This is a genomic window from Synechococcus sp. GEYO (assembly GCF_900473955.1).
GTDB lineage: Bacteria > Cyanobacteriota > Cyanobacteriia > PCC-6307 > Cyanobiaceae > Synechococcus_C.
Window position 1 is genome coordinate 110,122 of record NZ_UCNL01000004.1, and the last position, 106,777, is coordinate 216,898.

Annotated in this window: 124 protein-coding genes, 1 tRNA gene and 2 pseudogenes (1 of these 127 cut by a window edge); 62 read left to right on the forward strand and 65 right to left on the reverse strand. The window is 54.4% G+C overall.

Going from position 1 to position 106,777, the window contains the following annotated elements; genetic code table 11:
- The 3 genes from DXY37_RS02885 to DXY37_RS02895 all read left to right on the forward strand — a co-directional run.
- Positions 1 to 1,376, forward strand: the 3' portion of a protein-coding gene (locus DXY37_RS02885; protein ID WP_371637818.1) for an NAD(P)H-hydrate dehydratase. 259 nt of this gene lie to the left of the window's left edge; the window shows 1,376 of its 1,635 coding nt (coding positions 260–1,635); its start codon lies beyond the left edge, outside the window; it ends in the stop codon at positions 1,374 to 1,376.
- 153 nt (positions 1,377 to 1,529) lie between these two features.
- On the forward strand, positions 1,530 to 2,471 hold the full coding sequence (locus DXY37_RS02890) for an RpoD/SigA family RNA polymerase sigma factor (RefSeq protein ID WP_067094243.1): 942 nt from the start codon (positions 1,530 to 1,532) through the stop codon (positions 2,469 to 2,471).
- A gap of 30 nt (positions 2,472 to 2,501) precedes the next feature.
- Positions 2,502 to 3,416, forward strand: coding sequence for a histone deacetylase (locus tag DXY37_RS02895; protein WP_115125272.1), 915 nt, complete (start codon positions 2,502 to 2,504; stop codon positions 3,414 to 3,416).
- A gap of 11 nt (positions 3,417 to 3,427) precedes the next feature.
- Here DXY37_RS02895 and pdhA read toward each other — a convergent pair whose 3' ends face one another.
- Positions 3,428 to 4,531, reverse strand: coding sequence for a pyruvate dehydrogenase (acetyl-transferring) E1 component subunit alpha (gene pdhA / locus DXY37_RS02900; RefSeq protein ID WP_115125273.1), 1,104 nt, complete (start codon positions 4,529 to 4,531; stop codon positions 3,428 to 3,430).
- 46 nt (positions 4,532 to 4,577) lie between these two features.
- Here pdhA and DXY37_RS02905 point away from each other — a divergent pair, with 46 nt between their 5' ends.
- The 5 genes from DXY37_RS02905 (at position 4,578) to DXY37_RS02925 (ending at position 10,603) form a co-directional block, all read left to right on the forward strand.
- On the forward strand, positions 4,578 to 6,713 hold the full coding sequence (locus DXY37_RS02905) for an ARC6/PARC6 family protein (RefSeq protein ID WP_115125274.1): 2,136 nt from the start codon (positions 4,578 to 4,580) through the stop codon (positions 6,711 to 6,713).
- Positions 6,714 to 6,800: 87 nt separating this feature from the next.
- Positions 6,801 to 8,270: a signal recognition particle protein gene (gene ffh / locus DXY37_RS02910; protein WP_115125275.1), complete on the forward strand. Its 1,470-nt coding sequence runs from the start codon at positions 6,801 to 6,803 to the stop codon at positions 8,268 to 8,270.
- 77 nt (positions 8,271 to 8,347) lie between these two features.
- Entirely contained in the window at positions 8,348 to 8,755 is a 408-nt protein-coding gene (gene rpsP / locus DXY37_RS02915; protein WP_115125382.1) for a 30S ribosomal protein S16, read from the forward strand.
- Positions 8,756 to 8,763: 8 nt separating this feature from the next.
- Entirely contained in the window at positions 8,764 to 9,795 is a 1,032-nt protein-coding gene (locus tag DXY37_RS02920; RefSeq protein ID WP_115125276.1) for a PhoH family protein, read from the forward strand.
- 52 nt (positions 9,796 to 9,847) lie between these two features.
- A complete protein-coding gene (locus tag DXY37_RS02925) occupies positions 9,848 to 10,603 on the forward strand; it encodes a Bax inhibitor-1 family protein (RefSeq protein ID WP_115125277.1) in 756 nt (251 codons plus the stop codon).
- A 368-nt stretch (positions 10,604 to 10,971) separates the two neighbouring features.
- Here DXY37_RS02925 and DXY37_RS02930 read toward each other — a convergent pair whose 3' ends face one another.
- Positions 10,972 to 11,490, reverse strand: coding sequence for a hypothetical protein (locus DXY37_RS02930; RefSeq protein ID WP_115125278.1), 519 nt, complete (start codon positions 11,488 to 11,490; stop codon positions 10,972 to 10,974).
- Between the two features lie 65 nt (positions 11,491 to 11,555).
- Here DXY37_RS02930 and era point away from each other — a divergent pair, with 65 nt between their 5' ends.
- Genes era through larB form a run of 6 tightly spaced genes read left to right on the forward strand, consistent with a single transcriptional unit; the run spans position 11,556 to position 15,346 of the window.
- Entirely contained in the window at positions 11,556 to 12,500 is a 945-nt protein-coding gene (era, locus tag DXY37_RS02935) for a GTPase Era (protein ID WP_115125383.1), read from the forward strand.
- Positions 12,501 to 12,549: 49 nt separating this feature from the next.
- The gene (locus DXY37_RS02940; RefSeq protein ID WP_115125384.1) at positions 12,550 to 13,017 is read left to right on the forward strand and encodes a phycobiliprotein lyase; all 468 of its coding nucleotides are present in this window, start codon (positions 12,550 to 12,552) and stop codon (positions 13,015 to 13,017) included.
- A 3-nt stretch (positions 13,018 to 13,020) separates the two neighbouring features.
- Positions 13,021 to 13,749: a tRNA (guanosine(37)-N1)-methyltransferase TrmD gene (trmD, locus tag DXY37_RS02945; protein ID WP_115125279.1), complete on the forward strand. Its 729-nt coding sequence runs from the start codon at positions 13,021 to 13,023 to the stop codon at positions 13,747 to 13,749.
- Between the two features lie 12 nt (positions 13,750 to 13,761).
- A complete protein-coding gene (gene ispF / locus DXY37_RS02950; RefSeq protein ID WP_115125280.1) occupies positions 13,762 to 14,247 on the forward strand; it encodes a 2-C-methyl-D-erythritol 2,4-cyclodiphosphate synthase in 486 nt (161 codons plus the stop codon).
- Positions 14,244 to 14,690 carry a TIGR03792 family protein gene (locus tag DXY37_RS02955; protein ID WP_115125281.1) on the forward strand — a complete coding sequence of 149 codons (447 nt, stop codon included), beginning with the start codon at positions 14,244 to 14,246 and terminating at the stop codon, positions 14,688 to 14,690. Before ispF ends, DXY37_RS02955 begins: the two co-directional genes overlap by 4 nt.
- On the forward strand, positions 14,687 to 15,346 hold the full coding sequence (gene larB / locus DXY37_RS02960; protein WP_115125282.1) for a nickel pincer cofactor biosynthesis protein LarB: 660 nt from the start codon (positions 14,687 to 14,689) through the stop codon (positions 15,344 to 15,346). The genes DXY37_RS02955 and larB overlap by 4 nt, the downstream gene beginning before the upstream one ends.
- Here the strand turns inward: larB and DXY37_RS13170 are convergent.
- The 4 genes from DXY37_RS13170 to DXY37_RS02975 form a co-directional block, all read right to left on the reverse strand.
- Positions 15,327 to 15,497, reverse strand: coding sequence for a hypothetical protein (locus DXY37_RS13170; RefSeq protein WP_170951755.1), 171 nt, complete (start codon positions 15,495 to 15,497; stop codon positions 15,327 to 15,329). The two genes, larB and DXY37_RS13170, sit on opposite strands and share 20 nt — an antisense overlap.
- Positions 15,498 to 15,602: 105 nt before the next feature.
- Positions 15,603 to 16,577: a DUF1517 domain-containing protein gene (locus DXY37_RS02965; protein ID WP_369818435.1), complete on the reverse strand. Its 975-nt coding sequence runs from the start codon at positions 16,575 to 16,577 to the stop codon at positions 15,603 to 15,605.
- A gap of 25 nt (positions 16,578 to 16,602) precedes the next feature.
- The gene (thiS, locus tag DXY37_RS02970) at positions 16,603 to 16,809 is read right to left on the reverse strand and encodes a sulfur carrier protein ThiS (RefSeq protein ID WP_067094274.1); all 207 of its coding nucleotides are present in this window, start codon (positions 16,807 to 16,809) and stop codon (positions 16,603 to 16,605) included.
- Between the two features lie 44 nt (positions 16,810 to 16,853).
- Positions 16,854 to 17,915, reverse strand: a complete 1,062-nt coding sequence (locus DXY37_RS02975) for a thiamine phosphate synthase (protein ID WP_115125283.1) — start codon at positions 17,913 to 17,915, stop codon at positions 16,854 to 16,856.
- Positions 17,916 to 17,935: 20 nt separating this feature from the next.
- Between DXY37_RS02975 and DXY37_RS13655 the strand changes: the two genes are divergently transcribed.
- The gene (locus tag DXY37_RS13655; RefSeq protein WP_255355638.1) at positions 17,936 to 18,070 is read left to right on the forward strand and encodes a hypothetical protein; all 135 of its coding nucleotides are present in this window, start codon (positions 17,936 to 17,938) and stop codon (positions 18,068 to 18,070) included.
- Here DXY37_RS13655 and DXY37_RS02980 read toward each other — a convergent pair.
- Positions 18,052 to 18,978: a bifunctional riboflavin kinase/FAD synthetase gene (locus tag DXY37_RS02980; protein WP_115125385.1), complete on the reverse strand. Its 927-nt coding sequence runs from the start codon at positions 18,976 to 18,978 to the stop codon at positions 18,052 to 18,054. The two genes, DXY37_RS13655 and DXY37_RS02980, sit on opposite strands and share 19 nt — an antisense overlap.
- A 59-nt stretch (positions 18,979 to 19,037) precedes the next feature.
- On the opposite strand from DXY37_RS02980, the gene DXY37_RS02985 reads away from it, so the two are divergent.
- Positions 19,038 to 19,598, forward strand: coding sequence for a DUF3611 family protein (locus DXY37_RS02985; protein WP_067094286.1), 561 nt, complete (start codon positions 19,038 to 19,040; stop codon positions 19,596 to 19,598).
- On the opposite strand, the gene surE is transcribed toward DXY37_RS02985, so the two are convergent.
- On the reverse strand, positions 19,583 to 20,392 hold the full coding sequence (gene surE, locus DXY37_RS02990) for a 5'/3'-nucleotidase SurE (RefSeq protein ID WP_115125284.1): 810 nt from the start codon (positions 20,390 to 20,392) through the stop codon (positions 19,583 to 19,585). The two genes, DXY37_RS02985 and surE, sit on opposite strands and share 16 nt — an antisense overlap.
- Positions 20,393 to 20,463: 71 nt before the next feature.
- Here surE and pheS point away from each other — a divergent pair, with 71 nt between their 5' ends.
- From pheS to DXY37_RS03015, 5 genes are all read left to right on the forward strand, one after another.
- The gene (gene pheS, locus DXY37_RS02995) at positions 20,464 to 21,471 is read left to right on the forward strand and encodes a phenylalanine--tRNA ligase subunit alpha (RefSeq protein WP_115125285.1); all 1,008 of its coding nucleotides are present in this window, start codon (positions 20,464 to 20,466) and stop codon (positions 21,469 to 21,471) included.
- Between the two features lie 168 nt (positions 21,472 to 21,639).
- Complete coding sequence (locus DXY37_RS03000; RefSeq protein WP_115125286.1) at positions 21,640 to 22,548, forward strand: NAD(+) kinase; 909 nt, start codon at positions 21,640 to 21,642, stop codon at positions 22,546 to 22,548.
- On the forward strand, positions 22,545 to 23,264 hold the full coding sequence (locus DXY37_RS03005; protein WP_115125287.1) for a winged helix-turn-helix domain-containing protein: 720 nt from the start codon (positions 22,545 to 22,547) through the stop codon (positions 23,262 to 23,264). Before DXY37_RS03000 ends, DXY37_RS03005 begins: the two co-directional genes overlap by 4 nt.
- Positions 23,264 to 23,704, forward strand: a complete 441-nt coding sequence (locus DXY37_RS03010) for a DUF192 domain-containing protein (RefSeq protein WP_115125288.1) — start codon at positions 23,264 to 23,266, stop codon at positions 23,702 to 23,704. Before DXY37_RS03005 ends, DXY37_RS03010 begins: the two co-directional genes overlap by 1 nt.
- A gap of 216 nt (positions 23,705 to 23,920) precedes the next feature.
- A complete protein-coding gene (locus DXY37_RS03015) occupies positions 23,921 to 24,268 on the forward strand; it encodes a hypothetical protein (RefSeq protein ID WP_115125289.1) in 348 nt (115 codons plus the stop codon).
- Between the two features lie 381 nt (positions 24,269 to 24,649).
- Here the strand turns inward: DXY37_RS03015 and DXY37_RS03025 are convergent, their stop codons facing one another.
- Both DXY37_RS03025 and DXY37_RS03030 read right to left on the reverse strand, forming a co-directional pair.
- A complete protein-coding gene (locus DXY37_RS03025) occupies positions 24,650 to 24,865 on the reverse strand; it encodes a hypothetical protein (RefSeq protein ID WP_136975536.1) in 216 nt (71 codons plus the stop codon).
- Positions 24,866 to 24,918: 53 nt separating this feature from the next.
- Positions 24,919 to 25,146 carry a DUF1651 domain-containing protein gene (locus DXY37_RS03030; protein ID WP_115125291.1) on the reverse strand — a complete coding sequence of 76 codons (228 nt, stop codon included), beginning with the start codon at positions 25,144 to 25,146 and terminating at the stop codon, positions 24,919 to 24,921.
- Positions 25,147 to 25,820: 674 nt separating this feature from the next.
- On the opposite strand from DXY37_RS03030, the gene DXY37_RS13175 reads away from it, so the two are divergent.
- Entirely contained in the window at positions 25,821 to 26,057 is a 237-nt protein-coding gene (locus tag DXY37_RS13175) for a hypothetical protein (protein WP_115125293.1), read from the forward strand.
- 341 nt (positions 26,058 to 26,398) lie between these two features.
- On the opposite strand, the gene DXY37_RS03045 is transcribed toward DXY37_RS13175, so the two are convergent.
- The 3 genes from DXY37_RS03045 to cbiE form a co-directional block, all read right to left on the reverse strand.
- Positions 26,399 to 26,866 carry a hypothetical protein gene (locus tag DXY37_RS03045; protein ID WP_115125294.1) on the reverse strand — a complete coding sequence of 156 codons (468 nt, stop codon included), beginning with the start codon at positions 26,864 to 26,866 and terminating at the stop codon, positions 26,399 to 26,401.
- 100 nt (positions 26,867 to 26,966) lie between these two features.
- On the reverse strand, positions 26,967 to 27,089 hold the full coding sequence (locus DXY37_RS13660; RefSeq protein ID WP_255355636.1) for a hypothetical protein: 123 nt from the start codon (positions 27,087 to 27,089) through the stop codon (positions 26,967 to 26,969).
- 33 nt (positions 27,090 to 27,122) lie between these two features.
- Positions 27,123 to 28,373, reverse strand: a complete 1,251-nt coding sequence (gene cbiE / locus DXY37_RS03050; RefSeq protein ID WP_115125295.1) for a precorrin-6y C5,15-methyltransferase (decarboxylating) subunit CbiE — start codon at positions 28,371 to 28,373, stop codon at positions 27,123 to 27,125.
- A gap of 663 nt (positions 28,374 to 29,036) precedes the next feature.
- Between cbiE and DXY37_RS03055 the strand changes: the two genes are divergently transcribed.
- The 5 genes from DXY37_RS03055 to DXY37_RS03075 all read left to right on the forward strand — a co-directional run bounded on the left by DXY37_RS03055 (position 29,037) and on the right by DXY37_RS03075 (position 35,337).
- Positions 29,037 to 29,258 carry a hypothetical protein gene (locus DXY37_RS03055; RefSeq protein ID WP_067094369.1) on the forward strand — a complete coding sequence of 74 codons (222 nt, stop codon included), beginning with the start codon at positions 29,037 to 29,039 and terminating at the stop codon, positions 29,256 to 29,258.
- Positions 29,259 to 29,441: 183 nt separating this feature from the next.
- Positions 29,442 to 30,506 (forward strand): DUF1254 domain-containing protein, encoded by a 1,065-nt coding sequence (locus DXY37_RS03060; RefSeq protein WP_115125386.1) that lies wholly within the window; start codon positions 29,442 to 29,444, stop codon positions 30,504 to 30,506.
- Between the two features lie 262 nt (positions 30,507 to 30,768).
- On the forward strand, positions 30,769 to 32,346 hold the full coding sequence (locus DXY37_RS03065) for a DUF1254 domain-containing protein (RefSeq protein ID WP_115125296.1): 1,578 nt from the start codon (positions 30,769 to 30,771) through the stop codon (positions 32,344 to 32,346).
- A 37-nt stretch (positions 32,347 to 32,383) separates the two neighbouring features.
- Positions 32,384 to 33,937: a DUF1254 domain-containing protein gene (locus tag DXY37_RS03070; protein ID WP_115125297.1), complete on the forward strand. Its 1,554-nt coding sequence runs from the start codon at positions 32,384 to 32,386 to the stop codon at positions 33,935 to 33,937.
- Positions 33,938 to 34,038: 101 nt separating this feature from the next.
- Entirely contained in the window at positions 34,039 to 35,337 is a 1,299-nt protein-coding gene (locus DXY37_RS03075) for an NAD(P)/FAD-dependent oxidoreductase (RefSeq protein ID WP_115125387.1), read from the forward strand.
- A 27-nt stretch (positions 35,338 to 35,364) separates the two neighbouring features.
- Here the strand turns inward: DXY37_RS03075 and DXY37_RS03080 are convergent, their stop codons facing one another.
- Entirely contained in the window at positions 35,365 to 36,516 is a 1,152-nt protein-coding gene (locus DXY37_RS03080) for a hypothetical protein (RefSeq protein ID WP_244276804.1), read from the reverse strand.
- A gap of 144 nt (positions 36,517 to 36,660) precedes the next feature.
- Between DXY37_RS03080 and DXY37_RS03085 the strand changes: the two genes are divergently transcribed.
- Together DXY37_RS03085 and DXY37_RS03090 are read left to right on the forward strand one after the other, a co-directional pair.
- The gene (locus DXY37_RS03085; RefSeq protein WP_115125298.1) at positions 36,661 to 37,668 is read left to right on the forward strand and encodes a neuromedin U; all 1,008 of its coding nucleotides are present in this window, start codon (positions 36,661 to 36,663) and stop codon (positions 37,666 to 37,668) included.
- A gap of 180 nt (positions 37,669 to 37,848) precedes the next feature.
- A complete protein-coding gene (locus DXY37_RS03090; RefSeq protein WP_115125299.1) occupies positions 37,849 to 38,697 on the forward strand; it encodes a formylglycine-generating enzyme family protein in 849 nt (282 codons plus the stop codon).
- Here DXY37_RS03090 and DXY37_RS13180 read toward each other — a convergent pair.
- A complete protein-coding gene (locus DXY37_RS13180; protein WP_115125300.1) occupies positions 38,689 to 38,886 on the reverse strand; it encodes a hypothetical protein in 198 nt (65 codons plus the stop codon). The genes DXY37_RS03090 and DXY37_RS13180 overlap by 9 nt on opposite strands.
- Positions 38,887 to 38,924: 38 nt before the next feature.
- On the opposite strand from DXY37_RS13180, the gene DXY37_RS03100 reads away from it, so the two are divergent.
- Complete coding sequence (locus DXY37_RS03100; protein WP_244276806.1) at positions 38,925 to 39,335, forward strand: hypothetical protein; 411 nt, start codon at positions 38,925 to 38,927, stop codon at positions 39,333 to 39,335.
- Positions 39,336 to 39,411: 76 nt separating this feature from the next.
- On the opposite strand, the gene DXY37_RS03105 is transcribed toward DXY37_RS03100, so the two are convergent.
- The 3 genes from DXY37_RS03105 to DXY37_RS03115 are packed head-to-tail and all read right to left on the reverse strand — an operon-like array spanning position 39,412 to position 41,329.
- Positions 39,412 to 40,020 (reverse strand): hypothetical protein, encoded by a 609-nt coding sequence (locus DXY37_RS03105; protein ID WP_115125301.1) that lies wholly within the window; start codon positions 40,018 to 40,020, stop codon positions 39,412 to 39,414.
- A 10-nt stretch (positions 40,021 to 40,030) separates the two neighbouring features.
- Positions 40,031 to 40,903 (reverse strand): bile acid:sodium symporter family protein, encoded by an 873-nt coding sequence (locus DXY37_RS03110; RefSeq protein ID WP_115125302.1) that lies wholly within the window; start codon positions 40,901 to 40,903, stop codon positions 40,031 to 40,033.
- Positions 40,904 to 40,948: 45 nt separating this feature from the next.
- A complete protein-coding gene (locus DXY37_RS03115; protein WP_115125303.1) occupies positions 40,949 to 41,329 on the reverse strand; it encodes a YidH family protein in 381 nt (126 codons plus the stop codon).
- 163 nt (positions 41,330 to 41,492) lie between these two features.
- On the opposite strand from DXY37_RS03115, the gene DXY37_RS03120 reads away from it, so the two are divergent.
- Positions 41,493 to 41,852 carry a DUF1622 domain-containing protein gene (locus DXY37_RS03120; protein WP_115125304.1) on the forward strand — a complete coding sequence of 120 codons (360 nt, stop codon included), beginning with the start codon at positions 41,493 to 41,495 and terminating at the stop codon, positions 41,850 to 41,852.
- A gap of 54 nt (positions 41,853 to 41,906) precedes the next feature.
- On the opposite strand, the gene DXY37_RS03125 is transcribed toward DXY37_RS03120, so the two are convergent.
- Entirely contained in the window at positions 41,907 to 44,222 is a 2,316-nt protein-coding gene (locus DXY37_RS03125; RefSeq protein WP_115125389.1) for an arylsulfatase, read from the reverse strand.
- A gap of 109 nt (positions 44,223 to 44,331) precedes the next feature.
- On the reverse strand, positions 44,332 to 45,282 hold the full coding sequence (locus DXY37_RS03130) for a helix-turn-helix transcriptional regulator (RefSeq protein WP_115125305.1): 951 nt from the start codon (positions 45,280 to 45,282) through the stop codon (positions 44,332 to 44,334).
- A 224-nt stretch (positions 45,283 to 45,506) separates the two neighbouring features.
- Here DXY37_RS03130 and DXY37_RS03135 point away from each other — a divergent pair, with 224 nt between their 5' ends.
- Positions 45,507 to 46,523 carry a sulfotransferase gene (locus tag DXY37_RS03135; RefSeq protein ID WP_115125390.1) on the forward strand — a complete coding sequence of 339 codons (1,017 nt, stop codon included), beginning with the start codon at positions 45,507 to 45,509 and terminating at the stop codon, positions 46,521 to 46,523.
- Here DXY37_RS03135 and DXY37_RS03140 read toward each other — a convergent pair.
- Both DXY37_RS03140 and DXY37_RS03145 read right to left on the reverse strand, forming a co-directional pair.
- On the reverse strand, positions 46,517 to 47,482 hold the full coding sequence (locus DXY37_RS03140; protein ID WP_115125306.1) for a hypothetical protein: 966 nt from the start codon (positions 47,480 to 47,482) through the stop codon (positions 46,517 to 46,519). The genes DXY37_RS03135 and DXY37_RS03140 overlap by 7 nt on opposite strands.
- Positions 47,479 to 47,976 (reverse strand): hypothetical protein, encoded by a 498-nt coding sequence (locus DXY37_RS03145; RefSeq protein ID WP_115125391.1) that lies wholly within the window; start codon positions 47,974 to 47,976, stop codon positions 47,479 to 47,481. The genes DXY37_RS03140 and DXY37_RS03145 overlap by 4 nt, the downstream gene beginning before the upstream one ends.
- Positions 47,977 to 48,117: 141 nt before the next feature.
- Between DXY37_RS03145 and DXY37_RS03150 the strand changes: the two genes are divergently transcribed.
- The 3 genes from DXY37_RS03150 to DXY37_RS03160 all read left to right on the forward strand — a co-directional run bounded on the left by DXY37_RS03150 (position 48,118) and on the right by DXY37_RS03160 (position 51,281).
- Positions 48,118 to 48,390, forward strand: a complete 273-nt coding sequence (locus DXY37_RS03150) for a hypothetical protein (protein ID WP_179948838.1) — start codon at positions 48,118 to 48,120, stop codon at positions 48,388 to 48,390.
- Positions 48,377 to 48,649 carry a hypothetical protein gene (locus DXY37_RS03155; protein WP_115125307.1) on the forward strand — a complete coding sequence of 91 codons (273 nt, stop codon included), beginning with the start codon at positions 48,377 to 48,379 and terminating at the stop codon, positions 48,647 to 48,649. Before DXY37_RS03150 ends, DXY37_RS03155 begins: the two co-directional genes overlap by 14 nt.
- 130 nt (positions 48,650 to 48,779) lie before the next feature.
- Positions 48,780 to 51,281 (forward strand): GH116 family glycosyl hydrolase, encoded by a 2,502-nt coding sequence (locus tag DXY37_RS03160; protein ID WP_115125308.1) that lies wholly within the window; start codon positions 48,780 to 48,782, stop codon positions 51,279 to 51,281.
- A 162-nt stretch (positions 51,282 to 51,443) separates the two neighbouring features.
- On the opposite strand, the gene DXY37_RS03165 is transcribed toward DXY37_RS03160, so the two are convergent.
- On the reverse strand, positions 51,444 to 51,923 hold the full coding sequence (locus DXY37_RS03165) for an ureidoglycolate lyase (protein WP_115125392.1): 480 nt from the start codon (positions 51,921 to 51,923) through the stop codon (positions 51,444 to 51,446).
- A 24-nt stretch (positions 51,924 to 51,947) separates the two neighbouring features.
- Here DXY37_RS03165 and DXY37_RS03170 point away from each other — a divergent pair, with 24 nt between their 5' ends.
- Entirely contained in the window at positions 51,948 to 52,445 is a 498-nt protein-coding gene (locus DXY37_RS03170; protein WP_170951756.1) for a DUF3122 domain-containing protein, read from the forward strand.
- Positions 52,445 to 53,575: a bifunctional diaminohydroxyphosphoribosylaminopyrimidine deaminase/5-amino-6-(5-phosphoribosylamino)uracil reductase RibD gene (gene ribD, locus DXY37_RS03175; RefSeq protein WP_115125309.1), complete on the forward strand. Its 1,131-nt coding sequence runs from the start codon at positions 52,445 to 52,447 to the stop codon at positions 53,573 to 53,575. The genes DXY37_RS03170 and ribD overlap by 1 nt, the downstream gene beginning before the upstream one ends.
- On the opposite strand, the gene DXY37_RS03180 is transcribed toward ribD, so the two are convergent.
- Complete coding sequence (locus DXY37_RS03180) at positions 53,550 to 54,260, reverse strand: potassium channel family protein (protein ID WP_115125310.1); 711 nt, start codon at positions 54,258 to 54,260, stop codon at positions 53,550 to 53,552. The two genes, ribD and DXY37_RS03180, sit on opposite strands and share 26 nt — an antisense overlap.
- A gap of 149 nt (positions 54,261 to 54,409) precedes the next feature.
- Here DXY37_RS03180 and ftsH point away from each other — a divergent pair, with 149 nt between their 5' ends.
- Complete coding sequence (gene ftsH, locus DXY37_RS03185; RefSeq protein ID WP_115125311.1) at positions 54,410 to 56,287, forward strand: ATP-dependent zinc metalloprotease FtsH; 1,878 nt, start codon at positions 54,410 to 54,412, stop codon at positions 56,285 to 56,287.
- A 52-nt stretch (positions 56,288 to 56,339) separates the two neighbouring features.
- The gene (gene argF, locus DXY37_RS03190; protein WP_115125312.1) at positions 56,340 to 57,296 is read left to right on the forward strand and encodes an ornithine carbamoyltransferase; all 957 of its coding nucleotides are present in this window, start codon (positions 56,340 to 56,342) and stop codon (positions 57,294 to 57,296) included.
- Positions 57,297 to 57,604: 308 nt separating this feature from the next.
- Here argF and DXY37_RS03195 read toward each other — a convergent pair whose 3' ends face one another.
- Positions 57,605 to 57,805: a hypothetical protein gene (locus DXY37_RS03195; RefSeq protein WP_179948839.1), complete on the reverse strand. Its 201-nt coding sequence runs from the start codon at positions 57,803 to 57,805 to the stop codon at positions 57,605 to 57,607.
- A gap of 283 nt (positions 57,806 to 58,088) precedes the next feature.
- On the opposite strand from DXY37_RS03195, the gene DXY37_RS03200 reads away from it, so the two are divergent.
- Positions 58,089 to 58,268: a hypothetical protein gene (locus tag DXY37_RS03200; protein WP_067094396.1), complete on the forward strand. Its 180-nt coding sequence runs from the start codon at positions 58,089 to 58,091 to the stop codon at positions 58,266 to 58,268.
- A 27-nt stretch (positions 58,269 to 58,295) separates the two neighbouring features.
- Here the strand turns inward: DXY37_RS03200 and DXY37_RS03205 are convergent, their stop codons facing one another.
- Entirely contained in the window at positions 58,296 to 58,457 is a 162-nt protein-coding gene (locus tag DXY37_RS03205) for a hypothetical protein (protein WP_197459875.1), read from the reverse strand.
- A gap of 306 nt (positions 58,458 to 58,763) precedes the next feature.
- On the opposite strand from DXY37_RS03205, the gene DXY37_RS03210 reads away from it, so the two are divergent.
- Both DXY37_RS03210 and DXY37_RS03215 read left to right on the forward strand, forming a co-directional pair.
- Positions 58,764 to 58,955 carry a hypothetical protein gene (locus tag DXY37_RS03210; protein WP_115125314.1) on the forward strand — a complete coding sequence of 64 codons (192 nt, stop codon included), beginning with the start codon at positions 58,764 to 58,766 and terminating at the stop codon, positions 58,953 to 58,955.
- 38 nt (positions 58,956 to 58,993) lie between these two features.
- Complete coding sequence (locus tag DXY37_RS03215; protein WP_115125315.1) at positions 58,994 to 59,224, forward strand: DUF1651 domain-containing protein; 231 nt, start codon at positions 58,994 to 58,996, stop codon at positions 59,222 to 59,224.
- 64 nt (positions 59,225 to 59,288) lie between these two features.
- Here the strand turns inward: DXY37_RS03215 and DXY37_RS03220 are convergent, their stop codons facing one another.
- Together DXY37_RS03220 and DXY37_RS03225 are read right to left on the reverse strand one after the other, a co-directional pair.
- Positions 59,289 to 59,552 (reverse strand): hypothetical protein, encoded by a 264-nt coding sequence (locus DXY37_RS03220; protein WP_115125316.1) that lies wholly within the window; start codon positions 59,550 to 59,552, stop codon positions 59,289 to 59,291.
- 86 nt (positions 59,553 to 59,638) lie between these two features.
- Positions 59,639 to 60,031: a septal ring lytic transglycosylase RlpA family protein gene (locus DXY37_RS03225; protein ID WP_115125317.1), complete on the reverse strand. Its 393-nt coding sequence runs from the start codon at positions 60,029 to 60,031 to the stop codon at positions 59,639 to 59,641.
- Between the two features lie 103 nt (positions 60,032 to 60,134).
- Here DXY37_RS03225 and DXY37_RS03230 point away from each other — a divergent pair, with 103 nt between their 5' ends.
- The 6 genes from DXY37_RS03230 (at position 60,135) to DXY37_RS03250 (ending at position 62,613) form a co-directional block, all read left to right on the forward strand.
- Positions 60,135 to 60,917: a carboxylesterase gene (locus DXY37_RS03230; RefSeq protein ID WP_244276808.1), complete on the forward strand. Its 783-nt coding sequence runs from the start codon at positions 60,135 to 60,137 to the stop codon at positions 60,915 to 60,917.
- A gap of 25 nt (positions 60,918 to 60,942) precedes the next feature.
- A complete protein-coding gene (locus DXY37_RS13185; RefSeq protein ID WP_170951757.1) occupies positions 60,943 to 61,089 on the forward strand; it encodes a hypothetical protein in 147 nt (48 codons plus the stop codon).
- Positions 61,086 to 61,343, forward strand: coding sequence for a hypothetical protein (locus tag DXY37_RS03235; protein WP_115125394.1), 258 nt, complete (start codon positions 61,086 to 61,088; stop codon positions 61,341 to 61,343). The genes DXY37_RS13185 and DXY37_RS03235 overlap by 4 nt, the downstream gene beginning before the upstream one ends.
- Positions 61,344 to 61,357: 14 nt before the next feature.
- A complete protein-coding gene (locus DXY37_RS03240) occupies positions 61,358 to 61,774 on the forward strand; it encodes a hypothetical protein (RefSeq protein WP_244276810.1) in 417 nt (138 codons plus the stop codon).
- Between the two features lie 53 nt (positions 61,775 to 61,827).
- Complete coding sequence (gene lexA / locus DXY37_RS03245) at positions 61,828 to 62,451, forward strand: transcriptional repressor LexA (protein WP_067094414.1); 624 nt, start codon at positions 61,828 to 61,830, stop codon at positions 62,449 to 62,451.
- A gap of 89 nt (positions 62,452 to 62,540) precedes the next feature.
- Positions 62,541 to 62,613: transfer RNA gene (locus tag DXY37_RS03250), tRNA-Ala, on the forward strand.
- Between the two features lie 453 nt (positions 62,614 to 63,066).
- Here the strand turns inward: DXY37_RS03250 and DXY37_RS03255 are convergent.
- A complete protein-coding gene (locus tag DXY37_RS03255; protein ID WP_115125318.1) occupies positions 63,067 to 63,246 on the reverse strand; it encodes a hypothetical protein in 180 nt (59 codons plus the stop codon).
- A 60-nt stretch (positions 63,247 to 63,306) separates the two neighbouring features.
- On the opposite strand from DXY37_RS03255, the gene DXY37_RS03260 reads away from it, so the two are divergent.
- On the forward strand, positions 63,307 to 64,104 hold the full coding sequence (locus DXY37_RS03260) for a hypothetical protein (RefSeq protein ID WP_136975538.1): 798 nt from the start codon (positions 63,307 to 63,309) through the stop codon (positions 64,102 to 64,104).
- On the opposite strand, the gene DXY37_RS03265 is transcribed toward DXY37_RS03260, so the two are convergent.
- From DXY37_RS03265 to DXY37_RS03275, 3 genes are all read right to left on the reverse strand, one after another.
- Entirely contained in the window at positions 64,101 to 64,946 is an 846-nt protein-coding gene (locus tag DXY37_RS03265) for a hypothetical protein (protein WP_115125320.1), read from the reverse strand. The genes DXY37_RS03260 and DXY37_RS03265 overlap by 4 nt on opposite strands.
- 3 nt (positions 64,947 to 64,949) lie before the next feature.
- On the reverse strand, positions 64,950 to 66,707 hold the full coding sequence (locus DXY37_RS03270) for a DEAD/DEAH box helicase family protein (RefSeq protein WP_170951758.1): 1,758 nt from the start codon (positions 66,705 to 66,707) through the stop codon (positions 64,950 to 64,952).
- A gap of 69 nt (positions 66,708 to 66,776) precedes the next feature.
- Positions 66,777 to 68,336 (reverse strand): site-specific DNA-methyltransferase, encoded by a 1,560-nt coding sequence (locus tag DXY37_RS03275; RefSeq protein WP_170951759.1) that lies wholly within the window; start codon positions 68,334 to 68,336, stop codon positions 66,777 to 66,779.
- 938 nt (positions 68,337 to 69,274) lie between these two features.
- Here DXY37_RS03275 and DXY37_RS03280 point away from each other — a divergent pair.
- Both DXY37_RS03280 and DXY37_RS03290 read left to right on the forward strand, forming a co-directional pair.
- Positions 69,275 to 69,982: a response regulator transcription factor gene (locus DXY37_RS03280; protein ID WP_115125323.1), complete on the forward strand. Its 708-nt coding sequence runs from the start codon at positions 69,275 to 69,277 to the stop codon at positions 69,980 to 69,982.
- A gap of 658 nt (positions 69,983 to 70,640) precedes the next feature.
- Entirely contained in the window at positions 70,641 to 71,513 is an 873-nt protein-coding gene (locus DXY37_RS03290) for a phytanoyl-CoA dioxygenase family protein (protein WP_115125325.1), read from the forward strand.
- A gap of 1,529 nt (positions 71,514 to 73,042) precedes the next feature.
- Here the strand turns inward: DXY37_RS03290 and DXY37_RS13005 are convergent.
- From DXY37_RS13005 to DXY37_RS03310, 4 genes are all read right to left on the reverse strand, one after another.
- The gene (locus DXY37_RS13005; protein ID WP_136975539.1) at positions 73,043 to 75,370 is read right to left on the reverse strand and encodes a hypothetical protein; all 2,328 of its coding nucleotides are present in this window, start codon (positions 75,368 to 75,370) and stop codon (positions 73,043 to 73,045) included.
- 833 nt (positions 75,371 to 76,203) lie between these two features.
- Positions 76,204 to 77,001 carry a hypothetical protein gene (locus DXY37_RS03300; RefSeq protein WP_170951760.1) on the reverse strand — a complete coding sequence of 266 codons (798 nt, stop codon included), beginning with the start codon at positions 76,999 to 77,001 and terminating at the stop codon, positions 76,204 to 76,206.
- A complete protein-coding gene (locus DXY37_RS03305) occupies positions 76,973 to 77,173 on the reverse strand; it encodes a hypothetical protein (RefSeq protein ID WP_115125328.1) in 201 nt (66 codons plus the stop codon). Before DXY37_RS03305 ends, DXY37_RS03300 begins: the two co-directional genes overlap by 29 nt.
- Positions 77,174 to 77,227: 54 nt before the next feature.
- Positions 77,228 to 77,467 (reverse strand): hypothetical protein, encoded by a 240-nt coding sequence (locus tag DXY37_RS03310; protein WP_136975540.1) that lies wholly within the window; start codon positions 77,465 to 77,467, stop codon positions 77,228 to 77,230.
- A 339-nt stretch (positions 77,468 to 77,806) separates the two neighbouring features.
- Here DXY37_RS03310 and DXY37_RS13190 point away from each other — a divergent pair, with 339 nt between their 5' ends.
- The 3 genes from DXY37_RS13190 to DXY37_RS03325 all read left to right on the forward strand — a co-directional run bounded on the left by DXY37_RS13190 (position 77,807) and on the right by DXY37_RS03325 (position 78,792).
- Complete coding sequence (locus tag DXY37_RS13190; RefSeq protein WP_115125330.1) at positions 77,807 to 78,025, forward strand: hypothetical protein; 219 nt, start codon at positions 77,807 to 77,809, stop codon at positions 78,023 to 78,025.
- A gap of 86 nt (positions 78,026 to 78,111) precedes the next feature.
- The gene (locus DXY37_RS03320; protein WP_115125331.1) at positions 78,112 to 78,636 is read left to right on the forward strand and encodes a DUF2808 domain-containing protein; all 525 of its coding nucleotides are present in this window, start codon (positions 78,112 to 78,114) and stop codon (positions 78,634 to 78,636) included.
- Between the two features lie 15 nt (positions 78,637 to 78,651).
- Positions 78,652 to 78,792, forward strand: coding sequence for a DUF3104 domain-containing protein (locus tag DXY37_RS03325; protein WP_115125332.1), 141 nt, complete (start codon positions 78,652 to 78,654; stop codon positions 78,790 to 78,792).
- Positions 78,793 to 78,955: 163 nt separating this feature from the next.
- Here the strand turns inward: DXY37_RS03325 and DXY37_RS03330 are convergent.
- A pseudogene (locus DXY37_RS03330) lies at positions 78,956 to 79,273 on the reverse strand (DUF3303 domain-containing protein).
- A 125-nt stretch (positions 79,274 to 79,398) separates the two neighbouring features.
- Entirely contained in the window at positions 79,399 to 79,605 is a 207-nt protein-coding gene (locus DXY37_RS13010) for a hypothetical protein (protein ID WP_136975541.1), read from the reverse strand.
- 603 nt (positions 79,606 to 80,208) lie between these two features.
- Between DXY37_RS13010 and DXY37_RS03335 the strand changes: the two genes are divergently transcribed.
- A complete protein-coding gene (locus tag DXY37_RS03335) occupies positions 80,209 to 80,508 on the forward strand; it encodes a DUF3303 domain-containing protein (RefSeq protein WP_115125333.1) in 300 nt (99 codons plus the stop codon).
- Positions 80,509 to 80,906: 398 nt separating this feature from the next.
- A complete protein-coding gene (locus DXY37_RS13015) occupies positions 80,907 to 81,914 on the forward strand; it encodes a hypothetical protein (RefSeq protein WP_136975542.1) in 1,008 nt (335 codons plus the stop codon).
- Positions 81,915 to 81,939: 25 nt separating this feature from the next.
- On the opposite strand, the gene DXY37_RS03340 is transcribed toward DXY37_RS13015, so the two are convergent.
- Positions 81,940 to 82,317 carry a carboxymuconolactone decarboxylase family protein gene (locus DXY37_RS03340; protein ID WP_115125334.1) on the reverse strand — a complete coding sequence of 126 codons (378 nt, stop codon included), beginning with the start codon at positions 82,315 to 82,317 and terminating at the stop codon, positions 81,940 to 81,942.
- A gap of 532 nt (positions 82,318 to 82,849) precedes the next feature.
- On the opposite strand from DXY37_RS03340, the gene DXY37_RS03345 reads away from it, so the two are divergent.
- Positions 82,850 to 83,293, forward strand: a complete 444-nt coding sequence (locus DXY37_RS03345) for a cupin domain-containing protein (protein WP_244276812.1) — start codon at positions 82,850 to 82,852, stop codon at positions 83,291 to 83,293.
- 1,410 nt (positions 83,294 to 84,703) lie between these two features.
- On the opposite strand, the gene DXY37_RS13020 is transcribed toward DXY37_RS03345, so the two are convergent.
- Positions 84,704 to 85,009 carry a hypothetical protein gene (locus DXY37_RS13020; protein ID WP_170951761.1) on the reverse strand — a complete coding sequence of 102 codons (306 nt, stop codon included), beginning with the start codon at positions 85,007 to 85,009 and terminating at the stop codon, positions 84,704 to 84,706.
- 944 nt (positions 85,010 to 85,953) lie between these two features.
- Complete coding sequence (locus DXY37_RS13195) at positions 85,954 to 86,112, reverse strand: hypothetical protein (protein WP_170951762.1); 159 nt, start codon at positions 86,110 to 86,112, stop codon at positions 85,954 to 85,956.
- Between the two features lie 652 nt (positions 86,113 to 86,764).
- Between DXY37_RS13195 and DXY37_RS03355 the strand changes: the two genes are divergently transcribed.
- The gene (locus DXY37_RS03355; RefSeq protein ID WP_115125397.1) at positions 86,765 to 87,031 is read left to right on the forward strand and encodes a 2Fe-2S iron-sulfur cluster-binding protein; all 267 of its coding nucleotides are present in this window, start codon (positions 86,765 to 86,767) and stop codon (positions 87,029 to 87,031) included.
- Between the two features lie 1,183 nt (positions 87,032 to 88,214).
- On the opposite strand, the gene DXY37_RS13200 is transcribed toward DXY37_RS03355, so the two are convergent.
- From DXY37_RS13200 to DXY37_RS03395, 8 genes are all read right to left on the reverse strand, one after another.
- On the reverse strand, positions 88,215 to 88,382 hold the full coding sequence (locus tag DXY37_RS13200; RefSeq protein WP_170951763.1) for a hypothetical protein: 168 nt from the start codon (positions 88,380 to 88,382) through the stop codon (positions 88,215 to 88,217).
- 30 nt (positions 88,383 to 88,412) lie between these two features.
- Positions 88,413 to 88,586 carry a hypothetical protein gene (locus tag DXY37_RS13205; RefSeq protein WP_170951764.1) on the reverse strand — a complete coding sequence of 58 codons (174 nt, stop codon included), beginning with the start codon at positions 88,584 to 88,586 and terminating at the stop codon, positions 88,413 to 88,415.
- Positions 88,587 to 88,721: 135 nt separating this feature from the next.
- Positions 88,722 to 88,916, reverse strand: a complete 195-nt coding sequence (locus DXY37_RS03365) for a hypothetical protein (RefSeq protein ID WP_115125337.1) — start codon at positions 88,914 to 88,916, stop codon at positions 88,722 to 88,724.
- A gap of 50 nt (positions 88,917 to 88,966) precedes the next feature.
- On the reverse strand, positions 88,967 to 89,425 hold the full coding sequence (locus tag DXY37_RS13720) for a DUF1651 domain-containing protein (protein WP_371637803.1): 459 nt from the start codon (positions 89,423 to 89,425) through the stop codon (positions 88,967 to 88,969).
- Between the two features lie 24 nt (positions 89,426 to 89,449).
- A complete protein-coding gene (locus tag DXY37_RS13210; RefSeq protein ID WP_170951765.1) occupies positions 89,450 to 89,995 on the reverse strand; it encodes a hypothetical protein in 546 nt (181 codons plus the stop codon).
- A 512-nt stretch (positions 89,996 to 90,507) separates the two neighbouring features.
- Positions 90,508 to 90,684 (reverse strand): hypothetical protein, encoded by a 177-nt coding sequence (locus tag DXY37_RS13215; RefSeq protein ID WP_170951766.1) that lies wholly within the window; start codon positions 90,682 to 90,684, stop codon positions 90,508 to 90,510.
- Positions 90,685 to 91,608: 924 nt separating this feature from the next.
- Positions 91,609 to 91,926, reverse strand: coding sequence for a DUF3303 domain-containing protein (locus DXY37_RS03390; protein WP_115125341.1), 318 nt, complete (start codon positions 91,924 to 91,926; stop codon positions 91,609 to 91,611).
- A 429-nt stretch (positions 91,927 to 92,355) separates the two neighbouring features.
- Complete coding sequence (locus DXY37_RS03395; protein ID WP_115125399.1) at positions 92,356 to 92,940, reverse strand: ferritin; 585 nt, start codon at positions 92,938 to 92,940, stop codon at positions 92,356 to 92,358.
- A gap of 218 nt (positions 92,941 to 93,158) precedes the next feature.
- On the opposite strand from DXY37_RS03395, the gene DXY37_RS13025 reads away from it, so the two are divergent.
- The gene (locus DXY37_RS13025) at positions 93,159 to 93,488 is read left to right on the forward strand and encodes a hypothetical protein (protein ID WP_136975544.1); all 330 of its coding nucleotides are present in this window, start codon (positions 93,159 to 93,161) and stop codon (positions 93,486 to 93,488) included.
- Between the two features lie 120 nt (positions 93,489 to 93,608).
- Here the strand turns inward: DXY37_RS13025 and DXY37_RS03410 are convergent, their stop codons facing one another.
- The gene (locus DXY37_RS03410) at positions 93,609 to 93,881 is read right to left on the reverse strand and encodes a DUF1651 domain-containing protein (RefSeq protein ID WP_115125344.1); all 273 of its coding nucleotides are present in this window, start codon (positions 93,879 to 93,881) and stop codon (positions 93,609 to 93,611) included.
- Between DXY37_RS03410 and DXY37_RS03415 the strand changes: the two genes are divergently transcribed.
- Positions 93,880 to 94,263, forward strand: coding sequence for a hypothetical protein (locus tag DXY37_RS03415; protein ID WP_115125345.1), 384 nt, complete (start codon positions 93,880 to 93,882; stop codon positions 94,261 to 94,263). The two genes, DXY37_RS03410 and DXY37_RS03415, sit on opposite strands and share 2 nt — an antisense overlap.
- A 545-nt stretch (positions 94,264 to 94,808) precedes the next feature.
- Here the strand turns inward: DXY37_RS03415 and DXY37_RS03420 are convergent.
- The 13 genes from DXY37_RS03420 to DXY37_RS03485 form a co-directional block, all read right to left on the reverse strand.
- Positions 94,809 to 94,994, reverse strand: a complete 186-nt coding sequence (locus DXY37_RS03420; RefSeq protein WP_115125346.1) for a hypothetical protein — start codon at positions 94,992 to 94,994, stop codon at positions 94,809 to 94,811.
- Positions 94,995 to 95,533: 539 nt separating this feature from the next.
- Entirely contained in the window at positions 95,534 to 95,701 is a 168-nt protein-coding gene (locus tag DXY37_RS03430; RefSeq protein WP_244276814.1) for a high light inducible protein, read from the reverse strand.
- Positions 95,702 to 95,856: 155 nt separating this feature from the next.
- A complete protein-coding gene (locus DXY37_RS03435; RefSeq protein ID WP_371637806.1) occupies positions 95,857 to 96,060 on the reverse strand; it encodes a hypothetical protein in 204 nt (67 codons plus the stop codon).
- A 78-nt stretch (positions 96,061 to 96,138) separates the two neighbouring features.
- Positions 96,139 to 96,381, reverse strand: coding sequence for a hypothetical protein (locus DXY37_RS03440; protein WP_115125401.1), 243 nt, complete (start codon positions 96,379 to 96,381; stop codon positions 96,139 to 96,141).
- A gap of 380 nt (positions 96,382 to 96,761) precedes the next feature.
- Positions 96,762 to 97,049: a hypothetical protein gene (locus DXY37_RS03445; protein WP_115125349.1), complete on the reverse strand. Its 288-nt coding sequence runs from the start codon at positions 97,047 to 97,049 to the stop codon at positions 96,762 to 96,764.
- An 87-nt stretch (positions 97,050 to 97,136) separates the two neighbouring features.
- Positions 97,137 to 98,411, reverse strand: coding sequence for an MFS transporter (locus tag DXY37_RS03450; protein ID WP_115125350.1), 1,275 nt, complete (start codon positions 98,409 to 98,411; stop codon positions 97,137 to 97,139).
- A gap of 24 nt (positions 98,412 to 98,435) precedes the next feature.
- A complete protein-coding gene (locus DXY37_RS03455) occupies positions 98,436 to 99,098 on the reverse strand; it encodes a secondary thiamine-phosphate synthase enzyme YjbQ (protein ID WP_115125351.1) in 663 nt (220 codons plus the stop codon).
- Positions 99,099 to 99,122: 24 nt separating this feature from the next.
- Positions 99,123 to 99,866, reverse strand: a complete 744-nt coding sequence (locus tag DXY37_RS03460; protein WP_115125352.1) for an MBL fold metallo-hydrolase — start codon at positions 99,864 to 99,866, stop codon at positions 99,123 to 99,125.
- Between the two features lie 63 nt (positions 99,867 to 99,929).
- Complete coding sequence (locus tag DXY37_RS03465) at positions 99,930 to 100,802, reverse strand: DMT family transporter (RefSeq protein WP_115125353.1); 873 nt, start codon at positions 100,800 to 100,802, stop codon at positions 99,930 to 99,932.
- Positions 100,803 to 102,005: a chloride channel protein gene (locus DXY37_RS03470; RefSeq protein ID WP_115125354.1), complete on the reverse strand. Its 1,203-nt coding sequence runs from the start codon at positions 102,003 to 102,005 to the stop codon at positions 100,803 to 100,805.
- Positions 102,002 to 102,223 (reverse strand): 2Fe-2S iron-sulfur cluster-binding protein, encoded by a 222-nt coding sequence (locus DXY37_RS03475; RefSeq protein ID WP_115125402.1) that lies wholly within the window; start codon positions 102,221 to 102,223, stop codon positions 102,002 to 102,004. The genes DXY37_RS03470 and DXY37_RS03475 overlap by 4 nt, the downstream gene beginning before the upstream one ends.
- A gap of 26 nt (positions 102,224 to 102,249) precedes the next feature.
- Positions 102,250 to 103,731, reverse strand: coding sequence for a cobyric acid synthase (locus DXY37_RS03480; protein ID WP_115125355.1), 1,482 nt, complete (start codon positions 103,729 to 103,731; stop codon positions 102,250 to 102,252).
- Positions 103,732 to 103,855: 124 nt separating this feature from the next.
- Positions 103,856 to 104,197, reverse strand: coding sequence for an Npun_F0494 family protein (locus DXY37_RS03485; protein ID WP_115125403.1), 342 nt, complete (start codon positions 104,195 to 104,197; stop codon positions 103,856 to 103,858).
- A 94-nt stretch (positions 104,198 to 104,291) separates the two neighbouring features.
- Here DXY37_RS03485 and DXY37_RS03490 point away from each other — a divergent pair, with 94 nt between their 5' ends.
- Positions 104,292 to 104,864, forward strand: coding sequence for a nucleoside triphosphate pyrophosphatase (locus DXY37_RS03490; RefSeq protein ID WP_115125356.1), 573 nt, complete (start codon positions 104,292 to 104,294; stop codon positions 104,862 to 104,864).
- A 78-nt stretch (positions 104,865 to 104,942) separates the two neighbouring features.
- Positions 104,943 to 105,203, forward strand: a complete 261-nt coding sequence (locus DXY37_RS03495) for a hypothetical protein (protein ID WP_115125357.1) — start codon at positions 104,943 to 104,945, stop codon at positions 105,201 to 105,203.
- Positions 105,204 to 105,331: 128 nt separating this feature from the next.
- Here DXY37_RS03495 and psbC read toward each other — a convergent pair whose 3' ends face one another.
- Both psbC and DXY37_RS13725 read right to left on the reverse strand, forming a co-directional pair.
- A complete protein-coding gene (gene psbC, locus DXY37_RS03500; protein WP_115125358.1) occupies positions 105,332 to 106,720 on the reverse strand; it encodes a photosystem II reaction center protein CP43 in 1,389 nt (462 codons plus the stop codon).
- Positions 106,704 to 106,777, reverse strand: a pseudogene (locus DXY37_RS13725) (photosystem II protein D2); the annotation flags it as partial. The gene psbC and the pseudogene DXY37_RS13725, both read right to left, overlap by 17 nt.

Here is a 106,777-nt window from a genome sequence, read left to right on the forward strand (position 1 = left end):
TGCTAGTTGGACCAGGCCACAACGGCGGAGACGGGCTGGTGGTGGCTCGCAAGTTGCTGGAGGCAAATGTGGATGTGAGGGTTTGGGCGCCCTTACCTCTGCGTCAGCCCCTCACTGAGGAGCATTGGCGCCATTTGCTTTGGCTTGGCGCTGCTCCCTTGCAGTCGTCTCCTGACCCTGCTGAACAGGGGCTCTGGATCGAGGCACTCTTTGGTCTGGGTCAGAAACGGCCATTGCCTGGCGATCTGGCTGATCTGCTCCAACGCAGACAGTGTGAGGCGCCAGGGCGTTTGGTGAGCCTGGATCTTCCCGCGGGCCTGGACTCCGATTCCGGTTGCCCCATGCAAGGCGGCGCCGCGATTGCTGCGCACACTCTCTGCGTGGGCTTGATCAAGCGTGGACTCATTCAGGACGCGGCTTTAGAGCATGTGGGCCACCTGCACCGCATTGATCTGGCTGTGCCTGTGCGGCTCACTGAGTCGCTGTCATCACCGGCGGAGCTGCACCTGCGGGCTGATGATCTTGCTGGACTTCCGCGTCCACCGGAGTTGCCGGCGGCGATGAAATATCAGCGGGGGCGTTTGTTGCTCATTGCCGGCAGTGAGCGCTATCGAGGTGCAGCCCACCTGGCGCTGCGTGGCGCCCTGGCCTCTGGTGCCGGCAGTGTTGAGGCCTGTGTTCCCGAAAGCGTCGCAGAGCATCTCTGGCAGCAGGCGCCTGAGGTGGTTCTGAGGGCGGGTCTCTCGTCGGATCACCAAGGGTCGCTGGAATGGGGAGAGGCTTTGGCGCCGTGTGATCTGGCTCGCCTGGATGCCGTCTTGCTCGGGCCGGGTCTGGGAATGGTGCAGGGGTGCTGGCAGCGATGGGCGGAGCCCCTGTTGGAGTTCGCCGGCCTGCTGGTGATTGATGCTGATGGCCTTAATCAGCTAGCCGCTGCTGAGGGTGGTTGGCGCTGGTTGTTGAAACGCTCCGGACCGACCTGGATCACGCCCCACGGCAGTGAATTTGAGCGCTTGTTCCCTGAATGCCTGCAGGACTCTCCGCTGCAGAAGGCCGCGGCAGCGGCGGATTGCTCGGGGGCCGTGGTGCTGCTGAAGGGTGCTCACAGCGTGATTGCTTCTCCTGGCGGCGACTTGAGGCAGCTCTCAGACACTGATCCTCAGGTGGCTCGTACCGGCCTGGGTGATCTTCTGGCTGGTCACGCCACTGGCTGGGGTGCCCGCTGTCTGGCAGCTAAGGGAAACCTCAGTTTCGAAGACCTTGCCGCATCTGCCTTGATGCACGCCGTTGCAGCTCAGCGATGCGAACAAAGCAGTGGTGCAATGGCGATTTCAGATCAATTAGCGAGTCTCACGCGTTTCATGTTGCGATCTTGACTTGATCTGCAATTGGCGTTGACTTTTTTGCATTTTTTACACGATTCGCTGGGTTTTGTGTCGTTTTCCACGCACGAATCTGAAGGGTTGCTGAAAACACATCGCTGATCGTGAAATTCATAGGAAAGTCACTCAACGAAAATATTCTTCCCCATGGTCTCCGCGGCAGCAGGGGTTTCAGAAACCCAAAAACGACGAAGTAGCGATCCGATCAGTTGGTACCTCGCCACGATTGGCAGGATTCCATTGCTGACTCCAGCTGAGGAGATTGAGCTGGGCAATCAGGTGCAGCAACTGATGCAACTCACCGAGGATGGGACGATTTCATCTGACAGTGAGACGTTTTCAAACAAGCAGAAGCGCATGATCCGTGTGGGCCTGCGTGCCAAGCAGCGGATGATGAAAGCCAATCTGCGTTTGGTTGTCAGTGTTGCCAAGAAATATCAGGGAAAAGGTCTTGAACTCCTCGATCTGATTCAGGAGGGTTCCCTCGGCCTTGAGCGTGCTGTTGAGAAGTTTGACCCCACCCGTGGTTACAAATTTTCGACTTATGCCTTCTGGTGGATTCGCCAGAGCATGACGCGCGCCATTGCTTGTCAATCGCGCACCATCCGCTTGCCAGTGCATCTGAGTGAGCGCCTCACCACGATTCGCAAGGTGAGCCTTGATCTCGCCCACAAGCTCGGTGCGATGCCCAGTCGACTCGAGATTGCCGAGGCGATGGATATGCCGGTTGCAGAGCTCGATTCGCTGTTGAGGCAGTCGCTCACAACCAGCAGCCTGGATGCACCCGTGAATGGGGAGGAAGGTCGCAGCTTCCTGGGCGATCTCATTGCTGATGCTTCATTGGGAGAGCCGCTTGACAAGGTGGAGCAGCGGATTCATCACGAACAGCTCGGGCGCTGGATGAGTCATCTCAGTGATCAGGAGCAGCACGTTCTCACGCTGCGTTTCGGCTTGAACGGCCATGAGCGGCACACACTGGCCGAAATCGGTCGTCTGCTTGAGGTCTCGCGAGAGCGTGTTCGTCAGGTGGAGCTCAAGGCATTGCGCAAACTGCGTAACTTGACTCGCCGCGTTGCACCCAGCTTCTGATTGTTCAGAGGTGAGTAGCCCTTTGAATCGTTGAAACCACCACTCGTTTATCACGAGGTTTACAGCGCCCCGCTACCCAGTAGTCATCGGTTCCCGATGGCGAAGTTTCGCCAGCTCGACAGTTGTCTCAGGGAGACAGGGCTGGCCAGTGATGTTCAGATGCATCGACCACTTCCAGTTCCTCGTCGTTTGCTGGAACTGGTTCATGACCGTGACTATCACGAAGCGTTTGCCAGGGACCGGCTGGATCGTCTGGCTCAGCGGCGTATCGGACTCCCTGTCACCACCCCTTTAGTGCAGCGCACGTTTCTTGCCGTTGGCGGTTCGTTGCTGACTGCCCAACTGGCTTTGAAGCATGGTCTGGCCTGCCACCTCGCGGGTGGGACGCACCACGCCTTTCCTGCTTACGGCAGTGGGTTCTGCATCTTCAATGATCTGGCGATCTGTGCGCGCACGTTGCTGGAGCAGGAAGGCCTCACGCAGATCATGGTGGTGGATCTCGATGTGCACCAGGGCGATGCCACTGCGCTGATCTTTCAACACGAGCCACGGGTGTTCACCTTTTCAGCGCATGCTGCGTCAAATTTCCCCGCGCGGAAGCAGAGCAGCGATCTCGACCTGCCGATCAGCGATGGGGTGGAGGATCAGGAGTACCTCGCCTTGATTGGCGACCATCTGCCTGATCTGCTGGACCGGTTGAATCCGCAGATCGTGCTGTACAACGCCGGTGTTGATCCCCATCGCGATGATCGTCTGGGACGACTGGCCTTAACGGATGTCGGCCTGCTGCAAAGGGATCATCTGGTGTTGGATGCCTGTCTGCGCCGCAAGATTCCTGTGGCCACTGTGATTGGCGGTGGATACGACGCCATGACGCCCTTGGTGAAGCGGCATGCCCTGGTTTTCAGGGCGGCAGCTGATCAGGCCCGTTTGCATGGGCTCTGATCAGCTTGATGTCAGTCTTTAGCCCAGATGTACCGCGTCAGCTCAGATCCATCAGGTTCGGGTGCACTGAGGGCGAAGTCGACACAGTCCTGCACGATGCCATCGATTTCCTTCTCGATCGCCCGCAGGTCCTCGCTGCTGGTCAGGCCGGAGCCGACGAGGTCGCGTTCAAGCGCTTTGAGTGGATCGCGTTTGGCCCAGAACTGTTTTTCTTCTTCGGCACGCAGTTCATCAGGATCAGCCAGTGAATGGCCTCGGAATCGGTAGGTCAGGCACTCCAACACCGTTGGTCCTTCACCAGCCCGGGCCCGTTCAACGGCCCTCTGGGCGGCGGCCCGAACGGCCAAAACGTCCATGCCGTCGACCTCTTCTCCGGCCATGCCGAAAGCACCGGCCTTTCGCCAGATCTCTGGATCGCTGGTGGCACGGTCGTGGGCCATGCCGATGGCCCATTTGTTGTTTTCGACCACAAAAATGATCGGCAGCTTCCAGAGCTGCGCCATGTTCAGGCACTCAAAGAACTGCCCGTTGTTGCAGGTGCCGTCTCCGAAGAAGGCAGCTGTCACTGAATTGCTGCTGGGGTCACCAAGGGCATCCCTCTTGTAGCGGCTGGTGAATGCCGCGCCGAGGGCGACTGGAATGCCTTCGCCGATGAAGGCAAAACCGCCCAGCAGGTGGTGTTCTCTGGAGAACAGGTGCATCGAGCCACCGCGTCCTTTGCTGCAACCGGTTTCCTTGCCGAACAGTTCGCTCATCACCTCTCGGGCGGGAACGCCGGCACTCAGGGCGTGAACGTGATCGCGATAGGTGCTGCAGAACCAGTCGTGTTGTCGCTTCATGGCACCGATCACACCAGTGCTCACAGCCTCCTGACCGTTGTAGAGGTGCACGAAGCCAAACATCTTGCCGCGGTAGTACATCTCCGCGCACTTGTCCTCGAAGCGACGGCCGAGGGTCATGTCGCGAAACAGAGCCAGGCCGGTTTCCTTGTCCACGGTGGCCCTTTGGGCTGTCACCAGGGTTGAGAGCCGCTCTGCATGGGCCCCAAGCAGAGACTGTCCGTCGGCGGAGGAGGCGCTGCGTGACTCTGTGCCGATTGCGATGTCCTGACCCATGGCACCACCTGTTTGACCACAGACTTTAAGGGTCCATGGCGGATCGATGGGCAAAACCCCAGACACTGCCTACAGTCTGCAGCCAATAGCTGCAACGCTGGTGGACCTGCCCATCGACCATTTCCGTCTGCTGGGGGTTAGTCCGACGGCGGAACCTGAGGCCGTGTTACGCACACTTCAGTTGCGCCTCGATCGCTGTCCCGATCAGGGGTTCACCCATGAGTCGCTCAACCAAAGAGCTGAGCTGCTCCGCTTATCAGCAGACCTGCTTACGGACCCTGAACGCCGTGGCCAGTACGAAGCCATGCTGCTGGAACTCGGTCAGGATCGTCCGGGCGATACGGCTGGTTTGGAACTGTCCTCCAACTTGGAGGTGGCCGGACTGATGCTCCTGTGGGAAGCGCATGCGCCCCATGAGGCTTTCCAGTTAGCCCGCCAGGCCTTGCAGCCGCCTCAAGCTCCTGCGCTGGGCAGTGGCAGGGAGTCGGATCTGGCCTTGCTGGCGGCTCTGGCAGTACGCGACGCTGCCGATCAGGACCAGGAGCAGCGCCGCTACGAGTCAGCGGCCAACCTTCTGCAAGAGGGGATGCAGCTGCTTCAGCGGATGGGCAAGCTTCCCGAGCAGAGGCAGGTGCTGGAAACCGATCTCTCCAGGCTTCGTCCATTCCGAATCCTGGATCTGCTCAGTCGTGATCTGGCTGAGCAATCGGCGCGTCATGAAGGATTGGCGATGTTGGAGAGCTTCATCAGCGATCGTGGTGGACTCGAAGGTTGTGCTCTCGAGGGGCTGGAGACAGCTGATCTGCCCGCCGGCATGGATCAGGGAGCCTTTGAGTTGTTTTTTCAGCAGATTCGCCGCTTCCTGACTGTGCAGGAGCAGGTGGATCTGTACGGACGCCTGCAGGACGCCGGCTCCGCCGATGCGTCCTTCCTGGTGGTGATGGCTCTTTCTGCTGCAGGTTTTTCCCAGCGCAAGCCTGAACGGGTTCAGGACGCCCGCACCCGTTTGGAGGAACTGAGTCTTGATGGCCTCGATACCCAGCCGCTACTGGGATGTCTCGATCTGCTTCTTGGCGATGTGGATCGGGCCGAGCGTCATTTTGCAAGCAGTCCTGATCCTGCTCTCAAGACCTGGTTGACAGCGCATCCTGGCGATGCCTTGGCTGCGCTCTGTGACTACTGCCGCACTTGGCTCGGACGAGATGTGCTGCCGGGCTATCGGGATGTGGATGCCGAAGCCATTGATTTGGAGGCTTGGTTTGCTGATCGCGATGTGCAGGCTTACGTCGAGCGGTTGGAGCGTCAGGCGCAACCAAGGGACTGGTCTTTCGGCGACTTGTCTCCTCTGACGGTGGATCCCGATGGAACACTGCCGCTGCCTTTGCTGGATTCCGAGTCTCCAATCGATGCCCCAGAGGACAGCGACGATGCGCCTGGAGGAGGCTTCGTCTGGCCGTCATTGCCTCGCCCAACACTGCCGTCTATGCCGCAGTTGCAATTCCCGCAGTTGCAATGGCCTGAATTGCAATGGCCGGAGCTGCCACAGCCCAGTCGTTCGACCTGGATCGGATCCGGGGTGTTCCTGGCTGTGGTGCTGGTGATCGGGGTTTTCAGCGTGGTTGGTCTTCGCCGCGATGCCGAGCAGCCCCAGTTGGCCGGTGACCCATCGATTGATGCACCCGTGGATCAGCTGCCTCCAGCTGGGCAACAGCCGGGCTCTGCTGACAACGCCACCGATGCGTCCGAGCAGGAGCCTGCTTCAGCTGCTGAGTCTGACGCTGATCCCGTGCTGCGTTCCGAGCGTCCCTCCGAAGCCCAGCTGGAGTCCTTGCTGCAGGCCTGGCTGGATCGCAAAGCGATGGTTTTGCGCGGTGATGGCTCAGCGGACGAACGTCTCCAACCCATTGCCAGAACAAGGCTGATCAACCAGGTGCGCCAGCAGAGATTTGCTGATCAGTCAGAGGGTCTGACACAGAAGGTTGAGGCCACCATCGACTTTATGAGGGTCATCAGCCGTACTCCCCAGCGCATCGAGTTGCGTGCGGATGTCGACTACAGCGATCAAACGCTGAACGCAGCTGGAATGGTGGTGAATAGCACTGCGCCGAGATCGCTCAAAGTCACCTACATCCTGGGCCGAGATGAGGATGGCTGGCGCCTGCAGGCCTATGCACCGGTCTGATCGAGCGATCATTGACGCGGACAGGCAGATTGCACCGTCAGTCCCTGCCACTTTTACGATCAGAGAACTGAAACCGATGTCCGGCCGATGTTCGATGAGCTGTCAGCCCGCTTTGAAGACGCCGTCAAAGGGCTGAGAGGCCAGGATCAGATCAGCGAAACCAATGTGGAGGGCGCGCTCAAGGATGTGCGCCGCGCTCTGCTTGAAGCGGATGTGAGTCTGCCGGTTGTTAAAGATTTCGTCGCCGAGGTGCGGGAAAAGGCAGTGGGCGCCGAGGTGGTGCGCGGGGTCTCTCCAGACCAGAAGTTCATTCAGGTGGTGCACGACCAGCTGGTGGAGGTGATGGGCGGCGACAACGCCCCCCTGGCCAAGGCTGAGCAGGCTCCAACGGTGGTGCTGATGGCCGGTCTGCAGGGGGCTGGTAAGACCACGGCAACAGCCAAGCTCGGACTCCACCTCAAGGACCAGGGTCGACGGGCGCTGATGGTGGGTGCTGATGTGTATCGACCTGCAGCGATTGAGCAGCTGAAGACGCTCGGTGCTCAGATTGATGTCGAGGTGTTCAGTCTTGGTGCTGACGCCAAACCGGAAGACATTGCGGCGGCAGGTCTTGCCAAGGCCAGGGAAGAAGGTTTCGACACGCTTCTGGTCGACACCGCCGGTCGTCTGCAGATCGACACCGACATGATGGAGGAGATGGTTCGGATCCGAACCGCCGTGCAGCCGGATGAGGTGCTGCTGGTGGTGGATTCGATGATCGGTCAGGAAGCAGCCGATCTCACCAGGGCTTTTCACGACCAGGTGGGGATCACCGGAGCCGTGCTCACCAAGCTTGATGGCGATTCCCGTGGTGGTGCCGCTCTGTCGATCCGCAAGGTGAGCGGTCAACCGATCAAGTTCATCGGCACAGGGGAGAAGGTGGAGGCCTTGCAGCCGTTCCACCCTGAGCGGATGGCGAGCCGCATCCTCGGGATGGGCGATGTGCTCACCCTTGTGGAGAAGGCCCAGAAAGAGGTGGAGCTTGCCGATGTCGAGCAGATGCAGAAGAAGCTGCAAGAAGCCACCTTCGACTTCTCGGATTTCGTGAAACAAATGCGCCTGATCAAGCGCATGGGATCGCTGGGGGGATTGATGAAGATGATCCCGGGCATGAACAAGATCGACGACGGCATGCTCAAGCAGGGAGAGCAGCAGCTGAAGAAGATCGAAGCGATGATCGGCTCGATGACGCAGCAGGAGAGGGAGAACCCTGACCTGCTTGCCAGCGAGCCCTCACGTCGTCGGCGCATTGCCCGTGGCAGTGGCCACCAGCCCCCCGATGTCGACAAGGTGCTGGCTGATTTTCAGAAGATGCGAGGTTTCATGCAGCAGATGTCCCAGGGGCAGATGCCTGGCATGGGCGGAATGCCTGGAATGGGTGGTATGCCTGGCATGGGCGGAATGCCCGGGATGGGTGGCATGCCTGGAATGCCAGGTGGCATGCCGGCACGTCGTGGCGGTGGTCCCCCGAGGCGGCAGCGACCGGTCAAGAAGAAGAAGGGCTTCGGAGAGCTCTGACCGGCGGCAGGTTAAGTTGGTTGTTTGGCGCTTCTGTCAGCTGCGCCGAACAGTTCCAACCCACAGCCAGCGCCACGATGATCAAGCTCCGCCTGAAGCGGTTCGGTAAGAAGCGGGAAGCAAGCTTCCGCCTCGTGGCCTGCAACAGCACTTCGCGCCGTGATGGTCGTCCTCTGCAGGAGCTGGGGTATTACAACCCCCGCACCAAAGAGACCCGCCTTGATGCTGAAGCACTGCGTGAGCGTCTGAGCCAGGGCGCTCAGCCAACCGATGTTGTCCGCACCCTGCTTGAGAAGGGTGGTTTGATCGAGAAGAAAGTTCGACCAGCAGAAGTGGTCGGTAAGGCCAAGCAGGCTCTCAAGCGTGAAGCTGATGCCAAGCAGGCGTCCAAGGATGCTGCTGAAGCCAAGGCCGCAGCTGAAGCTGAAGCCAAGGCTGCCGCTGAGGAATCTGTTGGCGATGACGCCGCTAGTGCTGAAGGCTGATCGACAGGATGTCCGAAGCAACCTCACCTGGTCGCTTCGTCTTTGATCTGCCGCACACGGAGGCCGCACTTGCACTTGCAGGTGGACCGTCCTCTCAAACCCTGCGTCAACTCGAGGCTCTGACGGGGACCAGTTTGGTTCTGCGTGGTCTGCAGCTCGAGATCAGTGGCCGGCCCAGTCAGCTTGAGCGCACAGCCGCTGTTGTTGAGCTGTTGCGCAAGTTTTGGGAAGAGGGTGAAACCATTTCACCTGTTGATCTTCAGACTGCGCTTCAGGCGCTTGACACCGGTCGCAACCATGAGCACGAAGCCATGGGTCAGCAGGTTCTGGCGCGCAATCAGCGGGGCAGTCTGCTGCGCCCGCGCACCTTGCGTCAGAAGGCGTATGTGGAGTCGATGGAGCGACACGATCTCACGTTTGCGCTCGGTCCTGCCGGCACCGGTAAAACATTTTTGGCCACCGTTTTGGCCGTCCGCATGCTCACTGAGCGCAAGGTGGAGCGGCTGGTGCTGACCAGGCCTGCCGTTGAGGCGGGGGAGCGACTGGGGTTTTTACCTGGTGATCTTCAGCAGAAAGTGGATCCCTATCTGCGTCCGCTCTACGACGCCCTGCACATGTTGCTGGGCCAGGAGAAAACAGCAGCACTCCTTGAGAAGGGGGTGATTGAGGTGGCACCACTCGCCTATATGCGTGGCCGAACCCTGGCGGAATCCTTCGTGATCCTTGATGAAGCTCAGAACACCACGCCGGCACAGATGCGCATGGTGCTGACCCGTTTGGGAGAGCGTTCCCGCATGGTGGTGACTGGAGACATCACCCAGGTGGACCTGCCACCAGGCCAGCTCAGCGGTTTGGTGGAAGCCTCGGAGGTGCTGGATGGGGTCGACGGTGTGGCTGTCTGCCGTTTGACATCGGCTGATGTCGTCCGTCATCCGCTCGTGCAGCGCGTGGTGGATGCCTATGCACGGCGCGATAAGAGCCATCCGCGTCGCGATGCCAAGCCGACGCGGCGTTCGATGGGGAGATCCGCACCGGGCTAAAAGCCACAACCTTGTTGTAGCTGGCAAGATGTAGCAAGTGATCTGGGGCAACATGCCAGCCAGCAGCAACTTTCAAAACGCCATCCGCGAGGCGCAATCCAGCGCTCTGGTAGGCCCCAACGTGGTGAACAAAGCCCTCCCTTACGTGGGGGGTGGCATGGTTTTGACGGCTCTAGGGGTCCTCGGCGGCCTCTCAATGCAGCCCATGCCTTCCCTTGGTCAGGCAGGCAGCCCTCTGTTTTTCCCTTTGTTCATTGCTGCCTTTATCGGAGAGATTGTTCTCTTCTTCATGGCAAGTAGTGCAGCGAACAATGCCAACAACGCCAAAGCACTGCCGTTGCTCGCCGCCTTCAGTTTGCTGACTGGCTTCACCCTCAGTGGAATTGTTGGCCTTGCCTATCAAGTGGCGGGCATGGGTTCCATCGCCACTGCTGTGATTGCAACAGGCCTAACTTTTGTGATTGCTTCGGTCGTCGGCAAAAAAATGAGCGACAGCGTCGGGCAGGCTCTGTCCGGCGTGGTTGGTCTTGGCTTGATCGGCTTGATCATTGCCATGGTGGTGCAATTCATCGGTGGATTCTTTGCACCGGAGATGTTCCAGCAAGGCACGTTCGAATTGATGATTGCCGGCTTTGGAACAGTCCTGTTTGTGGGAATGGCGTTCGTGGATTTCTACACGATGCCTCGCACTTATAACGATGATCAGTACCTGGCCGGTGCTCTGGGGATGTATCTGACCTACATCAACCTGTTCGTCTTCATCCTGCGCCTGATCATTGCTCTTCAGGGCGGCGGCCGCCGCGACTGAGTTCCGCAAGAGTCTGATCTTTTGAAAACCAACCCCGGCTATGACCGGGGTTTTTTGATGGCTGAGATTTCAAGAGTCGTTCTCTTTCCGTTCAGCAAAGCGCTTGGTGATGAATTCAACGACATGCTTTGAGCAGAAGACATGCAGCTTGTTTCTGCCCCAATAAAAAACCCCGGATCAAGTCCGAGGTATCGACATCGGTTGATCCCCATCACCCGGCCGATGGCGTTAACGGTACTCAGGATGCGACGAAAGTTGTCTCAACTTCAGATTGCCCTAATAGTGTTGCAAGCAGATGCTTCATGGTTCGTCACGCCAGATCTGGTGCGGGCTGTGATCAAGCGGCCTGTTTGGGTGTTTGTCTGGGATTACTCGGCAACGGCTTGCACGGCATCGCCGATGGCGCGCTTTTGGTGATCGTCATACCCCCAGCGTTCCAGAAAGGCCAGATCTTCGCCTCGACTGTGGTTCGCTGCTTCCAGCAGGATCTCCAGTCGGTCTTTGACGCGCTGAGAATCAAGCTGGCGCAGCAGTTCGGAACAGCGTTGATTCACGCGCTCTGATCCGGCGGCTTGCTCATCGTCATTGTTGTTGCGGTGATGCACAGCCATGGCTGCGCTCATGGCCAGATTGCGTGCCGTGAGATCCACCACGCCGTCGCCCGCTTCGCGCAGTTTGATCAGCAGGGCATCCGGAAGCCTGTCCATCAGGGCGCTGTCTCCCGCAAGACTCACCACAAAGAAGCCCCTGGCGCCATCGCGGCTGGCCACGAGTGCTCCGACTCGGTCGGCCATGACTTCATCGCTGATTTCGTCCTGGTCCCATTGCTTCATCCAGCCGGCGGCGATCTCCATGGCTTCCTGGAAGCTCGGCTCTCGCTGGGTCATGAACGGCAACTGATTGGAATTCCAAGCCTATGGGCAGGGTGCAGTCTGCAGGCGATGCTGAAGGGATGGATGCAGCTTCAACGTCGTTGTCTGACGGCTACCGCTCGGGCTTTGTCGCCCTGATCGGACGCCCCAATGTGGGCAAGTCAACGCTGGTGAATCAACTGGTGGGCGACAAGGTGGCGATCACCTCTCCGGTGGCCCAGACCACACGCAATCGCCTCAGAGCGATTCTCACCACGCCAGCTGCTCAGCTAATCCTTGTTGATACTCCAGGCATTCACAAGCCGCATCACCTGCTTGGGGAGCGTCTGGTTCAGAGCGCGCGCTCTGCGATTGGGGAAGTGGATCAGGTGTTGCTGCTGCTCGAGGGCTGCGAACCGCCCGGCCGTGGTGACGCTTTCATCGTCAATCTTCTGCGTCAGCAGCGCTTACCGGTGCAGGTGGTGCTCAATAAATGGGACATGGTCCCGGTCGATCGCAAGCCCGAGGCTGATGCGGCCTATCGCGAACTGCTGGCGGAGACCGACTGGCCTGTGCACCATTGCTCAGCCTTGAACGGTGCCGGCTGCCCGGAGCTTGTGAGCGCAGTCAGTGCTCTGATGCCCGAAGGGCCTCAGCTGTATCCAGCCGAGATGGTGAGTGATCAGCCCGAAAAGCTGCTGATGGCTGAGTTGATCCGCGAACAGGTGCTGATGAATACCCGCGAAGAGGTGCCTCACAGCGTGGCGGTGAGCATCGATCGGGTGGAGGACATGCCGGCGAGGGGGAAAGGGAAAGCTCGCACCGCCGTTTTGGCCACCGTGCTGGTGGAGCGCAAGAGCCAGAAGGGCATCCTGATCGGCAAAGGCGGAGCCATGCTCAAGACCATCGGTCAAGGTGCTCGCCTGCAGATGCAGAACCTGATCGACGGTCCCGTGTATCTGGAGCTGTTTGTGAAGGTGGTGCCTGACTGGCGCAGTAAGCCTCAGCGACTGGCAGAGCTCGGCTATGCCGAAGAGCGCATCTGATGGATGGCCGAGCTGCTGGATCTGTTCCCTTCCCTGCGAAGATGGCTTGATGGATGAGACCGCTTTCCCTCCAGCTGATCTGAAGGCGTTCCTCGCACTGTGCGTGGGGTCCTGGATGAGCCTGCGCAGCCGCTTCGACCTCGGTGGCTCCGAGGATGACTGGCATACCAGTGACCGGGGCGAGGTGACCGTGAGCCTCAGTGATCAGGTCGCTGAGTCGGTCCTGTCGGTGCAGTCTGCGGATGGAGCCGCCAGCGAACTTCGCTTTGCCAGCGATGGTGATCTCGTGGTGATGGCTCAAGGGGAAGAGCGCAGCGGCCGCTGGCAGCTGCGTGACGATGCCAGCCTTGAACTGGAACTCAAAGATGACGACTCGGCGGCCACCGTGCTGGAGCGCATCTGGTTCATTAAGCCCAATCTGCGCCTGCGTAGCACCACGGCCATCGCCACGGATGGAACCCCTCTTCAGGCGCGCTTTTGCTCCGAGATCCGGCGCGTTTCATCTCCTCAGGCCTGAGCTGTGGCGCCCTATCGCCTGGATGTGATCAGCCTCGCGCCCCAGGCGTTTGCGCCGATTGAGGAGCTTGGCGTGATCGGTAGAGCCTTCGCTGCTGGACGGGCCGAGCTGTATCTGCACAATCCTCGCGATCACGCCACGGATCGCTACCGCAAGGTTGACGATGAGCCCTATGGCGGTGGTGCGGGCATGGTTCTCAAGCCGGAGCCGGTGTTCGCTGCCTTCGAATCGATTCCGCAGAGCCCTCGGCGCAGGGTGCTGTTGATGACGCCACAGGGCAGGCCTTTGGCACAGGCAGATCTTCAACGCTGGGCTGAGAATCACGACCAGTTGGTGCTGCTGTGCGGTCACTACGAAGGCTTCGACGAACGCATTCGCTCGCTGGCTGATGAGGAGGTGTCGCTTGGCGATTTCGTGCTCACCGGTGGGGAGCTGCCAGCCATGACGGTCATCAATGGCGTGGTGCGTTTATTACCCGGCACTGTGGGAACGGCGGCTTCGTTGGTGGAGGAAAGCCATAGCGACCTCTTGCTGGAACATCCGCATTACACCCGTCCTGCCGACTTTCGGGGGATGACCGTGCCTGATGTGCTGCGCAGCGGAGACCATGGCGCCATTGCCCGATGGCGCCAGCAGCAACGTGAACAGCGCACCGCTGATCGACGCCCTGATCTGCTGGATCGTTGGAAGCGACGCTCCAACGCCGAGAATGACAGCGATGGCACGACCTGACCGCCAGCACCCATGAACCTCCGCATTGGCAATGGCTACGACACGCACCGGTTGGTGGAGGGGCGTCCATTGATCCTGGGTGGTCAGCGCCTGGAGCATCCCGATGGCCTGGGGCTGGATGGTCATAGCGATGCCGATGTGCTCGTCCATGCCGTGATGGATGCGCTGCTCGGAGCGCTGTCGCTCGGCGATATCGGCAAGTATTTCCCTCCCACTGATCCCCGCTGGAAGGGTGCTGACAGCTTGGTGTTGCTGGAGCAGGTCGTGGCCCTGGTGAACGATCGGGGTTGGCAGATTGTGAATGTGGATTCCGTTGTGATTGCCGAACGGCCCAAGCTCAAGCCACACATCGAGGCCATGCGCGGGGCGATTGCCCTGCGCATGGGTCTGGACCCCGATCAGGTGGGTGTGAAGGCGACCACGAACGAGCGGCTTGGTCCCGAGGGTCGGGAAGAGGGCATGTCATGCCATGCCGTCGCGCTGCTGACCAGGCCATGACCCTGCAGCAACTCAGCAGAGATCTCTTTACCGTGGTCGCCTCCTGTCTGGCGGCATTACTCCTGTTTTCCGGTCATCCCGATGTCAGCCTCGCCGCCTTTTCAGACCCCGATGGCAGCTACGACGTTGCCGTGATCGAGCATCTGCGCATCCAGGTTCCCAGTCAGGGTCGCAAAGCCTGGCTGGATGCGGAACGCGGCAGCTGGGAGCCCTGGCTGGCTGGTCAGGATGGGTTTATTGGTCGTGATCTGCTTTGGGATCCAGAGACCGAAGAAGGCACCTTGCTGATTCGCTGGAGCAGTCGTGAAGCCTGGAAAGCGATCCCGGAGCGTGAAGTGGAAGCCGTTCAGGAACGTTTTGAGCAGCTTGCCCGCCAAGCCACCGGTCAGAAAGAGGGCAATCCTTTTCCGCTGGTGTTTGAAGGCGAGTTGTTGCCGCCGTGACCGCTCAGGAGTCACGCCTCGACCTCGAGCGTCGTCATCGGCTTGGGATGGTCGAAGCCGTTTGGGGTGAACACAAGAGTGTTGATCAAATCGTGGCGATCCTGCTGGCGATGCAGGCTGCCGGTGAGCTCGCTCTGGTGACCAGGGTGGATGCAGACAAAGCGGCTGCGGTTCAGCAACGCTGTCCTGATGTTCAGGTTCACGGGCAGGCGGCCTGTCTCACCCTCGGTGAACTTCCAGAGATTTGGCAAGCCGCGCAGGTGGCGGTGTTGAGTGGCGGGACCAGTGATCGTCGTGTGGCGGAGGAAGCATCTCTGGCGCTGAGCGTTCATGGGGTTTCCACCGCCTGCTTCCTGGATGTGGGGGTTGCCGGTCTTCACCGTCTGCTGGGTGTGCTGCCAGAGCTCACAACGATGTCGGTGCTGATTGCCTGTGCCGGCATGGAGGGCGCTCTGCCAACGGTGCTGGCCGGTCTGGTCCCTCAGCCGGTTATCGGTGTACCGGTGTCTGTGGGCTATGGGGTCAGCTCCGGAGGCCGGGCTGCACTCGATGGCATGCTCGCCAGCTGCGCTCCGGGACTCAGCGTCGTGAACATCGACAACGGCTATGGCGCTGCCATGGCGGCCCTGCGCATCCTCAAGGGTGCGGCTGTCTAGGCAGCAACGGTTGAACCGGTTCACTGGGGTCGAGGTCCAGCATCGTTTCCACCCAGAGACGCATCGACCGTGGCAGCCGGTTTTGCTCGTAGCGATGCAGCGCTTCAACCAACACGGTTGAGTTGACCCAATGAGGTGACCGAGCGCGCATCGTTGCTGAGCGACACGCGGAGGTTGGATGAAGCTGACCCTCTGAGCAAGAGGGGACAATTCAGGTTCCGGATTGTGATCGGTTGAGTGCCGGCAGCAGCTTCAATCAGAGGTGCTGGAGATTCGGATAAGCCGTGACCAGCTCATCGGCGCTGAGAACATCGCCAACGCCGTCTGGCTGCCAGATCACCTCAAGAGCCATCAGGTCGCTGGAGGCCGTGGAACCAAGGATGCGCAACGATTCCCGCAACTGTTCGCCGTTGTCGGCCTGTTTGAGCTTGACCACGCTGCGGCTAGCCACCAAAACGGTGACCACGATGAATTCACTGGTGGCGTCGGCATCACCGCGCGCCGTGAGGTCGCTGCCAGCCGATTGAACTCCACCCACATTGGTGGTCAGTTCTTCGCGCAATTTGCTGCGCTCTGTCATCGACAGTCGGTTGAAGGTGGATTCGGCCGCATTGAAGGGCACGCTGCCTGATTCCACGTTGGCGTAGACCCACAAATCGGGTTGACGCAGCAGTGCCAAGGTCGTGTCCTGCAGCACCCGCTGCAGACCACTGGAGTTGCTGGTGTCGGCGCTGTTGGCGAGTTGGCGTAGGTCGCTCTGCAGATCCTTGGCGCTGGCCAGCAAACCGATCTGGAGTTGCAGCAAAGACACCGGGCCCATCGCCATCTCACGGGGACGCTCGTAGCCGCCCATTGCCGGACTCCCAGCACCTGCCCCAGCGCCACGGAAGGCATTCACAAGCACTCCGACAAATGCCATCAGCACCATGAAGCCCAGGAGGCCGCCGCCACCGAATCCGAAGAACGGAATGATGAAGGGAAATCCAATGCCACCGCCGTAGCCGCGGTTGTAGCCGCCTCGCATGCCACCTCCCATCCCGCCGCCGCGGTAACCACCGGTGCGAGGCATGGAGGGTGCTCGGAAACTGCCGCCGCCGATTCGACCACCTCGTGCTGCGTCACTCGGCAGCGGGTGGAAGACCAGCAGCCCCATCATCAGCACCGGCACCATCAGGCCGGAAAGCCAGCGTCGCAGCTGAACCAGGGCGGAACGATTCGGCAATTGGCCCAAAACGGCGTTGAAAACTGAGTCGATCCTAGGAACCCCCGCCAACGATGGTGACGATCTCGAGGCTGTCACCGTCCTTGACCTGCTGCTCGGCCCAGCGATCTGGAGTGAGGATCAGACCGTTGAATTCCACCACCACCAATTTGGGGTGATGGCCGAGCGCTTCAACCACCTGATCCAATCGGTTGAGACCTGCTTTGAGCTGATGCTGTTCGCCGTTCACCGTGAGCTGCATGGGCTGAACCGAAGGAATGAAATCAGAGCGTCAATGATTGGACCTCAGCTGAGCAGTTGCAGCAGTTGGCGACTGGCAGCAGCTGGGTCATCGGCCCCCATGATCGCGCTCACCACAGCCACACGCGCTGCGCCCGCAGCCACAACATCTGAAACGTTGGCGCTGTTGATGCCGCCGATGGCGAACCAGGGCACCTTGGCTGAATGCTCGGCTTGTCGCACCCAATCCAGACCGGCTGGAGTCCGATCCGCCTTGGTGGCGGTGGCATAGACCGGCCCCACCCCCAGATAGTCCGCACCGTCCTGCTGAGCTTCCAGGAGTTGTTCGAGCCGATGGGTGCTGCGGCCGATCAGCTTGTCGGGCCCCATCAGCTGCCGAGCCTCTGCATGGGGGAGGTCTTCCTGTCCGAGATGCACCCCGTCAGCATTCACGAGCAAGGCCAGATCAATGCGGTCGTTGATGATCAGCAGTGCTTGGTGTGCCCCACACAGCTCGGCAAGCTGACGTGCTTCCTGCAGTCGCACTGCATCAGCTCCCTGCTTGCGCCGGTACTGCACGAGTGAGACGCCTGCTTGCAGCGCCAGTTCCACCTGTTGCACCATCGCACCGCTTGCCTCGCTGTTCCCGGGATCGGTGATCAGGCAGAGGCGTGAGCGTTCCAGGCGCTGATGCCGTTGGTTCAGCCCGCAGGCCTCCAGGATGCGCACCTCATGGTCGTAAAGCGCATAACGAACGTTTGCAGCTGTCTGGGCCAGCTCGGAATCACCGGTGCGCGCGAATTCTTCAATCACCCGCAAGGCTTCTTGCACTCTGCTGGCATTGGCTTTCAACACCTGGGTGCTGTCGGTGCGGCTCTGCTGAGCGGGATGAGTGAGCCCCGCAGCGGTATCGGTCGCCGTGGAACGGGCTTGCCTGTAACAGTCCGCGTGCAGCTGTCCCAGCTGCTGTCGCCAGTCTTTGAGGGGGACCACCAGGTCTTGTCGGTCCAGCCCGAAGCGACACCAGTCCTCGATCACCCGCAGCCCCTCACGGGCGCGGTCGAGGTTGGCATCGATCAGCCTGGCAATACGCGTGTCAGTGCAAGGGGCGATGGGCATCCATTCCATGGCACTGTGGGCAGGATCTCATGTCTGGTGTTGCGATGGAGAACGGTGGATCAGAAAGCACGATGCACGTTTTGGTGTGGGGCATCGGTCTTCTCGGTGGCATCGGCGTTTTCATCGTGTGGGGCCTGACCAACGCCTATCCGGCGGTGTCCTGAAGCCGCGCCCTGGCCTGCTGAGCATCACGATTGATCTGGGCACTGAGTTCCTCCAGGCCTGAGAAACGCTGCTGGCCGCGCAGTCGTTCCACCGGCTCCACCCTCAGAATCCGGCCCACCAGTTCGCGGCGTGTGTCGAGCAGATGCACCTCCACCGCTGAAGGCGAGTCGGGATCGACGGTGGGTTGGGGCCCGAGGTTCATCACGGCCGGAAGCGCAAGCGTCTCGTTGTCGACCCAGGCCCGCGCGGCATACACCCCCAGGCCAGGCAGGAATTTTCTGCCATCCACTTGCAGGTTGGCAGTGGGCCATCCCAGTTGCCTGCCAAGGCCGCGGCCTTGGACCACCTCGCCCTGGAAGCAGTAAGGCCGTTGCAGAAGGTCACTGGCTGTAGTGAGGTCGCCCTCTGAGAGGGCTTCACGGATGCGACTACTGCTCATGCGGCCCACAGGGTCTTCCAGAATCGGCAGCACGCTCACCTTTACGCCAGCTGCCTCCGCCAGGCTGCGCAGCGTGTCGGCGCCTCCTTCGCGACCACGCCCGAAGCGGAAGTTGGCGCCGATGGCGATGTGACGTGCCTGCAACGTGCCAATCAGAATCTGATCAACGAATTCGGCCGCACTGAACTGAGCCAGCTGGCGGTCGAAGGGCACCAGCACTAACTGCTGGATGCCAAGTGGTTCGAGCAAATGCAGCTTTTCGTCGGGGAGGTCCAGGCGAAGTCTTGGTTCGCCATGCAACACCTCGCGTGGGTGTGGCCAGAAACTCACCACCGTGGGGATGCCGCCTGCAGGCTGTTGGCACACGGCTTCGATCACCCGCCGGTGTCCGGCATGCAGCCCATCAAAGCTGCCCAGCGCCAGGGCGGTGGGCATGCGGGCCTCCTCAGGGGAGCAGAGAGGAATCAACGGGCCGTGCACGGTGCAGTGGTTGATGGCAAGTTTGGACGACAGACCTCCTCGCCCGCATGGCTGATCGGCTCGACTTCCAGCTGCTGGCCCTTGGCCTGCGGCGCACTGCCTGGATCCGCTTCTGGATTCAGACCGCTCTCGGTGTGGTGGTGGTGGGGGTGCTGATGTTCAACAACATCGGCGGCAGCCTGTCCCGCAATGCTGATCGGGCCGTTGGGCTCAGTCCGGGCCTGTCGCTGACCACGCTCTCGTTTTTCGTGCTGTTGTTCAGCCTCTGGCAGGGATGGTTGATCGTGCGTCTCGGCCGTGCGCTCGATAGTGGCGCTCGCCCCAGTCGCGGTGAGGCCAGCCGTTTGCTCAAACGCGGAATCCTTGCCGACTTGCTGGGGTTGGTGTTCGCGTCGATCGGGTATCAGTCATTGGCCGGAGCCCTGTTTGTGCAGGCGTCTTCGCAGACCCCTGGCATCGCCATCGGCGGTGCGGGTGCTGCCGAAAACCTGGCGATCACGTCGCTGGAAATGCTCTCGGTGCTGAGCAACACCCAGGTGCTGTTCGCCCATCTGATCGGCTTGCTGTTTTCGCTCTGGATGCTGCAGCGGATCTACCGGACCCGTTGACCATCAAGTTCAACCTGGGGCAGGCCACTCAGTGATCCACGCCAGAACAGTTCGGGTTGAATCGGTGTGAGCGAGGGGGAATTGGTTCCGATCTGGGCCACGTCCGTTGGCCAGTCGCGGGGACCATCTCCACCCGACTCCAGGTCTTCGACCACTTTCCCTGCCAGCCAGTAATAGGAACGACCCTGAGGATCGGTTCGAGGACTGAACTGTTCCCTGTAACGACGCACCGACAGCCTGGTCCAGCGCATGGCTCCCATGGCCTCAGGTTTGCAGGGTGGCAGGTTCAGATTGAGCAGCAGATTGTCAGGCCATCCCTGCCTCAGCGCGGATTCGGCCGTATCCATGGCGATCACAGCAGCCCCTTCGAATTCCCGCCACTTGAAGCAAGCACTGCTCACGGCCATGGCCGGACGGCATTCCAGGGTGCCTTCCATCGCCGCTGCAACTGTGCCGGAGCAGAACACATCGGTGCCGAGATTCGGACCGTGATTGATGCCCGACAGCACCAGGTCTGGTGGCGTCTCCAGCAGTTCACAGATCGCCAGTTTCACGCAATCGGCAGGGGTCCCACTGCAGGCCCAGGCGGTGATGCCCTGGCCGAACAGCTGGTCGGCTCGCTCCGCTCGGATCGGTTGCTGAAGGGTGAGGCCATGGCCAGTTGCCGAGCGCTCCTTGTCGGGGCAGACCACGGCCACCTGATGGCCGCGGGCGGCGGCGGCTAGGGCCAGGGCCTTGATTCCATCGGCAAAGATGCCGTCGTCATTGCTGATCAGAATCCGCAGCGGGGCCATGGGGTTGTGTACCTGTGGGGCGAACCTAGTCGTGATCACTGCTTACAGTCAGCTGTCGTGATGTCAAAGCCTTGAGCGCCTCCGTGTCCCTGCAGCAGCTCACCGACCAGCTGGAAGCGCTTGAAGCTGAGGCTGCTGAAGCGATCTCTGCGGCGGCTGATGCCGATGCGCTGGAGCAGCTTCGGATCGGATTGCTCGGCAAAAAAGGGCGACTCTCCGGCGTGCTGGGGGCGATGGGCAAGTTGCCAGGGGATGAACGGCCGCTGGTGGGTCAGCGCGCCAATGTGCTCAAAACCCAGGTTCAGACTCTGCTGAGCGATCGCCTGCAAGCGGTGAAGCAGGCGGCGATGGAAGCCCGAATCGCCTCTGAGACCCTGGATGTCACGGCACCTGCCCAGGGCATCCTCATGGGCCATCGCCACCCCCTGATCACCACCACCGAGGAGATCGTTGATCTCTTCTGCGGTCTTGGTTATCAGGTGGAGGAAGGCCCTGAAGTGGAAACCGACCACCACAATTTCACCGCCTTGAACATCCCACCGGACCATCCGGCTCGGGATATGCAGGACACTTTTTATCTCAAAGACAATCTGCTGCTGCGCACACACACCTCACCGGTGCAAATCCGCCATCTTGAGACCCATGCACCACCGGTGAGGATCGTGGCCCCAGGCCGTGTGTATCGCCGCGATGCAGTGGATGCCACCCATTCGCCGGTGTTTCATCAGGTGGAGGTGCTGGCGATCGATGCAGGGCTCGATTTCAGCCATCTGCGCGGCACGGTAATGGCATTCCTCAAGGCGTTTTTCGGGGATCTGCCCGTGCGCTTCCGCGCCAGTTACTTCCCGTTCACCGAGCCGTCAGCCGAAGTGGATGTGCAGTGGCGCGGCCGCTGGCTGGAAGTGATGGGCTGCGGCATGGTCGACCCAGCAGTGCTGGAGGGTCTGGGTTTGGATCCTGAGCGTTACAGCGGTTTTGCCGCCGGCTTGGGAGTGGAGCGGTTCTGCATGGTGCGCCATGGCATCGACGACATCCGCCGTCTCTACACCAGTGATCTGCGATTTTTGGAGCAGTTCTGAACCGTTTGCTCTAAGTGGTCTCCCTCGCCAAACAGCAGCTTCTGCGCAATGTGAGTGAACCACTCTCAACATTGCGATCCTGTTCGCTCTCTGATCAAAAAGTCTCTGCGTGTGTGTCAGAGCAGGATCCTTCTCATAAAGTGAGCACGATGTTGCCTGCTGCGATCGGTGCCCCGTGTAGGACTGATCGTCAATGACGGCAAGCCGCTGGCGGTTGACACCGCGAGCACTATTCAGTCGCGTCTGGAGCGGGGCGGTCACGAGGTCATCCGCGCCAGTAGCTCAGGCGGGATGGTGGGTTTCGCCAATCCTGATCAGCACCTCCGCATGCTCGGGTACAACGCCTGTGTGCCGGAGGGGTTTGATCAGTCGATGGTGCTGGCCATCGTGCTGGGTGGCGATGGCACGGTGTTGTCCGCAGCGCGTCAAACCGCTCCTGTGGGAGTGCCGATTCTCACCATCAATACAGGCCATCTCGGCTTCCTGGCCGAGGCCTATCTCGATGATCTGGATCATGCCCTGGAGCAGGTGCTCACCCAGCAGTGGACGATCGAAGAGCGGGCCAATCTGGTGGTGAGTGTGATGCGCGGCGATCAGCGTCGATGGGAAGCCTTGTCACTCAATGAGATGGCGTTGCACCGAGAACCGCTCACAAGCATGTGTCACTTCGAGATCGCCATCGGACGCCATGCTCCGGTGGATATCTCCGCCGATGGAGTGATTCTGTCGACCCCAACGGGTTCCACGGCTTATGCCCTGAGTGCCGGTGGACCGGTGATCACACCGGATTGTCCGGTGCTGCAGCTCACGCCGATCGCTCCCCATTCCCTGGCGTCCAGAGCACTGGTGTTCAGTGACGCTGAGCCAGTCACTGTTTTTCCGGCCACACCGGAGCGCCTGATGATGGTGGTTGATGGCTGTGCAGGTTGTTATGTGTGGCCGGAGGATCGCGTGTTGATTCGCCGCAGTGATCATCCCGTTCGCTTTGTGCGTCTCAGGGACCATGAGTTTTTCCAGGTTCTGCGCAACAAGCTGGGCTGGGGGCTGCCCCATGTGGCTAAACCCGACCGGCCATGACCGCTACGTATGGCTCCATGGCAGCCAGCGTTGATGATGCTGTTGTGTTGCTGGTTGGTGGCGAGGCAGCAGCACTGGCGGAACGCCTGAGGGCTTCGGGATACGCCCCGATCGACTGGACCGGTGGTGACGAAAGCGGTCTGGCTGCTGGCTCCAATCGAGCTCCGGTTGCAGCGATCCTGGCCAGCGACCAGGGATCAACGGTTCTCGAGCTGCGCTCTTGTTTTGGTTCTCTGCCGATTCTGATTGGAGTGAGCGAAGACAGCATTGCCGCCCGAGAGTTGGTGTTTGCTTCTGGTGCAGATGATTTCTGGTTCACCCGCAGTGCACCAAGCGATTTGCTGCAGCGGTTGCGCTTGCATCTCTCGATTCAATCCCGAAGTTCATTGAGACCTCCGCTTCTGCAGCTCGCTGATCTCAGCGTGGATCTCAGTTGCATGCAGGTGCGTCGAGGTTCGCGCTCGCTGCTCCTCACGGCCAGAGAATATGCGCTGTTGGTGCTGCTGCTCGAGGAGCGTGGCAGGGTTGTCAGTAGAGAACGCATCCTTCGAGATGTCTGGAAGGATGACCAGGGTTCCTCCAGCAACGTGATCGAGGTGTATGTGCGTTATCTGCGCCAGAAACTCGAGGAAGATGGCGAGCCTCGTTTGATTCATACGATCCGCGGTCGTGGCTATTGCCTCAACGACGGGGTATCTAGCTTGCGGTCGAGTTGATGGACCAGCCACCACTGCCTCCCCAGACCTTGCCGATCGAAGCGCGTTGGTGCCTTGACCAGCATCCTCAGCGTTGTATCGCTCTTGAGGTTGCTGACCAGCCTGATGAGCAGCAGCGGGGCTTGATGCAACGCCCAGCCCTGCCGCCGCTGCGAGGCATGTGGTTTCCGGCCCGACCCTCTCGGCCGATGCGTTTCTGGATGTTGCACACGCTCGCGCCTTTGGACATGCTGTTTATCCGTGACGGCAGGGTGCTCAATATTGCAGCCAATGTGCCGGTGTGTGCGGCATTGCCTTGTCCCTCTTACTGGGCGGACGTAGATGCCAATGGCCGCGCTGACTTTGTTGATGGCGTGATTGAGCTTGGTGCGGGGGAAGCTCTGCGCTTAGAGATTCAACCCGGTGATCTGGCCACGATTGAATCAAACATTGCAAAATAACATCGTGGTTATGAAGTCGACTTTTTAAAGCTATGCAAAGTGATGAACTATACATTGCTCTGAATTGTTGATTGATGATTGCTTGGTGAGATGTTGATGATCTTGCTGATTGTTCTTCTCTCAAGAAGGATTCGATCAATTACCCGTGCTTTTGGTGTCAGATTGTGCGGCTTTGGCCGTGCATGGCTATGTTGAATCGATTAAGAGTCGTATGAAATGATTTCCTGTTATCTGCAGAAACTTGTTGGCCAAATCAGGTCAAAACCCAATGAAGAGTGGCTTCGACTTAAGGATGTGATTGAGTTTGGTGGTGATGCTGGATTAAAAGTCTGGATCAAAGAAGTCGCATCTCTGGCCTCAGATCTTGAAAGTAATTTTGAATTTGCATCCAAAGGGAAGAAAGCCAAGTATTGCCTCAAAAAAGTTCAAGCCCTTGAAGACCGCTATCGAAGACAGGCTGCTGCTTATAAAAAGGCAATCGATGTTGGCCTGATTCATGACAACAAGTTGCCAAGGCTTTACAGCTCAAATATGACCTGGCTGATCAATCGTTACGCGCGCTAGCGATGGTGTGCTTTGTCGATCGACACCTTGATTGATAGCAATTAAAGGCAGGACTGCTTCATGTGATCTGGCCTGTTGTGATAAATCATGCCAGCGAGGCTTGCCGTCCGAGCAAGTATCTGCCAAAGCGACAAAGTTATGACATCTCCTGTGTCATCCTTTTTCTACGAAGCGGATGATCGTTATTGTCGTGAAGTTGAGCAATGGTGGCAAGAAAGGATTCGATATTTGATCAGCAACGGTCAGGCTTATGACGCTGCAGCTCTCTTTGAGGATTTTGAGCTTGAGCGGAAATTGACCATTGTGAAGCCTGAGAGTGATGAAGTCAGGTGACTATTCCACGTTGAATGATTGATAATTCCGATTGAGATCGTTTGCGGGTCAGGGGATCTCTGCTGATCCGCCATTGCAGAAGTTGACTGATCGGTTCATCAGCTCTGTAGGGCTTTTGCCTTCGTGCCAATCTTTGAGCTGATGGAAGCGATTGTCCACGCAGTGATTCCACACCCTGGCTTGTTGAGTGATTGAGCCCATCTGAAGCAGGAACACGGCGCCACCCAAAGCTGCCAAGGTCTTGAAGACGGGCAGTTGGGGCATGGTTCCGGTCACGATCTCAATTTCCTTGCGTTCCACAGGCGTCTGTTGCTGGTTTACCAGGCTGGCTCAGTGGCGGTCCAGCCGTACTCCTTGAGCTGGAACCACAGGGCAACAGCGTCCTCGTATCCCATGCTTCGTCGGCTCTTCAGAAGTGCCGCCTCGTTGCCTGGTATGGGTTTGCCGTTGTCAACAACCACTCCTGCGTTGAGTGCCCAGGCCTTTGAGTCTCTGCGAAATCTTGCATACCAGTATCCCTTTAGGTCCTTCAGCCATCCATCCATCGCTCGACATCGCCAGCACTGAGAACCAAGCGCAGTAGTGCAGTTGTACTATGCCAGGTCGTTGCCGGTTATTCAGGGGTGTAGATGCGCCCTAGGAGGATCCTGGACGCCAATCTGACTCGAAAAGAATCAGTCCAGTGGCCTTTGTCAGCCATCGAGATGACCTCTTTGATGAAATGGGTGTTTGCCTCTCTCTTTGTCATCTCCGCTGCTGCAGCTCACATTCGTCTTACACGAGGTTCTGTTGCAAATTCAAGGGCTGGATCTCAATGTTGTTCTTGTTGTGCTTTAAGGGGGCATGTGCGGACTCATAGCAATCTTCCAAGGCCACGAAAAGATCCTTGTAGAGGTTAAACAGGGTTCAGAAGACAAAGAACTTCATCAACTCATCGTCGCTCTTTGATCCATGGCGGTTCTAGTCCTCGTTGGCTGAGCAAGCAATTCACTGAAAAGTTGAGTTGTCTTGTTGGTCCTTGGCTAGCAGTGCAATTCTGCGGATTTCATCCAAAGAATGCCTTGCGTGCTTCACCGTCTTTCAGCATTCACTGCAGCAACGCAAGCTGTCCTGGCAGGAGACTGCGCCTCCGGCTCGGCATTGATCGCAAGACGCGCTATGAAAGGGAGAATGCACAGATTTTGCGAATGGCTAAACAGTAAAAACAGCTCCGAAGTGGTTGGTCTGGGAGAATTATCCAAATGTGCTGAACTATGTCATCGCAATATTGTTCATAGCATTCGCGGTCGTAGCGTTTGTCCCAAATGGTGTTGATTGGAGCTTCATGCCATTTCTAGTTCTTATGGCAGTCATCTTTATCAAAAGAGGGATGGATAAAAAGGCATGGGAGTTGGGAGACAAGTTAGTGATGCCTGTTTTTGTTTCACCGTTGTCGTTGGTTTTATTGATGGGTTGATGACGAATGCTGACGCTTCAATGCTTTGGTATAATGAAGGATTGGCAGCATTATGCGTCTCACTCAGTGTTAATGAGCTTTACTTAAAGCCTAGGCGGTCTGCCTTGAAAGGAGAATTGGATCGATAAAGGCATCAAGGCTCTGAGAGCGCTTTTGCTTATAATATTTTGCTTTCGGGTTTCGCATACGTGTGTCTAGTAGGCGACAATATAAGCCGAATTATTTTGTATGAACCAACAATGTAGGGTATTAAGTTGTCATGCCGTCTGGTGTAGTTGCTGTCAACATTCAATCTACAGAAGAGCGGCTAGAGCATGCTGCAAAAATCCTGGCTTGATGCATCAGCTCTCAGACTCATTAAAAGCCTGCTCAAGCACTGACCCATCCACATCCACGCAATTCCCTTTTATATCAATCTCAGTTGAAATCATTCCAAATGCAATGGCTGAGACCTTAGATTTTAATGGACCTGCTGGTTGAAACTCAAGATTAATCTCTCCATTGGCTTCCAAAGCCGCGTTTTTGTCGAGCATCTTCGCGCTTAGGACGCCGCCAGAGATGGTTGCTTTATTCCACTTGTAATCTCGTTTGCTTGAAGAAGCTTTGTATGACATAAATCGATTACCATTTCGATCGATTTTTAAGTAAATAGTCTCTGATTTTGTATCGCCATCATCGAGAGTTTTTCCTGTGCTGATCTCGGTGGAAGTAAGAGTCATTTCATTATCGCATTTTAAATAAATAAACTTCTCGGCGAGTACTGGAGACGCTGAAAGGAGTAGGGCGCCAAGAGCTAGGTGAGATTTCATGGATTAATACTTTATCTCTAAACGCTAGCAATGTCTCGAATTCGTACCAGTAAGGATCTGCCTTCTTTTGCAGATTAATGCCATTGTAGGTGCGCTGTTTTCATCCAAAGAATCCCTTGGATTGCAAAAACAGCCCGACGGCCAGCAGAGGACCGAATCCAGCGATCAGCAGCGTGATTTTCATCCGCAGGGGTGACACCTGCTTCTCCTTCTGCACCGGCATTGATCGAGATCGGAAGAGCCTTGATTCTGCAGGTCAGCCTTGGGCTTTGGTGCCACTGAGAATGAAGACTGGGTTCATCGGTGCCAACCGGGTGCCATCAGCAAGAGGTTGGCCTCGATAGGTCTGTTGCTGACTGATCTGGATCGACCAGCTGGCGTTGTCCAGAAGTGGTCTTAGCTCCGCAAGTGCTTCGACGTTGGCCATGGGAATCACCACCACCCCGCCCGGGTTCATGCGATCGATCACAGCCTGGAGCAGCTCAGCTCTTTGCCGACCGCCGCCGCCAAGCAGCACGCGATCAGGTGTCGGCATCCGATCCAGAACAGACAGGGCTTTGGCTTCGATCACATCTGCGGGCTTCACACCCAAGCGCCTGGCATTGGCTTGAATCAGCGTGCCGCCGCCGCTGCGTTGTTCCACCGCAAACAATTGCAGTTGCGGTCTCAGTCGCAAGGCTTCCAGGCCCACGCTGCCTGTGCCGGCTCCTAGATCCCAGAGAACTCCTTGTTGCGGCAGCCGGAGATCAGCTAGCAGCTGGATTCTCACTTCTCGCTTGGTCATCAGCCCAGGACGGTCCTCATGTTGCAGAAACAGGCCGTCGTCCAGTCCGAACAGGGGCAAAAGGTCTTGAATCGGATCGCTGGGAGGCTCCGCCAACAGCACAACCAGGTGCAACGGATTGAGATCACTGGGCACCGGCTCGGCTGAACTCAGGCATTGGACGCGCTCATCACCATGCCCCAGTGCTTCAAACAGCCAGAGCGCATAACTGGCCTCCAGCCCGCTGCTTCTGAGGATGCCTCGTACGTCGTCGACGCCGCCGCGGCTGGGATCCGTAAGGACTGCCAGAGCTGATGGGCGTTGCTGCAGTCGTTGGGTCAGTGGAGCTGAATCGCGCCCATGCAGGCTGATCCATTCCGCGTTCTGCCAGGGCCTGCCCAGCCGTGCAAAAGCCAGTTGCAGTGATGAGGGGCCTGGGTGAAAGCGCAGACGCTCTCGCCCAAGATGTTCGATCAGGATCCGGCCGATGCCGAACCAGAGCGGATCGCCACTGGCAAGCACCACACCCCGTTGGTTGGAGTTGAGAACGGTCAGGCTCTTGCAGAGGCTGAGCGGATCGTCGCTGTTGATGCACCTTGTTGAGCAGTGACCTCCTAGCCACTGCTGCAGTGCTGGTTGCATCCTTTGCGGTGCAGCGACTAGATCGGCTTGTCGCACCAAGGCCTGGAGGGCTTCAGGGAGCGAGGCAGGGGCACCGGCGTCGGTGCCGATCACATCAATCATGGTGTCATTCTCACTCCAGCACCAAGCTCTGGCCTATGTGAGCGTTACAGGCCCCAGTCTTTGATCTCATTTCGCTGAGATCTGTCTGGTCCGAGTGATCTCTAGATGTTGTTCTGTTATCTCGTGGTCTCCAGAACCACGAATCCGATCGTCAAAACAGCGTATAGCCGCTGATTTTTATGGTTTAGGGGAGCAAATACTCAATCACTTCTCCCAGATACATTTTGGGCTTATAGGCAGCAACAATTGATCAGGGTTGACACAAAGTTGCCTGCATCATCGTCCCAGATTTTGTGGCGCAATGGATCTGAGATTAATTCAATTCCTGTCTGAATGTCGCGATGAAGAGCACGAAGCGATTGATCGTTGGTTGTCGCACGCTTTTCAGCCCGTCTCAACGACAATGGCAGCAGTGATCAGTGTTGCAAGGGGTACGACACGGCTGGCGGAGTTTCTGGGGACGACGGAATCTGCTGCCCGTCATGCTTGATCTTTGATCATGTGATGAATGAAAGTTAATGACTTAATGGTTGTTTGCTGAGCCACGCCTCTGGAGGTTAATTGTGGCTCTATTCTTTGCATCAATCACTACTCGCAATCGATTCATCCAACTTGAGGGCAATGCCCTGAATTCTTAGGGTCATTATTTGCGATGGACCTCGAATGACCACGAGTCGGGTCGATCGGATTTCCAGCGTTCACTGGTGGTTGCCTCACAAGGATATTGGAGTGATGTTGAGACAAGCTCACTCCACGTTTAGTGATGATTTTCAGGGTGAAGAAATTCAAGATATGATGGAACAGTGGGTTGACAATGTCTGCCGATTGTCGGAAAGAGATATGCGTGATCTTCTCAGCCTGGTGAAAGAATTCTCTCTGGATTAAAAAGTATTTGTTGTGACTCAGGTTTGATGTTCAATCAGAAGGAGCAAAACGTTTGATGACTCTTCAAGTGAGGCCTTGTATGGCCGGGTCTGCAAGGCATTGCTAGTCAGTCCTTAGTTCATACAACAACGGCCTGTGAGTAAGTCATTGAGCCAGGGTGCCTCTCTTCTTTTCGCTTCAGCGATGGGATGCGCTGCCTTGACGGGTCTCAACGGCAGAGCCGACACTTTAAGGCTGGCATCGAGTAGCCAGAGCTGCCCGCAAGCGGCGATTGAGCAGACCGCCACGGCTGTGACACCAGTTACCAAGGCCAACTATGCCTTTGCGGAAACTGAAGTGATCCTTGCTGACTACGTGCGCAAGATTGCCAAAGGCACCTGTAGTGATGGCGTGGGTGTGTTCTTCCATCAGAAGACGGCCCAGGATCCCAAAGAGCGTTCCATACTGCGCCCCAATTTCGACACGCTGTATTCCTTTGCGGTGCTGGATCTCAACAGTCCGGCCACTGTGGTGTTGCCCGACACCGATCGCTATCAGATTCTCGAGGTCGTTGACGATGAGCACTGGATCCCGCTCGTGAGTGACAAGCCTGGGAGCTATACCCTCACCAAAGACTCCATGGGCAGTCGTTATTTGTTTGCTTTCGTGAGGACTCAGGTGAACATGCAGGATCCTGAGGATCTCAAGCAAGCAGCTGCTGTTCAGGATCAGATCAAGCTTGAGCAGAGCGAGAAGGGCTCTTTTGTTGTGGGGCACAAGTACGACATGAAACAAATTTTGGCGTTGCGTGCTGACTACAACGCGCGACGGCAGCCGGAGGGGATCACCTCGGAAATGGCTTTTGGCAAGAAAGGCCAAATCAGCTCTGAGATGCGCAACTTCGGAGTTGCCATTGGCTGGGGCGGCCTCCCCAAGGAAGGCGCTGTTTATCCATTCCCCAAAGTTGTTGACTCAACCGATCCACAGACATTGACCCTGACAGATGTTCCGATTGATCCGAAAGCTTTCTGGTCAGTTACTGTTTACGATAAGGATGGTTTTGCAATCGGTGAAAGTTACAATATTAATAGTGCATTTGCCAAGAAAAATGAGCAAGGCGACTATGTAATCCATCTCGGTGGCGATAAAAATCAGGATAATTATCTCGATATTTATCCCGGCTGGAATGCTGCAATTCGCATCTATTCGCCCACCAAGGCTTACTTTGATGGCTCGTGGACTTCTCCTCAGTTTCAACCGGCAAAGTGATTGGCATCGCAGGAGTTTGGGTTAGGTCTCTTTCTTAAGCTCCACGCTGTTTCGTCTGAGTTGGCTCCGGATTGTTCTCGGTGGAAATCAGTGGGTTGAACGCGTGTGGGTGATGTCCGCACGCGTTTTTTGTGGCTGTTTGCAAGCGGTTGAAAAGCGGCGGAGATCTGCCTGATCCCATTTGGGCGAATTTCATTTGGCTGCGCAGTCGCATTGCCTAATTTTTCTTTAAACAAAAAAAGATCGCTCCATACGGCAGTCAATGAAAGGATTTGCGAGCAGTCTGCGCAAAAGGTCTTCCGCTTTTTTTCTTGCCTCAGCTTTTGCCGCCAGTTTGTGTGCACCAGTTCTGGCCCAGAGCGCGGCCTACACCTCAGGCCCTGTCCCCAAGAGGTACACCACGCCAATTCCTGCTGAGCTGTTTACGCCTGATCAGGTGGACACCAGTGCAGGCACGTTTCGCTTTTTCGACGGCATGCCTGATGCCGCAACGGTTGATGCCAGTTTTGACTACCTCAAATTCATCCGTGCTTATGAGACGTTTCTCACGCTGATGCCGGCTGCCAGCATCGAGATGATGCGCGTCGGTCATGCGCAGCAGGGGGTCGACGACTACACGAAGGTCATGTTGATGGCCCCGCTGAATTCCAACCCGCTATTCCTGACCGGCAACACCGAAACGGTGTACGGCTCCGCCTTCTTCAATCTCAAGAACACCGGGCCGATGGTGATTGAAATCCCTGCTGGCCTCGGCCCTGGCACGATCAATGATGCCTATTTCCGATTTGTGGCCGATACAGGTGCTCCCGGTCCTGATCGGGGCAAAGGCGGCAAGTATCTGATCCTGGGTCCTGACGACCCAGAGCCCGCGAACACTGATGGATATTTCGTGTTTCGTTCACCCAGTTACTCCAACTGGTTGATCATGCGTGCTTTTCTCGATGATCAAGGCAAGCCTGATCAGGCGGTTGCCAACTATGAAAATGGCGTGCGTCTTTATCCCCTCTCGCGGAAAGACAATCCTCCGGCGATGACCTTTGTGCAGGGAGGCGATCTCGTCTTCAACACGGTCCACGCCAACAATTTCCACTTCTTTGAAGAGCTGAACACGGTGATTCAGCGTGAACCGGTCGATTTGTTTGACCCTGAACTGCTCGGGCTGGCTTCGGCGATCGGACTTGAAAAAGGCAAACCCTTCAACCCCAGTGCTGAGGATCGCAGGATTCTCGAGGAAGCCGTGCAGGTGGGAGTTGCCTATGTGCGCTCCGACATGGGTAAGCCTCGGAATCGCGACGTCTATTTCTATGAAGGTAAGCAGTGGTTCAGTCCTTTTGCTGGCGGAAGCCATGAATGGCTGATCGATGGCGGTAGGGGTGGCCGCAATCTTGATGCCAGAAGCAACTTTTTCTGGGGTTACACCGTTAATACGCCGGCCATGGTGCTGAAGATGGTCGCTGCCGGATCCCAGTACGGGGTGGTGGCGACTGATGCCGATGGCGTCTATCTCGATGGCAGCAAGAACTACAAGTTCACGGTGGATGCCAACGTGCCCGCCAAGGATTTCTGGTCGATGGTGGTCTACGACCCCCAGACGCGCTCCGAATTGCAAACGCCCCAGATGCTGCCTAGCAAAAACAGCAAGCGCAATAAAGACATGGTGGTGAACGCCAATGGCAGCATTGATCTCTACTTCGGCCCTACTGCGCCGCAGGGTAAGGAAGCCAACTGGATTCAGACCATTCCCGGTAAGGGATGGTTTGGACTTTTCCGTTTTTACGGACCGCTGGAGCCTTGGTTCGATAAGACCTGGCAGCTCAACGACATTCAGCCTCTCGGTTGAGACCCGAACCCATCAACACCTCGATTCATTCTCAACCATGACTCCTTTCACTCGTTTTCCTTCCGCTCTCCTTTCCGCGTTGTTGCTTGCCTGCAGCGGTTCAGCCTTGCAGGCCGCTGATGTCGTCCCCAAGGGCTACAACACCACCATTCCTAAGGATGTGCTGACACCCGACAGGGTGCAGACCCGGATCGGTAAGTTCAACTATTTCGATGGATTCCCTGATGACGACACGATGGCTAAAGCCCGCCGTCAGGTGGATCTTGGCCGTGGTGTGCAGACCTTCCTGAACTTCATGCCGGCGGCATCGCTCGAGATGCTCTACGTGGGGCACCGTGATGGCTACGGCATGCAGGTGAACCGCGATATCGGCTTGTTTGAAGAGCTGATGAGTTCCCGTTCGCTCTGGTTGACCGGCAATACCGACACTGTCTACGCCACGGCATTCCTGGATCTCTCCAACGGTCCAATTGTGGTTGAGGTGCCAGCTGGCACAGGCCCCGGCACGGTGAACGATGCCTTCTTCCGCTTTGTGGTGGACATGGGTGGCCCGGGACCAGACCGGGGTCAGGGCGGAAAATATCTGATTGTTGGTCCAGGGCAGACCACTCCGGCCAACACCGATGGCTATTTCGTGGCCAACACTCCCAGCAAGATCAACTGGTTGATCCTGCGCGGTTTTCTCGATGATGAGGGCAAAACAGATACCGCCAGAAAAGCCTTCAAGGGTGGGTTGAAGGTCTACCCCTACGCACTACGAGCCAATCCTCCAGCCAACAACTTCAAGAACCTCACGGACTGGGAGACCAACACGATCCATGCCAACAACTTCAAGTTCTATGAGGAGCTTGATGAGGTAATTCAACGGGAGCCTTCCGAGCTGTTCTCTCCTGAACTGCTGGGTATGGCATCGTCGATCGGGATTGAGAAAGGCAAGCCGTTCAACCCTTCACCGGAGCAGAAAGCGCTGCTCACCGAGGCCGTCGCCATCGGCAACGTCACGGCGCGTTCGATTCTGTTCGGCCCTAAAGATCACAAGAACTTCATCTACCCCGGCAAGGCTGGGTACTGGCAGACCGGCTTCCCGGGCGGCAGTCATGAATATCTGGTGAACAAGGGCAACGGTGGTCGTGACATGGATGGCCGCACGTTGTTTTTCTATCTGGCAACGGTGAACACACCAGCCATGGCTCTCGAGATTCCTGGGGTGGGGTCTCAGTACGCCTTCAGCTCGAGAGATGGCAGTGGTGCTTATCTCAATGGCTCCAACACCTACAAACTGAATATTCCAGCGAATCCTCCGGCTCAGAAGTTCTGGTCGTTTGTGGTCTATGACCCTCAGACGCGTTCAATGCTGCAGACCGGCGAAATGCCTTACCCCAGCAAGAACAACAAGCGCAACGCCGATATGGTGAAAAATGCTGATGGCAGCATTGATCTCTATTTCGGCCCGCAAGCACCAGCTGGGATGGAGGCCAACTGGGTGAAGACCGTGCCAGGCAAGGGATGGTTCGGCATTTTCCGTCTCTATGGCCCGGGGCAGGAGTGGTTTGACCGCACCTGGAAACTTGGCGATATCGAAAAGGTCTGATCTGCTTTCTTCGCCACACTCTGCACTGATTGCTTTCGGGTGAATTCATCTCGCCCGATGGGATTTAGTCAGACCACTGCTCTGATTTTGGTATGAAAACGATGAAAACCATTGATGTGGTGGTGATCGGTGGTGGCTTTGCCGGCGTCACCGCTGCCCGTGATCTGCGGAAGCGTGGATTGAACGTGCTAGTGCTCGAGGCGCGCGATCGTTTGGGTGGTCGCACCTGGAGCACCGATCGCAATGGATTTCACGTGGAGCTGGGTGGCACCTGGATTCACTGGACCCAACCCTTTGTGTGGGCCGAAAAGGAACGCTATGGCCTGGAGATTCAGGAAACGCCTGGCTGTGTCGCCGAGCGGGTGGCAATCAAGATGGACGGGCAGGTTCAGGAGTTGCGCGAGGATCAACTCGTTGAGTTTGTCTCAGGGTTTGAGCAGTTCTTCGCTGAAGCCCAACAAGTGTGGGAACGACCCTACGACTCCCATTACAACTGGCCTGCGATCGAGCAACGCGATTCTTTGAGTGTGGCCGATCGTCTAGCTGCTCTGGATCTGACGCCATTACAGCGAACCAGTATCGGTGGCTTCCTCGAGATTCTGTCGATGAATCAGCCCCAGAATGCCTCCTATTTGGAGATGATGCGTTGTTGGTCGCTCACGGGGTGGAACTATTCCCTGTTCAACGACTCAGCAGCCCGCTACAAACTCAAGCGTGGCACTGGCGCTCTGGTGCAAGCGATGGCCAGTGATGGTGGCTTCGACGTGATGCTCGACACCAGCGTGACATCCGTGCAGCAAACGGCCAACGGGGTGATGGTGACGACAGCAGCTGGTGAGCAGGTGAATGCCAAGCGCACTGTGGTCACCGTGCCGCTGAATGTGCTTCACAACGTGGCGTTTGATCCCCCACTGAAGCCAGTGAAAGTAGAGGCTTCAAAGCTCAAGCATGTGGGCGGTGGAGCCAAGGTGTTTTTTGAAGTCGAGGGCGATCCAGGCGCGGTGATGACTCTGGCCAGATCAAACGAGTCTGCACTCGTTGGCAGCTTCACCTATCAGCGCGGTGATCAGCGCTCTGTGTTGGCCGGTTTCAGTTTGGAGCCGGATGCACTGGAACGATCAGTTGCCGATTGGCAACCTGTTCTTGAGGAGTTTGTGCCGGGTACTCGGCTGCTGTCGACCTTCGGGCATGACTGGGGAAGTGATGCTCTCTCCCAGGGGAGTTGGTGCACGTATCGGCCCGGCACCTTTGTGCGCTTCGCTGATGAACTGCCGAAGCCAGACAACAATCTGTTCTTTGCCTCGGGTGACCATGGCGAGGGTTGGCGCGGCTTTATTGAAGGCGCCATTTCCAGTGGATCCAAGACAGCAGTGGCTGTGGCCGCAAGCCTCAACCACTGAACAATGCGTTTCCTCTCGTAGCGGAGTTCAATCAAACAGCCAGCGCAGGCCAAGGTTGACTCCGCTCTGATAGGAGCTGTAACCATTGTTCTCACTACCTCCTTCAAAATAAGCAATTCCAAAGTATTTGTAGGAGAGCGAAATCTGAGCAGAATTTCCAAGTGCATAAGCGATGCCAGCCTGGGCTGTTCCGCTTAGATCCTGACTACCACTCAGGCCAAAACCGCCTGCGTCGAGATAAGCAAAAGCCTGCCAATCTTCACTGATTGCGTAAGTGCCAAACATTCCCACCATTGGCTGAACCCAAGTATTTCCCCAGCTTGCGTTAGAGGATCTTTCAAGCTCTCTGGAGTTTGATCGACTGACTTTGACTCCTTCTACAGTGACATCTGTTTTGCCTTTGATGTTGAAGTCTGTCGATAAATTCGCATCAATAAATCTTGCACCCACCAGACCAAGGAAACTTGTACTGCCTTTTTCCATGCGTGGTTTTTGAATGGCGCCAGCCCGGTAACGCATCGCAAGATCAAAAATTGTTTGGTTGGCATCAACGTCAACATCTAAATCGCCTTGAATGCGAATCGTGCGTGTTCGTAGGGATGGAGCAATGCCTAGCCTGTTTTTTAGTGGGTTTTGCGTTTCTAAAAAGGATGATTGCGTGGTTGACGCTGATAGGGTTGCGTAATTCATTGCAGCTAAAATACCCAGTCTGCCGTATTCAAATTGAGCTTTTAAAGTCAATGCCTCATCGAGTGACTTGATCACGTCTGACAAAGGAAGATCTACCTTTGTTGTATTGCCTTCAATTGTTGATGTGCTGTTGGTTATGGGCGGCAGGAATGCGTAAAGGTCGAGATAAATGCGCCAGGAATCTTCCTTCTCTTGGTCGTCCTCGCTTTCAGAATCACTGTCGTTGGATTGGCTCAAGACCAAGGGTTCCATCACATCCTTTGAGTCGGAGTCGTTCCCTTTGCTGATCTCAGAATTCAGAGTTTTTGGCTTGGGTTGATTGGCTGAATCGCCTACACCCAAATGGCCTTGGTTAATAAATTCATTAAGCGCAGCAACGTCTGATTTGTCGACTTGAGTCTCAGTGGGCTCATGCTTGGGCTGTGCTCTGGACTCGACGCAAAGAGCGCTCAGCAGTGTGAGGAGTGCGAGGGGCAGGTAGCGAACCACAAGGACAATGGAGATTGGTCGAACCGTAGGAGCCAGGTTGACGTCTTGCAGCTTGATTTGATCCCAATCGTGCACATTTTTTGAGAGAAGGCCTTGCCTTATTGCGGAAAGGTATTAAAAATCGCGTGTTTTTAGTTAGAGTTGATGGGCCCGCTTTTTCGTAAAAGTCTTCGCTTCATAGGCTTGTTGAGTTTTGCGGCCCTTCTGGTCCCCTCGGCTGTTGAAGCGCGAGAGCCGTCGGAGTTTTTGGTTGATGAGATCGTTGAATTTGATTTCACGCCGCTCGTCTTAGGTGACTTTGCACAGGCACCAGCTGACTCGCAAGAGCCTGGTACTGACAATCAGCCGGTCACAGTGACTCCTGGCGAATCAGCCTCTGCAGAGGATGCTTCGTTAGCCAAAGCGGCGCAGAACCCGATTGCCAGCTTGATCAGCCTCCCCATTCAGTGGAACAGCACCCCCGGTTCCCAATGGGCTCCGAATGTGCTTGATCCGGATGCCAAGCACGACCAGACTCAGAACGTTGTCAACGTGCAACCCGTTGTTCCCTTCAAGGTGAGCGAAGGGTTGACGCTGGTGACTCGAACGATTGTGCCGTTTATTTCCCAGCCTTTTGCCAGTAGTACAAGTATCCAAGGCTTGGGTGATATCAATCCTTCGGTCTTTTTTGTGCCGACTCTGAAGGGGAATTTCACCGTCGGGGTGGGTCCAACCTTGATTATTCCCTCCGCAACTGATTCCAGGCTTTCCTCGGGGCGCTGGAGTGGTGGTCCTACAGGGGTCCTGGTTTATAGCAAAGGAAAAGTTGTTGCAGGTGGTTTAATTAATAATGTTTGGTCGTTCGCCGGTGGTGGCAAAAAAGATGTCAACAAGATGTTGATCCAGCCATTTCTGAATTACAACCTTCCTAAAGGTTGGTATCTCACAAGTTCGCCAATTATTACCGCCAACTGGATGAATGAAGACAATAAAGGCTGGATGGTTCCTGTCGGTGCAGGTGTTGGACGTGTTTTTAAGCTTGGCACCCAGCCCGTCAATACGTCACTCAGTGCTTATTACAATCTTGTCAAGCCTGAGATTGGTGGTGAAACGCTGGCCGGTGACTGGACATTCCGGCTTCAGGCTCAATTCCTGTTCCCAACAGGGGGCTGAATTAGTCTGAGGATTTGATCGGACTAGACCGAAGCATCTTGCTTGAGTCGATTTGACTGAACGAGGTGCTTTTTCTTTTAAAGGGGTTTCACGTCTGCTCACAAATTGTGATGTTTGCAGCTCTCTCTCTTCTTCGCCTCAATACCCTGAATTAATTGATTAATTGATTGATTCATTGACATGGCTGAGCGACGCGATCAGATGATCACGATCCCCGCAGGTAACTATGCAATTGGATCTGATTCTTTTTATCCGGAGGAGGCCCCAGTTCGTTCAATTGAGATCCGCTCATTCTTGATCGATGCCGCTCCGGTGACCAATGCCGAGTTTGCGCGTTTCGTCTCGGAGACCGGCTACGTCACCGTTTCGGAAAAGCCACCAGATCCTGTGCTGTATCCGAATCTTCCACCGGATCAGCAGAATCCAGAGTCGGCGGTGTTCATTCCGCCTCCGTCTTCGGTCGATCGCAATCAACCGATGTCGTGGTGGGCCTTGATTGAGGGAGCCGATTGGAGGCATCCCCAAGGGCCTGATTCAGGAATCGACGACTTGATGGATCACCCTGTAGTGCATCTCGCCTACGACGATGTGCTGGCCTATGCCCAGTGGGTGGGCAAACGTCTGCCAACCGCTGAAGAGTGGGAGGTGGCTGCCAGAGGTGGTCTAGTGAAGCAGAACTACTCCTGGGGTGAAGAGATGACGCCCGATGGTCAGTGGCTGGCCAATGTCTGGCAGGGGCCTTTCCCCTGGGCGAACGAACAAACGGATGGATGGTTCTGGACGTCTCCCGTGGGGTCATTCCCTCCCAACGGCTACGGACTGGTCGACATGTGCGGCAATGTGTGGGAGTGGACCTCCACATTGTTCCCCGTTGCCAAGGGTGAACAGGAGCGCAGGATCATCAAGGGCGGATCATTTCTCTGTGCCGAGAACTATTGCCACCGCTTCAGGCCGGCAGCCTTGATGGGACAGACCACCGACACGGCAACTTGCCATATGGGCTTCCGCTGTGCAGCCGATTCAGCTTGAGACATGGGCGAACTGATCTCGAATCATCAATCCGCCAAGAATCACGTGAATGAGGGCACCGGCCCAGACCGCCGCCCCGCCTGAGAGGTCCTTCGATCCCAGTGTGATGAGAAGCACTGCGGCGCTGCAGTTGTAAACCAGCAGTCCTCGTTTTGCTGGTAATGGACAGGGGGATTCCCAGCAGGCCATGCCTAGTCCGAGCAGCGCCAGGCCAGAAAGAGAATGGAGTGATCTTCTCCCAGGGCGGTCGCTTTGGTGGCTGGTCTCTGTATGTGGAGAACAATGTGCCTGCTTACACCTACAACTACATGGGTAAGCTTTACACCTTCACCAGCAATCAGCCTTTGCCAGTCGGTCAATCTCAGCTTCGTTTTGAGATCGACTACGACGGTGGTGGTGTTGGTAAAGGCGTCGATGTGCGGATGAAGATCAACGATCAAGTGGTTGCACTTGGTCGCATTGATCAGACCATCGCGTCTCGATTCTCGATTGATGAAGGCGCTGATGTTGGTCTTGACCGTGGCTCGGCGGTCACGGTCAAGACCATTGGGCCCCGTCGTTACAGCGCCTATGGCGCACAGATTGACAAGGTGACTCTTGAGATTTATCCCAAGGAGACTGATGCCAAGAAAAGCTGATTGAATCGATTATCAGCTGTTGGATGGTGATGTTGCTCTCCTGAGCAGCATCACTTTTTTATGGCCGATGATTGGCTTAATGCGGATGATTGCGTTGATAGATTTTGAGACGGTGGCTGATCCAGCCAGGGCCTACCAGGCCGAGAATGATGATGGTTAGTGATGTGGTGAGCCTGCTGGAGAGTGTTCGTGCTTCTTCAAGGCCATTGAATACAAAAGCAATCGCTACTAGAACTCCAAAGACTCCGGTGAATGTTCCGCTGAGCGACCTGAGCAGGTCTCCGATTGATCGGCCTTCCACAGCGTTGGGGGTGATGCCCACACGACGACCAGCAAACACGCCCGTGATTCCCAGTAAGACGACAAGGAATAGTCGTTCCCAAGGTGAGTGTGCAGCTGCTGCAGTACTTCCTTGCTGCATCTCGTTCACCATCGAGGCTGCTGTTCCAAGAAAACTTCCTGAGCAGAGCCCGATACTTCCCCACCATTGCGCTGCTGTTTTCAAGCGATTGCGTAGTCGGCTCAGCAAAATCAAAACGATGCAGCTGACCGTGACGTCTGCGAGCAGCGGTATGTTCAGATTGATGGCGTAGCCGACTACAGCTCCCAGCAGCAAGGAAGCCACGTCGGCTCCCTTGCGAGGATTCTGCTTCAGCAACTGCTCCTGATCAGATGAGGTTTTCATAGATTTCGGTCTAAGCGTCTCCTGTGATCTGTTCCTGGGATGCATTGGCCTGGCGCCATTTCATGAATGGTGCTGTACCCACTGCTGTCATGACGACGTACCCCACCACTGCGGCTTTGAGGTCAATGGCGTTCGGAGCCATGCCTTGAATGATGAGCAGGGCAAGGCCTGGATTACGCATGGAGAGCACTAAAGGAAGTGTGCTGCGTTCGTCGTGGTCGTCACCTGCGACGACATACCCGAGAGAAATGCCGATCCAGGAGAGGACGAACATCAGCAAGGCACCCCTGAGGTTGCTGATTAACATCGGCGTCACCTTCGGCAACGCCACGATCAGGATCAGGGCCAGCAGCACCAGCAGGAGGATGCTCGCGCCTTTCTGAATCACCGGATTCCAGCGCTCAGACCATTCCGCACACCAGCGCCGCAATGACACGCCCACAAGCAGCGGAATCAGTTGCACGGTGAAGACCTGGAAGGCGACGTCCCTGGCGGAGACGCTCCAGATGGTCTCCCCCGCTTCCAATGGCAGCTGAGTGACCCATAGCGGCACACTGATAATGGCGGCACAGGCAGACCAGAACTGCAACCTTGTTGCCAGTTCAGGGTTTTCCGCCAGCTTCTTGCTCTTCAGCGCGATCATCGGCGCACTAGGACAGATCGCCATCAGCATCACCGCTGTTGTGATTGCAGGAGACAGCCCTTGTCCGAGTGGGGTCCGCAGCAGCAGCAAAGCCGCCAGTGGCAAGACCACGCAGGTTGCTAACAACACGCGCACGATCAGTGCTGGTCTGTGTTTCAGCAAGTCGAACTGCAGGCTGGGCAGATTCAGGCCCAGAGACACCATGATGAAAAACAGGGCCAGAGAAATCAGGATTGACATCAGAACAGAGGAAGATTCGGAAGTGGACTGGAAAGGGCTTGGAGCTCAGATAAAGCCAGACAGCAGCAGCAGAAAGGCAATTACACCAATCACCAGCACAGCTGTTGCGGTAGCAATCGAGAGCGATGGCTCATCGCGGTAGAGGTACGGGTCATTGCGCAAGCGCACCAGTTCACGTTTGTGCTGCCTCATGGCAATCAGCAACGTGAAAATGCCAACTCCGATGAATCCCATCGACATCAGCTGCACGCCAATGTCGTTGCCGCTGTTGGCTTCGCCGCCAGCATCGCGAATGGCACTGATGATTTTGTCGAGTCCGAATCCAAAACTGATCAGAGCCAGGGCTGTTCGGATCCAGGCCAGGGTTGTGCGCTCCGCCGCCGCTCGATTTCGGGTTTTGGCCAGCTCCGTATTGGTATTGCTCATCCGTGTGGGAAGGGCTGACCGCTGTCGTCAGGGTAGAAATCGCCGTAGATCACGTCACCCTGAACTGCTCCCGATCGTGCTGGATTGCAGCGTTTTGCTGTTGAGCAACTGGTGATCGTTGTCTTTGCCATTCACAATCACCCCAAACTGCGAGCAATCCTTGATGGAATGGGCTGAACACCTGCTGACGCATTCAGCCGAAGCATTGCGCCTGATTCTTGAGTACCTGTCGGTGCTTTCTGTTGCGGTTGGTTTGATCGCGGTGTTCAGTCGCGGCGGGCCGCTGCGTCTGCGGGCGATTCCACCGCATCTCTTGCAGCGGGGACCGCTGACCGCTGCACGCCTGACCTTCGGTGGATGGGTAGCTCTGGCTCTGGAGTTTCAGCTTGGTGCTGATGTGGTCCAAACCACCATCAGCCGCGAAGCATCGGCGTTGATTCAGCTTGGTGCTGTGGCACTGGTGCGTACATTTTTGAATTACTTTTTGAGCCTGGAGCTCAAAGAAAAAGAGCAGACTCCCTAAGAGGTCTGCTCCAGAAATAATCGTTCGCACCAATGATGTTGGCCAACTGACTTATTAGAGGTACTCCACGTTCATGGTGTGGATGGTGCCGTTGAACTTGAATGGCGCACGCTCGCGGTACTCCATTGAAACCGGAGATCCCAGTGCCTGGCCAACATCAAGGCAATCATTGGCCGTGAAGATCAAAGCTGCTGGTCTTGGCACAATGCCCTCGATCAGCGTATTGCCATTGAGTGTGCACTTGATTGACAATGGTCCCCTTGGGTTGTCGTCAGTGTGTTGGGTCAGGATTTCCAGTTGGTGTCGCCCTGCCGCAAGTGGCTCAGAGGAACGCAGCTTGACGCGTTCAATGATGAATAGGTTGTATTCATAGGTGAGAATCCCCTGATCCATGAACACCGTGAGGCCGCCCGAATTAGCACCAAGCTTGTAAAGCACGCCACTGGCATTCTCTGGGATTTCCATGTCAATCAAGACCTTGTTGTCGAGCGCGCCGAGACGTGGTGCACAGGGCTCTGGAATTCTGGTAATAGTGCCTGGTAATTCCCACGATGTTGCTTCCGGTGCCACCTTCATCTCGGGGTGGAAGATGATGGTCCAGAGGCCACCGCCAATCGGAAGATTTTTGTATTTGGCCGATTCCACCAGGAACAGATTTTTGAGCATTTGCAATTTTTCGGGATGCTGATCTGCGATGTTCCTGCTCTGACTCCAATCCTCCTCGAGGTTGTAGAGCTCCCAGTCGTCGGTGTCGGGTGACCAGGTGAGGATGTCGGGGTCGACTCCCTGCACCCAGGGCAGGCGAGGCCCTACGGCACCAGCGATCCAGCCATCGTGGTAAACGGAACGTGACCCAAAGATGTCGAAGAACTGGGTCTTCAGCTGGCCAGGAGCATCAGGGGCATTGAAGGCATAGGCAAAACTGGTGCCGTGCACGGGATCCTGCGTGACACCGTTGACCACCTTGGGTGGAGTGATTCCCACCAGTTCGTAGATCGTCGGTACCAGATCGTTGCAGTGGTGGAACTGGGCGCGAGGCTTGGGATCAGGCTTGATGCCCTTAGGCCACTTGATGGCCATCGGGTTGCGGGTGCCTCCGAAGTAAGCCCCCATCAATTTCAGACCTTGATACGGTGTGCTGCCGGCCCAGGCCCAGCCGGCGTGATACATGTTGTCGACCAGCGGGGAGCCAATGGCATCCAGTCCCCCGAGGTCGTCGAGCACCTTGATGTGCTCGTCGATCTCCGTGGCAATGGCATTCTGAGCAAGCAGCTCAGAGATGGTGCCATCCTGGCCTTCTCCTGAGGAGCCATTGTCGCCCCAGATGTAGACAACCAGGGTATTTTCCTCATAGCCAAGCCGTTCAACTTCGGAGAGGATTCGACCAACTTGATGATCAGTGTGCTCAGCAAAGCCAGCCAGCACTTCCATCAGACGCGACTGGAAGGGTTTCTGGTGATCAGGAATTGAGTCCCAGGCTGCCATCCGCGGGTGGCGTGGCGTGAGCTGGGCGTTCTCCGGAATCCAGCCTTTAGCCTTGGCGTTCTTGAAGGCGCGTTCGCGGTAGGCATCCCAACCCTCATCGAACTTGCCCTTGTATTTATCGGCCCACTCCTTGTTCACATGGTGAGGACCATGCAGGGCTCCGGAGGCCCAATACATGTAGAAGGGCTTATCGGGGCGGAGGGCCTTGTGGGTCTGTAGCCAGTTGATGGCGTCGTCAGCCAGGTCTTCACTGATGTGGTAGCCCTCCTCTGGGCTACTCGGTGGCATCACCACCGTGGTGTTGCGCACCAGATGCGGCTCATATTGGGAGGCTTCACCTGCCAGGAAGCCATAAAAGTATTCGAATCCCAGGCCGGTTGGCCAGTTGTCGAAAGGGCCAGCAGCAGTGATTTCCGTGGCTGGTGTGTTGTGCCACTTGCCCCACGCCGCTGTTGCGTAGCCGTAGTTGCGCAGAACATCGGCTTGCAGTGCACAGCTTTTTGGAATCTTGCCTGAATAGCCGTCCCAGTCGTTGGCTAATTCACAAATCTGGCCATTGCCCACAAAGGTGTGATTGCGACCAGTCAACAGAGATGCCCGCGTCGGTGAACACATCGCTGTGGTGTGGAAGCGATTGAAACCCACGCCCGCGTCTTTCACAGCCTGAAGATTCGGCGTGTGCACATCACCACCAAGACAATCCGGCAGCGCAGGGCCGGCATCGTCAATCAGTACAACAAGGATGTTGGGTGCATCGTCCGGAAGGTACTTGGGAGCAGGAAGTGGACTGTATGTTGATTCCTGCATCGTCGTTCCAGCCTTACTTCCCGACGGCCTGGAGGGAAACGGCAGGATCGAACCATCAATGTGTTGGCTAAAGCTCATGGATGAAAGGAGTGCAGTGTCAGTGTCATCCTTCCGTTGGTAGCCAACTTGCTTTCGCCAGCCATTGGTTTGCTGGTCAGGTGCGCACAAATGGGACCTGAAACAATTGTTACTGGTTTGCTGATTTCAACCAGGTTTCACTTGGACTTTCAGCAAAAACTTGCTGATATGACTTGGCAAAATGTCCACGGCTTTGAAATTTGTAGTGCTGGGCGATTTCAGTGATCGTCCTTAAGTTTTTTTCTGCACGTGCATTTGGCGAGCGCAAAATCCAATTCACTTGCTCGAGCCGAACTCGTTTCATGATCTCCATTGGCCCCATGCCAAATGATTCCTTTGTCCCTTGGATTAAGGTGCGTCTCGAAGCGAAGAGGAATTCACTGATTTGGTCAAGATTGCAGTCTTGCTGTGCATTTTTGAAACCCCAAGTTACGAATTCACTGACGAGTCTTTGTCTGGGTGAGGGATTGTAGGCTAAATACTTGTGATCTACTTTGTTGGAAATTGTATTCAGGAATGAACGGTAAAGATGATTGGTTGCCTGACTGCGTTGCTGTGACGTGGTGGGCTGATGTTTAAGGAGATATTCAAAGGTTTGGCGAAATTGCGCATGCACTGAAGGAGAGACTTGAATTGCATTGTTCGTTTCCAGATGATCAATGAGATCTTCTGAGTCGCAATGTCTTAGAAATGCATTGAAGTGAGTGGTTGATAAGACCGCCAGATAAGTTGTGGTGTGGGCTGAGAGCTGGAAATGTGCTTCAATCTGCCCTTGCCGAAACCCATTGAGGGAATATGGCGCGATCGGAATATTGAACAAACGATGCTCGTCGGCCAATCCTGTGGCCTCGAAGCTAAAGCTCATGCAGTCGTGACCCCGCTCTCCGTTCAGCAGTAAGCGCTGGTTGGTTTTCAGCTCAATGACAACAATGCTGCCGAGGTTGGCGACCCTGAATCTCCCCTGCAGCCTCCCCTGGCTGAGTTGAACGGCGTCAAAGGACTTGCCGATCAGTTTGAACAGCTGTTTAAGCTCGCTGGCGGAGTGAAAGGGGGAATCCATCCTCTGTTGGGCTTGGGCGTCCGCTGACAGTTGGAGGGTCTGTCCAGTAGTGGCAGCGGTTTTGGTCAAGGAAGGTCTCAAAACATATGCACAATATGTGTTTTTCGCCCATTAGCATAAATTCTTAAAAAGCACGCGTATCAATTGTGAAAATCCAGCGCTGCGTCGATCGTCAAGTGGCAGGTGGGTGTATCCCACCTGCCACCTTGGTGGCAGCTCTGGCTATGACCCGGCCTGCCCCTAATCGGTTGTTGCGAGGCCTTCATCTCGGTTTGGGTGGTTTGTTGCTTCAGCCCTTCGCCTGGTTGCAGTCACTTTTCTGGGGCCGGGCTTTAAACCGCCTTGAGCTGCCTGACGATCCGGTCATCGTGTTCGGTCACTGGCGTAGCGGTACCACTTATCTCCATCAGTTAATGGCGGCGGATCCCGGCGCAGCCACGGCCAGGAACGCTCTCACCGTGGCTCCGCAGGTCGCTCTTGTGCTGAAGCCATGGATCATTGCTGTTCTCAATCGCTTGATGACAGCGACACGTCCGATCGATGCAGTGCCTTGGAGCGCTCTGGATCCTCAGGAAGATGAAATTGGTTTAGCTCGGCTCACCATGGATTCCCACATGGCTGGAGTGGCTTTCCCGCAGGATTACCTCAGGCACTTCCATCGCTGCACGCTGTCAACCACCCGAGAATTTCAGCAGCAGCTGTTGCACTTCACCCGGATCACCTGGGTGCATGATGGCGAAGGCAAGCGGCACTTATTGATTAAAAATCCAGCGCATACCGCTCGGGTGCCCTTGTTGTTAAACCTGTTCCCCAAGGCACGTTTTGTCTTGATGAAACGAGACCCTGCTGATGCAGTCCGTTCCCTGACGTTGGTAAAGCAGAAACTGGCGGATCTCATCGGCCTGCAGCCGGCTCCTGATCAGCAGCGGCAGGTGGAGGAAACGGCAATGGCGCACCGTTTGTTGCTTGAAGCTTTTGAATCAGCGCGACCCATAATTCCTGCCGGTCAGCTGGTGGAAGTGGACTACGCCGATCTGGTTCGATCACCCTTGGCCACCGTTGAAAGGATTTATCGGGACCTCTCCATTGAGGGTTGGGATCAGGCTTGTGATGCTGTACTAGCCAGAGTGGATCGAGCGCATACCTACAACGCTTGCCCGGTGCAGTTGGAGCCCCAGGCCGAGCAGCATTTGCAGGAGCTGATGGCCCCTGCAAATGCTCCTGATGATGAGGCCTACTGACCGAACGCCACCTGACAGGCGGCATTGAGCAGCTGGGCTTCGTTGCCGTTGTTAGGCGTTCCTCCGTTAATGGTTCCTTGCCGGCAATCGGCGTAGAACCTTGCCGTGTAGTCGCCGTCGTCGGCCTCAAACGTCACAGTGTCACCGGTGGCGGTGACGCTGGGGTAGTAGAGGGAGTACTCCGAGTCGGGCACAACGATGTAACTCACCTCGTTGCTCTGGGCAGTGTTCACAAGGCTGTTGATCACCCCGAAGGTGGCCATGCTTGCCACGCCCCAGGCGGCTGCCCGGCCTGGGTACCAGCCCCAGTTGTTGTAGTAGGAACCGCCGTACCAACCGCTGTTCCAGGGGCGGTTGTTGTACCAGTTGTTGCCGCTGTACCAACCGTTGCCGTAGCGATCCCAGTTGTTGATTGCATCACGACGCGTCTTACTCCTATTGTCGAGGCGGTCCGTACGGTTGTTCTGACGCGAGTTGACGCGGTCGGTGCGATTGTTCTGGCGGTTGGAGCTGTTGTTGCGCACCTGGTTCTGGCGGTCGCTCCTGGTGCCCTGCCGGTTGCTTTGGCGGTTCGCGCTGTTGGTGCGTGTCTGGCCTTGGCGGTTGCTCCGCGTGGTCTGCCTCGTGCCCTGACGACTGCTCGAACGGCTGCCAGAACGGTTGCCCGAGCGACTTCCGCTGTAGTTGCTGAAGCCAGTGCGACCACCACTTCTGGAGCTACTGCGGGAACTACTGCGAGAGCCGCGTGAACTGCTACGAGAGCCACCTCGAGAGCCGCCGCCACGCGAACCCCCGCCACCGCCGCGACGTTGGGCCAGCTGGATGTCCTCAGTGGCGCTTGGGGTGGCTGCTGATTCAGTACCGATGGCTGCTAATCCAGCCGCTGGTTGCAGTGCCAGAACTAGACCCAGCAGGCCGGCGAGACGATGTCTAGAGGATCGGCGAGTGTTGATTGTCATCGTCTGATAGCCTCCTTCAGTCGTTCACAGCCGTTGTCAAAACACGCCACATCCACGCGGCCATTGGCAGCGAAGACCATGCCCACCTTGGTGCGGCCTTGCATGGCATCACCGCTGCCTACCAACACATCGGCGAGATATTTGGTGTTTTTCACGCAGAAGGCTTCGTTGTTGAAACAGAGCTCCTCTGCTTTGAAATCGATCGTTGCGTTCTTGACTGAGCTCCACGGTTTCGTGTTGCTGGCTCGGCCTTCGATACGCACATAGGGATCATCGATCACGCGATAACTCACGGTCTCAGAGCCAAAGCTGTGGACGTATTCAGTGGTGTCGTCGACATTGGATGCCACGACAGTGCAGGAGTGGGTTTGACCTGCGCTTCTGCAGGTGGTTTCCAGGGTGTAAAGCTCCTGGGCTACCGCTGCGGATGCGCCGAGGCTGCCGAGCAAGACCGTCAGGCCCGTCAGCACCCTGCAGCGAAAGAAGCTGTGCATGGGTGTAGGGGGTCGCGGAGGATTGCAATCCTCCATGTCGACACCATGACCATGAATGGCTCACCAGGCCGTGGTTCTGCCTGATCGGGATCAGGTCGGCTGTTCAGAGGTACCTTGGCGCTAATGATTCGGCCTTCTGTTGTGCTCCGCCCCGTCGTTGTTGCGTTGGTGCTTTTGCTCTCGTCTGCCGGCTCTGTTCATGCCCTGGAGGACTGCAGCCTGATCAAGAGGCTGATGAACACGCTCGGTGCCTCAATGGCACGCAATCGGATGGTGATTGCAGCCTCGCAACAGACGGGTGACAACAAAACCCAGGCCGAGCAAGCCAGTGAATTGCTGTCGCGTCAGACCAGCAATTACAGGGATTTGAGGGAAGACTATGAACGTAACCGGTGCGGGCATGGCTGGGAATAATGCACAGCCAGAGCGGCGTCAGAGACTGCATGAGCTGCTGCTTGCCCTGATCGCTCGCCAGGAGGACCTTGAGCTGATGGATGCCGACGAACCCTCTGGCTTCACCAGTTCTGGCGTGGGTGAGGGCCCAGCGGAAGCAGCACGCTGGTTAGACCGTAACCGGCGTGTGCTGCAGCGCTATCAATCACTGGTGCGCACGGCAGTGACGTTGGATGCCATGTTGGACGCTGAGCAGGTTCTGCCCTCCAAGGAGATTTAGATCTCGATTCAGGGATGTTGAAACAGACCGGTTCAGTGCGATCACTGCTGTCGCTATTCCGGCATGTTCCCTCTGGCAATGAGCACAGACCGTTCAGGTCTGGCAGTCTGGGTCGACTCTCTGCCTCTGCATGGCTCGGTTTGGACTGACTGCTCTGCGTTCGCTGCTGCGCCGTAGTCCCCGTTCTGAAGCCTGGAGTGCTCCGCAAGCCAGCTGGAGTAGGCCCTTTGGACTGAACTGGGATCAGCCCTACACGGTCCGTTATGCCAGCAATCTCGATGACGGCCCAAATCACGGCATGCCACTTGGTGGCTTCGGGGCTGGCTGCATCGGCCGGGCTCCCGATGGCAATATCAACCTCTGGCATCTCGATGGTGGTGAGCACTGGTTTGGCGTGCTGCCCGATTGTCAGTTCGCGCTGTTTGAAGATAACGGCCGCAGCAGGCGCGCCCATGCCCTTGCGGTGAAGCCGCAGGCGGATGCCTCCAGACCGGAGGCGGCTGATCCACTTCAGGCATGGGACTGGTACCCCGCCAGCACGCGGGGGCGCAGCACTGGTACCTATGCCGCCCGCTATCCGCTCAGTTGGACGCAGTACGAAGGCGTATACGACGCCGATGTGCGCTGTGAAGCCTTCAGCCCGATTCTTCCTGGCGATTACCAGCGCACCAGTTATCCGGTGGCTGTGTTCGTGTGGACCTTGCGCAACCCCACCAAGAAGCCGCTGGATCTTTCGCTGATGCTGAGCTGGCGCAACAGCTGCGGTTGGTTCACCAATACCGATGCCTCGGCTGAAGTGCATTTCCGAGATGACGGCAGCCCGGAGCACAACTACGCCCCGGCGATCGGTTGCACCGAGGGGCAGCGCAACCGCTATGTCGATGACGGCACGCTGCGGGGACTGCTGCTTGAGGGCGATGTCTCCGCACCGATCGCTGAAGGCGAAGGGCAGTGGTGCATTGCAACAGTCGAGCAACCAGGCGTGAGCATTCAACGCTGCAGCCGCTGGAACCCTGCGGGTGATGGCAGTGAGCTGTGGAACAGCTTCAGCGATGATGGCTCGATCCCCAACAGCAACAATGATCGCCGCAGTGGCAGCGATGATCCACTCAGTGCAGCCCTAGCGGTTCGCTGTCAGCTGGCTCCCGGAGAGAGCATCGAGATCCCTGTGGTGATCAGCTGGGATCTACCGGTGACGGCCTTTGCCACTGGCAGCAGAGCCCTGCGCAGGTACACCGACTTCTTTGGTACTGGAGGCAACCAGGCCGCGTCGATTGCCGCCGAAGCATTGCGCGACTGGAAGCCGTGGAGGGATCAGATCGACGCCTGGCAGCAGCCGGTGCTGCAGCGCAGTGAGCTGCCGGAGTCGTTGAGGATGGCGCTGTTCAATGAGCTCTACGACCTCTGCAGTGGTGGCAGCCTCTGGAGTGCGGCATCACCGGAGGATCCCCACGGACGTTTCGGCGTACTCGAGTGCCTCGACTACGCCTGGTATGAAAGCTTGGACGTGCGCCTCTATGGCTCCTTTGCCTTGCTGCAGCTTTGGCCGGAGCTGGATAAATCGGTGCTGCGCAGCTTTGCCCGGGCGATCCCTGCTGCGGATGCCACCCAGAGACCGATCGGCTGGTATTTCACCCAGGGCAAGGGCCGGGTGGAAGCTGATCGCAAGGTGAAGGGCGCAACCCCGCATGATCTGGGTGCCCCTAATGAGCAGCCCTGGGATGCTACTAACTACACCGCCTACCAGGATTGCAACCTCTGGAAGGATCTCGGCAGCGATTTCGTGCTGCAGGTGTGGCGCACCTACAAGCTGGCCCCCAGCGGCGAAGACTTGAGGTTTCTGGCGGAGTGCTGGCCAGCTGCCGTTGAAGCGCTGCGCTACCTGAAAACCTTTGATGTGAATGACGACGGCCTGCCGGACAACGGTGGAGCGCCGGATCAGACCTTCGACGATTGGCCTTTGAAAGGTGTGAGTGCCTATTGCGGTGCACTTTGGATCGCTGCCCTGGAGGCGGCGTTGGCGATCGCCCAGACGCTGCAGCTCAAGACCGGATTGGAGACGTCCTCCGAGCAGCATGAGTTCGGCTGCTGGCTGGAGCAATCGCGCAGCAATTTCGACAAGCTGCTTTGGAACGGCGAGTTTTACGACATTGATGCCGAAAGCGGCACGCCGGTGGTGATGGCTGATCAGCTTTGCGGCGATTTCTATGCTCGTCTGCTCGGCCTTGAGCCTGTGGTGAGTGACGCCAACAGTCGCAGCACGCTCAAGGCGGTGAAGGAAGCTTGTTTCGAAAACTTTGAAGGTGGAACGCTGGGCGTGGCTAACGGCCTGCGCCGCGATGGCACTCCACTGGACCCAAACGGCACCCATCCTTTGGAGGTGTGGACTGGCATCAACTTCGGCATTGCCAGTTATTTCCAATTGATGGGCGAAGAGACAACAGCCGTAGCCATCTGTTCAGCGGTGGTTAATCAGGTGTATTCGGGTGGGTTGCAATTCCGCACGCCGGAAGCGATCACGGCAGTGAATACCTTTCGAGCCTGTCATTACTTACGTGCTATGGCGATCTGGGGGTTGTGGGCAACGCAGACAGATTGGCAAGTTATTCCTGGGGCTCAGCGGGGTTCATAGAAGCTGGTCTGGATTACACGATGGCGAACATCAACAGCTGTTCCTGGAAGCTGTTTGTGCGTGGTGGCGCTGAAGTGTGGGGCGGTGACCGTGGAACGGACTGGCGCGCGAGCGGCGGTGTCACCTGGCAGTTCTGATTTCTCTTGAGAAACTCAGTTCAATTCAGACCAGTACCACCTCCAGCGGATCACTGAGCGACAGCGTTTCGTGATCGCGCTGGTTGGTGTCCGCAAGCTCAAGGTTGAAAAACGATGCCGACGCTGCCTCAAAAAGTGGACCTGCGTGCCAGGTTCCCACGTGTAATTTGATGCCTTCTCCAGGGTTCAGCTTCAACAGCCATGCCGCTGAAGCATCGAGTACGGGCCCTTGGGTATCGGGCGGTGCTAGCAGCATCCAGAAGGGCCGCCCCTCGGGAGAGCTCAGGTATTGAGTCGCTTGCAGATGCCGGGTCATCGCTGTGATCGGTTGCCGGCGACGGTGGATGCGCATCACGTAGTAACGCAGCTGGCCTGGGCCGAATCTCAGCTCGGCATCCTGGTCTCCAGACGGTGTCATGTCGTCGACTTCGCGCAGACCAGTGCCGCAAGAGTCCAGACGCGGATCCAGCAAAGACGCCGCTTTGAGTGATTCATGACTAATCATGGTCACAGCTTCCACGCTTTGTTCATGCTCGCGCTGCGTCGTCTGTTCTGCACATTGCTGGTTGCAGTGATGCTGCTGCTTCTCACCCCTGCAGCGGCCAGTGCCCAGGTGCATGAGCATCAAGATGAAAACGGTGCTCCGATGCTGCGCAGCCTAGAGAGCTTGAGGGATCTCGATTATCAGAGTTGGCAAGCCGTGGCCTATCGGGTAGGCAAGCCGGGTAATCCAGTGGTTCTGCGCATCGTTGGCTACCCAGGCAAGATGCGTCTTGAGCACCCCACATCGCTGCTGGTGCAAGCCGGCGTGAAGGAATGGCAGCTCGATGACATCACGCTTGATAACCCGGTTCTGGCCAGCGACGGTCGCGAGGCAGCTGTGGAATTTGCCCTCGATCCATTGCTGAATGACCTCACCAACAAGCGCCCGTTACGTCTCTTCTTGCCCGGTGTGTTCAATGAAATGCCTGTGCCTCCCTATGTGGTGGCTGAATGGCGTGATGTGCAGACCGAGCCGCTGAGCTGATGGCGGGTCTGGCACAACCGGAGCAGCGCTGGATTCCCTGGATGCGCCGGGCTCTACAGCTGGCGGCTCTGGCGGAAGGACTCACCAGCCCCAACCCGCTGGTGGGAGCGGTTGTGCTGGATTCAGACGGCCTCTTGGTGGGTGAGGGTTTCCATGCGAGGGCTGGGCAGCCCCATGCCGAACCTGGAGCCCTCAAGCAGGCTGGCGAAGCCGCCCGTGGCGGCACGATCGTGGTCACGCTCGAGCCCTGCTGTCATCAGGGCAGAACACCTCCTTGCACCGAGGCGATCCTTGCCGCTGGCATCCAGCGGGTTGTGGTGGCGCTCACTGACCCTGATCCGAGGGTTGCGGGTGGAGGGTTGCAACGCTTGCGCGATGCAGGCTTGGAGGTGATCAGCGGAATCCTGGAGCCAGAAGCCGCCCATCAGAACCGGGCCTTTGTGCATCGGGTGCGCACTGGTCGTCCCTGGGGGCTTCTCAAGTGGGCGATGAGCCTGGATGGGCGCACGGCGCTGCCGAATGGCGCCAGTCAGTGGATCAGTGGTCCGCCGGCGCGGGCCTGGGTGCATCAACTTAGAGCGCAATGCGATGCCGTGATCGTGGGCGGTGGTACCGCGCGTGCCGACGATCCGCTGCTCACCAGCCGAGGTCGCCGCACGCCCGAACCGTTGCGAGTTGTGCTCAGCCGCAGCCTTGATCTGCCCGCTGCCGCACAGCTGTGGCAGCAGGATGTCGCCTCCACCTTGGTGGCCCATGCATTCTCGGAAGCGGTGGAGCCTCAGGCCAGCAGATTGGCTGCTTTGCAAGCTCAGGGGGTGGAGCTGCAAAGGCTCGATCGCTGTGAGCCTGAATTCCTGTTGAGTGAACTTGCACGCCGTGGTTGCAACCGGGTGCTGTGGGAATGCGGCCCGGGTCTGGCCTCAGCGGCGTTGCAACAGGGTTGTGTCCAAGAGATTGCCGCGGTGATTGCCCCCAAGCTGCTGGGTGGAGAGTTGGCGCGAACGCCGCTGGGCGATCTGGGCTTCACAGCGATGGATCAGGTGCTGAGTTTGAACTCTGAGCCAGGCCTCAGCCTTGGCCAAGACCTGCTGCTAAGGGCGCAACTCAGTTCTTGCGCAGCTCCGAACTGAACCGACCGATCAGAATTCCCATCACCACCGCCAGATACAGCTGGCCCACCACTCCTGTGCTGACTGCCAGCATCCGGGCTAAGGGGTGAACCGGAGTGATGTCGCCGAATCCCAGTGTCGTGAGACAGATGAACGCGAAATAGTTGATCTGCGCAAACGCTGGAGTGAAATGCAGCACGCTGGTGTTGCCCACCACATCGGCCCCTGGCAGGGCGACTGGTTCGAAGCTGCCGGGCTGAATCGTTTCGACCCCACTCATCACCAAACCAGAGGTCAGCCCGAGCAATAGGTAACCAGCGGCTGCTCCCATCAGCACCTGTGTGTTCACGCGTTGTTCGCTGGCCAGTCGTTTTACCAGGCGCACCACGCTCCAGCCCACCAGAAGGCTCCAGCTCACCACCAGTGGGATGGCACTGAGGCGCCAGTGAACAGGCGTCAATAACCACCAAAGCTGAGTGAGCAGCGCAAGGATCCCCAGTGCCTGATACATCCGGTCGTGCAGTCTCAGCACGTGTTTGCGCAGCATCACCAGCTGGGTGAGCAGCAGCGCAATCAAGGCATAACCCAGGTTTCCTAGCCAGGTGATGCGAGGGAAGGCGAAGCTCGCCATCACCAGTAGGCAGAGCAGTAGCAACAACTGATAGATCGCTTCTTTTCTGTTCGTGCGTCCTGGATCCGATTGCATCCCGTTCACCATGCTTAGTTCGAGAATGGCGAGGTTTGCCAGTGCTGGCGAGCATCAGCTCAATGATGCGTCGTTCGGTTCTCCGCCATCGCGCTGCGACCGGGCTTGGAATCTCGGCTTTAGCCTGACGGCAGCACAGGACGTGATTTATGCCGATCCGCGAGGACGACAACCGCCCCAATCGCCGCTTTGGAATTCTCAACCTGGTGCTAATCGGATTTGGTGTGTTGCTGCTGCTCAGCAGCTTCATTCCCAATCAGGGCATGCAGCAGGTTCCGCGCGTGCCTTATTCCCTGTTTATTGATCAGGTGAATGACGGCGCTGTAAAGCGCGCCTACATCACACAAGATCAGATTCGTTACGAGCTCTCTGAAGCCGAAGAGGGAGCGCCTTCGGTGCTGGCCACCACGCCGATCTTTGATATGGATCTGCCTCAGCGCCTGGAGACCAAGGGCGTTGAGTTCGCCGCGGCACCGCCGAAGAAGCCCAATATTTTCACCACGATTCTCAGCTGGGTGGTTCCCCCGCTGATTTTCATCCTCGTGCTCCAGTTCTTTGCACGCCGTTCGATGGGCGGCGGTGGAGCCCAGGGAGCCCTGAATTTCACCAAGAGCAAGGCCAAGGTCTACGTGCCCGACGAGCAGTCGCGCGTCACCTTTGCTGATGTGGCCGGTGTTGATGAGGCCAAGGACGAACTGGCCGAGATCGTTGATTTCCTCAAGTCGTCGGATCGCTATACCGAGATCGGTGCGCGTATCCCCAAAGGTGTGCTCTTAGTAGGCCCTCCCGGAACTGGTAAAACGCTGCTCTCCAAAGCAGTCGCTGGTGAGGCGGGTGTGCCCTTCTTCATCATCAGCGGCTCGGAATTTGTCGAGCTGTTTGTTGGTGCTGGTGCCGCTCGCGTCCGCGATCTGTTTGAGCAGGCCAAGAAGAACGCTCCCTGCATCATTTTCATCGACGAATTGGATGCCATCGGCAAGAGCCGTTCTGGCTCGATGGGCGTTGTCGGCGGTAACGATGAGCGGGAGCAGACCCTCAATCAGCTGCTCACTGAGATGGATGGCTTTGCATCCAAGGACAAGCCGGTGATTGTGTTGGCAGCCACCAACCAACCGGAAGTGCTGGATGCCGCTCTGCTGCGTCCCGGACGCTTCGATCGCCAGGTGCTGGTGGATCGTCCCGATCTCTCTGGCCGTAAGACGATCCTGGAGATTTATGCCAAGAAAGTGAAGCTCGCCGACGAGGTCGACCTCGACCGCATTGCTCAGGCCACCAGTGGCTTTGCAGGTGCAGACCTAGCCAACCTTGTGAATGAGGCCGCACTCTTGGCTGCCCGTGCCATGCGCACCAAGGTGGAGCAGCAGGACCTCGGTGAGGCGATCGAACGTGTCGTTGCCGGTCTGGAGAAGAAGAGTCGTGTCCTCCAGGACGATGAAAAGAAGGTGGTGGCTTATCACGAGGTGGGTCACGCCATCGTGGGGCACCTGATGCCTGGCGGTAGCAAGGTGGCCAAGATCTCGATCGTGCCCCGCGGCATGAGTGCACTGGGCTACACATTGCAGCTCCCCACCGAAGAACGCTTCCTCAATTCCAGGGAAGAACTCCAAGGTCAGATCGCCACACTGCTGGGTGGTCGCTCAGCAGAGGAGGTGGTGTTCGGCAAAGTCACCACTGGTGCATCCAACGACTTGCAGCGAGCCACGGACATTGCCGAGCAGATGGTGGGCACCTACGGCATGAGTGAAACCCTCGGACCACTGGCCTACGACAAGCAGGGAGGTGGGCGCTTCCTCGGTGGCAACAACAACCCTCGCCGCACCGTCAGCGATGCAACGGCTCAGGCCATCGACAAGGAAGTGCGAGCTCTTGTCGACACCGCCCATGACCAGGCCCTCACGATCCTGCGTCAGAACATGGCTCTGCTGGAGACCATCTCTCAGAAGATTCTCGAGAAGGAAGTGATTGAAGGCGATGAGCTCAAAGAGATGCTTGATGCAAGCGTCATGCCTGAGGCAATTGCTGCCTGAGGCTTGACGGATTCACTGTTTTTCCCCGATAACGTTCCTTTGAAGTCAGTCCATGACGTCCGCCACCACCAGCGTTGCTGCCGTCCTCTCAGCACTGAGCGGCAAAGACTTCCTCTCCTCGGCGGACACCACAGCTGAGCAGACAACGGCATTGCTCGAGCTGGCAAGTCAGCTCAAGAGTGGTGACCGCCGGATTGATCTCGGCAACCGTGTGCTGGGCTTGATCTTCACCAAAGCCTCCACACGGACGCGCGTGAGTTTCCAGGTGGCGATGGCCAGGCTTGGCGGCCAGACCGTCGACCTCAATCCTCAGGTCACCCAGCTGGGCCGCGGTGAGCCCTTGGAAGACACCGCCAGAGTGCTGAGTCGCTTCTGCGATGTGCTCGCGGTGCGCACCTACGCCCAGCAAGAGCTTGCCGATTACGCCTACTGGGCCTCGATTCCGGTGATCAACGCTCTCACCGATCTGGAGCATCCTTGCCAGGCCCTGGCCGACTTTCTCACCATGCAGGAAGCGTTTGGCGAGCTTCAAGGTCAGACGTTGACCTATGTGGGCGATGGCAACAACGTGGCCCACTCCTTGATGCTCTGTGGCGCTCTGTTGGGCGTCAATGTACGCATCGCCTGTCCTGATGGATTTGAGCCACTACCTGGCGTGCTTGAGCAGGCCCGTTCCCTCGCTGTTGGCGGTGCTGAGATCAGCGTCAGCAGTGATCCTGCTGCTGCTGTTGCCGGTGCGCAGGCGCTTTACACCGATGTCTGGGCTTCCATGGGCCAGGAACAGGAGCAACTCGAACGCCAACAGGCCTTCCAAGGGTTCTGCGTGAATGAAGAGCTGCTGGCCAAAGCCGACTCGCGCGCCATCGTATTGCACTGCTTGCCTGCCCATCGCGGTGAAGAGATCAGTGCGGAGGTGATGGAGGGCACTGCCAGCCGGATCTTTGATCAGGCGGAAAATCGCTTGCATGCCCAACAGGCTTTGCTGGCTGCCTTGCTGGGCGGTCTCTGATCAGAGCTCAACGAGAGTCCTCGAATAGTTTCAGGCACTTCTCTGTGGCTGATTTGTGGACCAGCTTGAACTACAGCTCAAGTTTGTTTTGGCGGATATGATGAAATAATCAGAATTGTTCTATTGTTAATGCTGGATATTGTTAGTTTTTGAAGTCAATGTTCGGGTGTGTTGTGTAGGAGCAACATTGACGACAACGATCAAAGATGAATAAAAAAGAGGCTGGTTACTCCAGCCTCGAATTGATTTTGTTTGGATGTGATTCCTAATAACAATGATCAGTGAGATCAGGTTTTCGGCCTCAAGATTCAGCTGAAGAAGCTGAGAAGACCAGAGAAATCGATTCCTTTGGTGGATTCGTTGAACCCCCAGACCTGCTGGATGATTCCTTTTCCGGTGATGGCTTCAACGGCAAGGCCGATCATCAGGCCCAGCATGGCAGCGCGACCGTTGAGCTTTTCACTGAAAACCTTCTGTGGATCAGGGGTGTTGGAGGATGAAGACGTCATGACGAGACAGCTGTTTTGTAGATGTTAACGAAAGTAACGAAGTGTTGACGAACGCGCCCTGTGGCTTTGCTGCAACATTTGATGCTTTGTGCAGCTGGCTGAGGAGATCAGCCCCGGAGCCTTAGAGCATGCGCTGACCCCAGCGTCCATCGATGAACCACTTCAAGACGATTGCTCCCTGGGGTGGAATTAAGTCAGTTGATGTCGTCGCGTGATGGAAACCACAAACAGGAGCTGACATGCACGCTGGTCGTGGTTATCACGCCAGTGTTGCGAAACAACTTTGACTGTGATCTGTACGGCTTCGGCCCAGTCAATCGGCACAGAAATTGCAGACGGAAAGCGTCTGCCCTATCGAGCACCGGCTTGTTCTTTGCGAGCCCTCGACTACGACGAGTCGCAAATGAAAGAAAGCGATGACATCAGGCGTGAACAGCAGTCGGAGTTGATCTACGACTGTTGATCAAGTCAATTCACGATGCGCATCTGCTCAGAGCAGCCACCATCCCAGTAGCAGACCGATGATCAGGCCCTTGAGCCAAACTAAGGCTGCCATCTGATAGTTGCTCAGGCCTAGCTTTTTCTGAATCCAGTTAAACGCCTGCTCATCTGCGAAGAAGACGGCACGAATAGGACGGACAATCCATTCCATGGAGAGACTCTCATTCGTTCCATCGTCATTGCTGGCATCGAGTTGCGTCAAGTGATGGTCTTGAGTCGTTATTCCATGGCTGCTTGTGAAGGCGTAGTGGAGTGCTGATCAGGATGGTGCAGCTTTCTTAAAGTGGCTTGTTTGCTCTGCCAGTGATGAAATTCATTGCAGTGCTGGGCTTCAGCGCTCTGTCAGGACTTCTTTGGGGTGGGGGGCTCGTGAAGGCTTGAACCTTCAACTCTCCTGGCTGAAGCTGACAGTTTTTCTTTGTGCTCCCAGGACAGGAACGCGTCATGTCGTCGTGAAATGGTCCTGATCGGGCAGGTTTTTGAATCTGATCTGCTGGTTGGTTGGCTGTTGGCTGCTGAAACCACAGCACTAGCTCTGGTGTGTTTGAGGCTTATTTCTGTATTTTCTCCAGATATGGTGCTACTAGGTAACTTGAAGCTGGCTGTTGAGAACCGTTCTTGGAGTTACAAACTCAAGCACCAGCACTGAGCACTCGTTAGACATCAAGTTCGCTGAACAATCAACTGATGACGGACGGTTGGCTCAAGGATCCACAAAAGTTCTGGGCTGTGAGGTTTCACAGGGAGCCGCAAAGTGGCCATAAAGATGTTCGTGTTCTCGTCGATCACGGCAGGAAGTTGTCTCGGGATCAGCCTGCACTGTTGAAGTCTCGTCGCAACATGCGCTATGAGGATGCGATTTCGTTGTACAAGGAGCTGCAGCACATTGGCTGGACTCATTGCGAAGCAGTTTGGTGATCGTTCTTGTTGAGTGAGTATCGCCAGAACTTTCGTTCCGTCTTTAGCGATTCCTGAGCTGATCTCACTCCAACGCCAGTTTCTGGACCGTTGTGTAGTCAAGTGATTTTGACGCTCTTTTGAAGTATTTGCTGATCTTCCAGTTGAGGACACTAGCTGGTGTATTAAATCCTTTGTTGTATTTATGGCATTTGCCTTGGATGATTAAGTGGCCCATCTGAGTGCCGTTATTAATGACTTTAAAATCAATTGCTTCGATATCCCCTATTCTTTCGTTTTTTCGTATTTTGCTGAACTGCAGTAAGTAGTCTAGTCCGGAATTTGCCATCTCAAGTTGTCAATTGCTTGAAGCCTAATCTCGATGTTCTCTTGCCGCGCAGAGATCGTTGATTTGATGATTCACGAGGTCAGTCTTTAATCAAGCACTTCGATCTCCACGGCTGTCTTGCCGTCGTTGTCAACGTCGAGTGCAGTTGCTGAGCCGTGGGCAAGGTCAATCACTGTGCCTTGCTTGAACGGTTTGCGGTCATTGATGACAACCGTCACGCTTTTGTTGTTGTCGAGGCGCGTGACTTTGACTTTGGTTCCCATCGGCAGGCTGCTGTGGGCTGCGGTCATCGTTCCTTTTTTGAGAATCTCACCGCTTGTGGTCTTGTTGCCGTAGAGCCCTGGCCCATACCAGGAGGCCTGGCCCTGCACGGCCTGGGATGTTGGCTTGTTGTCTGTCACAGCGTCTTTACCGCAGCCAATGGCGCTGAAGATCAGCAGGATTGAGGCGAGCTTGATCAGTCGTTGCATGAAAGACATCTGCAGCTGACAAGCCTTCGTTGGAGGTAGCAAGGCTGATCGCCTCTGTCATCGCTGCTTTTGGCCCTGGGAGTGATGTCGTAGTTCCTGCTGATGGAGCCTGATGGGTTCGCCAGAATCCTGGCAATGCAACGGTACCGCTGAGTTGATCGCAGCTTCTCCTGAACCTTTCTCAATGCCGGGTGGGCCAATTACCGTTGTTCTCTTGCATGGTTACACCGGGGCCCCAGCTGAGCTCTCTCTATTGGCTGAGGCGTTGCATGCCCAGGGCTTTGGTGTGGAAGCGCCTTTGCTTGTCGGTCATGGAACCTGCCTTGAGGATCTGATGCCTGTGCGGCCCCACCAGTGGTTGGAGCAGATCGATGGCGTCGTTGACCGACTTCTGGGTCAGGGCCAACGCGTTGTCGTTGCTGGCTTGTCCTTGGGTTCAATCCTCGCGATACAGGCGGGAATACGGCGTCCGCATGTTGAAGCTGTGATTGCTTATTCCCCACCGATCGTGAGTGGCGATCCTCGAGCCCTGATTGCCCCGTTGTTGTCTCTACTTTTTCCTTCGGTGCCGCGTCCTGCCGACGATTCCGTGGATCCGGCAATAGCTGAGCGTGTTTGGAAGTACCCGCGTTGGCCCAGTCGCTGCAGCGTGCGCGTGTTGGATCTCATTGCCGCCACCAGGAGGCAGTTGGGGAATCTGCATCAACCCTTGCTGGTGATGGCCAGCACACTCGACAACGTGATCACGCGTCGAGGTGTGGAATTACTTCAGCAGCGAGCCGGCTCTGAACGTGTGCAGGTGCATTGGTTGGAGGGCAGTGGCCACGTGATCACCGCAGATGCTGAGTGGAAAACGGTGGCTGATCAAACCCTGATTTTTTTGAAAGACCTTTAGGGTTAACGCACTCCAAATTTCACCAATGGACCAGCAGGAACGAGACAATTGGCAAAAGGTTCTCGACTCCCTAGAAGCCGCCGGCGACACCGAAAGTGCCTTTTACGTTCGTGCTCGTGCCATCTGTAGTGGTGATCCCGATCCGATGCTCGCTTGGGAGGCTGGATCTTGAGCATCGATCCTCTTCAGCAAGGCCTTGAGCAGTCGTTTGAAACGGAACGATGGGGGCGGCTGATTCGTGATTGCGACGACATAGAAACTCTCAGGCAAACAGCGCTGTCTTTGCTGCAACAAGTCACGCAAATGAAGGTCGCCAGTACCTGGATGGCATCGAGAGCTTCGGAGTCTGAAAACGCCAAGTTGGAAATCTTGGCGAAACTGATCAAGGAACGATCCGAGCGCCCCCAGGAGCAGACAGAACAGTGAGCAACCTGGTTCGATTGAGCACCCTCGCCCTGGCCCTAACGCTTGGGAGTGCCGCTGCGAACGCTGAAGACTGGTCACCGTCTCCAGAACCGCAGTTCTGGTCGCAAACCCGCCAGACGCTCCAGGCTTCGGGTCAATTAACTAAGCGAACCTGGTTGTTTATGGAAGCGATGGATTCACCAAGCCTGAAAGCTGGCGAATACCTCAGTAATCCTGCGCGGACCTCACTCGGCGTGGAATTCGATGCTGCGGTGCTAATGCAGCGACAGGGCCTGGATGCCTGGAAGGTGCGCGAATTGCGAATGCGTGCACTCTGCAATCAGCAAAGGTTGCAGCGCAGTAGCGCTCAGGGTCAATGGCTTGATTACGTCGGGCGGCAGGACATTTCGGCAAAGGTTCATTGGATTTGCGCTTTACCAGCACCTGACTAAGCCCTTGCCATCTTGGGTGATGACCGGTACACATGTATTGAAGAACAAATGAATTGCCGGTGTCTGCTGGATCCCCCGAGCCGCTAACTACTGCTCAGCAAGAGCTTTACGACTGGCTTGCCGACTACATCGGTTGCAACCATCACAGCCCGTCGATTCGTCAGATGATGCAGGCGATGGGCCTGCGTTCACCAGCTCCTGTTCAGAGTCGTTTGCGGCATCTTCAGCAAAAAGGCTGGATCACCTGGCAGGAGGGTCAGGCGCGCACCCTTCAGTTGCTGGGAGGGATAGCTTCGGGTATCCCGGTGCTTGGCGCTGTTGCGGCAGGTGGTCTGGTTGAGACCTTTGATGACGTTCAAGATCGATTGGATCTTGCTCCTGTTCTTGAAACCCGTGGTTTGTTCGCACTCACGGTGAATGGTGACTCCATGGTGGATGCCCATATCGCTGACGGTGATGTGGTGCTGATGGAACCAGTCGTCGATGCGGCTCGTCTGCGCCAAGGAACGATCGTGAGTGCTTTGGTTCCGGGCAGTGGCACCACGCTGAAACATTTTCATTGCGACGGGCTCACGGTTCGGCTGGAAGCCGCGAACCCTGCCTACGAGCCGATTGAGTTGCCTGCTGATCAGGTGCAGGTTCAAGGGAAACTCGCAGCCGTATGGCGACAGATGTAGACACGGGTGTCGTAGAGGGTTCGCAGCGGCCGTTGTCGTTGTAAGCTTCGACACGACAAAGGCAGGTTCTACACCTCGTCTGCGTTTTCGGGGCCATAGCTCAGCTGGTAGAGCACCTGCATGGCATGCAGGGGGTCAGGAGTTCGAGTCTCCTTGGCTCCACTGATCAAATCCATTCCACAGCAAGGGGTTACGAGCTTTTCGTGCCCCCTTTTTTGTTGTCTCTTTTTGAGAAGGGCTTGGACCTAAGTGCAAAGCTGTCCTCTTTTGAGGCGTTTTTATCACTGGGATCTCCTGCGATTAGGGCGATCTCATCTTTATCAGGATAAAACCCTTGCCATTAGGGTTTTGAGTAGAGCCCCTTCTCGCTTTTCGCTTGAGGAGCTGAATACTGTCCTGAATCAGTCAGGAGTCAAATTCCGCATCACAAGCAACTATCAGGGTCCTTTCTTCCATCTTCCATAAATTCACTTACGCCCCATCGGGCATTGACAGTCCACCGATAGATCACCGCTAGCTCCTCATCAATTGGCGTGGGCATGTTGCGTGGTTTATGTCGTTGTCGAAGTTGTTGGGGATGACATTCGTATTCCCTCGCGCTGAGGAATCCTTCATCTAGAAGCTATTTGGTGTTACTTCGCGACTTGGCAAAGTTCCCTCACGCACTCGCCTCAGTACATCGCGTGCGATTGCCACGCTGATGGCATCGGTGGAATAGCCCTTCTGCTGGGGGTCCAGCCTTTTGTCGATGGATTTGCTGTCGTCGCCTGCCACGGATCGTGTGATCTGGGCCAAGGGCCACTTGGCTTACTTCTGATCAATCTCTGCTGTGGAGCTCGATTTCACATCCCTCAATTGAGTGATCTCTACAGCTGCTACGGGGCAGAGCCATGGCTAGGGCGTGTTGAGGGATACATAGAGGGGGAGATGGCCAAGGGCTATGTCTTACATGAGGGCCCCAGTCCTTTTGATGGCCAGCCGATCGTCTCGATCGCCACGTTGCACTCCAGCAACCGCAAAACCGGCGACATGGTGCAGACCTGGATCCTGCCAAGGGATTTGCATCCCCTCGATGCAGTGAAGAGCGGCCAAGACAGCTGCATCTGCGGGCAGTGCCCGCACCGTGGATCAGGCACCAAGCGCACTTGCTACGTGAATGTCGGCCAAGCACCGGCGAACATCTGGCGCACCTACAAAGCCGGTGGCTACCCATTGATCACTTCCTATGAGGAGGCCGTGAAGGGTCGAGTCGTTCGCTTTGGTGCCTATGGCGATCCAGCCTTCATGCCGATCACGGTGGTGGCCAACCTGCTGATGTTTGCCAGGGGGCATACGGGCTACACCCACCAGTGGTTTCAAGACTTCGCCGCCGACTACAAAGGCATTTTTATGGCGTCGGTTGATTCGTCGATCGATGAAGAGATGGCGCAGAGCCAGGGTTGGAAAACCTTCAGGGTGTTCGCACCGGATGCCCCAATCGAAGGTTCGAAGACCTGCCCAGCGCAACTCACCGATAACCGTGTGCAGTGTGAGCGCTGCCTTCTCTGCAATGGAAAGAGGGCCAACATCGGCATCCATGCCCATGGTCGTGGGGCTAGGCAGGTGGCTGGTTTAAAGCCATCTGTGCATCGCGTTAAGGCTGTTAAGGCCTAGCTGGCCAAGAGTGTCTTCAGCTGTTCAGCAATTTCTGCGGCATCGTTTTGCCCCACAACCTTGAGGATCCGCTTGGCAGCTTCTTTGGGGTCTTTGACCATGTAAATCGACTTAGTCGCCGACTTACTCGGAGGAAGAAGACCTGCAATCCGCAGAGCCGTTGTTGGTCGTACCAGACCATCCAAGAGTTGCTGGTAGGCGTCTTTGACAGCTACCTGAGTTGTCCCTCGTTGTTTGCAGAGTTTGGGGCTGAGCGAATAGCGATGCAGCCTGTCGAGAACAGCGGGGATTGAATTGGCTCGTGGTTTGGTTGGTTCAGGTCCAACCACTTCTTGATTCAGCTGGAGAGCAGGGTTGTGGATTGATTGCTCGATCACTTGCTCTACTTCTTCCCAGTGCTCGCCGTAGGTGCAGGCATGGCCGGCTGTGATTTTGCTGAAGCTGTCAGAACAAGCTTCCAAGGTCACAGGATCCAAGATTTGCACCAGAGCCTTGGCGGCATCCGCCGACTGCTCGTATTCGATCGAGTTGGTGAGAATGCGGAAGAGTTCCCCGGGGGCAAGCTTCAGGCCACCATCTGAAAAGTCAGCACCACACCAGTCCACGAAGGTGGAAAAGGAGGCAACGGTGCGCTTGAGTCCATCGGCGGAAAATACTCCAAGCTTTTGCCACCCACGCACTTTGATGAAGCCGTAAAGCTTTGCGGCCAAGCCCTCGAGACGACCGAATCGGATTTGGTCACGCAAGGCCCAGTAGTTGATGGTGTTGACGCGACAGTCGTAGTCGAGTGTTTGGAGCCATTCCGCCTTGGCTGCTGAGAGTTGTTCATTGTTGTCTTTCATGGATCAGCTTGCGATGGAGTCATCAATGGATTGATGCCCCTTCTGTCCCTTGATTTGGTCGGCTCGATCTTTGGCCTTATAGGCCGCGTCCCAGAAGTTGGTATCACCAGCAGCCTCCAGTAAAGCGATCAGCTTTACGGGATGGATGCTTAGAGAGTTGGCGTATGCAGTGAGGGCAGCGACTTCTTGAGCAGAATATTCCTTGCCACCAAAGATGTGGACATCGCCTTCCCCTTCCGCGCTTAGACCCTCAATGGTCGTAGTTGGCTTGTCTGTAGGACCTTCCCTGGGATCTCCAGCTTCATGGTCGTCTTTCAGTTGGCGGTGCGTCTGAATCGCTTCATGGATGCGCTTGGCATATTCACGTAGCCGTTCATCGCCGTACTGATAAAACACCGCTGTTTGATCCAGCGGAGCCTCCGGTTCATGTCGCAGAATCCGACCCAGCACCTGCGTCCAAAAAAGTGGAGCTGTCTTGTTAGTTGCATAAACCAACACCCTCAGGTGCTTGATGTCGACGCCTTCGGTGACCATCTGGACTGTGATCAACCAGCGTTCACGGCTGGGTGAGGTGTCGTCTTGGAACCACCCTAATTTTTTTTTGGCTTCTTCCACGTCGCCATGGACGACTACCGGTTTTTCGCCGGTGAGCTCCTCAACGAGGAGACCCATTGCATCGGCATGCTCGCGGACCTGGCAAACGATCAGTCCACCTGCCCAGGGATGCGTTTGGCGAATGCTTTGGAGTGTTTGATCTGCCGCAAGGATTTGATCACGGATGTACTGGGTGTCCGCTTCAACGGCGAAGCGGTTGCGCTGATTCATCAGTTTTTCAACGTCGCCCTCAGAGAGTTCCGGATAGATCTCCTCCAGGTCGTCATCAAATGTGTGGTCAAAGTCAGTCGTCATTCCATCGGGTGAACTGACTCGCCATTGCACTCGGCCACTCCACGTCGGGAACTCCACCTCTCGAACGACACCATCTGCCAGTGCATCGTCATAGCTGTAGGAGTAAGCATGAGACCCCTTGAGGTCCAGCTCTTCAAGGCGCTCAGAAAGGCGGACATAACTGCACCAAGGGATGCGGGAGTGGTCGCTGCGGAATGGCGTGCCAGTTGTCAGCAGACGAACCGTCGATTCTTCAAAGGCCAGTTCAAAGTTCTCTCCCCAACTGTTTTTATCCGAGAGATGATGTATCTCATCCGCAGTGACAAAGGTGCGGTGTGTTTTAGTCCATAGAGCTATTTGGCTCGTTTTCGCATCAGAAGCAAGCTGCTGATAAGTCAGCACAATGCCATGGTGAACATTGAAGTTCACATTCATGATGTTGGTGCCACCGTACAGGCGAAGACCGAATAAATCCGCTACTTGAACAAAATCAGAGCGAAGTTTGTCGGAGGGAACAACAACAGTAAACCAATCACAAAGACCTGTTGAAGTCAGATATTTGGCAACTGCAAGTTGGGCGATTGTTTTTCCCGATCCTGGGAATGCATTTAGGATGAATGCCTTCCGTTCATTGGGCTCGAGAAAAGCCTGTGTTCCTGCGAAATCAAGGAATCGCTGAGCAAATTCTTCTTGCCATTTGCGTAGCTCAATTTTCTGGGGTAGATACTGTTGGACGGGATGAGTTGTCATTTTAGATTGATGGCAAGGAATGCAGAGTGCTTGACCGTTGAGATGTTCTGTAGGCCCACCTTTGGACCAGGGCTGAATATGGTCGGCTTCCCAGTTAGAAGGATTGAGAAACTTCCCACACATGGCACATCGGCCTTGTGATTTGAGGTAGATGCGTGTTCTTTGAAGGCCAGTGAAGACTCTTCCCATCGATCAGACCTCCAATGCAATTTGCGAATTACTAGCAAGAATCTTTTTGCGCCTCTGCTGACGGCTCACATCAAAGATCTTGGTTGCCGAAGCACCACCCTCAACGATTTGTTCAACCGTGATGACTTGGATCTTTGGGATCACATATCGTCCATTGTTTTGTCGAATTTCCCCTAGTCGTTGGATTCGCTTGAGCGTGAATTCATCAGGCATCGTGAAGGCAACCAAGAATCCAAGATCTGCCTTGTGTTGCTGCATCAGACGCTCAAGTCGATCAACATCTGTTACGGATGGCGGCTCATCATTGGAGGTGACATAAATAGCGGTGCCATCAACGGTGCGACTTTCTCTCCAATCCTTGAATTCACGAATACCAATCAGCCGACCGCTCTTTTCTTCGTGTGGTGCAGCTTTGAGATTAAGGATGGCCCAAGCGTCGTACTGCGTTCGATCTGCATCGCGAAGATGTCGGGCTGATTCCAGATCAAAGGGCACTCCAATTACTGGAATGTTGTCTTCCTCGAGATCGAGATTAGTTGCAAGTCGTGCCGCTGTGCATGCCACTGCATGATGCGTGACATCCATACCGATCCAGTTACGGTTGAGCTTGGCAGCGGCTTCGATGGTGGTGCCTGAGCCCATATAGGGATCTAGGACTACATCTCCTTCATTTGAGCTGGCTTCAATTATTCGCTCTAGAAGAGCAATAGGCTTCTGAGTGGGATAACCGAGCAGCTCCTTGCGGTATGCCGAGATGTTGCTGAGGAAGCCGTCAGCCCACCAACTCGTGGGGAGCTTGCCTTTGTTATACCGCTCGCGTTGATCATCTTCTTCGTAATCTTTCTTGCCATGTACGCCCCTCGCCTTGGTGAACTCAGCTACGTATGGCAGTCGAACTGCATCAGGATTAAATGTGTAGTCTTCGTCTTTGGAATAGAAGAGGATTGTGTCGTGCTTCTTAGGAAAATATCTCTTGCATGGGCTAGGTCCCGTATAACACCAAATGATTTCATTGCGGAATCTTCCGCCACCAAACACCTGATCCATCACCAGCTTTAAGTAATGACTGGCCGTTGGGTCGACATGCAGGTAGATGCTGCCGGTACTCTTTAGAACGCGATGCATCTCAATCAGACGAACTGTCATCGCCACCAGATAGGCAGGCAGGCCATCATTCCTCTTGAATGTTTTCATCAAGCAGTTCAATAAGCACCAAACATTTTTGTTGCGCTCGTTGATGTCATTCAGCCATCGGATCTGCTCTTGACCCCATGACCAGTTGTCATCAAACGCCTTGGCCTGAGCCTTGGCTCCGAAGCTGCAGTTGTATACACGCTTTGAGTTATATGGTGGATCTAAGTAAATCAGATCTACGCTCTCACTCGGAAGTGTTCTAAGCGTGTCGAGATTGTCGCCATAACAGAGTCGGTTGACGTGCTCGAGTGTGGCTGACGATGTCTTCTTCATGTGCAAGCTCTTGCTTGCATTCATCATCAAAATTTTGTCTTGATTTGAACTCCCTTGGCTGAGTGATCTTTTCGGTTTCACTCCTCCCTCATTCAAGGGATGTGCTCGTTTCCTTGGTTGCTGAAGATCGTGGGAGTTGGTTTTGTAGGGGCTTGTGGACTTGATCTCAAACGAGAAGTTGAATCTGGATTCCATCCCACATAGCAGTGATTTCTGGTGCTTGATGGCTCCCTCAGCTGAGGGATGTGGGATCTCTTGGAATAGTGCTCAATAGTGTTGCGTGCGTAGGAGCATTTATGCCCCCCTCCTATGACTTGATCTATCTGTGTCAAGGCGAGCTAAGAACCGAAACTATTGAGGTATCTGATGCCGCTGAAGCGAGGCGTTTGGGTCGTGATAAGTATCCCGATTGCATCTGTGGTGTCGTTTGCCACGAGCAGGCATCAGCTCCAACCGCAGATCACGACTAAAAGGAGCTCACTGCAAAGTGAACTCCCTTCTATCCCAAAAAGTAGACCGAAGTCATGAAAAACGAATTCAGCTAATCATGTACCTGGGTCGATTTTAGATTTTTTCTTTGATGGAAGATTTGCTTGAGCGGCCTGTAGATTATTGCTGAGGAATGCATGGAACCCATTCATTCATGTGCTGATCCCAGACGAGCCGAATCATCACTCCATTTCTTTGAACATAAATCTCTTGCTTGGTCAGTTCTTTACTGGTCATTTTATTCGTTGCTCTTGATATCTCAATGATCACCGATTGGTGATTTGCTCACATCCCTCGCTTCAGGGATATTGCTCTTGCTGTCTGATCCCTCGGATGATGGATACAGGCGCTTTGGCGTGGGGCCTATTCATGTAGGGGGCAAACCACCACCTCTTTCCCTGACGCCTCAGGGGCGATTTAGTAAGTGCTTGGGGTTGGTTCCGTCGCTGCTGGTTGGCTTGCATTTGAACTGACTTTTGTTACACATGCACTGCCGCTCTTTCCGGATACCCCAGCTAGAACAAGACCATCGTTGAACGCTCGCTATGGAGCTGCTCCTTGAGTCGCGCGCAATCAAGGGAGCGATTGATCAGGCCAGAGTGTTGCTTCAAAACCGCCGAGTAGTGGTTTGTATGGGTGATCGCTTGGCCTTGATGTGTCTTTGCCTCACTGAACCAATCAGGCCTGTTGTGTTAGGGGCTGCGACTACAGAGGATGAAGGTTTCCAGCTGGTGCGGCGCACGAAGCCAGATTTATTGATCTGCAGCTCAGATCTGGAAACTGGTTACGGCATTGATCTGATCAAGCGAGTCCATGCTGAGTTGCCTACATGCCAACGCCTGATTGTGCTCGTGCGTGAAACCCAGGCAGTTGTTCGCGAAGCCATGGATGCCTACGCCGACGGCGTGATGTTCAAATCAAGCTTTGGAACAGGTCGGGGCGATTTCATTCAGGCACTGCAAACTCTCTCAGAGGGTCAGGCTTATTACCCCGAAGAGATCCGCCGCTTGGGTGCACAAGCACTTCGGTCTGATCTTCCTCCTTTGGTCGAGCCTCTTTCAGATCGCGAGATTGAGGTGGTTTCGTTAATTGCTAAGGGTCTCAGCAACCAATCTGTTGCAAACCAATTACTAATCTCGATCGAGACAGTGAAAACGCATGTTGTCAATGCCACAGGCAAGCTTGGCGCTCAAGGCCGCACGCAGCTCGTGGTGAAAGCTATCGCTTATGGATTGATCGATCCTCTAGCTTAAATCACTATTTCAATATGCTATTGCTTTTTTGTGCGAACACTTTTTGTGTCTGCTATTAAGTATTTGTTTTTTATTTTTTCTGCTAGACAGATGCATTCTACGTGTGATATTAGAAAATAAGTTCTGATTCCAGTAGAGTCCAACTATATCTTCTCCTTGGAATCCCCTGCGCCGCAGTCAGTCTCATTTTTGGCTGTTCTACATGGCATGCAGGGGGTCAGGAGTTCGAGTCTCCTTGGCTCCATTGAGAGATCCTAGTTATAGCTTGGGTTTCTGACTATCTGAGGTGAGCGATCTGCGCATCGTGTCCCACCTGGATAGTCCCATGTCTGCGCATGATTCTGCGCATATGCAATGTTCTGCGTACATGCCTCAGCAACAGTGGTTTGGCCGCCTCCGAGGTCAGATAAAAGACCGCTGTAGTCTCGGCTGGGGCATCGCGGATCGCCACGGAGATACCCAACTCACCCGCCGCATCAATGACGGCAAACAGCATGAGAATCCAAGGCAATCGGTGCAGCTGGGAGTTCCATGGACCCCAATTTCCTTGATCACTTTTTAAGCGCTTAAAATTTCTCCATCCCATGCTGCCATTTAGACAATTTCAAAGATTTTGAGTCTTCTTGACTCACCTAGTTATCAGCATTAAGCTAAAAGGGTGGAATATTCTCAGGAAAAATATATTCTTGACAGCCTTGGATGGGTGCATTACCGCCAAGTATTGCCATCCGATCTACTAGATAATATTCGTACTCAGATAAGTCAGCAACTTGTGCTTAGAGGCCTTAGGAATTCTATCCTCCAGAAATCAGACCTAAACAGTGCCTCAGTTCGCTTCTTCCGAAGTAATCCAAAACAGCTTCTTTTTCTACAGGGCATGCTTCCAAGCTTGCCTTCCGCGTATGAACTCGCACTTCTCCCCCTAATTGGCAATTTATTGGCGGAGTCAGCTGGCTGGGCGCAAGCTGTTCTTAGTCCAATTCATAATCTCCGCGCTAAATTACCTTGGAATCTAAATAGCAGTCCTTTTACCACTTTGCCTTGGCATCAGGATTACGGAGCTACTGATCCTACTGTTGATTACGTCAGACTAATGACTGTATGGATACCTCTTGGTCCAGCATCGACTCGCCATGGAGGGTTGGAAATTATTCCTCGCTCTAATCATCTTGGCTGGCTTTCCCACAGTAGAGCTGAACGCGGTCCTGAAGTCGATCAGGAAACTATGCGGGATGCATTACAAGCAAATTGCAACCTCTGCCCTGTCTCTGTTCAAGCTAGTGCGGGTGATGTGGTTATATTTGATCAGTTTACGCTGCATAGAAGTCTCAAAAATAAAAGCAGGATATGTAGATGGAGCCTTGATTTCCGTTACGCAGAACTAGGCAAAAGTACAGGGAGACCGGGGCAATGGGAAAGGGATCCTCGTATTGGGGAGAATGTCGGAGAAGGAGTTATGAATCTTGCTAGACAGAGATACTCTTCGGATGTACCAATACGAAAAAGGGTGGACGAGATCTTGACTCTCTGACCCCATAAAGACTGAATACTTCTGTTTTTTTGTACAATATTTAAGGTTTCAGTCGATGGCAGGTCATCGAGTCAGCCTCTGAATCCGGAGATTGTGTGTCCATCGGAGGGGACAAAACTCCACCGCTTTCGGATTAATGCCTCATTTCACAGACTTCGCCGGCACACACCTCTCAGCTCAGCTCAGCCCATTGATGAGCTGAGCGGCAGCTTCAATGCTCCCTCATTGTCTTTGGCTGCTCATGATGACAGCCGTGGATTATGGCTTGGGAAGTTCCAATGGAGGCGTAAGGCCCGATCAAGGCCTCAGACCAATAGAGTTTCCTTGTAAGACAGGATCTGAATTTGAGGCATCTAGGGAGGGTCACCTTACAATGCAATAACCACTGCCAGCAGAACTAGACCCCGATGGGCAACTGCCTCGCTTAGGGATATATTGCTTACCATTATTCACTTTGCAGTAGCCACTCCCAGCAGAACTTGTACCGCTTGGGCAGCTAGTTAATTTGGGAATGTATTGCTTTCCGTTGTTGATCTTGCAATATCCACTCCCAGTAGAACTTGTACCACTTGGGCAACTGCCAAACTTCTGAATCATCTGAGCAGACGATGGATTGCCAAGAAGCACTATCGATGTGGATACCAGTAACCCAGCAAAAATGTTGAACTGCATCTGTATGAAACAGCAATCAAATGTTTAGTCAGTATAATCAACGGATTCAGACCATCTTGTTATCTTTATCTCGCTTCACGAAGTCTCCATCGAAATCGAAATAGGCATTCCCATCAGAATCTGTATCGACTTCCGAGAAAGTTTGATGAGCATAGTCCACATTGTTTTCTTTATGCCTTTCAAATGCTTGAGCAGAGAGCACATTCCCAATCCGAGTGAATTCGCCAACGTGGCGTTATGACAAATAAGGACTGCCCACTAGTTGATCGCCATGAACCGAAAAACGGTTCCGCTGGTTGATGAACGACCAGTAAGGCAAGGTCTCCTGCTTCACCAAGTCAAACAGACCAGTGGGGCCACTGCGCGGGCACAAAGCTGAACTTAGGTCTCATGCGATGGCGTCTCCTCGGTTGGCCAGTGCGATAAACCAATTCCTGATTTTCGGTGGTCTCCTGAGGTGCTTGCTTGAACAACAGTGTTTTTGCGTGAGTGACTGCAGCTAAGCCCAGCGTTAGGGAGAGGGCATAAACGAAAGTCGACTTCATCAACATGGCGTGTGGGAGGAATTAATGAGTGGGGGTTCTGCCCCTTTGCCCCCCTCAAGATCACAGCCCTTCTGGTGAGCCTCGCTACACAGCTCTGGTGTAGACCACGAGCGATTCTGATGAGTTCTGGTGAATGGCTCCGATACATTGCCTGACTGGGCTTGTGTTACCCGGAAGTTGGTGATGCCATGGCTCCAAGACCGCTAGAACCCCGCACTTGGCATGAGTCTTAGCTTCTATCTAGCTTCTGAACAAAGCAACGATCAGCCCATCAGTGCTGAGGATGATCAACCCGTAAAGCCATATCCTGCTTTAAACATTTTCAATGCCTTGAGTAATTGAAGAAAGTTGATCGACAGTTAGATTTCCTCCCACATAAACCGCCTCAAGCGAAGAAAGTGCATATATTCCAATTCCTACAAGAATTTCTCCAAGCTGGCTCTGATGATTGACTTGCTGAAAGCTGATTTGAGAAGTTTGAACTCCTTGAATAAAAATCTGGTCGTTTGCGTCAATCTTCTCGATTTTGTCAGATTTAAGACCCGACTTGTTGTTATTAGATCTACCATAGAAATCGTTAAATAACCATTCGTCACTTTTAACGAATATTTTGTCAACAGATCCATCAAATGAGTTTTTAAATGTATTTAATCCAAATCCACCGTACATCTCATCAGATCCCGCGCCACCATCCAGGATGTCCCTGCCTTTGCCGGCTCGAAGGGTGTCATCGCCGGCGCTACCACGTAGTAAATCAAATCCCCTATTCCCAATCAATAAATCATCACCAGCATAACCAGTTAAAATATCATCTCCACCTAGCCCAAACAAAGAGTCTTTCCCACAACCACCACCCAAGTTGTTAGATAAATCATCTCCAAATATAATCATTGGGTCGCAACCATCTGAATCTGAAGAACCTGATTGAACATTATTTATCTGAATGGTTGCCTGATTTGACGAATTACCAGACGTGTCTTGTGCAACATAATTAAACGTATCGATGGTCGACACAAAAGCAGTCGCGTAATATTCCCTAGGTCGGGAGCTAATAAATGCAGACATTAGAGACTGTCTTTGGCGTTGTATTGAATTTTTGCTGATAAAATTGCTACGTAAAGAGGAGGATGATAGAGAGGAACTGGAGTTCTTTATGTAGTAAGCAGTTCCATCTGACTTGAGATAGAGTGTTCCATCAGAGCCTGAAACTTGTTTGTAATTAGAGCTCACTCCATATGTTGAATGCTCGGAATCATCCAGGTCATCGAAAAGAATACCATTTACAGAATATAATGTTAGATCAGAGGGGTCATCGATATTGTCGGTATCATTCGCGAGTATATTAATATTATTAGATATTGTATTGGACTGTAAATCCTCAGTGTTGTCAATTGCGACTGGAGCAGTTTCATCTAAATCAACTAAATTTACAGTGACAGTATGAGTGGCGGTATTATTATCTGAATCAGTGGCAGTGGTTTGGACGACAAAGTCATTATTTGAGTCAGAATCTCCCGGTGATTCAAAGTCCTGCGCATCGCTAAAGCTGAGTTCTCCAGTAGCATTATTTATTGTGAATAATGCCTGGTCTGATCCACCACTCAAAGACCATGTAACTGATTCGTTTGCAGACAATGATCCAACTTCTGTCGTGTTTTCATTGATACTTATAGAGCTAGATTCGTCACCAAGATTGCCAGAAAATCCTTGAATTGATGGAGCGGCAGCAGGGTCTACAATTTCACCCTGAAATTTAGTTCCGTCGGAAACAGCAAAATAACTTATTTCTTCAAGCACATGCCAGGTTTCATTGTCTCGTGACTGATCTTCTTGAATATATGCAGTAAAACCTGAGGTTGTTAATGCAGAAAGCCTGGTCTTTGAAGGATTTCCCCCGTTATACGACACATTTTGGGTAAGAAGTACAGGATTCGCACTGAAAGTATTTGTTAAAAAGGAAAATGATTGTCCCGTGTGATCAATTTGTTGCGAATTAGCGTCGAGAAGGCGCCCTTCTATAAGGCTGTCTCCATCTGTTGTTGAGAAACTATCATCAAAGGCAAGGTAAGCAAGTGATTCAATTACATGCTCTTTGCTCCCGTGTTTGTTTTGACGTTCATCTTCCTGATGAGCAACTTGAAAACCTGTCGATGATATATTTCTATGCCTTAATGTAATCCAATCAGTGCCATCAGTGGTTTGTACTTGAGAAATAAGACCAGGCTTTGCGCTAAAACGATTGCTAAATATTTGATTTTGAAATTTATTGTTTTTTGTGTGAATTCGATCATATATTCCAACTTCCAGCCTTGAACTATCGACTAAGTCCCATGTCCCCTCGGAGATTGCTAAAAATGAAACTGTTTCTGAAGGATGGGTTGCATTATACCCATACGGTCTTTGTATTTTAATCTCAAAAGAAGCAGGAGTGCCTGCCGAACCTTTTGTGATGTTTCTAAGCCTTATTTCGACTGGTGCAAGCGTATTTTTCTTTCTATCACTGCTGGGTGCACCGTCATTGAAACTATTTATCTCGGCAAAGATTGCTATATTTCTGGAGTAATTTTTTGAGAGTGTTATTGTAGTCCATTCACTGTTGACAGCACTACTGCCATATTCGGCAAAATCTTCGAACGCCATAGCAGTTTTTACTACTAATTAATTTTAGCAGTTGTCTTCGTAAGTGTGTGATCCCAATAGTGCGAATTTGTCAAGTGCTGATTGAGATATGGGCAATTTATTGCCCAGTGAGTTGAAAGCCAGAGATGATTTCAATTGATGGTCTTTATGTAACTGCATCATTTAGCTTTCATTAGCTTGACGACGCTCTTTTCAGCCCATGATATTTAAGCTGTTGTAAATGGTTTTTGGCATCTTGACACGATTGCCTTACAAGCATCCGGGTTACCCAATCCCAGTCAGGCATTGTGCTCTCAGCTATTCACCAGATGTTCACCAGAGCTTCGAGTGGTCTCTACCAGAGCTGTGTAGTGGGCTTCACCAGAAGGGCTTTGATCTTGAAGGAGTGAGGGGGCAGCAGCCCCAAACATTCACTCCTTGAAGCCATGACGACTCTTAACAACACATACAAACTAACGACAGCTGTTCTTTGTGCTTGATTGATGGGTGCTACAACTTGTGCTCTAGTACCAGCGTGTGAAGCGCGCAGCTACGAACAGCAAAGACGTCGAGAGCTCAGGCAGCTACGCAGAGACATTCGGCGCGACACGCGTGACTACCGGCGTGCTTGGCGAGAATATCGCCGAGATGTTAATCGGTATCCACGCGTGATCCCTGCTTATGGACTCAGGCACGGGCACACCTATCGAACACCTGCATGCTTTGGTATTCAGATGCGCTTTTGAAGCAATCAGGAAACCTGTACAGACACAAGTTCAAAAGCTCTTGCTCAACATCATTCACTCACTGAGCCCCACTCTGACGAGCGGGGCCTTGCGTTGAAACGTCGTGGCTCAGACGTCGTCACCACCGGGACGAGCACTGCCGTTGAGGTTGTTAGTGGGCATATCGAACTGTCCTGTCATGAAGGTCGTACCACCAGGACCAGCCTGACCGCCGAGTTCAAGAACAGGGTTGAGTGATTCCCCGAAGCTGTTTATTCCAGCGGCTGGTTCGAAGGGTTCAGTCATGCTTCCAGCTGCATCACGGAAGTTTCCAGCCGCATCCTTGCCCCAAACACTGTTCATTGCTCCTTGATGCATAGACATCGATGGAGCTTCTGTATCAAGGGTGATCCCATTGCAGAACACCACATCGTTTGAATCAAAGTCCTGAGTCATGCGGTCTTCACAGGTGCTGGCACCACCGTTTGTCCAGATTTTCGTTGGACGACCTTCATCGGTCAGTGAGTCACCGTCACGACCTGGCTTGAAATGGTTGTCGCCCCAGATCACGCTGCCTTTGGTGTCGATGTCTTGAGGCTTGAAGACACCTTCACCAATTATGGGAACAAGGATTCTTGGATCGCTGTCGCCAAAGGTCTCTGACAGAGAGCCAATCGGACCAGTGTCGTAACCCGTTTTGAAAACTGGATGAACAATGCTGGTGCTTTCGCCTTTGGCGGGTCTGACGTTGGTTGTTTCGTTCAGGGCATCGAAGTTCCCGGTGAGTTCATCAATGGGCTTAGCGGAGAATCGGGTGTTGCCGTAGTTCGAATAGTGAGGCATTGATCTGAAGGCGATGGAGGGTCGTTCCCTCTCGATGGACACACCATCTCCGGATTCAACGGCTGACTTGATGACCTGCCTCAAGCAGGGCTGTGAGGTTGGTCACAGGCTCTTTCGCTCGAAAGGGGGATGGTGAATCCAGACAGGAGAAAGCCTTGGAACCCATCAGCGCCACCATCGTGATCGTTGCTCTTGTGGCACTGGCTTGCTGATCTTCACCACCTAGTCGTGCACCGTTTTCAGGCTGGGAGTCCATGCAGAAGTCAGGCGGCTGGAAACGGTGCCCGACTAGGTGGTTACTTGCCCCCGTTCAGAACTCTTCGTCGGGCCCCACGCCAAGGACTGCTCTGCAATACCGCAAGCTGCTGTCGCCATCTTTGTTGGGATCAAACCTTTTGGTAATGCCCAGCTTTGAATCGAGCTCTTTAAGGCTGATCGTTCTTGCCGCATAGAGCCCGCAGAAGTGGGTGTTCCAATCCAGTTGTGACTCACAGCCGACTAGCAGCAATGAAGTCACTGCAATGGCGGCAATGGAAGGCAGTCGTTTCATTCTGTGGGTCCTGCTCTTACCTCTCATTCAACTGATGCCCCCATTTGGTCAGGGGCGCCATCTGATCATTTTCTCCCTGAAAATCAAGGGCTGCATCGAAGACAAGGCTGCTGCAGCGTCTTCGGCTGACGACTAAACCCCCGCTAACGTTGCACCTGTTCGAACTGATACACATACTGAAAGGGACAAAATCAACCCGATGAAGAAACTCGCTAACAAGCACAAACGCTTGATCACGATGCTTCAACAGAAAACAGATTTGTCTGATTATCAGATCCTGTGGCTGTCCTTTGCTAAAGGCATCATTGTGGGCATTGTCATCACAGTTATCATCCTCTAATGCAAAAACTCAAGTCAGCACTCAGAAAAGTTAATGACTTCAATCTTGATTCTCGTATTCCATTGGTTAACTTGCTCTGCTTTGGAGTGATTGTCTGGGGCTTGAACACCCTTCCATACGTGATTCTGTTTTTAAATTGGTTGTTCCTTGCTTTCTCAGTGGTTATTGTTATCAAATCAATTAAATCTGGTAACTGGAGTAAGCCATTTAAAAAATGACAAAAAAGTGTCATACCTGTTCGCATGCTCGCCGCCAGAAAGAGCACCATCTGATGAGAGTCACTAGTTTTATTAATCAACTTCCGATGCGTCTTCTGAGTACAACCCTTATTGCAGCTGCACTGATCGGTGCATCATCCGTGGAAGCTGTGGAGATCAATGGTCAAACTAGTTTTGTGGCTGTGCCTACAAAGGCGAAACTCACTAACTACAGGTGGTATGCCTTCCAAGGTGCTGCTGTGTATTACTTAACACTGGAATTACCTGAGGATGCAGGCACAGATCTCGGAGGTATCAACCTTGAACAAATCCAAGGTCAGAACGCTTTCTCATACGGAGCCGTACCTGTTCAAGCATTTATAGGATCTCCGCGTCATCAAGGCAGGTCACTTGATGTCGAGGCGGAATTCAGCGACGACGCCCGGTCAGTCGACGTCAAATTTTCATCAGCGGTAAACCCTGGAGACAGCGTAACAATCGCTTTTCAAGCAGGAGTGAATCCGCCTCAAGGCTTCTATACATTTTCAGTGACGGCGATTCCAGCAGGGCCAAATCCTGTCCATCAGATGGTGGGCGTAGTTGATATGAAGATCTTCCAGAATGAGTGGTGAGCTAAGGACTGGTGGATGGGGCAGGTGATCTTCTGCAACGGCGCTGCCCGTGACCCAAAGATCCACAACCTCTTTCAGATCGCAGATGGGGATTCAGGCGTAATCCGCTGGGTCAACGCTGATCTGGTGACTCACATCCTTCCAGCGACTGACTAACGAAATCCCCTGATTGGGTGGTTGCACCTACGGCCTGAACTTTCCAACGCCGCAACCCACCAACAAGCCCACAACGCCACCAATAGAACCTGCCTTCAGCTGCTTTCGTTGGTCTGGGCTCATCTGGCCTGCGAACACCAGTGCTGCTGCGTGGATGGTGGTTTCAGCCCATTTTTGCGAACAGCTTTTTATGCCGGTCAACAATGTCTTTGCATCCGACCACTGGAGTTAAATCGATTTCGATTCCGTACTCAGCACGTCAAGGAGAGAAGTGCTCAATAATTTGTGCATCGCTCTCATCCTTGAAGAGTGCGGTTACACGGCCAACACCAGGCGCATGAACGCGAAACAACATCTCAAAGCCTGGAAACTTGTCAGCTTTCGCCATCTCACCTGAATCCCACAACTCGCAAAAGCTCTTGTAAGCAGCGAGCTGGCTGTCAATATCAGGAAACTGGCAGTCCGCTAGATACATCTGCACGATTGGTCAAAGCGATTGAAACCACTTCGTAGCCATCTCAGTGTGCTGAGCATCTTCACGTCACTTTCGGCTGACAGTCTGATTCGGGTGCTGTCCAGACTCCACCGCTGCCGAACAAGGACTGGCTAGCTGCTTATCGCTTCTTTGGCTTTCTCAATTTCCTTGATCAGATCTTCGATTGTTCCGGAAGATCCTTTGATTTTCTGAACTGCCCAGAGAGCTGACTCAAGACTGTCGATGAAGGTCTGGTTCTGATCAGGAAACTCAGTACCGATGAGCTTGTACGCCATTAATGAGTTCTTGAGTTGGCGCTGCAGACTAGTCGTTTTCACCAAGCAGCCTCATCTAAGGCCTCTCTCAGGATTCGGCGGGATGTGCTGCCTCCTGATCAGCCCTAGATAGGTTTTGCCTTGTGTTTTTGAGTGGGTACAAACTACTCATAGCTGGCCATAAAAAACGCCCCCTCAAGGAGCGTTCCGAGCCAGATAACCCCCATCACCAGGGCTACCACAACTAGTGGTGATGGCCCGGTAGTACATGTCGTGTACTACCGGTGATGTTCGCCTGCACTTTCTGAAGGATCCAGAGAATTTCCTTAAAAGTGCGCTTTGCAGGTGCCTGAACACTGGATATAGCGGCGTGTCGAGCTATGTTTCGGGACCCCATCACCGGGCCTGTCCTTGCGACAGGTTTTTTTTGGCAAAACGCCATGGGTTGAGTGGTCACTAGCTCTAGTGACTAGGCAGAGCTGAGAGTGGCCATGTACAAAAAAAGCCTCTTTTTCAAGGGGGCGATTTCTCGTGCCGTGTTCGGACACAATGCATTTAACCGAAGACGCCCTTTCCAATCTGCAGTACTGACTACTCCAATCCGAATTGCTGACGACATCCGGAACAACAAAACTGGACGATGATGGGACGTTTGCAAATTTCTAGATGGCACGCTTCATGATCCTTTGGTGCGCACCCGATCCCACCAACGTGAAATACACCCAGGCGATTGTGGATTACATCAAAGGTGGGAAGCCCATGGATGAATACGCCGGCTTCAAGGTGCTAGCGCGTCAGATCCATCCTCACCTCGGAGGAGGCGTACTTCTTGTGGAGGCCGACAACCTGGCAGCAGTGCAAAAGCACACTTATCCGTGGACCAAAGGACTCGGTGTAACGGCCACGATCACCCCCGGCCTCAGCGATGAGGAGTACGTCGATCTGGAAGAAAGCATGAATAGCTGAGCCAAGGCCACTAAGCGGGTGGCCCGGGTGTCCCGCCCAAAAATCTAACTCTCCCTGTTCCCAACTCTCTTCTCTTCAACTTTTGAAGCAAGAGGTAGGGACGGGTGGAACAATACCGGGAAGTTGACGCAATCAAGTTGAAAGTCGCAATCTGATTAAGACGCCGCACGCCCCCACTGCAGTTACGGAAACTCACCACCTGGTCAGTCACCGCTTCCAGCCGCCTGACTTCTGCATGGTTTCCCATGCCTCGATGGCGTTGTGACGAAGCATGCATGTGATATTGCCAAATATATAATATTAACTATTTGACGAGTGTTGTTGTAGAGGTTTTTTGCGATATTGATGTGGATCAATTCTTTTGCTTCTGCGATTATTGGTTGTGAGATCAAGGCCTCATGGCTAAATTTAGAATGCTTTTTCTTGTTTCTTTGAGCTTCTTTGTTGAGCCTGAATCTGTTGCTGTTGTGGCTCGGGGGCTTCTGGGGGCTGTTTCGACGTCTCAGGGGCCATCTCAGGAGCAATTGCGTCTAATTCAGTCGTTGCTGGATTATTTGTGGGACCGCCCCGACCTTAAAATTCATAGATTAAGCCCAATTAATTCTTTCGAGCTTGCACGTACTATTACCGATCAATCTACTCGGAGAGTTTTTCATAATTTGCAAATGATGCTTGAATTGTCTAGGCATCCTCAGTCAGAAGAACAACTTCGTCTTGGCGAAGTTTATTCCGAATCTCTTGGCGTGACGAGTGACGCATTGCAAGTGACCCGGGATTATTTGCATTCTGGTGTTAGAAAAGCTGCTGAGGATGCAAATCGCATATTCCATAAATTTCTTCCATTGAGAAGTGAGCCTGCACTTGCAGGGCTGGATTTGTCATCTATTGATAACGGCCATGAATTAGCAAAGAGACTTGAATCGTTTTCTGAATTACCTGAAATGAGTCTTGGCTGGGCGTTAGTTTACTACTATAAACACTTTGGTTTTCCTGTTCCAGGTTCTCAATTATGTGCGCTAAATAGTCTGTATGTCGCTCATGATATGACGCATGTAATTTCTGGTATTTCAATTACTCCTGCTGGAGAAATAGCATTAAGCGCCTTTCAACTTGCCATGGGCCCTAATCAAGTTAATGAAAGTGCCCTTTTGGCATCATTAATTACTCATGAGGCTGGCTTTGTAAGTGTTAACCCAACCCTTCGTCCTGACGATGCAAGCCTCAATAACTCTTCCGCCGTACATTTGCTTTCGAGTGAGATGGCCAGAGGGAGTTGCTGTAATGGTGACTTCTCTTTGGTTGATCACTTCCAGCTTGCCCATCTTCCTCTGTCAAGAGTGCGCAAGCAGTTCAATGTTTTGCCGCCCAAAAACCCTGACGATGGTCACCATTTTCTTTGGTCGTGATAAGGAGCCCAAGATTCGCTTGTCATCAGCCTTCGATTTCCTCGAAGACCTCTTGAGCTGCTAAAAGCGCATTGGTCGCAGCAGGAAAGCCGCAATAGGCAATCATTTGGGTGATTATTTCAAGGATTTCTGATTTGTTGCTTCCTGTATTCAATGCTCCCTTTATATGGACCTTTAGTTCTGGCAGCGAAAAGCCTTGAACTGTCAACGCTGCCACCGTGCAAAGCTCACGTGTTTTGTCGTCAATAACATCCCTTCGGTATAATTCACCAAATGGGAATTCTACATTTACCTTTGCGAACTCAGGGTAAATGTCATGGATTGCCTTAATCCATTTTTCAGCAGCATCGCCAAAATGCTTTTGCATTTCTTGCATGCCCTGGATGTATTCTGATGATGGCATTTGTATTCGCTGTTGTTTGTGGTTAGTTAATGGTGGTCAAATCCCAATATCCCCTTGATTGCTTCTTTTTTGCCCTAGACAAGTAAGACCTTGAATTGTTTTTGGCCATAAGTTCAAATTGACTTCTGAAGTTATAGCAACGGTATGCGTTGCATAACTCGGTGTCACCTGATGCTTGGCGTGATGCACGTTTCAATTAAATGAGCTCCGGACGCGGACCCCAGTGCGGATCCTCTTATCCACTGAAGAATGGTGTTGTGTGAACGCTCAGCATGGGAAGCTTTGCAGCTTCACGAATGATTCGCTTATTGCGCATGCTCAATGGGTCGTCGTTCAGACCCGACCGTTTGCATCGCGCTGTGGCGCATCATGCGCTTGACTACTCCAACGAGCAGTTTTGTTGACCTTCGGTAGGACCTTTTTCGTTCAGCTCAACATGGACTATCAACCTATGTGATTCTAGGCAACTGGGTCTTTTAGTGTCTTAATTCAGCTTGGCAATGCCATCATGAGTTTGCTATGCGGATTACTCATGAAGCGAGTCGCGTTAACTCTTGTCATTCTCTTGGCGATACCTTTGACCGCAAGAAAGGTTCACACTCACGATGGACATGGTGCGGAGAAACTAGGTGTCAGCATTACAGAGCTAGTTAACTCAACAAAAGAATGGAATGGACAAGCACTCCCTAATTACCCCGCCGGTCAAGCAGAAATCAAAGTCTTGAGAATTAAGATTCCCTCGGGCGTGACCCTTCCATGGCACTACCATCCTGTGATCAATTCAGCAGTGATCCTTAAAGGCCGTTTAGAGCTCTATACGAAAGACGGGATGACGAAGTCATTTGGAGTAGGAGAAGCTCTGATCGAAGTGGTAAACACAGCTCATGCGGGAAAAGCAGTTGGTCCGGATGATGTTGACCTGGTGGTTTTCTATGCTGGCAGCAAAGGAATACCAACAACGGTCTTATATAAATAATTGCCAAACTTTCCATACTCACAATTGATGTGGTCAGGGCCATCTGTGCTGCTGCTCTGCGCCCAGGATCGCTTCAGCAGCCTGATGATCCTTATGTTGCAAACTGCTGACCTAAGCATTTTTGCTACCTGGTCAGGGGCCGCGGATTGTTTATGTTTCGCTGGCTCTCAGATCTAAAGGCCCCCTTTCGACAGTATTAAGCCCGGCGCTTGAAGAAGTCGAGAACTCCAATCAATGACTGACCTCACACTCGGTATTTCCGCTTCATTGCGCGATGCGTAGCTGCAGCGTCTGGAAGCGGCCCTAGCTTCAAAAACTGCAGTCAAGAACAGCTCTATCAAAGACAAGCCTGTACGCGACTGAACGTTAACTGTCGCTCTTAACCCTTGACCAGACGGGCATAAAGAGTGCACCAAGCTTTAGGTGGCGACCTCAATAGTTCTGTTGTGGAGACACTGCTTTCAATCCTGCTTGGTGTTGCACTTGCCTGGGTTTTGATCAGGGTCATCGCCTTTGTGAGTGACCGAAGCAGGCGTTCTTGAAGGTTGTATGAAGACTGACTTGTACTTGTTTTGAGCGGTATCAGCGCATCTGTGGGTAGCACTGTCGCCAGCCTGACTTCTGCATGAGTTTCAATGCCTCGATGGCGTTGGGGCGAATTAATTACTAAATTTCATTTGGCGATACGCAATCGCTAATTAGGCTGTGCTTCGAATTCAGTAGTGAGTTGTTTCTTGCGCACAGCTTCAGAGCATCTAGCTTCCAATAGCCATTAGCTCCCCGTCGCTCTATGCATGAAGTTTTGCTGATTGCTCAATTGCTAGCCTACGACGATGGAGGTTTCCAGAGCTGGGTTGACAGTCGTCCTCCAGAAGAGCTTTGCGAGCTGTACATGTCAGGAACGATCGACGACACCATGCTTCCTGGTGGGCGGGCAACAGACCCTTGTCAGACCGTAGATGACGCTTCGCGCTTTACCCCCAAATAGAACGACATCACCCAGATGTGGGAACGATGTCCCTCCGCTTGTCTTCTGCATCGACTCTCCGGTGTTGACGGGCTTGTGGCGAAGCCTCTGATCAGCGACAGGCTGATGATTGCCACGTCAGTTGCTTCGCGAAACCCTCGTTCAAGCAGAGTTTGTAAGCCGAGATCTGAGCCCTATTGGATGGAGACTTTTGTCGCCACTCAATCGAGCAACGCCTCGGTTAATCCTCTTTTCACTCTATCCACCCTCAGCTTTCTGCGCGATGGGGTAGAGCAGTCTCAGAGCATATTCACTTGCCTCCACATCAACAATATAAAAAAGGAGGTCGCTTGGACCTCCTTTTTTCTCAAGTAAAGTTTGTGAATTTATAGTGGGATTAATGCTTCATTCTGCTGAATTGATAGATCTTTGACGATCTTTCGTTAATTGACTTGACTAGGCCTTTCCCACTTGGCAGGATTGGCATAGTTTAAGTTTTCGTAGGTTGTTGTATTGAGGTTTTGTGAATTAGCGCCTGCTGTATCAGCAGAACTGGGCCTTTCCCACTTGGCAGGATTGGCATAGTTTAAGTTTTCGTAGGTTGTTGTATTGAGGTTTTGTGAATTAGCGCCTGCTGTGTCAGCAGAACTGGGCCTTTCCCATTTTGTAGGGTTGGCATAATTCAAGTTCTCATAGGTTGATGTGTTTAGCCCTTGAGAATCGGCAAGTGAAGAACTTGCGGTACCCATTACAATAGAAGCGCTGCCTAAAAGAGTTACAGGCGCTAGAGATAGAACAGTGCAAAAAACTTGCTTGACTGAAGGCGAGTGTTGGTTCATGAAGTCAGGTTGCGACAACCATTTCACGCTTAGCTACGTCAATAAGCTCTGTCCTCTGGCTCAATATTTATTTACAAGAGTGTCCAAGCTCGTTTCAGGATTGATTTTAGCCCTTAAGTTAATTGTTGTCTTTTGGCGAGTACAGAGAGCTCAAGGGTCAAATGGTTCTGCTCAATGATGACCTATGGAATGTTATTCCATGCTCAAGTGCTCACATCAAGGTATAGGAGGGTAATTAGTATGATCCCAGTATCAAGATTAAATTGATTGACTTGCGGAAGTGATTACTTGGGTTTTCATTTTTGCAATGCGACTGTCTTCTCAGAGTGCAGTCCACCGCGACCAGGTTCATCGCTGATATCGGTGTTTGTAAGGACCTGGATTCCTATCGAATTCAAAGCCACTCGTCTAGGTGCCACTCAAGTGTTCCACGATTGAGTGGTTTGTTGGGGGAAACGCGCGGTTCCATCAATGAGATTGGTGCTCATATCGTGACTGTCTATCTCAAGGTGAGTAGTTCTTATGAAAGATCTGTCAGAGTCATTTGCTAATTACGGTTCATGATCAACGAAAGCCTTGTCGTTCTGCCGATCAGCGTTGTTTTTCTGATACTGATGTCGATCAGTTCCAAGCTTTACAGCCCAGCTGAAAGCTAAGAACTGAACGTTGCCGCAGGCTGTGGGTTCCTTCTCTTGAGATCAAGGTTGATCCGCCTTGTCGTCAAGGGTTTTGTTGATCTCATCAGACTTTTCAGAATCAGGACAGGAAGCCGGAAGAGTTCCGCGTCGATCTGCACTTCCCGAGCCAGCTGTCCGCTGAGCGGCAGCAGTTCGATTGAATGGTCATTGTTGGGTTCAAATGGAATCAGGCATTAACTCTGAGACGTTGGGCATCGGATCTGGCTTGCCATCAGCAATGGCTCGGGCACGCAGGTAAAACCAGCTGCTGGTGTCTCCATTCGTTTCCATCTTCTTAGCGATGGCTTTCCAGTTGTTGATTTCAGCTTGATCCATTGGGTGTCTCACTCAACCCAATGCTTGGTAACCGGTCGACGTCTCTGTGACATTTTCAGGTCGTAATGACCGGCATATCAATGAGTGCTGGGGCTCATGACACCAGTAGCGATCAGATTGGTCGGCAGACCAAGCGCAATAGCTGGATCGTCAATGCCATATGGCAACAGCTTGAGGCGGCACCTTCGTGCTTTCTGCTACAAACGCCTATGAGGGTTCAAGCGTGTGCACGTGTTGATTCTGTCGATCAAGGATCAGATCGAGCTCACGCTCTTTGCGAGAACTGTTGACTTTCGCCTCAACTTCTTGAGCAAGATGCACAAGGTGGCTATTTAACTTGCGAAGACTGGCTGCTGATTGTCTTGTCATGAAAAGGCGTGCTTCTTCTTCTTGAAAAATAAATGGGACGAAACCGTGGTAAAGACACACTTAATTCAATTTAAAAAGCGAGCACGTTTTGTATTTTCCCGTACCTTATCGAGTGAGATTTTAGTCTCAGTTGATACTAAAGCCAATGATTGATGCAAGCGGTAAGTGTCGTTTGCTGGTTGGACAATGTCATCATTGGTGTATTTGATCCCAAAATAAATCTAGATTTTTGTTGATGGATGGCTCGAGTTTGCAGATGCTTCAAGCAGCCCATCAGTATCAAATAGCTACATTCACCGTCACGTTGATCACGGAGCTAGGTGAGCATGCCTTCGCCTGTGATGACGATCAATGCATCCTCGATGCTGCAGAGGAGGCAGGCGTTGATCTTCCTTACTCCTGTAAGGCAGGCGCATGTTCAACCTGTGCAGGCAAGGTTGCAGAGGGCACTCTCGATCAAAGTGATCAGAGCTTTCTCGATGACGAGCAGATGGAGGAGGGCTTCAGTCTTCTTTGTGTCGCTTACCCGATGAGCGATTGTAAAATTTAGGCCGAAGTAGAAGAACTCCTCGCTTAAGACATCACAATTGTTTTGACTTGGAGTTGTCATATCGCTCAGTGATTCAGTCGATGGTGTATGGCGTTGTCACCTGTTGTCATCAAGAGCTCTAGCTTGTAGTAATGACTCGTCCCCATCTTTTTTACTCTGCTGCTTCCTAGCCGTCTTATCACTGCCAGTGCTTCATACGTTTGCTCAGACGAATGAACGACTCTTGCAAGAGCGACTGATTAGTCCGGCCGTGTACAAGCTTCTCAATCGTCGTGGCGCCACAACCAGGGCAAAGCGCATTGAGGTGGTGGAAGAAGCTTTTGCAGCGAATCAATTACCTCCCAGTGATTGCGAATCGCTCAGGGGAAGGAGCAGGCTGTATGACGACTGAGTGAGTTTGAGCTTCGCTGCTCGGCTAAGACAAAGTCCCGGTCTCTGAGCTTCTGTGCGCGGTCGATGTTCAGTCGAATGTTGCAGGCTCGCTCAAAAGCGTCTGGTCAATCTGCAGGACTGACCGTCCGTCTGCGGCCACAAGAATTCTTGTCATCACGGCAGGAGAACCAGAGGACTGTTCCCAACCAGGAGCGCCGCCAGGAATCTTGAATTCAAATCCTTCAGGCCCAGCGTGAGCCAGGCAGGGATTATTCGATGCACTTTCATACATGCAGATCCCAGAGCGATAAATTCTTAGGCCGCCATTTCTTCTGGTCGCAGCACCTCTTGCAAGGTTGATTGCTCGTCGTGCGGCAAATGGATCGTTGCGAATATATCGATTCACGACGTCTGGATCGGTAGACGTTTCGGCGTATGGGCTTGGCCCACTGCTGATGCCCTGACCGGGCGAAGTGCTCCTGGGTTCTGTCGGGGTGATGAGTTCACAACTCACCTCAGATGTACTGAGGTCGATCAAACTCGCCGCGACAGGGCGACGAGTCTCCTTGTCGAAGCATTGATAGTTCATGGCATCGCTCCGCGCGCTCTGCACTGTTGTGATCAGCAAAGCGGCCGATCCCAAGCAAAGGCTCAGTCGCTGTATTGAAACCCTGGATGTTGTTCTGTTCAAAACGTCGTGAGTTTGAGTTGTTCTTGTCTCGTGTCATGGCCATGTTGTCAGTTCCATTGCTGTTGGGCAGCGCAATGGCCGTTTGGCAATGCAATCGTGGATCCCCGCAGCTTGATGATCTCAGAAACACTCAGGATCAATGTCAGCTTCTGGATTCAGTTTGAGAACCATCCATAGCAGCATCGCGACAAAGGCTCTGTCATCGGCCCCGTAGTCGTATTTCCAGTCGTTCACCATTGCGGTCAGCTCATGCTGTGCATGAGTGATGAATTCCTCGGTCCATTCCATGGTTCCCTCTCTCGTGCTCTGGCCTCAGTCTTAAGGATTGGATGAGTCTTCGACGTCGACTCTGTTCGTGGCTGGTCTGGTTGGTGCATTGAGTTGATTCACGTCATGCCGCAGGGTCATGAGGTGATCCATTAGGACCGGACCTCTAAACCACAGGCAATGCTTCAGGCCTTCGGTCAGCTCCTCCTTCGGATCGGCGGCCATAAGCCCTCCTCCAGCGACACCAGTTATCCACGTGTCATTTTATACAGTGTTTAGCGATGAGGTGTTTCATCGATCTGATCCACTGTTGATCAGAGACATCGTCGAGCTCTGGACATCCAGGCAAGTGCTGGAGGTTCATATCTCCATCGAGGTGTCTTTCACACAAGGCATGGGGGCTCGCTCCGCACCTCCGGCCACTCCTTCCCAGTAGGAAGCTGGTTTGACCACCACCAGTGCCAACACACCGGCCACACTCAGCATCAGCAGCAGGCCAATGGCTCGTAAGAGCTGATGGGTGATGTCGTCTGGGTGACGTTCAGTCCGGGCCACGGGAATGCATCGGTTGAGCCAATTCTGGCCATCACTCTGGGTAAAGCCAGTCAACGCACCGGTGGGTGGCACCTGCGCCAACCCACCATTTGCATGTTTTTCCAGGCCTCCACGGCGTTGTGCCGGAGCATGCGCCTCTGGCTCTGCGGAACCGGAGGATTCGGCCTCACCCAGCGATACGTGCTCAAGATGACCCACTGGCCATGAGCAGTCGGGTTGTCATTGCTGAACCTCACCAGCAGCTGCGCATCACCATTCACCAGCCAGCCTTCCCCTCCGGGCTTCGGTGGGGATTCATGAGTGGCGCGGTAGCGATTCGGCATCAGTGGAGTCTGGCGCTCATCCGGTTTGATCCGTGTGCGAGGAAGGCCTCGGGTGAGCTCAACTCGGCGGTTGATCAGCTGTTGATCGTCAATCTTGCATCTTGGAACATCTTGGCTGCCATGTGCTCCTCTGCGCTGGACCTGATTGCTCGATCGCTGCACTTCGATTTCAGAACATTTTCTCAAGTTCAATGAGTCAGGCGGACAAGATCATTGGCGTTTTGGATCTAAGGATGGCCTTCCCTCATGTTGCTGAGGGTTGCCTTCAAACTCTCGCAAGGCTTTGAAAAGAGCATTGAAGTAGGGAAAGATCCAGACGACGATGCCGAAAATCGTGCCCCAGGCAATCCAGGTTCCCAAGAGGGCTGTCAAGCCCAACCCAGGGTTTCCCTCATAGAAATGATTGAGAGCAAGAGGCCAACCAAAAGCCAACAACGCGATTTTGATCAGTGCGCTTTTCTCTGACTTTTCCATGAAGTGCGGGAATACATCCTTCGTTCTAGCAACTGTCGATATCCGAGCCGTCGGCTTTTCGACTTCGAGGTTGCAAGTATGAGGGTTGGGATTATCTGTTGTGACAATGTTCAGATCATCGAGGATTGACCTACTTTTTAGGGGTTGATGCGTCGCCTCTTTAAAGATTAAACATTTTCCTGCAGTCGCGTAAAGTGATGACGCATTGAACATCTTTTGACTGTGTATTGAATACTCGATATGTTTTGCCTGTGGCCATGCACTTTGTGCGGGCGCTGACAAAAGCTTTGAACTCTGTTTTGTATTGAATTTCTGGGACCCAAACTTCCCTCTCAGAAGATGTGTCGTTCAATCGCTCGATGGTATACACGAATCGTCGGCAGATGATTCATCTTTGCTGCCAACGAAGCAAATAGGTGAAATTCACAGCTTCTTGTTGGGATCATCGATCCAAGTTCCATCAAGTGAGTTCAAACTCTGTGCGAGAGGCCAGCAAAAGATGGACACTCTGTGGCTGCCAACTGGATGCTTCTCCACATTCTTTGAGAACACTCTCCTTGCTATCACTGGCCTGGTACGACGCCAACTCGGTTGAAGAGATCAATTGATCATGCTTCTGCCCGCTGTTCTAACGCTGATGCTGAAGTGCTATGCAATCCATGACAGATCTCAAGGCAAGGGCTGATGGATGAATTAGACCGTCTTCAGCGCTTTTTCGGCTTCCGTTCAAGATTTTCGTGGCAAGTCAACTTGCAAAGGCAGCCTTCTTTGAGGACTGCCTCTCATTGGCGCTACTAAAGCCCCTGTGATTGCCGAATTGCCCATGCACTTGCTGCTTGCTGTTGCTGCCAAGCCATCAAAAGATCTTTGGCAATCGAACGAAGCTGCTGTACATCTTTTGAGTTGTCGATCTCTCTGGAGAATTTTTCGATTTCAAACTTTTGGCCCAGAGTCAAAGCAATTGGTTCCATAAGAGCTTTTGGCTTGGCATGCAGAAGTTACCCCAGATGTTTCTGAACAGCAAATCTCAAACGTAGTCATTGCAACCATTTCGAGGGATTGATGCTCGAGTGAATACATTGTGTTGATTACAAAGCGTTGCCTGAATCAGCTAATGACTGCCATCCGATCTGCTGAATCACTTAAAAAGGGTTATCCCCACTGATTTCAATGCATCTCTCCTGGCAAAAACATCTAGAGTTGTCCAGGATCGTATCGAATGCTGCAGACAAAGATAGTGGAACTGGTCTTGCCCTGATGGGAATGGCACTCACGATTCTTGCCAAGGATCTATTGATGCATGAGACGCGGTCTTCAGTGACCACTATCTGGAGAGAAATCGGTCTTGGCTAACCAATCATGCAGACTCATCGTTTGATCAATATGCGTACTATTCGAATTTGAAAAAGACGTCGTCAAGGCAAAGCCTCACCTATTGGCAAACTCCATGCTGGCTAGCCTGGGCATGGCTGTAAAAAATTCGATCTTGGCGATATTGCGACTTCATTAATAATCTTTTGTCGACAAATAAAATGCAACGAAGAGGAATGCAAGCAAGACAAATGGTTTCATGGAGCTTTGCCTGAACTTGGTGACAATGTCAGTTGATTCACAATGAATCCGTCACCGATGAAGCTTTTTCAAGGGTGCCTGAATGTCCACAATCAAAAAGGCCGGATTTCTCCGGCCTTAACCCCTCTTTTGGTAAGGATTACTCCCGTGAACTTCTGCTTTTCATCGGGCAGACGGGCTGAGGCTGAGGCATCGGACAGGTTGGTTCTTGTGGTTGACTCATCAGAGGCATCGATAGAAGTTGACCCGACCCCTTTGAAACGCAACTAGCAGAACTTTCAATAGGTAGAAACTCTGCATAGCCTCTTGATCACACCCTTCGCTTATTCAGCGTTCGCAGATGCTTGGAATCCTGGCCACATTGCCGCAAACTCTGAGTCGGAGACAACTGGTGTGACCTCAAATTTGATCCCGAAGCCTTTGATCCAAGGCGCCAGATGGGCCCAGACTTTGCTGATGTCACTCGCCACCGCAATGGCCATTCCTCTGCCAGCGATGGGATCACACACGCGATACCTCAGTTCAAAACCTTCAAATTTGTCGCCTGGACCTCCAGCATTGATGTACTCAGCAAACGAGGGGCAAGCCTCCCATGAGCCTGCAACTGTTGGGAAGTTCCAGATAATCAGATAGTTCTGCACGAGTTGAACGCAAAAACACTCCCTGGTAGCAGAAACCAGAGTTTTTTAGCATCGCGTTTGATCCATTGCTCAGTCAAACCCAGAAGATCCTTGAAATCAACTTCTGCTACCCAACGATAGTTGGCAATAGTTTTCAGGGTTTTAATCAGAAATCAATAGAGATGCTTTCTTTGAGGACATTGAATATTGGATTGATGCAAGAACAAACTGAACAGCTACGGCTGCAATGCCTAGTATCAGAATAAGGTCAAGACTTTGTCTTGAGAGTTGTGCTGTCGCAGACGAGAAGATGATGAAGCCTAGGGCGCCCATTGATGTAGCAGCGGACCATGCGCGACGTTGCGCATCTTCGTCGCAAAGTTGCCCGACCCTGGCCAGCGCACAGCAAAGCCCCGCGTTGAGCGGGGCTTTGGGTTGTTGTGAGTTGGATCAGGCTTCGAGCTTGGCGGGCTTGGCGTCACCTTCTCTGAGCTCGGCGTCGATGATCATCACGGCAGCAGGGTTGCCTGCGGCGAACTTGACGCGACCCAGCAGATAAGCGGCTTCGTGCTCAGAAAGGCGCTGATCATCAACGATGGGATCAAGGAACACCGAGGTGCGGCGGTCGAGATCCTGCTCAGCGGTGCCGTAGAGCTGCAGAACGGAAGCGGTGACATCAGCTTCCATGCGGAAGACATTGGCGATCACCTGCTCGACATCAGGCCATTGCTGACGAGGCGGTTCAACGGTGTCGAGAACAGGCCGTTGACCTCTGGAGATCAGGTAATCGGCGAACTTGGCAGCATGTTGCTCTTCCTGTTTGGCCTCATCGCGGAGATGCTCGGCAAAGCCGACCAGCTCGCGTTCAGCAAACCAGATGGCAGCAGCGAAATAGGCAGCAGCGGACTGACGCTCCAGGTTGAGGTGAGCCTGCATGAGATCGAGCATCTCGGAGGACATGGGCTCGGCCATGGCCCGGCCTGCAGGACCGACGGGAACGGTGATGGTGGCTTGAGCGGTAGCTGAATTTGTCATGTCGAACCTCTTGGAGGGATGAATCAGTTCTACATCACAAAAGAGCGAAAGATAAGGGTAAAAACCGAACATTAAAGGATCAAAATATGCTTTTGAGAATCACATTCAGTAGTTGTAAATATGCACTTGAGAATCACAGTCAGGAGTGCAAATCTGCTGATGAGAATCAGTTTCGTTTGTGTGGAGCGATGGAGACGTGTTGGCGGGTCTAGAGCCGCATGGGTCTCAGAGAGCCTTTGTTTCAGCAATGCATCAAGACGCGCATGCTTGCCTGCCCTCTGAATCATTTCCGCTTAATGGAGGTTCAGGCGCTACTTGTTCATCGCAATAACAACAGTCTGCGTATCTTTTATTCGCAAAGAGCCGCTCGAATGTGTAGCGTATCCATGAAAAGTTTGCTGATATTTATATGGGTTGGCTTAAGTGATAAGGAACACATGATTCAAATGATTCAAGCTGGTATTGCAAATCGCGGTAAGTCCTTTCTTGCTTCGATAGTTTTGGTTTTGTTTGTTTTTGGTGTGATTCGGATGCTCACCCGCACTTGAGCGTCAACGTTCTTCTTTGATTGTTCAGCCTGCGTGGGTTTGAAGAATTGGGCGATCGAGCTGCTTTTGGAGTTGTTGCCAATCCAGGAGGGTGTCAGCAGTTGCATTCTGATGAGTCCGTCAGCGCACTGGCGGGGCACATCGACGCCATCCAACTTTGACCATGTGCTTCCAGGTATCACTGGCGTTTTGGTTGGTGAGCTTCCGTCTGGACTGAGGAACCGGCGGATGTGGGCGAACCCAAATGTATGTTCTCAACTCTATCCACTGCCCATGGTTTGTTAATGAATCGGGCTTGAATTGCACAACCAGTTGTTGGTCGCCATTCACAAGCCAAGCTTCTCCCCCAGGCTTGTCAAATGCATCAAACGGGCTTGGACAGCGGTTCAACATGAACAGGAGTCTGACTTTGTTTGCTTATCAGCTGTCGTTGAATGTCATCAACTCAGCACGTTTGGGCTCAAGTGTCGTCAAAGTCGATCCTGACTTGCGCGCATGGTTGATCGATCGAATCCGCCGCGGCTCGAGCTATGAAGGGTGGTACGCCAAATCAGAGATGGAAGCCCTCCTGTTGATTGCCCTTTTGATGGTTGCTGTCGATGGGCCTGTCACTCCCTCTGAATTCAGCCAAGACATTCAAAACGGAATCTTGGTTGAGGACTCCAGTCCAAGCTCATCCGCATGGAGCGGTGGTCCAGAGGTCAACATGTGGACTGGTGGTGGGAATCTGGCTGCCGATGACCTGTTGGATCAGGGTCAGCCTGTGGGCAAGTGACCAATGCATTGAGGGTCAATTGCTGGAGGGCGATTGGATTGCTTATTTCATCACGTTTCATGTAATATGTAGAATTATTGGATCTATCTTGCTGGATAATTTTCGAATTGATTGTTGCTGTTATGCCTCAAATACATTGATATTGGTGACGTATTAAGTGCTTCAATAATGGTCTGTTGCATCTGTCTTTATTGGCGTTTAAGGAGCGCCCTGATTGATCAAAGTAGACTGTTGGGATTGGCTTTCAAAGATTTTATGGAGTGTGCTGTTTGGTGCTGACTCTTTGGAGCTGATTAGTTTTAGAGAGCTTAGAGGTCTTCGTGGCCAGTGACAAATGAAGTCCTTGACTTTGGTGATTTGATTGGAGCGGTTATTGTTTTTCTAGGAGTTCTGGTCATCATGCTGTGGCCTCGTTGAATTTCGCAAAGACAATCTTTCGAGCTGGTTTTCGCTGTTTAGGAATTAATTCAATATTTTTGACTTAGCTATTTATGTTTTATGGCCTCAGAGTTGTATCGCTAGAGCTTGTGATCAAGGTCAATCGATTAAGGATCGACTTGGTGGCGTCTTGATCCCATTTGTGCACGCCATAAATCAACCATTTCTCTTGCACGTGCATGTGCGGAGAGATCAGTGCTGCTCAAACCATCGCGGTATTTTTGGTCGAGAAGCCGATCTAGCCAGTCGAGAGCGGCTTCATCGAGATGCCATTCCGTGGGGTATTGACTCATCTGTGTTGATGCTTTCAGAGCTTTGACGCTTGTTGCCGCTATCCATTCTGACGCTTTCGCTCTGCCCGCAAATCGTTCGCGAGATGAGGGTGTTTTTTGGTGTTGTCAGCTTGTTGATCGTTGGCTTTAGGTCTATCTGTCGAGATATTCCTGGATCAAGTCTTTGACAGCATCTTCTGACTGCCTTTTTTTGAAGTCCTCAAGCGATTCGATATTCATAATTTGCAAATCAAAGAGAAGCTCGATCACGGCTCCACCATTGCATTCTTCGCTGGAGTACTCTTGAGAGGAATGAAGTATTTTTGCTAGATGTTTGCTTAAATCGCTTTCCATTGTTGTGGCCTTTTCATGATTCTATCTTCCTGCCGGACTGTGTCGTTTGAACTGTTGTTGTTTTGGTTGAACAAAATTGTTGTTGATGTCAGTCATGACCCACGTGGGGGATGCGAGTAGGCAACTCGAGCATTCGCTTGTGCAAAGCTCATCTACTCACATTTTGTTTTAGCGGACAAGCCATGAAGGCCTGTCCTTGTTGACCTTCACCAGATTTTCGGGAGTAGAGACTGTCCTGCTGCTACTTCGATCGCGATTGCGACGACAAAGCCGATCATCGCCAGCCGACCATTCCAGGTTTCGCCGTCGACCCAGGTTTGCATCCCAAAGGTTTCTTCCATTGCGGTTTTGGCTTCAACTTGCTGATCTGCCATGTTATTTACGTAACTTCATCTATTTTTGCAACGACGTCCGTCTTTCGGTGCTGCAAATAGCACATGTGCGTGATGCGCATGGAAGTGGGCGCATGTCTCAGGATTTCAGCCTGTTTTGTGCGTTGTCGTGTTGCTGGCCACCCTTCTGGCCGCAATCACTTGTTGTGCAGCTGACCTAACAGCCTCGCCGCCAACCCCCTGGAAATCCGCCGCTGCACGAGCAGATCGCAGATCCAGTCGAAGAGTGGTATCGAGTCCGTGTTAGCCAGTCGTTGCTCTAGTGCTCTGAGCTCAGACACGTTCCTGCAGCCTCTTAGGGCATCGATCAGGGTGTCTTCCTTAGGTTGTTGGATCAGCACCTGTGTTGAGTTCAAGCCCTGCAGCGGCAGCTGTCCTTGTCATGGCATCACTTGGGTGCTGTTGTCACGTCTTGTTCGTCAGCGCTCACCCGTTGATCCAGCATTTGCATCGTTCAGCAGGCCTAGTGCCTGCATGACTTGCAGGCGTATCCCGCCCAGCCGACTCCAGGCACGCAGTGCTTCCTCTTTGGATTTGTAGGGACGCCAGTCATCTTCTTTGATCCGCCTTTGAAGATGTTGTGCCACTCTCTCCGCGACTCTGGCATCGCTCGCTGCTTTCAGATTCAAGGTCTGACCTTTGAGGGAGCGATCAAAGGTCATGGTCTGAGCCAACTCCAATCATTCTGTTGAACCCGGTTTGGATTGGAGGCAGGCATGCAGTGTTGGTCTCATTTAATCTTGTTTGAGGAGTCCATTGTCGTCTCATGGAAACGTTGGATTGCCTGTCGTTGAGCTTGTTCGCGCTTGGAGTCGCTTCCACGGCAACCGTGTTTGTGGTGTCATTTCGCCAGGTTGACCGATCCGAGAAGGAACGTTCACAGGTCAATCGGATGCGTGGGCGCCTCAATAGGCTTCTGCAGCAACGTTCCTGATCTTTTGGTGTGCTGCTTCTGCTTGTGACCGGTGGTTTCTTAGCGCTTCTCCTGCTGACCCAATATTTCGTGCGTCGCTCGATGGATGACGAGCAGGACAGCTGATCCTCAACGTCTGGCCATACCTCTGCCGTTGCCAATTAGGCCTGCATCAATCAATAGGCCGATCACAACAATCAGCAGTCCACTGAACGATTGCACTCCTCCAAACGACATCGTTGCCCAGCACACGCCAAGTGTCGTGGTTGGCAACAACACAAGACCCAAAACCGGAAGGATCGGATTGGGGATTGCCAGGGCTGTGAAGGGACCAAGAAGAACATCAGGACTGAACATCCACAACAGAACCAAAATGAGGCGGGGTGTGATCAGTCCTAGCGCTGCAAGAAGACACATCAGCCAGCACCCACCACGGAAGGCCAGATTTCCCCTTCTGGATTCATGGCGGCAGATTGGCTTCTGCCTTCTTGTAGCAAGCTGTTTTCAGGCTGTCTCAGTCGACAGACGACGAAATGCTGTTTCGCGCGTGAAGGCGCATGCCGTGATCAGGGTGCACAGTCCGCTCATGGCGACCCATGCCCCTGGCAACACTGGGTTACCGGTCTGTGTAATTAACCAGGTTGCAATCAAGGGAGTTGTTCCGCCGAAATAACCTTCTGCAATGTTGAATGCCACGGCTAGGCCGGTGCAACGAACCGCGGCAGGCATCAGCTCCACGTTTGCGGGGTTCTTTCCACCTGCAAGTAGAGCTACACCCAAGGTGAGACCCAGTTCTCCCCAAATCACTTGCTGAGGGTCGCCGCTGTGCATCAGGTTGAACAACGGCAATGCACCGAAGCAGAGTAGTGATGATCCGCTGATCAACATCGGTTTGCGACCGATACGGTCGGAGAGCCACGCTGAAATCGGGTACAGCATCAGCAGTACAGCCAGGACGCCGGTGTTCAGGCTCAGGGATGTAGCCGTGCTGAGGTGATCGACGTCTTCCATGTAGCTCACCGCGTAGACAAACACGGCGTAATACCCGACGCTGCTCGCGATGTTCAGCGCCATGACACGCAGGACCTGCAGGCGATAGCGGCCAAAGGTTTCTCGAATCGGCGACTTCGCTTGCGGTTCGATGATTTCGGCACCAATGCCTCTGCGGATCACAACGCCGCTGGCCGCCACCAGTGCTCCCAGCAGAAATGGCAATCGCCATCCCCAGCTCCCCAGTTGATCTGGGTGAAGCGTGTGGGCCAGCAGATCACCAAAGCCAGAGCCGATCAACATGCCCAGCACGGATCCCCAGAGCCCCCAGATCGCGTAGAAACCACGCTGGCGTTCCGGGGCGTTTTCGCTCAGAAAAATTACTGAGCTGGTGTATTCGCCCCCCACTGACAAGCCTTGAACAATGCGAAGCAGGACAACTGCAATCGGAGCGGCGATGCCGATCTGTTCATGCGTCGGGAGTAAGCCAAGCAGGACCGTGGGAACGGCCATCACCATCACGGACAGTTGCAGAGCTCGTTGTCGCCCGGCAAGATCACCAATTCGACCGAACACCATCCCCCCGAGGGGTCGCACTAGAAATCCGGCAGCAAAGGCTCCGAAGGCACCGATCAGTGAGGAGGCTGGGTCACTGGAGGGGAAGAATTCCCTGCCGATGGTGGTCGCGAAGTAGCCGTAGAGGGCGAAGTCGTACCACTCCATGACGTTGCCGATTAGGCCTGCCAAGAGCACACGGCTGGTGCTCTTGGCGCTGGGCTGCGTGTTCATCGTGTCGCGATCATTGCGGCGGTCTCATTGCTGTTGATCGGAGATCTCATGCAACCGATCAATCAGCAAATCAACGTCGGTTTCAATCCCACCGTCTTCAGCCCATGCCCCCGGGACATGGCGCGCTTGAACGACATCATTCAGTCGTTGGCCGTTGCGGCGAGCCAGCAGGCTCGCCGTGGTGTTTCTGGCTGATGCCGAGAGCTGATCGCGATCACTGGCTGGGTCTGCCATGTGTCCGATCAGATGACAGGCGAGTCGTCGGTGATGCGGGGATGAGCGATGCTCCCAGAGATAGACCGCCTGCCAGGTGCCCAGGAGCAATCGGCCGTTGTCAACACTCAAGCTCATGGTCTGGGTGGTGAGGGCTGTGCGGATATGGGCTGGCATGTCGTCATCACCTTCGTCGTCGTGCAGGTAACGGCGACGTCTGCCATCTGGTCCGCTAGGTCCAGCTCCGTCCTGAGGCACCATGGCATTCATCCAGGCCGCCAGGTCTTTGAGGACTCGTGGATCGGCATTCTCATTGATGGTCAGGCTGCAGCTGGTATGTAGGCAGGTGAGATGCATCACCCCGGTGATCAGTCCGACTTGGTGCACGCACTGATTCAGTTGTTGGTTCAGGGGGGTGAAACCCGGTCCGTGCGTATTGATCTCCAGTTGCGTCAGCAGCTGATCCAACGCCATGCCATGGGCCCCGTTGCTCTTTCTCTAGCGCGACCCCGAGGGCAATGGGATCTCTCGCCCCACCGTGGGTGTGATCAGCGTGCAGTCTTCGGGAAGATCGCCGCAATCTGTCGAGGCGTCAGCGGCGTTCAGCAGGTTGCTGATCATCCCGCTGAATTTCACATCGCCGCCGGTGGTGCTCGCCAGCACGGTCTTGGGCTGGAATCGGCTGATCAGATCCGGCATCACGCGAGCGCCTGTAATGAATGCTCCCAGCATCGGCAAGCCAAGATCCACCACCGGAGTGATCAGGGTGTCAACGCTGCGCTGATCGATCGCAGGATCCAAGACACCATGCGGTTCGAGATAGAGGGAACCCTCGTGCCAGTCGAGCAGGTAGCCGTTCTCGACTGCCGGGACTGCTGCCCCTGCAGTGGCCTGGATTTTCAGTCCAGCGATCGTGGTGGCGTCGCCGGGTCGAAGCTCGGTGATGGTCTCAAATCCCAGACGCTGCACCACACGCGCGGCGGTTGCCGATGCCACCACGGGGATCTGTTTTGACAGGGCCTGGAGCGTTTCTGGATGGGCATGATCTGGAAGCCCCTGCGTGAGCAGAAGTAAATCAAGCTGATCCGGAATGGGCATCAGTTCTGGCATCTCACCTTTCAGCAACCAGGGACCTGGTGGAAACACCAGTGGACCACTGAGCCATGGGTCCAGCAGCACCCTCAGTCCAGCCATGGTCAGCAGCCAGCCATTGGCTCCGAGATAGGTGGCTGTGTCTGTCATCTCCGGTCAGTTGCATCGCAGCGACGCTAGTCAATGAGCTGGTTCAGCTGAGCGCTTCCCAGCTCAACTCAGCACTGCCAGACCAACGCCTGTGACGGCCAGTGTTGAGGCCAACAGCACGGACGGTTTCAGCTGATCCCCTTCGGCACGGGCTACCAGTAGGGCCATCACCGGTGCCGTGCTCAGCACTGTGATGCCGATGCCCAGAGGCAACCTCTGCAGCACAACCTGTTGCAGCAGGATCCCCAGAACGGTTCCCAGCACTGTTGCGGCCAGCACCCGCGGCCAACGCATACTGCGCGGGCGTGGTTGCGGAAATCTGGCTGCCAAGCGCAGCCAGGGAAGCAACAGCAGCAGGCCACCCAGCAGACGGCAGGCAGCACTTTGCAGAGGTGTTAGCTCACTGTTGACCAGAACAGTGCGCGAGACGGCGGCGCCTGCCACACCGCAGACCACAGCCATCAAGCCCAGCACTAAGCCCTGCGCCTGCACATGGCGGCTTCGGTCGAGCAGTCGTGTGGCGTCAGGAGGTTGTTGCACGGCAACTAACACCACGGAAATCGTGACCAGCAGTGCACCAGCCCAGCCCTGAACAGAGAGCTGCTCTCCCATGGCAAACCAGCCTCCAGCAGCGGCTGCGACGGGTGCGAGCGACTCCAGGGTGAGTGTTCTGCGTGTGCCGAGACGTCTCAGTGAGGCGAGATAAAAGCTGTCTCCCAGTGAAATTCCCAGTCCACCACTGATCAGCAGCAGTATCAGGCTCTTCCCTTCTCCGTTCCAGGGGAGTGTGACCAGCACCGGCAGCAATGCTGCGCAGGCGATCAGATTCTTCAGCCCATTGAGTTGAACCGCGCTGAGAGAGGTGGAGAGACCTCGCCACAGACTGCTCGCCAGGGTCCATGCCAGTGCTGCAACCAATCCGGCCAGGATTCCCACTTAGTGCCTCCGCTGCAGGATCAGACCCACCAGTAGGCCGATCACCAGCGCTCCGGCTCCATGGCTCTGCAACAGCGTGAGGCCGAGCGCCAGTCCGAGTAGCGGCGAGTTGAGCAGCACCGCAAGGCACCCCCCGACAACACCCCCACTCCAGGTGTCGATGCTGCCAATCCAGGGAATCCATTCGTGCAGTCCCATCCCCAGTGCGCTGCTCGCGAGGATCACTGGAAAAAACTGGCCGCCTCTCCATCCGGTCTCCAGACACAGTCCGACCATCAATAATTTGACCAGGGCTGACAGCACCAAGACGCTTGTCTCCAGCCTCCATTCCTGCAGGACGAGGGGTTTCAACTGGTTCTCCCCGGAGAAGCCAGCCAGTGGTAACACCCAGAGACAGAGCCCAATCAGAAGACCTGTACCGATCGGGATCCACCAGAAGCGTTCCAGTAGCCGCAACTGTTGGAGCCAATGACGCCAGCGCTTGATGACCTGTCCGGCGAGCCAACCCGCCAGGCCAGCGAGCATGGCCGCTAGCAACGCACTGATGCCTTGCGAGGGATCAGAGGGCCAGGCATAGGGCACGCCTCGCATGCCTCCGCCCAGGTCGCTTAAGCCATGGAAGGCCACAAAACCGGTCAATCCTCCAAGGGTTCCTGGCAGCCAGCGCCAAATCAGCTGCCATTGACATCCGGCTAATGCTGCGCCGCCCACCAGGGGTGAGCGGAATAATCCCAGAGATCCCGCCATTGCAGCAGCCAACAAGTCACGATCCGCGCCTTCCCAGACGGCGTGGCTTGCGACGGCGACGAGGCGGGTCATCAACGCCTCCGGGCCAAGAGTCCCCCCGCCAGCGAGAGCCAGCATGCCTCCGATCACTTGCCTGAGGCCGTGATGCGTGTCCAATCCTTCCGGTTGCCGTAGTTCAGCGAGCGTCTCCGACATTTCCGGTAGCCCACTGCCTGAACGCCGACGTTGCAGAAGGCTGAGAGCGATGCCGATCGTTCCCGACCAGGCCAGGCACCACATCAAGGAGCGATCGCTGGGCAAACCTCGCGCGACCGTTGCACCCCAGATCCAGGTCTGAAGCATGAGCGTGCTGCTCACCACCAGCGCTGCCAGCCCTCCCCCTGCGGCTCCAGCCAGTAGGGCGCGTGCAGTGCCGACCAGCAGACTGCGAGCTGGGGTTGGTGGCTGATGGATCACCAGTACGGGTCGGTGGCCAACTCCACCTTGAGTTGGCCCGATGCTGACGCAGGCACGCTGCTGATGCAGGCCCTCACGGTGGTTCCATCAACATCGATCTCGCAGGCTCCGCAACTGCCTCCCATGCAGCCAGTAGGTATATGCACGCCGGCCTGCCGCGCTGCCGCCAACCAGTCTTCGCCCTTGTAGCTGACGCTGCGCTGACCGTCCGGCCACATGATTTCCACCCTTTTGTGCCCAGAGGTCACGTGGATGTGTCCAGCAGTGGTTCCAGATTCACATGTTGTTCAAAGGCATCGGCCAAGCGGTCGAGCAGCGCGTCTCTCTGACGACTGTGGTGCGGTTGCTGCTCACTGAGATCCGCCAGCCCGCGTCTGCGTCGAAGCCGGTTCAGCCAGCGTCGTCGCCAGGGCCCGTTCTCAAAGATTCCATGCAGATAGGTTCCTGCGGTGGTCGCACGGATCCAGCCCAGGCCTTGTTCTGCACTGAATGTGTCGCAGTCGTCGATGGCTTCGCTGCTTCCCCGATGCAGTTCGAATCCCTCCACCTTCAGCTGCGGTTGCTGATCAGGCCAAAGCACAAGAGCTTGGCGTTGATGCAGTGCCTTGTCGCCGCCGAACACGGTTCGCAGGGGGAGCAGGCCAAGGCCGGCGACGTCGCTGCCGGATTGTCCTGGTAGCCCTTCGCCCTCCAGTCCATCGGGATCGTGCAATTCCGCACCGAGCAACTGCATGCCGCCACAGATGCCGAATAGCTCACCGCCGTTGTTGGCAAAACGGATCAGTTCAGCGTCTAGTCCGCTACTGCGCAGGGAAGCAAGATCGCGAAGGGTCTGTTTACTTCCCGGGATCACGACGGCATCGGGAGACCCAAGCGCTTCGCCCGGTGCGATCCAGCGCAGCTCAACGGTTGGCTCTGCCTCCAGGGGGTCGAGATCAGAAAAGTTGCTGAGTGAGGGCAGTTTTACCACGGCAATTTCAAGCTCAGCACTGCGCTTGCGGCCTCTCCTCTCCAGCAGGTCGAGGGAGTCTTCAGGCGGAAAGAGCTCGTCAAGCCATGGCATCACTCCAAGAACCGGAATGCCTGTATTGGTATCGAGCCAGCGTCGACCTTCATCGAAAAGTTCTCGTCTGCCTCGGAACCGATTAACCAGCAGCCCGCGGATCAGTCGCCGTTCATCAGGTTTCATCAACTGGAGAGTGCCGACAATCTGGGCGAATACGCCTCCGCGTTCAATATCGGCAACTAGCAGGCAATTGGCTTGCAGGTACTTGGCAAGACGCAGGTTGGTGAGATCGCGTGTCTGCAGGTTGACCTCGACCGGGCTGCCAGCTCCTTCAAGCACAAGTCTTCCGCCTTGATGATTGGCCTGCAGATTCTCGAGACCCTGGCGGATGGCGGCCCAGCCGGAGTCGAACCAGTCTCGGTAGTAATGCTCTGCCCTGCAGGTGCCGGCGGAGCTCCCAAGATGAATTACCTCGCTGGTCGAATCGCCCTGCGGTTTGATCAGCACTGGGTTCATGGCATGCACCGGCTCCAGCCCGGCGGCCCAGGCCTGCAGTGCCTGGGAGTAGGCCATTTCGCCGCCGTTCTGATCCACCCAGGCGTTGTTACTCATGTTCTGCCCCTTGAAGGGCAGCGGTGTTTCGCCACGCCGTTTCAGCACTCTGCAGAGCGCTGCTGTCATCAGCGATTTTCCTGCACCACTACTGGTGCCGAGCACCATCAGTGGGGTGGGTCGGGAGGTTCTGCTCACTGCGCTTTGCCGAGAGTCGCAAGCTGCGGCATTGCAGTGATTTGTGCTCGACTTCGCATGAATTCTGCTGGCTTGTTAGTCATCCTGTGCTCACTCACCAGCGGGGGCGGTGTCGACGACACCAGTGCACCAGACGGCTTCCAATGCCTGCTGAGGGGATCGTTTCAGGCCAGGGGATCAGCACCTCCCTGCCAAGAGGGGTCAGACGCACCCTTTCTGTAAGACCCTGGCCGTCAACTTCCCTGCGTAGAACCCCCAGTTGAATCAGCCAGATGAGCAGATCCTCCGTCTCGCTGGCATTTAATCGTCGTCTGGTCTGTGCAGGCCAATCTGGTCTTGCCACCAATTCTTTGCTGCTCAGCGCTGCCTGTTCCACGTTGCGGTAGAAGCTGCGTTGGAAAGGAAGGCAGCAAACCGCCTGGCGTGCTCGCCTCATGGCATGCCGTGTGAGTTCGCTGGGGTCCTGAAGAGTCACACGCGACGTGCTGTCGATGCCATTCTCGTTCTCAGCGCCGCTAACTGAGATACCAATGTTGCTGCTGGCTTCAGCATCCCCGGCAAGACGTCGTCTTCTCGAGCAGGCGGCCATTCCACATCGTGTCGAGATCAGCGGTGTTGATGAAGAGGCCATTCAGGATCCCGATCCGATCGCATTGGTCAGGCGTCTGGCTCAGGCCAAGGCGCTGGCCGTTCGCAGTCAGCTCAAAGACGATGCCATCACAGCCGTGCTCGGATGTGATTCGTTGTTTGTTTTTGCTGGAGAAGTGTTCGGAAAGCCAGCTGATTCGGCTCAGGCTGTGCAACGTTGGCAACTCATGCGTGGTGCCTGGGGTGATCTGCACACTGGCCACTGCCTGATGTCAGGCCTTGGTTTGACATCGCAAGAGCCGCTGATTGCGTGTGTGACCACCAGGGTGATGTTTGCTGATCTCAGCGATCAGGAGATCGAAGCGTATGTCGCCAGTGGCGAACCGCTTCGTTGTGCAGGAGGCTTTGCATTGGAGGGCCTTGGAGGCTCCTTTGTGGAGCGTCTCGATGGCTGTTATTCGAATGTGATTGGCCTCAGCTTGCCTCTATTGCGGCGTTGGTTACCTCAGGTTTGAAACATGGCAATTGGAGACGTTGCCATTTTTCTTTCGCCGTAGCTAATGCGAAGTCAGGCCCCCTTCGCACTCTTGGCCATGCTTCGTTTTCTCCTCTCTGGACTCGGCACAGCTCTGTTTTCAGCAACGCTTTCTCTTAGCGCATCGGCAATGGAGCCTTTGTCGATGAGTGCCACCGATCAAGGCAATGATTCATTGAGCCTCCATTCTGAACAGGCTTATTTCACGGAATCCATGGATGAATGGAGTCGCTCGGTCCAGGGGGTTCAGCTTCCCAAAGCCGGACAGGAGCGGCATCAGCCTCCCAAAGGCCATACGTTGCTCGATCTGGACTTCTGACTCCGCTTTTCTGTCTCAGCCGCGCGTTGTGATCGATCATTGATGTCGTCCATAAAAAAAGCCCCACCGTGAAGTGGGGCTGGATGACGATCGAATTTTGTGATCTCGATTGGGTCTGATCGTGATGATCAGTCGAGGTCTGGCATGGCCAGTGAAGGCTCTGCTGAACGGTCGATACCCTTTTCGAAACCTGCTGCAGCAGCACGCGCGCGTCCTGCATGCCAGAGGTGACCCACCAGGAAGAAGAAGGCGAGCACGAACTGAGTCGCTGCCAACCACTGGCGGATGTTCACGAAGTTCACCGAGTTGGGCTCGGTGATGATGCCGCCAACGGAATTCAGCGATGCGTTGGGGGCGTGAGTCATGTACTCAGCAGCACGACGAACCTGCCAGGGCTGGATGTCGTTTTGGAGTTTGTCGAGACTCAGGCCATTCGGTCCACGCAGGGGCTCAAGCCAGGGACCGCGGAAATCCCAAAAACGCATCGTTTCACCACCAAAGATGATTTCACCGGTCGGTGAACGCATCAAGTACTTACCAAGGCCGGTTGGGCCCATAGCGGAACCAATGTTGGCGCCGAGACGCTGGTCTCTCACCAGGAAGGTGAAACTCTGAGCCTGTGAAGATTCGGCGTTGGTTGGGCCGTAAAACTCAGAGGGATAAGCGGTGTTGTTGAACCAGATGAATGCCGAGGCAATGAAGCTCATGAAGCTCAGAGCACCAAGGCTGTAGCTCAGGTAAGCCTCACCATTCCAGATGAAGGCGCGACGCACCCAACCGAAAGGCTTGGTTGTGACATGCCAGATACCGCCGGAAATCAACGTGAGACCCAGCCAGATGTGGCCACCGATGATGTCCTCCATGGAGTTCACACCGATGATCCAGCCTTCTCCACCGAAGGGAGCGCGGAACAGATAGCCGAAGACCACACCCGGATCGAGAGTCGGATTGGTGATCAGACGAACATCGCCGCCGCCCGGTGCCCATGTGTCATACACGCCACCGAAGAACATGGCCTTGAAGACCAGAAGCAAACAGCCAACGCCCAAGAGAATCAGGTGATAACCAATGATGTTGGTCATCTGATTCTTGTCGCGCCAATCCTGGGAGAAGAACGTGGAGTAGTTCTCCAGGATTTCTGGTCCGCGAATGGCGTGATACAGACCGCCGAGACCAAGCACAGCGGAACTGATCAGGTGCAGAACACCGACGACAAAGAAGGGATAGAGATCGGTGACTTCGCCACCGGGACCCACGCCATAACCGAGTGTGGCGACGTGGGGGAACAGGATCAGACCCTGCTCGTACATGGGCTTGTCGAAGGTGAAGTGACTCACCTCGAACAGCATCATGGCGCCGGCCCAGAACACCATCAGACCTGCGTGTGCCACGTGGGCACCGAGCAGACGGCCTGAAAGGTTGATCAGACGGGCATTGCCAGCCCACCAGGCATAGCCGGTGGAGTCGAGGTCTTTACCGCCAGTGGCGATAAGACCGGAATTAAAGGGCGTTTCCACGGGGCAGAACCTCTTCAGGGAAGACGAAGTTTTCGTGCGGCTGGTCAGCCGGTGCCA

Bases quoted from the DNA above. Each gene is read 5' to 3' on its own strand.
- DXY37_RS02890 (WP_067094243.1), top strand. From the start codon at position 1,530: ATGGTCTCCGCGGCAGCAGGGGTTTCAGAAACCCAAAAACGACGAAGT.
- pdhA (WP_115125273.1), bottom strand. From the start codon at position 4,531: ATGGGTCAGGACATCGCAATCGGCACAGAGTCACGCAGCGCCTCCTCC.
- DXY37_RS02905 (WP_115125274.1), top strand. From the start codon at position 4,578: ATGGGCAAAACCCCAGACACTGCCTACAGTCTGCAGCCAATAGCTGCA.
- ffh (WP_115125275.1), top strand. From the start codon at position 6,801: ATGTTCGATGAGCTGTCAGCCCGCTTTGAAGACGCCGTCAAAGGGCTG.
- rpsP (WP_115125382.1), top strand. From the start codon at position 8,348: ATGATCAAGCTCCGCCTGAAGCGGTTCGGTAAGAAGCGGGAAGCAAGC.
- DXY37_RS02920 (WP_115125276.1), top strand. From the start codon at position 8,764: ATGTCCGAAGCAACCTCACCTGGTCGCTTCGTCTTTGATCTGCCGCAC.
- DXY37_RS02925 (WP_115125277.1), top strand. From the start codon at position 9,848: ATGCCAGCCAGCAGCAACTTTCAAAACGCCATCCGCGAGGCGCAATCC.
- DXY37_RS02930 (WP_115125278.1), bottom strand. From the start codon at position 11,490: ATGACCCAGCGAGAGCCGAGCTTCCAGGAAGCCATGGAGATCGCCGCC.
- era (WP_115125383.1), top strand. From the start codon at position 11,556: ATGGATGCAGCTTCAACGTCGTTGTCTGACGGCTACCGCTCGGGCTTT.
- DXY37_RS02940 (WP_115125384.1), top strand. From the start codon at position 12,550: ATGGATGAGACCGCTTTCCCTCCAGCTGATCTGAAGGCGTTCCTCGCA.
- ispF (WP_115125280.1), top strand. From the start codon at position 13,762: ATGAACCTCCGCATTGGCAATGGCTACGACACGCACCGGTTGGTGGAG.
- DXY37_RS02955 (WP_115125281.1), top strand. From the start codon at position 14,244: ATGACCCTGCAGCAACTCAGCAGAGATCTCTTTACCGTGGTCGCCTCC.
- DXY37_RS13170 (WP_170951755.1), bottom strand. From the start codon at position 15,497: ATGCGCGCTCGGTCACCTCATTGGGTCAACTCAACCGTGTTGGTTGAA.
- thiS (WP_067094274.1), bottom strand. From the start codon at position 16,809: ATGCAGCTCACGGTGAACGGCGAACAGCATCAGCTCAAAGCAGGTCTC.
- DXY37_RS02975 (WP_115125283.1), bottom strand. From the start codon at position 17,915: ATGGAATGGATGCCCATCGCCCCTTGCACTGACACGCGTATTGCCAGG.
- DXY37_RS13655 (WP_255355638.1), top strand. From the start codon at position 17,936: ATGTCTGGTGTTGCGATGGAGAACGGTGGATCAGAAAGCACGATGCAC.
- DXY37_RS02985 (WP_067094286.1), top strand. From the start codon at position 19,038: ATGGCTGATCGGCTCGACTTCCAGCTGCTGGCCCTTGGCCTGCGGCGC.
- surE (WP_115125284.1), bottom strand. From the start codon at position 20,392: ATGGCCCCGCTGCGGATTCTGATCAGCAATGACGACGGCATCTTTGCC.
- DXY37_RS03005 (WP_115125287.1), top strand. From the start codon at position 22,545: ATGACCGCTACGTATGGCTCCATGGCAGCCAGCGTTGATGATGCTGTT.
- DXY37_RS03010 (WP_115125288.1), top strand. From the start codon at position 23,264: ATGGACCAGCCACCACTGCCTCCCCAGACCTTGCCGATCGAAGCGCGT.
- DXY37_RS03015 (WP_115125289.1), top strand. From the start codon at position 23,921: ATGATTTCCTGTTATCTGCAGAAACTTGTTGGCCAAATCAGGTCAAAA.
- DXY37_RS03025 (WP_136975536.1), bottom strand. From the start codon at position 24,865: ATGCCCCAACTGCCCGTCTTCAAGACCTTGGCAGCTTTGGGTGGCGCC.
- DXY37_RS03030 (WP_115125291.1), bottom strand. From the start codon at position 25,146: ATGGATGGATGGCTGAAGGACCTAAAGGGATACTGGTATGCAAGATTT.
- DXY37_RS03045 (WP_115125294.1), bottom strand. From the start codon at position 26,866: ATGAAATCTCACCTAGCTCTTGGCGCCCTACTCCTTTCAGCGTCTCCA.
- DXY37_RS13660 (WP_255355636.1), bottom strand. From the start codon at position 27,089: ATGCCGGTGCAGAAGGAGAAGCAGGTGTCACCCCTGCGGATGAAAATC.
- cbiE (WP_115125295.1), bottom strand. From the start codon at position 28,373: ATGATTGATGTGATCGGCACCGACGCCGGTGCCCCTGCCTCGCTCCCT.
- DXY37_RS03055 (WP_067094369.1), top strand. From the start codon at position 29,037: ATGACCACGAGTCGGGTCGATCGGATTTCCAGCGTTCACTGGTGGTTG.
- DXY37_RS03060 (WP_115125386.1), top strand. From the start codon at position 29,442: ATGGGATGCGCTGCCTTGACGGGTCTCAACGGCAGAGCCGACACTTTA.
- DXY37_RS03065 (WP_115125296.1), top strand. From the start codon at position 30,769: ATGAAAGGATTTGCGAGCAGTCTGCGCAAAAGGTCTTCCGCTTTTTTT.
- DXY37_RS03070 (WP_115125297.1), top strand. From the start codon at position 32,384: ATGACTCCTTTCACTCGTTTTCCTTCCGCTCTCCTTTCCGCGTTGTTG.
- DXY37_RS03075 (WP_115125387.1), top strand. From the start codon at position 34,039: ATGAAAACCATTGATGTGGTGGTGATCGGTGGTGGCTTTGCCGGCGTC.
- DXY37_RS03085 (WP_115125298.1), top strand. From the start codon at position 36,661: ATGGGCCCGCTTTTTCGTAAAAGTCTTCGCTTCATAGGCTTGTTGAGT.
- DXY37_RS03090 (WP_115125299.1), top strand. From the start codon at position 37,849: ATGGCTGAGCGACGCGATCAGATGATCACGATCCCCGCAGGTAACTAT.
- DXY37_RS13180 (WP_115125300.1), bottom strand. From the start codon at position 38,886: ATGGCCTGCTGGGAATCCCCCTGTCCATTACCAGCAAAACGAGGACTG.
- DXY37_RS03105 (WP_115125301.1), bottom strand. From the start codon at position 40,020: ATGAAAACCTCATCTGATCAGGAGCAGTTGCTGAAGCAGAATCCTCGC.
- DXY37_RS03110 (WP_115125302.1), bottom strand. From the start codon at position 40,903: ATGTCAATCCTGATTTCTCTGGCCCTGTTTTTCATCATGGTGTCTCTG.
- DXY37_RS03115 (WP_115125303.1), bottom strand. From the start codon at position 41,329: ATGAGCAATACCAATACGGAGCTGGCCAAAACCCGAAATCGAGCGGCG.
- DXY37_RS03120 (WP_115125304.1), top strand. From the start codon at position 41,493: ATGGAATGGGCTGAACACCTGCTGACGCATTCAGCCGAAGCATTGCGC.
- DXY37_RS03125 (WP_115125389.1), bottom strand. From the start codon at position 44,222: ATGAGCTTTAGCCAACACATTGATGGTTCGATCCTGCCGTTTCCCTCC.
- DXY37_RS03130 (WP_115125305.1), bottom strand. From the start codon at position 45,282: ATGGATTCCCCCTTTCACTCCGCCAGCGAGCTTAAACAGCTGTTCAAA.
- DXY37_RS03135 (WP_115125390.1), top strand. From the start codon at position 45,507: ATGACCCGGCCTGCCCCTAATCGGTTGTTGCGAGGCCTTCATCTCGGT.
- DXY37_RS03140 (WP_115125306.1), bottom strand. From the start codon at position 47,482: ATGACAATCAACACTCGCCGATCCTCTAGACATCGTCTCGCCGGCCTG.
- DXY37_RS03145 (WP_115125391.1), bottom strand. From the start codon at position 47,976: ATGCACAGCTTCTTTCGCTGCAGGGTGCTGACGGGCCTGACGGTCTTG.
- DXY37_RS03155 (WP_115125307.1), top strand. From the start codon at position 48,377: ATGGCTGGGAATAATGCACAGCCAGAGCGGCGTCAGAGACTGCATGAG.
- DXY37_RS03160 (WP_115125308.1), top strand. From the start codon at position 48,780: ATGGCTCGGTTTGGACTGACTGCTCTGCGTTCGCTGCTGCGCCGTAGT.
- DXY37_RS03165 (WP_115125392.1), bottom strand. From the start codon at position 51,923: ATGATTAGTCATGAATCACTCAAAGCGGCGTCTTTGCTGGATCCGCGT.
- DXY37_RS03170 (WP_170951756.1), top strand. From the start codon at position 51,948: ATGCTCGCGCTGCGTCGTCTGTTCTGCACATTGCTGGTTGCAGTGATG.
- ribD (WP_115125309.1), top strand. From the start codon at position 52,445: ATGGCGGGTCTGGCACAACCGGAGCAGCGCTGGATTCCCTGGATGCGC.
- DXY37_RS03180 (WP_115125310.1), bottom strand. From the start codon at position 54,260: ATGCAATCGGATCCAGGACGCACGAACAGAAAAGAAGCGATCTATCAG.
- ftsH (WP_115125311.1), top strand. From the start codon at position 54,410: ATGCCGATCCGCGAGGACGACAACCGCCCCAATCGCCGCTTTGGAATT.
- argF (WP_115125312.1), top strand. From the start codon at position 56,340: ATGACGTCCGCCACCACCAGCGTTGCTGCCGTCCTCTCAGCACTGAGC.
- DXY37_RS03195 (WP_179948839.1), bottom strand. From the start codon at position 57,805: ATGACGTCTTCATCCTCCAACACCCCTGATCCACAGAAGGTTTTCAGT.
- DXY37_RS03205 (WP_197459875.1), bottom strand. From the start codon at position 58,457: ATGGAATGGATTGTCCGTCCTATTCGTGCCGTCTTCTTCGCAGATGAG.
- DXY37_RS03210 (WP_115125314.1), top strand. From the start codon at position 58,764: ATGGTCCTGATCGGGCAGGTTTTTGAATCTGATCTGCTGGTTGGTTGG.
- DXY37_RS03215 (WP_115125315.1), top strand. From the start codon at position 58,994: ATGACGGACGGTTGGCTCAAGGATCCACAAAAGTTCTGGGCTGTGAGG.
- DXY37_RS03220 (WP_115125316.1), bottom strand. From the start codon at position 59,552: ATGGCAAATTCCGGACTAGACTACTTACTGCAGTTCAGCAAAATACGA.
- DXY37_RS03225 (WP_115125317.1), bottom strand. From the start codon at position 60,031: ATGTCTTTCATGCAACGACTGATCAAGCTCGCCTCAATCCTGCTGATC.
- DXY37_RS03230 (WP_244276808.1), top strand. From the start codon at position 60,135: ATGGGTTCGCCAGAATCCTGGCAATGCAACGGTACCGCTGAGTTGATC.
- DXY37_RS13185 (WP_170951757.1), top strand. From the start codon at position 60,943: ATGGACCAGCAGGAACGAGACAATTGGCAAAAGGTTCTCGACTCCCTA.
- DXY37_RS03265 (WP_115125320.1), bottom strand. From the start codon at position 64,946: ATGAAAGACAACAATGAACAACTCTCAGCAGCCAAGGCGGAATGGCTC.
- DXY37_RS03270 (WP_170951758.1), bottom strand. From the start codon at position 66,707: ATGTGTGGGAAGTTTCTCAATCCTTCTAACTGGGAAGCCGACCATATT.
- DXY37_RS03280 (WP_115125323.1), top strand. From the start codon at position 69,275: ATGGAGCTGCTCCTTGAGTCGCGCGCAATCAAGGGAGCGATTGATCAG.
- DXY37_RS13005 (WP_136975539.1), bottom strand. From the start codon at position 75,370: ATGGCGTTCGAAGATTTTGCCGAATATGGCAGTAGTGCTGTCAACAGT.
- DXY37_RS03305 (WP_115125328.1), bottom strand. From the start codon at position 77,173: ATGGACTCCCAGCCTGAAAACGGTGCACGACTAGGTGGTGAAGATCAG.
- DXY37_RS03310 (WP_136975540.1), bottom strand. From the start codon at position 77,467: ATGAAACGACTGCCTTCCATTGCCGCCATTGCAGTGACTTCATTGCTG.
- DXY37_RS13190 (WP_115125330.1), top strand. From the start codon at position 77,807: ATGCAAAAACTCAAGTCAGCACTCAGAAAAGTTAATGACTTCAATCTT.
- DXY37_RS03320 (WP_115125331.1), top strand. From the start codon at position 78,112: ATGCGTCTTCTGAGTACAACCCTTATTGCAGCTGCACTGATCGGTGCA.
- DXY37_RS03325 (WP_115125332.1), top strand. From the start codon at position 78,652: ATGGGGCAGGTGATCTTCTGCAACGGCGCTGCCCGTGACCCAAAGATC.
- DXY37_RS03335 (WP_115125333.1), top strand. From the start codon at position 80,209: ATGGCACGCTTCATGATCCTTTGGTGCGCACCCGATCCCACCAACGTG.
- DXY37_RS13015 (WP_136975542.1), top strand. From the start codon at position 80,907: ATGGCTAAATTTAGAATGCTTTTTCTTGTTTCTTTGAGCTTCTTTGTT.
- DXY37_RS03340 (WP_115125334.1), bottom strand. From the start codon at position 82,317: ATGCCATCATCAGAATACATCCAGGGCATGCAAGAAATGCAAAAGCAT.
- DXY37_RS03345 (WP_244276812.1), top strand. From the start codon at position 82,850: ATGAAGCGAGTCGCGTTAACTCTTGTCATTCTCTTGGCGATACCTTTG.
- DXY37_RS13020 (WP_170951761.1), bottom strand. From the start codon at position 85,009: ATGGGTACCGCAAGTTCTTCACTTGCCGATTCTCAAGGGCTAAACACA.
- DXY37_RS13195 (WP_170951762.1), bottom strand. From the start codon at position 86,112: ATGGATCAAGCTGAAATCAACAACTGGAAAGCCATCGCTAAGAAGATG.
- DXY37_RS13200 (WP_170951763.1), bottom strand. From the start codon at position 88,382: ATGGAATGGACCGAGGAATTCATCACTCATGCACAGCATGAGCTGACC.
- DXY37_RS13205 (WP_170951764.1), bottom strand. From the start codon at position 88,586: ATGGCCGCCGATCCGAAGGAGGAGCTGACCGAAGGCCTGAAGCATTGC.
- DXY37_RS13215 (WP_170951766.1), bottom strand. From the start codon at position 90,684: ATGGAACCAATTGCTTTGACTCTGGGCCAAAAGTTTGAAATCGAAAAA.
- DXY37_RS03395 (WP_115125399.1), bottom strand. From the start codon at position 92,940: ATGACAAATTCAGCTACCGCTCAAGCCACCATCACCGTTCCCGTCGGT.
- DXY37_RS13025 (WP_136975544.1), top strand. From the start codon at position 93,159: ATGGGTCTCAGAGAGCCTTTGTTTCAGCAATGCATCAAGACGCGCATG.
- DXY37_RS03415 (WP_115125345.1), top strand. From the start codon at position 93,880: ATGAACAGGAGTCTGACTTTGTTTGCTTATCAGCTGTCGTTGAATGTC.
- DXY37_RS03410 (WP_115125344.1), bottom strand. From the start codon at position 93,881: ATGTTGAACCGCTGTCCAAGCCCGTTTGATGCATTTGACAAGCCTGGG.
- DXY37_RS03420 (WP_115125346.1), bottom strand. From the start codon at position 94,994: ATGAGTCAATACCCCACGGAATGGCATCTCGATGAAGCCGCTCTCGAC.
- DXY37_RS03430 (WP_244276814.1), bottom strand. From the start codon at position 95,701: ATGGCAGATCAGCAAGTTGAAGCCAAAACCGCAATGGAAGAAACCTTT.
- DXY37_RS03440 (WP_115125401.1), bottom strand. From the start codon at position 96,381: ATGACCTTTGATCGCTCCCTCAAAGGTCAGACCTTGAATCTGAAAGCA.
- DXY37_RS03445 (WP_115125349.1), bottom strand. From the start codon at position 97,049: ATGTGTCTTCTTGCAGCGCTAGGACTGATCACACCCCGCCTCATTTTG.
- DXY37_RS03450 (WP_115125350.1), bottom strand. From the start codon at position 98,411: ATGAACACGCAGCCCAGCGCCAAGAGCACCAGCCGTGTGCTCTTGGCA.
- DXY37_RS03455 (WP_115125351.1), bottom strand. From the start codon at position 99,098: ATGGCGTTGGATCAGCTGCTGACGCAACTGGAGATCAATACGCACGGA.
- DXY37_RS03460 (WP_115125352.1), bottom strand. From the start codon at position 99,866: ATGACAGACACAGCCACCTATCTCGGAGCCAATGGCTGGCTGCTGACC.
- DXY37_RS03475 (WP_115125402.1), bottom strand. From the start codon at position 102,223: ATGTGGCCGGACGGTCAGCGCAGCGTCAGCTACAAGGGCGAAGACTGG.
- DXY37_RS03480 (WP_115125355.1), bottom strand. From the start codon at position 103,731: ATGGTGCTCGGCACCAGTAGTGGTGCAGGAAAATCGCTGATGACAGCA.
- DXY37_RS03485 (WP_115125403.1), bottom strand. From the start codon at position 104,197: ATGAGGCGAGCACGCCAGGCGGTTTGCTGCCTTCCTTTCCAACGCAGC.
- DXY37_RS03490 (WP_115125356.1), top strand. From the start codon at position 104,292: ATGTTGCTGCTGGCTTCAGCATCCCCGGCAAGACGTCGTCTTCTCGAG.
- DXY37_RS03495 (WP_115125357.1), top strand. From the start codon at position 104,943: ATGCTTCGTTTTCTCCTCTCTGGACTCGGCACAGCTCTGTTTTCAGCA.